Annotated in this window: 104 protein-coding genes, 3 tRNA genes, 1 rRNA gene, 2 pseudogenes and 3 riboswitches (1 of these 113 running past the window's edge); of the genes and pseudogenes, 65 read left to right on the top strand and 45 right to left on the bottom strand. The window is 57.9% G+C overall.

Annotation, left to right across the window (positions count from 1 at the left end):
• Positions 1–34: 34 nt before the first annotated feature.
• From ACT3TP_RS04040 to ACT3TP_RS04060, 5 genes and pseudogenes are all read left to right on the top strand, one after another.
• Positions 35–229: pseudogene (locus ACT3TP_RS04040) on the top strand (IS3 family transposase); the annotation flags it as partial.
• Positions 230–472: 243 nt separating this feature from the next.
• Positions 473–1987 carry an IS21 family transposase gene (gene istA, locus ACT3TP_RS04045; RefSeq protein ID WP_444619470.1) on the top strand — a complete coding sequence of 505 codons (1515 nt, stop codon included), beginning with the start codon at positions 473–475 and terminating at the stop codon, positions 1985–1987.
• 3 nt (positions 1988–1990) lie between these two features.
• Positions 1991–2770: an IS21-like element helper ATPase IstB gene (gene istB / locus ACT3TP_RS04050; RefSeq protein WP_096289245.1), complete on the top strand. Its 780-nt coding sequence runs from the start codon at positions 1991–1993 to the stop codon at positions 2768–2770.
• A gap of 783 nt (positions 2771–3553) precedes the next feature.
• On the top strand, positions 3554–3889 hold the full coding sequence (locus tag ACT3TP_RS04055; RefSeq protein WP_096289243.1) for a PadR family transcriptional regulator: 336 nt from the start codon (positions 3554–3556) through the stop codon (positions 3887–3889).
• Entirely contained in the window at positions 3838–4257 is a 420-nt protein-coding gene (locus ACT3TP_RS04060) for a hypothetical protein (protein WP_176484317.1), read from the top strand. The genes ACT3TP_RS04055 and ACT3TP_RS04060 overlap by 52 nt, the downstream gene beginning before the upstream one ends.
• A 51-nt stretch (positions 4258–4308) precedes the next feature.
• Here ACT3TP_RS04060 and ACT3TP_RS04065 read toward each other — a convergent pair whose 3' ends face one another.
• Positions 4309–4794: a hypothetical protein gene (locus ACT3TP_RS04065; protein ID WP_141393629.1), complete on the bottom strand. Its 486-nt coding sequence runs from the start codon at positions 4792–4794 to the stop codon at positions 4309–4311.
• 96 nt (positions 4795–4890) lie between these two features.
• Positions 4891–5532, bottom strand: coding sequence for a hypothetical protein (locus ACT3TP_RS04070; protein ID WP_141393628.1), 642 nt, complete (start codon positions 5530–5532; stop codon positions 4891–4893).
• A 781-nt stretch (positions 5533–6313) separates the two neighbouring features.
• Between ACT3TP_RS04070 and rrf the strand changes: the two genes are divergently transcribed.
• A 5S ribosomal RNA gene (gene rrf, locus ACT3TP_RS04075) occupies positions 6314–6430 on the top strand.
• A 138-nt stretch (positions 6431–6568) separates the two neighbouring features.
• Here rrf and ACT3TP_RS04080 read toward each other — a convergent pair.
• The 3 genes from ACT3TP_RS04080 to ACT3TP_RS04090 all read right to left on the bottom strand — a co-directional run bounded on the left by ACT3TP_RS04080 (position 6569) and on the right by ACT3TP_RS04090 (position 9980).
• A complete protein-coding gene (locus ACT3TP_RS04080; RefSeq protein ID WP_096289235.1) occupies positions 6569–7633 on the bottom strand; it encodes an ABC transporter ATP-binding protein in 1065 nt (354 codons plus the stop codon).
• A 65-nt stretch (positions 7634–7698) separates the two neighbouring features.
• Positions 7699–8481 (bottom strand): trehalose-phosphatase, encoded by a 783-nt coding sequence (otsB, locus tag ACT3TP_RS04085; protein ID WP_176484316.1) that lies wholly within the window; start codon positions 8479–8481, stop codon positions 7699–7701.
• A 29-nt stretch (positions 8482–8510) separates the two neighbouring features.
• Positions 8511–9980: an alpha,alpha-trehalose-phosphate synthase (UDP-forming) gene (locus ACT3TP_RS04090; RefSeq protein WP_444619472.1), complete on the bottom strand. Its 1470-nt coding sequence runs from the start codon at positions 9978–9980 to the stop codon at positions 8511–8513.
• A 399-nt stretch (positions 9981–10379) separates the two neighbouring features.
• Between ACT3TP_RS04090 and ACT3TP_RS04095 the strand changes: the two genes are divergently transcribed.
• The 5 genes from ACT3TP_RS04095 (at position 10380) to ACT3TP_RS04115 (ending at position 15375) form a co-directional block, all read left to right on the top strand.
• Positions 10380–11246 carry a DsbA family protein gene (locus ACT3TP_RS04095; RefSeq protein ID WP_444619474.1) on the top strand — a complete coding sequence of 289 codons (867 nt, stop codon included), beginning with the start codon at positions 10380–10382 and terminating at the stop codon, positions 11244–11246.
• Between the two features lie 161 nt (positions 11247–11407).
• Positions 11408–11481 (top strand) — tRNA-Thr (locus ACT3TP_RS04100).
• Positions 11482–11707: 226 nt separating this feature from the next.
• Positions 11708–12640 (top strand): DUF808 domain-containing protein, encoded by a 933-nt coding sequence (locus ACT3TP_RS04105; protein ID WP_096289227.1) that lies wholly within the window; start codon positions 11708–11710, stop codon positions 12638–12640.
• 153 nt (positions 12641–12793) lie between these two features.
• Complete coding sequence (locus ACT3TP_RS04110) at positions 12794–14446, top strand: HsdM family class I SAM-dependent methyltransferase (protein WP_176484315.1); 1653 nt, start codon at positions 12794–12796, stop codon at positions 14444–14446.
• Between the two features lie 2 nt (positions 14447–14448).
• Entirely contained in the window at positions 14449–15375 is a 927-nt protein-coding gene (locus ACT3TP_RS04115; protein WP_096289223.1) for a hypothetical protein, read from the top strand.
• 1 nt (position 15376) lies between these two features.
• On the opposite strand, the gene ACT3TP_RS04120 is transcribed toward ACT3TP_RS04115, so the two are convergent.
• On the bottom strand, positions 15377–15943 hold the full coding sequence (locus ACT3TP_RS04120; RefSeq protein ID WP_141393627.1) for a GNAT family N-acetyltransferase: 567 nt from the start codon (positions 15941–15943) through the stop codon (positions 15377–15379).
• Positions 15944–16346: 403 nt separating this feature from the next.
• On the opposite strand from ACT3TP_RS04120, the gene ACT3TP_RS04125 reads away from it, so the two are divergent.
• Positions 16347–16423 (top strand) — tRNA-Val (locus ACT3TP_RS04125).
• Positions 16424–16499: 76 nt separating this feature from the next.
• Here ACT3TP_RS04125 and ACT3TP_RS04130 read toward each other — a convergent pair.
• Positions 16500–17555, bottom strand: a complete 1056-nt coding sequence (locus ACT3TP_RS04130) for an LLM class flavin-dependent oxidoreductase (RefSeq protein WP_255248546.1) — start codon at positions 17553–17555, stop codon at positions 16500–16502.
• Between the two features lie 198 nt (positions 17556–17753).
• Between ACT3TP_RS04130 and ACT3TP_RS04135 the strand changes: the two genes are divergently transcribed.
• Complete coding sequence (locus ACT3TP_RS04135) at positions 17754–19424, top strand: threonine/serine exporter family protein (protein WP_255248545.1); 1671 nt, start codon at positions 17754–17756, stop codon at positions 19422–19424.
• Here the strand turns inward: ACT3TP_RS04135 and ACT3TP_RS04140 are convergent.
• Complete coding sequence (locus tag ACT3TP_RS04140) at positions 19421–20194, bottom strand: uracil-DNA glycosylase (RefSeq protein ID WP_255248544.1); 774 nt, start codon at positions 20192–20194, stop codon at positions 19421–19423. The genes ACT3TP_RS04135 and ACT3TP_RS04140 overlap by 4 nt on opposite strands.
• Before the next feature lie 154 nt (positions 20195–20348).
• Here ACT3TP_RS04140 and ACT3TP_RS04145 point away from each other — a divergent pair, with 154 nt between their 5' ends.
• From ACT3TP_RS04145 to groL, 3 genes are all read left to right on the top strand, one after another.
• Positions 20349–20639 carry a DUF3263 domain-containing protein gene (locus tag ACT3TP_RS04145; RefSeq protein ID WP_096256066.1) on the top strand — a complete coding sequence of 97 codons (291 nt, stop codon included), beginning with the start codon at positions 20349–20351 and terminating at the stop codon, positions 20637–20639.
• A 45-nt stretch (positions 20640–20684) separates the two neighbouring features.
• Positions 20685–21287, top strand: coding sequence for a LytR C-terminal domain-containing protein (locus tag ACT3TP_RS04150; RefSeq protein WP_096289219.1), 603 nt, complete (start codon positions 20685–20687; stop codon positions 21285–21287).
• Between the two features lie 289 nt (positions 21288–21576).
• Positions 21577–23214, top strand: a complete 1638-nt coding sequence (groL, locus tag ACT3TP_RS04155) for a chaperonin GroEL (RefSeq protein ID WP_096289217.1) — start codon at positions 21577–21579, stop codon at positions 23212–23214.
• 115 nt (positions 23215–23329) lie between these two features.
• Here groL and ACT3TP_RS04160 read toward each other — a convergent pair whose 3' ends face one another.
• The 5 genes from ACT3TP_RS04160 to ACT3TP_RS04180 all read right to left on the bottom strand — a co-directional run bounded on the left by ACT3TP_RS04160 (position 23330) and on the right by ACT3TP_RS04180 (position 27214).
• Complete coding sequence (locus ACT3TP_RS04160; RefSeq protein WP_096289215.1) at positions 23330–24220, bottom strand: DUF4031 domain-containing protein; 891 nt, start codon at positions 24218–24220, stop codon at positions 23330–23332.
• 34 nt (positions 24221–24254) lie between these two features.
• Positions 24255–24545: a WXG100 family type VII secretion target gene (locus tag ACT3TP_RS04165; protein WP_096289213.1), complete on the bottom strand. Its 291-nt coding sequence runs from the start codon at positions 24543–24545 to the stop codon at positions 24255–24257.
• Between the two features lie 109 nt (positions 24546–24654).
• Positions 24655–26187 (bottom strand): sensor histidine kinase, encoded by a 1533-nt coding sequence (locus ACT3TP_RS04170; RefSeq protein ID WP_096289211.1) that lies wholly within the window; start codon positions 26185–26187, stop codon positions 24655–24657.
• Positions 26188–26230: 43 nt separating this feature from the next.
• A complete protein-coding gene (locus ACT3TP_RS04175) occupies positions 26231–26938 on the bottom strand; it encodes a response regulator transcription factor (protein WP_096289209.1) in 708 nt (235 codons plus the stop codon).
• Positions 26939–26995: 57 nt separating this feature from the next.
• Positions 26996–27214 carry a hypothetical protein gene (locus ACT3TP_RS04180; RefSeq protein WP_141393626.1) on the bottom strand — a complete coding sequence of 73 codons (219 nt, stop codon included), beginning with the start codon at positions 27212–27214 and terminating at the stop codon, positions 26996–26998.
• A gap of 244 nt (positions 27215–27458) precedes the next feature.
• On the opposite strand from ACT3TP_RS04180, the gene ACT3TP_RS04185 reads away from it, so the two are divergent.
• A complete protein-coding gene (locus tag ACT3TP_RS04185; RefSeq protein ID WP_096289207.1) occupies positions 27459–27842 on the top strand; it encodes a cold-shock protein in 384 nt (127 codons plus the stop codon).
• 3 nt (positions 27843–27845) lie between these two features.
• Positions 27846–28466, top strand: a complete 621-nt coding sequence (locus ACT3TP_RS04190) for a DUF3027 domain-containing protein (RefSeq protein WP_096289205.1) — start codon at positions 27846–27848, stop codon at positions 28464–28466.
• A gap of 86 nt (positions 28467–28552) precedes the next feature.
• Here ACT3TP_RS04190 and serC read toward each other — a convergent pair whose 3' ends face one another.
• On the bottom strand, positions 28553–29674 hold the full coding sequence (serC, locus tag ACT3TP_RS04195; RefSeq protein ID WP_096289203.1) for a phosphoserine transaminase: 1122 nt from the start codon (positions 29672–29674) through the stop codon (positions 28553–28555).
• A 261-nt stretch (positions 29675–29935) separates the two neighbouring features.
• On the opposite strand from serC, the gene ACT3TP_RS04200 reads away from it, so the two are divergent.
• The 5 genes from ACT3TP_RS04200 to ACT3TP_RS04220 all read left to right on the top strand — a co-directional run bounded on the left by ACT3TP_RS04200 (position 29936) and on the right by ACT3TP_RS04220 (position 35740).
• A complete protein-coding gene (locus tag ACT3TP_RS04200; RefSeq protein ID WP_096289201.1) occupies positions 29936–30628 on the top strand; it encodes a metal-dependent transcriptional regulator in 693 nt (230 codons plus the stop codon).
• Between the two features lie 104 nt (positions 30629–30732).
• Positions 30733–30892, top strand: a riboswitch (cyclic di-AMP (ydaO/yuaA leader).
• 2 nt (positions 30893–30894) lie between these two features.
• Positions 30895–31926 carry a M23 family metallopeptidase gene (locus ACT3TP_RS04205; protein ID WP_444615638.1) on the top strand — a complete coding sequence of 344 codons (1032 nt, stop codon included), beginning with the start codon at positions 30895–30897 and terminating at the stop codon, positions 31924–31926.
• Positions 31927–32050: 124 nt separating this feature from the next.
• Positions 32051–32220: riboswitch (cyclic di-AMP (ydaO/yuaA leader) on the top strand.
• Positions 32221–32223: 3 nt separating this feature from the next.
• Positions 32224–33075, top strand: a complete 852-nt coding sequence (locus ACT3TP_RS04210; protein ID WP_444615639.1) for a C40 family peptidase — start codon at positions 32224–32226, stop codon at positions 33073–33075.
• Between the two features lie 225 nt (positions 33076–33300).
• On the top strand, positions 33301–33795 hold the full coding sequence (locus tag ACT3TP_RS04215) for an HNH endonuclease (RefSeq protein ID WP_105554213.1): 495 nt from the start codon (positions 33301–33303) through the stop codon (positions 33793–33795).
• A 67-nt stretch (positions 33796–33862) separates the two neighbouring features.
• Positions 33863–35740: an ABC transporter ATP-binding protein gene (locus ACT3TP_RS04220; protein WP_444615640.1), complete on the top strand. Its 1878-nt coding sequence runs from the start codon at positions 33863–33865 to the stop codon at positions 35738–35740.
• A 134-nt stretch (positions 35741–35874) separates the two neighbouring features.
• On the opposite strand, the gene ACT3TP_RS04225 is transcribed toward ACT3TP_RS04220, so the two are convergent.
• Positions 35875–36288, bottom strand: a complete 414-nt coding sequence (locus ACT3TP_RS04225; RefSeq protein WP_176484314.1) for an NUDIX hydrolase — start codon at positions 36286–36288, stop codon at positions 35875–35877.
• Positions 36289–36476: 188 nt separating this feature from the next.
• On the opposite strand from ACT3TP_RS04225, the pseudogene ACT3TP_RS04230 reads away from it, so the two are divergent.
• Both ACT3TP_RS04230 and ACT3TP_RS04235 read left to right on the top strand, forming a co-directional pair.
• Positions 36477–36641, top strand: a pseudogene (locus ACT3TP_RS04230) (winged helix-turn-helix transcriptional regulator); the annotation flags it as partial.
• Positions 36642–36722: 81 nt separating this feature from the next.
• A complete protein-coding gene (locus ACT3TP_RS04235) occupies positions 36723–37706 on the top strand; it encodes an ROK family protein (RefSeq protein ID WP_444615651.1) in 984 nt (327 codons plus the stop codon).
• Between the two features lie 67 nt (positions 37707–37773).
• Here the strand turns inward: ACT3TP_RS04235 and ACT3TP_RS04240 are convergent.
• Together ACT3TP_RS04240 and ACT3TP_RS04245 are read right to left on the bottom strand one after the other, a co-directional pair.
• Positions 37774–37850, bottom strand: a tRNA-Arg gene (locus ACT3TP_RS04240).
• 56 nt (positions 37851–37906) lie between these two features.
• Complete coding sequence (locus ACT3TP_RS04245) at positions 37907–38560, bottom strand: hypothetical protein (protein WP_096289189.1); 654 nt, start codon at positions 38558–38560, stop codon at positions 37907–37909.
• A gap of 63 nt (positions 38561–38623) precedes the next feature.
• On the opposite strand from ACT3TP_RS04245, the gene pcrA reads away from it, so the two are divergent.
• From pcrA to sucD, 3 genes are all read left to right on the top strand, one after another.
• Complete coding sequence (gene pcrA / locus ACT3TP_RS04250; protein WP_444619482.1) at positions 38624–40999, top strand: DNA helicase PcrA; 2376 nt, start codon at positions 38624–38626, stop codon at positions 40997–40999.
• A 240-nt stretch (positions 41000–41239) separates the two neighbouring features.
• Complete coding sequence (gene sucC, locus ACT3TP_RS04255) at positions 41240–42412, top strand: ADP-forming succinate--CoA ligase subunit beta (RefSeq protein WP_444619484.1); 1173 nt, start codon at positions 41240–41242, stop codon at positions 42410–42412.
• A 16-nt stretch (positions 42413–42428) separates the two neighbouring features.
• Positions 42429–43331 (top strand): succinate--CoA ligase subunit alpha, encoded by a 903-nt coding sequence (gene sucD / locus ACT3TP_RS04260; RefSeq protein WP_096289183.1) that lies wholly within the window; start codon positions 42429–42431, stop codon positions 43329–43331.
• An 84-nt stretch (positions 43332–43415) separates the two neighbouring features.
• On the opposite strand, the gene ACT3TP_RS04265 is transcribed toward sucD, so the two are convergent.
• Positions 43416–43640, bottom strand: a complete 225-nt coding sequence (locus tag ACT3TP_RS04265) for a hypothetical protein (RefSeq protein WP_141393625.1) — start codon at positions 43638–43640, stop codon at positions 43416–43418.
• A gap of 222 nt (positions 43641–43862) precedes the next feature.
• Entirely contained in the window at positions 43863–47201 is a 3339-nt protein-coding gene (locus ACT3TP_RS04270) for a DEAD/DEAH box helicase (RefSeq protein ID WP_444619486.1), read from the bottom strand.
• Positions 47202–47351: 150 nt separating this feature from the next.
• Here ACT3TP_RS04270 and ACT3TP_RS04275 point away from each other — a divergent pair, with 150 nt between their 5' ends.
• The gene (locus ACT3TP_RS04275; RefSeq protein ID WP_444619488.1) at positions 47352–48479 is read left to right on the top strand and encodes an LOG family protein; all 1128 of its coding nucleotides are present in this window, start codon (positions 47352–47354) and stop codon (positions 48477–48479) included.
• 67 nt (positions 48480–48546) lie between these two features.
• Here ACT3TP_RS04275 and ACT3TP_RS04280 read toward each other — a convergent pair whose 3' ends face one another.
• The 3 genes from ACT3TP_RS04280 to ACT3TP_RS04290 all read right to left on the bottom strand — a co-directional run bounded on the left by ACT3TP_RS04280 (position 48547) and on the right by ACT3TP_RS04290 (position 51170).
• Entirely contained in the window at positions 48547–49650 is a 1104-nt protein-coding gene (locus ACT3TP_RS04280) for a VIT1/CCC1 transporter family protein (protein WP_096289175.1), read from the bottom strand.
• Positions 49651–49712: 62 nt separating this feature from the next.
• Positions 49713–49979, bottom strand: coding sequence for a hypothetical protein (locus ACT3TP_RS04285; protein WP_096289173.1), 267 nt, complete (start codon positions 49977–49979; stop codon positions 49713–49715).
• Positions 49980–49997: 18 nt separating this feature from the next.
• Positions 49998–50110: riboswitch (SAM riboswitch) on the bottom strand.
• 472 nt (positions 50111–50582) lie between these two features.
• Positions 50583–51170, bottom strand: coding sequence for a DinB family protein (locus tag ACT3TP_RS04290; RefSeq protein WP_096289171.1), 588 nt, complete (start codon positions 51168–51170; stop codon positions 50583–50585).
• A 215-nt stretch (positions 51171–51385) separates the two neighbouring features.
• Between ACT3TP_RS04290 and ACT3TP_RS04295 the strand changes: the two genes are divergently transcribed.
• The 5 genes from ACT3TP_RS04295 to ACT3TP_RS04315 all read left to right on the top strand — a co-directional run bounded on the left by ACT3TP_RS04295 (position 51386) and on the right by ACT3TP_RS04315 (position 56389).
• Positions 51386–51949 carry a helix-turn-helix domain-containing protein gene (locus ACT3TP_RS04295; protein ID WP_096289169.1) on the top strand — a complete coding sequence of 188 codons (564 nt, stop codon included), beginning with the start codon at positions 51386–51388 and terminating at the stop codon, positions 51947–51949.
• Positions 51950–52087: 138 nt separating this feature from the next.
• Positions 52088–52501, top strand: coding sequence for a hypothetical protein (locus ACT3TP_RS04300; protein ID WP_105554197.1), 414 nt, complete (start codon positions 52088–52090; stop codon positions 52499–52501).
• Positions 52502–52535: 34 nt separating this feature from the next.
• Complete coding sequence (locus tag ACT3TP_RS04305; protein ID WP_444619491.1) at positions 52536–53558, top strand: ROK family protein; 1023 nt, start codon at positions 52536–52538, stop codon at positions 53556–53558.
• 171 nt (positions 53559–53729) lie between these two features.
• Positions 53730–54716: an agmatinase gene (speB, locus tag ACT3TP_RS04310; RefSeq protein WP_105554195.1), complete on the top strand. Its 987-nt coding sequence runs from the start codon at positions 53730–53732 to the stop codon at positions 54714–54716.
• Positions 54716–56389 (top strand): thiamine pyrophosphate-binding protein, encoded by a 1674-nt coding sequence (locus ACT3TP_RS04315; protein WP_105554194.1) that lies wholly within the window; start codon positions 54716–54718, stop codon positions 56387–56389. Before speB ends, ACT3TP_RS04315 begins: the two co-directional genes overlap by 1 nt.
• Positions 56390–56435: 46 nt before the next feature.
• Here ACT3TP_RS04315 and ACT3TP_RS04320 read toward each other — a convergent pair whose 3' ends face one another.
• Positions 56436–56648 (bottom strand): hypothetical protein, encoded by a 213-nt coding sequence (locus ACT3TP_RS04320; protein ID WP_444619493.1) that lies wholly within the window; start codon positions 56646–56648, stop codon positions 56436–56438.
• A 62-nt stretch (positions 56649–56710) separates the two neighbouring features.
• On the bottom strand, positions 56711–57574 hold the full coding sequence (locus ACT3TP_RS04325) for an inositol monophosphatase family protein (protein WP_444619495.1): 864 nt from the start codon (positions 57572–57574) through the stop codon (positions 56711–56713).
• A 285-nt stretch (positions 57575–57859) separates the two neighbouring features.
• Here ACT3TP_RS04325 and ACT3TP_RS04330 point away from each other — a divergent pair, with 285 nt between their 5' ends.
• The 5 genes from ACT3TP_RS04330 (at position 57860) to ACT3TP_RS04350 (ending at position 63387) form a co-directional block, all read left to right on the top strand.
• Positions 57860–58579: a GntR family transcriptional regulator gene (locus ACT3TP_RS04330; protein WP_444619497.1), complete on the top strand. Its 720-nt coding sequence runs from the start codon at positions 57860–57862 to the stop codon at positions 58577–58579.
• A gap of 105 nt (positions 58580–58684) precedes the next feature.
• Positions 58685–59830, top strand: coding sequence for a CaiB/BaiF CoA transferase family protein (locus tag ACT3TP_RS04335; protein ID WP_444619499.1), 1146 nt, complete (start codon positions 58685–58687; stop codon positions 59828–59830).
• 14 nt (positions 59831–59844) lie between these two features.
• Positions 59845–61029 (top strand): acyl-CoA dehydrogenase family protein, encoded by a 1185-nt coding sequence (locus ACT3TP_RS04340; RefSeq protein WP_444619501.1) that lies wholly within the window; start codon positions 59845–59847, stop codon positions 61027–61029.
• A gap of 27 nt (positions 61030–61056) precedes the next feature.
• The gene (locus ACT3TP_RS04345) at positions 61057–62514 is read left to right on the top strand and encodes an aldehyde dehydrogenase family protein (protein WP_444619503.1); all 1458 of its coding nucleotides are present in this window, start codon (positions 61057–61059) and stop codon (positions 62512–62514) included.
• A 12-nt stretch (positions 62515–62526) separates the two neighbouring features.
• Positions 62527–63387, top strand: coding sequence for a 3-hydroxyacyl-CoA dehydrogenase family protein (locus ACT3TP_RS04350; protein WP_096289149.1), 861 nt, complete (start codon positions 62527–62529; stop codon positions 63385–63387).
• Positions 63388–63475: 88 nt separating this feature from the next.
• On the opposite strand, the gene ACT3TP_RS04355 is transcribed toward ACT3TP_RS04350, so the two are convergent.
• Entirely contained in the window at positions 63476–63907 is a 432-nt protein-coding gene (locus tag ACT3TP_RS04355; RefSeq protein ID WP_096289147.1) for a pyridoxamine 5'-phosphate oxidase family protein, read from the bottom strand.
• 96 nt (positions 63908–64003) lie between these two features.
• Between ACT3TP_RS04355 and ACT3TP_RS04360 the strand changes: the two genes are divergently transcribed.
• The 3 genes from ACT3TP_RS04360 (at position 64004) to ACT3TP_RS04370 (ending at position 66453) form a co-directional block, all read left to right on the top strand.
• Positions 64004–65086 carry an App1 family protein gene (locus ACT3TP_RS04360; RefSeq protein WP_096289145.1) on the top strand — a complete coding sequence of 361 codons (1083 nt, stop codon included), beginning with the start codon at positions 64004–64006 and terminating at the stop codon, positions 65084–65086.
• Positions 65086–65553 (top strand): acyl-CoA thioesterase, encoded by a 468-nt coding sequence (locus ACT3TP_RS04365; RefSeq protein WP_096289143.1) that lies wholly within the window; start codon positions 65086–65088, stop codon positions 65551–65553. Before ACT3TP_RS04360 ends, ACT3TP_RS04365 begins: the two co-directional genes overlap by 1 nt.
• Positions 65554–65616: 63 nt before the next feature.
• Positions 65617–66453, top strand: a complete 837-nt coding sequence (locus ACT3TP_RS04370; RefSeq protein WP_096289141.1) for a siderophore-interacting protein — start codon at positions 65617–65619, stop codon at positions 66451–66453.
• A gap of 352 nt (positions 66454–66805) precedes the next feature.
• Here ACT3TP_RS04370 and ACT3TP_RS04375 read toward each other — a convergent pair whose 3' ends face one another.
• Together ACT3TP_RS04375 and ACT3TP_RS04380 are read right to left on the bottom strand one after the other, a co-directional pair.
• A complete protein-coding gene (locus tag ACT3TP_RS04375) occupies positions 66806–67651 on the bottom strand; it encodes a DNA-3-methyladenine glycosylase family protein (protein ID WP_444619506.1) in 846 nt (281 codons plus the stop codon).
• Positions 67652–68248: a DNA-3-methyladenine glycosylase I gene (locus ACT3TP_RS04380; protein ID WP_444619508.1), complete on the bottom strand. Its 597-nt coding sequence runs from the start codon at positions 68246–68248 to the stop codon at positions 67652–67654.
• 130 nt (positions 68249–68378) lie between these two features.
• Between ACT3TP_RS04380 and ACT3TP_RS04385 the strand changes: the two genes are divergently transcribed.
• From ACT3TP_RS04385 to ACT3TP_RS04400, 4 genes are all read left to right on the top strand, one after another.
• The gene (locus ACT3TP_RS04385; protein ID WP_308727320.1) at positions 68379–68699 is read left to right on the top strand and encodes an ArsR/SmtB family transcription factor; all 321 of its coding nucleotides are present in this window, start codon (positions 68379–68381) and stop codon (positions 68697–68699) included.
• 3 nt (positions 68700–68702) lie between these two features.
• Positions 68703–69635, top strand: coding sequence for a cation diffusion facilitator family transporter (locus ACT3TP_RS04390; protein ID WP_096289135.1), 933 nt, complete (start codon positions 68703–68705; stop codon positions 69633–69635).
• 127 nt (positions 69636–69762) lie between these two features.
• A complete protein-coding gene (locus ACT3TP_RS04395; protein ID WP_096289133.1) occupies positions 69763–70512 on the top strand; it encodes an ABC transporter ATP-binding protein in 750 nt (249 codons plus the stop codon).
• 4 nt (positions 70513–70516) lie between these two features.
• The gene (locus ACT3TP_RS04400) at positions 70517–73003 is read left to right on the top strand and encodes an ABC transporter permease (RefSeq protein WP_444619511.1); all 2487 of its coding nucleotides are present in this window, start codon (positions 70517–70519) and stop codon (positions 73001–73003) included.
• 116 nt (positions 73004–73119) lie between these two features.
• Here ACT3TP_RS04400 and ACT3TP_RS04405 read toward each other — a convergent pair whose 3' ends face one another.
• Genes ACT3TP_RS04405 through ACT3TP_RS04415 form a run of 3 tightly spaced genes read right to left on the bottom strand, consistent with a single transcriptional unit; the run spans position 73120 to position 78605 of the window.
• Complete coding sequence (locus tag ACT3TP_RS04405; protein ID WP_444619513.1) at positions 73120–76452, bottom strand: ATP-binding protein; 3333 nt, start codon at positions 76450–76452, stop codon at positions 73120–73122.
• A gap of 3 nt (positions 76453–76455) precedes the next feature.
• A complete protein-coding gene (locus tag ACT3TP_RS04410; protein WP_096289126.1) occupies positions 76456–77142 on the bottom strand; it encodes a DUF4194 domain-containing protein in 687 nt (228 codons plus the stop codon).
• Positions 77139–78605, bottom strand: a complete 1467-nt coding sequence (locus tag ACT3TP_RS04415; protein WP_308727264.1) for a DUF3375 domain-containing protein — start codon at positions 78603–78605, stop codon at positions 77139–77141. The genes ACT3TP_RS04410 and ACT3TP_RS04415 overlap by 4 nt, the downstream gene beginning before the upstream one ends.
• A 219-nt stretch (positions 78606–78824) precedes the next feature.
• Here ACT3TP_RS04415 and ACT3TP_RS04420 point away from each other — a divergent pair, with 219 nt between their 5' ends.
• Positions 78825–80090: a polysaccharide deacetylase gene (locus ACT3TP_RS04420; RefSeq protein ID WP_444619515.1), complete on the top strand. Its 1266-nt coding sequence runs from the start codon at positions 78825–78827 to the stop codon at positions 80088–80090.
• A 31-nt stretch (positions 80091–80121) separates the two neighbouring features.
• Here the strand turns inward: ACT3TP_RS04420 and ACT3TP_RS04425 are convergent, their stop codons facing one another.
• A complete protein-coding gene (locus ACT3TP_RS04425; RefSeq protein WP_444619517.1) occupies positions 80122–83445 on the bottom strand; it encodes a TM0106 family RecB-like putative nuclease in 3324 nt (1107 codons plus the stop codon).
• A 212-nt stretch (positions 83446–83657) separates the two neighbouring features.
• The gene (locus ACT3TP_RS04430; protein WP_096289120.1) at positions 83658–83972 is read right to left on the bottom strand and encodes a hypothetical protein; all 315 of its coding nucleotides are present in this window, start codon (positions 83970–83972) and stop codon (positions 83658–83660) included.
• Between the two features lie 124 nt (positions 83973–84096).
• On the opposite strand from ACT3TP_RS04430, the gene ACT3TP_RS04435 reads away from it, so the two are divergent.
• The gene (locus ACT3TP_RS04435) at positions 84097–84855 is read left to right on the top strand and encodes a M50 family metallopeptidase (RefSeq protein WP_444619519.1); all 759 of its coding nucleotides are present in this window, start codon (positions 84097–84099) and stop codon (positions 84853–84855) included.
• Here the strand turns inward: ACT3TP_RS04435 and ACT3TP_RS04440 are convergent.
• On the bottom strand, positions 84823–86001 hold the full coding sequence (locus tag ACT3TP_RS04440; RefSeq protein WP_105554182.1) for a YihY/virulence factor BrkB family protein: 1179 nt from the start codon (positions 85999–86001) through the stop codon (positions 84823–84825). The two genes, ACT3TP_RS04435 and ACT3TP_RS04440, sit on opposite strands and share 33 nt — an antisense overlap.
• A gap of 144 nt (positions 86002–86145) precedes the next feature.
• Here ACT3TP_RS04440 and ACT3TP_RS04445 point away from each other — a divergent pair, with 144 nt between their 5' ends.
• The 3 genes from ACT3TP_RS04445 (at position 86146) to ACT3TP_RS04455 (ending at position 88833) form a co-directional block, all read left to right on the top strand.
• Positions 86146–86361, top strand: coding sequence for a hypothetical protein (locus ACT3TP_RS04445; RefSeq protein ID WP_444619522.1), 216 nt, complete (start codon positions 86146–86148; stop codon positions 86359–86361).
• Positions 86362–86571: 210 nt separating this feature from the next.
• Complete coding sequence (locus tag ACT3TP_RS04450; RefSeq protein ID WP_096289114.1) at positions 86572–87303, top strand: LysM peptidoglycan-binding domain-containing protein; 732 nt, start codon at positions 86572–86574, stop codon at positions 87301–87303.
• A gap of 288 nt (positions 87304–87591) precedes the next feature.
• Entirely contained in the window at positions 87592–88833 is a 1242-nt protein-coding gene (locus ACT3TP_RS04455; RefSeq protein WP_444619524.1) for a CoA transferase, read from the top strand.
• Positions 88834–88843: 10 nt separating this feature from the next.
• On the opposite strand, the gene ACT3TP_RS04460 is transcribed toward ACT3TP_RS04455, so the two are convergent.
• Positions 88844–89545 carry a PaaX family transcriptional regulator gene (locus tag ACT3TP_RS04460; protein WP_176484311.1) on the bottom strand — a complete coding sequence of 234 codons (702 nt, stop codon included), beginning with the start codon at positions 89543–89545 and terminating at the stop codon, positions 88844–88846.
• A gap of 130 nt (positions 89546–89675) precedes the next feature.
• Positions 89676–90545: a tryptophan 2,3-dioxygenase gene (gene kynA, locus ACT3TP_RS04465; protein ID WP_096289271.1), complete on the bottom strand. Its 870-nt coding sequence runs from the start codon at positions 90543–90545 to the stop codon at positions 89676–89678.
• A 158-nt stretch (positions 90546–90703) separates the two neighbouring features.
• On the opposite strand from kynA, the gene ACT3TP_RS04470 reads away from it, so the two are divergent.
• The 4 genes from ACT3TP_RS04470 to ACT3TP_RS04485 all read left to right on the top strand — a co-directional run bounded on the left by ACT3TP_RS04470 (position 90704) and on the right by ACT3TP_RS04485 (position 94516).
• Positions 90704–91390: a CE1759 family FMN reductase gene (locus tag ACT3TP_RS04470; protein WP_096289108.1), complete on the top strand. Its 687-nt coding sequence runs from the start codon at positions 90704–90706 to the stop codon at positions 91388–91390.
• 154 nt (positions 91391–91544) lie between these two features.
• Positions 91545–92330: a 2-oxo-hept-4-ene-1,7-dioate hydratase gene (gene hpaH, locus ACT3TP_RS04475; protein WP_096289106.1), complete on the top strand. Its 786-nt coding sequence runs from the start codon at positions 91545–91547 to the stop codon at positions 92328–92330.
• On the top strand, positions 92315–93124 hold the full coding sequence (locus ACT3TP_RS04480) for an aldolase/citrate lyase family protein (protein ID WP_105554180.1): 810 nt from the start codon (positions 92315–92317) through the stop codon (positions 93122–93124). The genes hpaH and ACT3TP_RS04480 overlap by 16 nt, the downstream gene beginning before the upstream one ends.
• A 60-nt stretch (positions 93125–93184) precedes the next feature.
• Positions 93185–94516, top strand: coding sequence for a cell division protein PerM (locus ACT3TP_RS04485; protein ID WP_258134021.1), 1332 nt, complete (start codon positions 93185–93187; stop codon positions 94514–94516).
• Positions 94517–94743: 227 nt separating this feature from the next.
• Here ACT3TP_RS04485 and ACT3TP_RS04490 read toward each other — a convergent pair whose 3' ends face one another.
• Together ACT3TP_RS04490 and ACT3TP_RS04495 are read right to left on the bottom strand one after the other, a co-directional pair.
• Entirely contained in the window at positions 94744–95379 is a 636-nt protein-coding gene (locus ACT3TP_RS04490) for a hypothetical protein (RefSeq protein ID WP_096289100.1), read from the bottom strand.
• Positions 95380–95487: 108 nt separating this feature from the next.
• Positions 95488–96009: a DinB family protein gene (locus tag ACT3TP_RS04495; protein WP_444619527.1), complete on the bottom strand. Its 522-nt coding sequence runs from the start codon at positions 96007–96009 to the stop codon at positions 95488–95490.
• A gap of 128 nt (positions 96010–96137) precedes the next feature.
• Between ACT3TP_RS04495 and purN the strand changes: the two genes are divergently transcribed.
• Entirely contained in the window at positions 96138–96707 is a 570-nt protein-coding gene (gene purN, locus ACT3TP_RS04500) for a phosphoribosylglycinamide formyltransferase (protein WP_444619529.1), read from the top strand.
• A gap of 33 nt (positions 96708–96740) precedes the next feature.
• Positions 96741–98255 carry an SDR family NAD(P)-dependent oxidoreductase gene (locus tag ACT3TP_RS04505; RefSeq protein ID WP_444619531.1) on the top strand — a complete coding sequence of 505 codons (1515 nt, stop codon included), beginning with the start codon at positions 96741–96743 and terminating at the stop codon, positions 98253–98255.
• A gap of 121 nt (positions 98256–98376) precedes the next feature.
• Here the strand turns inward: ACT3TP_RS04505 and ACT3TP_RS04510 are convergent, their stop codons facing one another.
• Together ACT3TP_RS04510 and ACT3TP_RS04515 are read right to left on the bottom strand one after the other, a co-directional pair.
• Positions 98377–99045 (bottom strand): anti-sigma factor family protein, encoded by a 669-nt coding sequence (locus ACT3TP_RS04510; protein WP_444619533.1) that lies wholly within the window; start codon positions 99043–99045, stop codon positions 98377–98379.
• Positions 99042–99545, bottom strand: a complete 504-nt coding sequence (locus tag ACT3TP_RS04515) for a sigma-70 family RNA polymerase sigma factor (protein WP_105554230.1) — start codon at positions 99543–99545, stop codon at positions 99042–99044. Before ACT3TP_RS04515 ends, ACT3TP_RS04510 begins: the two co-directional genes overlap by 4 nt.
• 242 nt (positions 99546–99787) lie before the next feature.
• On the opposite strand from ACT3TP_RS04515, the gene ACT3TP_RS04520 reads away from it, so the two are divergent.
• On the top strand, positions 99788–100306 hold the full coding sequence (locus tag ACT3TP_RS04520) for a COG4315 family predicted lipoprotein (protein ID WP_444619535.1): 519 nt from the start codon (positions 99788–99790) through the stop codon (positions 100304–100306).
• A 95-nt stretch (positions 100307–100401) separates the two neighbouring features.
• On the opposite strand, the gene ACT3TP_RS04525 is transcribed toward ACT3TP_RS04520, so the two are convergent.
• Entirely contained in the window at positions 100402–103422 is a 3021-nt protein-coding gene (locus tag ACT3TP_RS04525; protein ID WP_096289090.1) for an alpha-mannosidase, read from the bottom strand.
• Positions 103423–103642: 220 nt separating this feature from the next.
• Here ACT3TP_RS04525 and ACT3TP_RS04530 point away from each other — a divergent pair, with 220 nt between their 5' ends.
• Entirely contained in the window at positions 103643–104557 is a 915-nt protein-coding gene (locus tag ACT3TP_RS04530; RefSeq protein ID WP_444619537.1) for an N-acetylglucosamine kinase, read from the top strand.
• Here ACT3TP_RS04530 and ACT3TP_RS04535 read toward each other — a convergent pair.
• Complete coding sequence (locus ACT3TP_RS04535) at positions 104540–105031, bottom strand: hypothetical protein (RefSeq protein WP_444619539.1); 492 nt, start codon at positions 105029–105031, stop codon at positions 104540–104542. The two genes, ACT3TP_RS04530 and ACT3TP_RS04535, sit on opposite strands and share 18 nt — an antisense overlap.
• An 83-nt stretch (positions 105032–105114) precedes the next feature.
• On the bottom strand, positions 105115–106452 hold the full coding sequence (locus ACT3TP_RS04540; protein ID WP_444619541.1) for an MFS transporter: 1338 nt from the start codon (positions 106450–106452) through the stop codon (positions 105115–105117).
• A 154-nt stretch (positions 106453–106606) separates the two neighbouring features.
• Between ACT3TP_RS04540 and ACT3TP_RS04545 the strand changes: the two genes are divergently transcribed.
• The 4 genes from ACT3TP_RS04545 (at position 106607) to ykgO (ending at position 110473) form a co-directional block, all read left to right on the top strand.
• The gene (locus ACT3TP_RS04545) at positions 106607–107356 is read left to right on the top strand and encodes a DUF4303 domain-containing protein (protein ID WP_444619543.1); all 750 of its coding nucleotides are present in this window, start codon (positions 106607–106609) and stop codon (positions 107354–107356) included.
• 102 nt (positions 107357–107458) lie between these two features.
• Positions 107459–109129, top strand: coding sequence for a bifunctional phosphoribosylaminoimidazolecarboxamide formyltransferase/IMP cyclohydrolase (gene purH, locus ACT3TP_RS04550; RefSeq protein WP_096289259.1), 1671 nt, complete (start codon positions 107459–107461; stop codon positions 109127–109129).
• A 121-nt stretch (positions 109130–109250) separates the two neighbouring features.
• On the top strand, positions 109251–110354 hold the full coding sequence (locus ACT3TP_RS04555) for a GTP-binding protein (protein ID WP_096289086.1): 1104 nt from the start codon (positions 109251–109253) through the stop codon (positions 110352–110354).
• Complete coding sequence (gene ykgO, locus ACT3TP_RS04560) at positions 110351–110473, top strand: type B 50S ribosomal protein L36 (RefSeq protein WP_096289084.1); 123 nt, start codon at positions 110351–110353, stop codon at positions 110471–110473. Before ACT3TP_RS04555 ends, ykgO begins: the two co-directional genes overlap by 4 nt.
• Here ykgO and ACT3TP_RS04565 read toward each other — a convergent pair.
• Positions 110470–110727, bottom strand: a complete 258-nt coding sequence (locus ACT3TP_RS04565; RefSeq protein ID WP_444615645.1) for a hypothetical protein — start codon at positions 110725–110727, stop codon at positions 110470–110472. The two genes, ykgO and ACT3TP_RS04565, sit on opposite strands and share 4 nt — an antisense overlap.
• Between ACT3TP_RS04565 and ACT3TP_RS04570 the strand changes: the two genes are divergently transcribed.
• Together ACT3TP_RS04570 and ACT3TP_RS04575 are read left to right on the top strand one after the other, a co-directional pair.
• Entirely contained in the window at positions 110721–111938 is a 1218-nt protein-coding gene (locus ACT3TP_RS04570; RefSeq protein ID WP_444619545.1) for an NRAMP family divalent metal transporter, read from the top strand. The two genes, ACT3TP_RS04565 and ACT3TP_RS04570, sit on opposite strands and share 7 nt — an antisense overlap.
• A gap of 28 nt (positions 111939–111966) precedes the next feature.
• Entirely contained in the window at positions 111967–112773 is an 807-nt protein-coding gene (locus tag ACT3TP_RS04575; RefSeq protein WP_444619547.1) for a putative hydro-lyase, read from the top strand.
• Positions 112774–112842: 69 nt separating this feature from the next.
• Here the strand turns inward: ACT3TP_RS04575 and ACT3TP_RS04580 are convergent, their stop codons facing one another.
• Positions 112843–114033, bottom strand: a complete 1191-nt coding sequence (locus ACT3TP_RS04580) for an adenosine deaminase (RefSeq protein ID WP_444619549.1) — start codon at positions 114031–114033, stop codon at positions 112843–112845.
• 38 nt (positions 114034–114071) lie between these two features.
• A protein-coding gene (locus tag ACT3TP_RS04585; RefSeq protein ID WP_444619551.1) for a Clp protease N-terminal domain-containing protein crosses the window boundary here: on the bottom strand, positions 114072–114212 show its 3' end. 375 nt of this gene lie beyond the right edge of the window; the window shows 141 of its 516 coding nt (coding positions 376–516); its start codon lies off the right edge, out of view; the stop codon is at positions 114072–114074.

Below are 114212 nucleotides of genomic sequence, written 5' to 3' on the forward strand. Positions count from 1 at the left end.
TCACAGGAACCGAGCGAAGCTAAAGCTGTGAGCCAGGCGCAGCACGCCGGTCCAGCACGAGTACGAAGCATCGAAATGGGGTAGACGGCGCCGGGCAACTGGTGGACCTGATCCGCAAGCACTAGGAAGACGACATACCGAAGTCGACGGTTTTGTCGATCATGAAAGAGCTGGGGATCGAGGCAAACCGATGAGTGCCTTCAAGAACACGACGGTGCGTGATCACCAGACGGGTTGTTAGCGGCCATGAAAAACTGCCCATAGGCGGCCAAATAATTGCCCACCGACGGACAGCAGAAATGCCCGCCAGCGGCCAGCAAAAACGCCCATCCGTGGCCATCACTTCTGCCCACTGATTATCAAAGTCCACCTCTTTATCAGCGCCCACGCCACCAAACGTGACGCGGGCCCCTTCTTGGGGTTTGATGACGATGTCTAGTCACATCAAAACCAAACCAAGAAGAGGCCCTATATGAAGTCTGACGGAGTAATCATGGAAATTCTCGCAGCTTACGACTCAACAGGATCGTTTCGTTCCGCCGGTGACCTCGCCGGCTGTTCGCACCACACAGTCAAGAAATACGTTGCAGCCCGCGACGCGGGCACCCCGATCCCAACAACCACGCCGCGGTCAAAAAACACCGACGACTACCTGAAATACATCGATCGGTACGTCGAGGAGACCAAAGGCAAAATACGCGTGGACAAAGTCCATGAGCGGATCCAACGGGTCGGCTACACCGGCTCAGAACGCTCCACCCGGCGTGCGGTGAATCTGGCAAAGCGGTCCTGGCGTGCGGTGAACCAACGAGTTCATGCTCCATGGGTCACCGAGCCGGGGCGTTGGCTCCAATACGATTTCGGCGACGGGCCGATCATTGACGGCTTCAAGACAGTGCTGTTCGTTGCCTGGCTGGCCTGGTCACGATTCCGGATCGTCATCCCCTTGCGGGATAAAAGCATGCCCACGGTATTCGCGGCCATTGACCAGAGCTTCCGGATCATTGGCGGCGCTCCGACGTACGTGCTGACCGATAATGAAAAGACGGTCACCACCATGCATATCGCCGGGATCCCGGTACGCAACCAGCAAACCGTTACCTTCGCCAAGTACTACTCGGTGAGCCTGTTGACGTGCGAACCGGCAGATCCAGCCAGCAAAGGCGGGGTGGAGAACGCGGTGAAAGTCGCCAAAGCCGACCTGGTTCCCAAGGACACGAACCTGCGCGCAGAATATGACTGCTTCGCGCAGCTCGAACAGGCCTGTGATGAGTTCATGGCGATGATCAATGACCGCTTGCACCGCACCACCAAGCGTCAGCCAGCGGTGATGCTCGCCGAGGAACGCGCGCAGTTGCACACGCTGCCGGCACAGCCTTTCACCATTGCGTTCGGAGTGAGCCGTATGGTTCCGGCAAAGTCGCCGATGATTTCTTATGAAAACGTCCAGTACTCAGTTCCATACCGGTTGCTCGGCGAACAGGTGTGGGTGCGCACCCGCGGGATGGGTGCGAGCGCCGAAGTGATTATCGTGCACCTTGGTGCAGATGGGCCGACCGAAGTTGCTCGGCATGCTCAAGGAAGCCCGGGAGTGATGCAAGTGAACGGGTCGCACTTCCCTGACCGCGAAGAGAAAGTCCCAGGCGTGAAGCGTCCCAAGGCCCGAAGCCAGGCTGAGAAGGAATTCCTCGCCTTGGGCGAAGGCGCCCATCAGTGGTTGATGGCCGCCGCTGCCGCCGGTGCTGAACGGGTGAATTTGAAGATGGCTGAAGCAGTGACGTTGGCCAAACTCCAAGGATCAGCCCCGGTGGACCGCGCGCTGGGTTTGGCTGCGGCGAATGGGAGGTTCGGGCACAGGGATCTGCTTTCCATTCTTGAATCAGCTGCACCCGGGCAGCTGCGCCGTCAAGCTCCCGAACAGCAGTCGTTGAGCCAGGGAGCCTCGCCGTGGGCTGACTACGGCTCCTTATTGAAGGAGGCGAACTAGCTGATGATTGCCACGAATGCCGGTGCACCGCCGTTGGCTGAAGAGTTGGAACAGCTGATGCGGCAGTTGAAGATGCCTCACGCCAGAGCTTTAGCGCCAGAGCTGCTGGCCACGGCGAAGTCGCAGCGGTGGGACCCGGCGGAGGTGCTCAAATCCTTGTTGGAGGAAGAAATCAGTGGCCGGGCACGCTCGATGCTCGCTACCCGACGCAAAGCCGCAGGCTTCCCTACGGGGAAGAGCTTCGGGTCGTGGGATCCGTCGCTTTCGACGGTCCCGTTGCCGACGCAGCAGGCGTTGCGCACGTTGGAATGGGTGCACCGCAAGGAGAATCTGGTGGTTTGCGGTCCGTCGGGCACGGGCAAGACGTTTTTTCTTGAGGCTCTGGGACAGCAGGCTGTTGAGGAAGGTCGGCAGGTCGCGTGGTTCACGTTGGAGCAGCTGGGCGGGATTGTTCGTTCGCATCGGGTTGATGACAGCGTGAACAAGGCGATCGCGAAGGTTCTGCGTGCTGACTTGATCATTATTGATGATATCGGCTTGCTGGCGGTGCCTGATGATGCGGCTGAAGCGCTTTATCGGGTGGTTGATGCCGCGTATGAGAAGCGTTCCATTGCGTTGTCTTCGAATCTGCATCCGGCGGGGTTTGACGCGTTGATGCCCAAGACGTTGGCTACTGCCATGGTGGACAGGTTGTTGCACCATGCTCATATTTGCCAGACCAGTGGTGAATCGGTGAGGCTTACGCAGGCCATGGCGGGTCAAGGGGTGAGTGCGTTGAGCTAGCTTTTTCTTGGACGGTGGTGAGCGCTATTTCTGGAATTGATCAGTGGGCAGGAATAGTGGCCGCCAGTGGGCATTTTAGTTGGCCATGCATGGGCATTTTTGCTGGCCGCCGGTGGGCAGAAAGTATTGGCCGTTGACAATCATCCAGATGATGTCTGGACAATTGGCCAGGAGCCACCGTGCCTCTTTTCTCCACAAGCTCAGCGATCAAGGACTACGCGAACATCATACGATTATCTGCTACTGGAACGTCTGCGTCCTGTAATTAGTACGTCGTTTGAATCATGTTTGCATGATGCCTCTTTTGTTCTAAAAATCAGGCTCTTGGAACACCTCCAGTAGTCACCCTCGACCGGTCCATGGTCGTCTGTTTGATGAGGATTTGCCGCGATTCCCGGGATTACAGCGCCTTTTTCTGATCAGGATGCTCTTAGTTGGGCCAACTCTGATGGATGACATGCTTTCCTGCATTGGCGGCTGCGGGTTTCTTGCCCCGCTAAGGGCATCAGTCTGGTTCCATCTGAAATAAATGGTGAATCGGCTGGTTTAACGGCTGGCCGATGCTCTCAGCGAGGAGGCCACAGCTGCCACACTGATGTCGAATATCAGCCCGAAAAACGTTGCGAGTAAAGTACTTCAAGACCTTAGCTATGTAGTCGATGGCTTGTGCCCTCGGACGAGGCTAGTTTAGTAAGTCGGGCGCATCGGGCGCATCGGGCGGAGCGTCTACATGCAAATAATTTGTAGCTAGAAATTCTATCTAGTGAGATATACAATGTAGATATGGGAATCAGACAATGGAGGAATGACTTTGCGAGAAGCGCGCTCCCTTATGCAGCGCTAGCCGTAATCTCTAACGAAGATATACATGGCTACGAATTAATAGTGCGGCTCAAGGAGTATGGGTTTGGGCATGTCAAAGGTGGAGTAATGTATCCGATCCTTCGTCGCTTTGAAGATGATGGGCTTCTTGAACATTACTGGGATACGACGTCACATGGTCCGGCAAAAAAGATGCTTCGGCTAACAGATGAAGGTCGGAATGAGTTGTCAGGCGCGGAGAATGCTTGGCAAGACATATCGCGGAGTTTATCGATGATCAGCAAAAGGGGAAAATGATGCTTGACTATGAAACGCGTTTGAAAGCAGCTTTGCGATCTTTGGGTGCTTCTCCGGAAGTGGTCCAGGATGCGCTTTTGAGTCTGCAAAGTTATGGCTCGAAGGAGGACCAGCTCGTTGAAGAATTCGGAGAGCCGGAGGAATACGCCAATGCTTTGATGCCTGATGCAAAAGTTCGTTCCAAGGCTGGTTTCATTATTTCCGGGGTCGTGTTGGCTGTCCTGATATGGCTAGTCCTTCGTCTGGCCAAGGAAGCTGAGTGGATGGCGTTTGAGCCGTATTGGAACTTTAGTTTGCTATTTAGTCTCGGGGCTGTGGTCCTCGGTATTGGTATTGAGTTCATCAGATATTTACGCTCAGGCAAGTAACAAAGGCTCGACTTCCTGATTTTCTAGGAAGTCGAGCCTTTTGTTTGATGGCTAAAAACCAAATACCCAAAGCAATGCATCATAGAGAGCGTTGCCGCTCAATCCACCTGTCGTCACGTAAAGGACGTTTTTTACGTTCGCTGGTACCGAAGTATTCCACCAGTTAACGAATACCGTGCGTCCCTTATTCAGTTGGGACCTGATGGCGTTGTACCATTTGACGTTGGTTCGTTTGAGTACTTGCATGCCTGCTTTGACGGCTAGGCGTATCGCGATTGGTACGGCTGCTGGAGCAGCGACGTTGGTCTGGGTGGATGCGTTTCCGGCGACGCTTTTGCGTTCGGTCGAAGTGAGCTTGCCGGTTGATGCGGTTCCCGACAATGTGGTGCTTTGGGTCGAGGAAACGCTTGTCAGGGTAGTTGCGGATGTGGCGGGTGCGGTTACTGCTGGTGCTGCTGCGTGTGCTCCGGCTGCACCACCCAAAGTCATTGCACTGACGATCGAAATTGACACCAGCGATTTAGTCATCTTTTTCATTGATGGTTCTCCCTATCTAACTTTGACATAAACGGATCTGATTTGTTTCACCTATGGTGCAAGCCTTTTGGTCTTCAACTTGTAGCTGGAGAGCGCTTAGTTGAACCCGAGCACCCATAAAAGAGCGTCGTAGAGTGCATTGATTCCGACCCCGCCCGTGGCGCCGTAGACGATCGTTTTGATTGGACCTGGAACTGTCGTGTTCCACCAGTTTGCGAAGGCGGTCCGCCCTTTGCCGAGTTGGGCTTTGATGGCGTTGTACCATTTGACGTTGGTTCGTTTGAGTACTTGCATGCCTGCTTTGACGGCTAGGCGTATCGCGATTGGTACGGCTGCTGGAGCAGCGACGTTGGTCTGGGTGGATGCGTTTCCGGCGACGCTTTTGCGTTCGGTCGAAGTGAGCTTGCCGGTTGATGCGGTTCCCGACAATGTGGTGCTTTGGGTCGAGGAAACGCTTGTCAGGGTAGTTGCGGATGTGGCGGGTGCGGTTACTGCTGGTGCTGCTGCGTGTGCTCCGGCTGCACCACCCAACGTCATTGCTGCAACGATTGAGATGGATGTTGCGGATTTCAGGAGAGTCTTCTTGATCATGTTTACTCCGCCGATGGGCGGATTCGTTCCGCTTCTCAGAACGATTGATATATGAATCTTTACACGCCTTAAGAGTAAAGTCACGAGTTTTATATAAAAATTTTGGAAAACGATGGTTTGCGATGTCTGGCCATCTTCTTGTTTCAAATACGTTCATATTCGCGTGTAAGTTTGGCCATGAGAATTTTATAGACCGTTTGACTAAGGTGAAGATATTCATTTAGTCGAGAGAACGTATCCCTGGGCTGTAAGTGTCTTTTTCTCGAACGTGCTATGAAGAGTTAGTCGCCGAGGGTAGGTCGATTATGTCGCGGACGAACTCTTGCGTTTGCGGGTAAGTGAGTTCCTAAATATTCGTTGGCTCTGGTTCGACCAGCACGGATGGGTGTCCTGAGAATGGAGAGCTTTGGCATGTTGTTGCTACTTTTCAAAAATCCATAAAACGGGCGTCCGCTGGCGCGGCCGGCTGTTGCCCGGACTGCGTCCGGTCTTTTCCTGTTTTTTGCTGCTGTCCTTCGGCTCAATGATATTGAACTCACTGGCCAGAATTTAACTTCAATCAACGTACATACAACTCCGACAGACAGCTGCTCACGCCGGCCCTGAGCAATAAACTTTGCAATATAAGCCGTTCTGCCGCGGCGAATCCGAATCAATAAACTCGGCGTTGACGCAGCGCATATGGCAGCAATCGATACGCGCTCGGCGGTCTGCACGCATGTCCTGTACCGGCTCAGGAGTCGGAGGGCGGGCAGTGTCTATCAGCTGCACAGGCTGCAACCGAATTGTATTTAGTGTGGCGAAGGGCACCGTCGGATAGGAGCCTATCGATTGGCCCTTAGAAGCCTGGCCCTGTTATAGTTATTGAGTTATCGCAACTGCGAATGACACTGTAATTTTCCCACGGTTTGACCGTGAGGGTTAGAGTTACGGCGATCATAGCGTGGGGGAAACGCCCGGTCCCATACCGAACCCGGAAGCTAAGACCCACTGCGCCGATGGTACTGCACTCGGGAGGGTGTGGGAGAGTAGGTCATCGCCGGGCATATTTTGCCGAAGGTCCCGAGAAATATCTCGGGACCTTCGATGTTTAACCACCGTTCCACGTCCTCCCGTACGGACCGCAAAAGACCGGTTGTGAAACTCTAACGAGTCCTACAACCGGTCTTATTGCTTTCGGAGACTAATCAGCTAGACGCAGGCCCGAGGCGGTGTCGAAGAGGTGCACGTGCTGCCCTAGCGGCAGGATATGCAGTTTCTGGCCGCGGGCAGGCGGGGTGCGGCCGTTGACTCGGACCACGATGGTTTGGCTCTTGCCGCCTAGCTGGGCCGTGCCATAGACATAAGCATCTGCACCCAACTCCTCGACCACATCCACCATCAGCTCTGCACCCTCGCCTGGGGTGGCGAGAGTCAGATCCTCCGGTCGGATGCCCATGGTGGTTGCACCCTGCGCGCCAGGAGCGGGCAAGGAAGTGTTGCCAAAGGCGACCTGACCGTTAGAGGCTTCCAATTCAATGAGATTCATTGCCGGAGATCCGATGAATCCGGCCACGAAAACATTGCGTGGGCGGTCGTAGAGGTCACGGGGAGTGCCAACCTGTTGGATTTCGCCGTCCTTGAGCACCGCCACGCGGTCACCCATGGTCAACGCTTCCACCTGGTCGTGGGTGACATACACGGTGGTGACACCGAGTCGGCGGGTCAGCGATGCGATCTGTGTGCGGGTCTGCACGCGAAGTTTGGCGTCCAAGTTCGACAGCGGCTCGTCCATCAGGAAGACCTGAGGCGAGCGAACGATTGCTCGTCCCATGGCGACGCGCTGGCGCTGGCCGCCGGAGAGCGCCTTCGGCTTGCGGCTTAGATAATTTTCTAGATCCAGCAGCTTTGCAGCTTCGAGGACGCGCTTATTGCGTTCTTCCTTATCGACGCCGGCGATCTTCAGGGCGAAGCCCATGTTTTCAGCGACCGTCATGTGCGGGTAAAGAGCATAGTTCTGGAAGACCATGGCGATATCGCGGTCTTTTGGCGGAACGTTAGTCACGTCCTTATCGCCAATGAGAATTCGCCCGGAGTCGACTTCCTCGAGACCAGCTAGCATGCGCAAGGTAGTCGATTTGCCGCAGCCCGATGGGCCAACTAGAACAAGGAATTCCCCGTCTTCAATCTGCAAATCAATTGCGTCGACTGAAGGCACAAGTGCGCCCGGGTAAATTCGGGTGGCCTTTTCAAAGGTCACAGTTGCCATGATGACAATCCTTTCACGGGCAGGTACGTGCCCGACGATCCGTAGTGAAAGTGATATGGGACACCTTAGTCTCGCATAGAAAGCAGCAATTCCAAAAGTTCGGACAGTATCTCCGGCCCAGAAATGCGGTGCGCGGCCAGTGTAGGGCCTGGACCTACCTTGATTCCGAGGTCCTCACGGGTGAGGATCCGGAAGCCATCCTCGTCGGTGACGTCATCTCCGACGAAGAGCAGCGCATCAACATCGAGAACCTGGCGCAACCATTGCAAAGCCTGTCCCTTGTCGCCTGCATGGACCGAGGCCTCTAGCACGGCCTTTCCTGCCATGAGGCGCACTTCCGGCAAGTGTGCGAGGGCGTGGTTCCCCTCGGCCAAGGCGGCCTCGGCAATGCCAGGACTTTGGGCTTGGCGTACGTGCAGGACGGTAGCCGAGGGTTTGTGCTCCAGATTGACTCCCTCATGCCGCTGCGCGACTTCGCTCAATCGGGCGGTGATTTCCGTGAGGTTCTCCCGCTGGGCATCGGTGAGTTCCCGTTGTTCTGGCGCATCCGGGGTTACGGACGGAACGCGCCGTTCGGCTCCGTGGGAACCGATCAAGTTATCCGGTCTGGGGGCCGGATACACCGCCGTGAGCGATTCAAGGTTCCGGCCGGAGACCACCGCCGTGTGCACGCCGGATTGTCGCGCAAGTTCGTCAAAGGCTTGTGCGGCCCGCGTGGAAGGCCTGGCGTCTTGGGGGCGGTCCACGAGCGGCGAGAGCGTACCGTCGAAGTCCAAAGCAACCAGGATTCGCCGGTGCCCGGCGAAGGTGGAGAGATCGGCGCGTAATTCGGGCGCGAGATTCGGCACTGTCGTTCCGTTCAGACTAGGCGATGTTATTAATGGCTGGCTACGGCGTTGATTTGGTTCGCTCGCGAATTGATTTCGGCGAGTTCTTCCAAGAAGCGAGCGGACCAACGGGTCACGTCATGTTCCAGCAGATGGCGATTCATTCGACGCATGCGTCGTGCCTGTTCGGATTGGTCCATGTTGACCGCCTCGACGATCCTTGCCTTCATGCCATCGATGTCATGAGGGTTGACCAGCACCGCCTGGGTCAACTGATCGGCCGCACCGGTATATTCGGAAAGCACAAGGACTCCACGACCATCCTGATGGGATGCCACGAACTCCTTGGCCACTAGGTTCATCCCATCGCGCAGGGCTGTCACCAGTAGCACATCGGCGGCTAGGTATAGGGCGATCATCTCGCGCAGCGGATAGGAGTGGTGTAAGTAGCGAAGCGTGGTGTGGCTCAGCGTGTCGTGTTGGCCGGTGATCTGGCCGACCATCAGTTCCACCTGATCGCGCAGCTCCATATAGGAATCTACGTTTTCACGGCTTGGGCTGGCTACCTGGATCAGACAGACATCTCCGGCGCGAAGTGCCTGATCGTTGAGCAGCTCGCCATAGGCTTTCAGCCGGTGCCTGATGCCCTTGGTGTAGTCCAGCCGGTCCACGCCAAGCATGATTGTCTTCGGATTGCCCAATTCCAAACGAATCTGTGCAGCGCGGGCAATGATCTGCGGATCACGCGACAGCTTGGCGATTTCTTCGGTGTCGATTGAGTTCGGATGGGCCACAGCGCGGCACAGATTCTGAATCTTATGCGTCGACGACGGGGTAGCTTCGTGCCCCTTGGTCGAATAGTCGGTGAACCGTCGCAGGCAGCGTAGAAAATTGGACGCATCGGTCTCGCGCTGGAAGCCGACTAGATCGGCTCCGGCCAGACCTTCCAGGATTTGGGTGCGCCAAGGCAGCTGAGAAAACAGGCTGGCGGCGGGGAAAGGGATGTGCAGGAAGAAGCCGATCTTCAGATCGGGGCGTGCCATCCGCAGCATCTGTGGAACCAGCTGCAGCTGGTAGTCGTGGACCCACACGGTGGCATTGTGCGCGGCGGTTCGCACCACCGCGTCAGCGAAACGTTGGTTGACCTTCTTGTAACGGTCCCACCAGGTGCGGTGGTACTCCGGAGGTATGATCACGTCGTGATAGAGCGGCCAGAGGGTGGAATTCGAAAATCCGCCGTAGTAGAGGTTTAGGTCCTGTTCACTGAGCGGGACCGGAACGAGGTGGATGCTGTCCTTGTCGAACTCTTCGAGCTCTTCGTCGATTCCGCCATGCCAGCCGACCCATGCGCCATCCGCGGCAGCCATGATCGGTTCGAGCGCGGTGACCAGACCGCCAGGAGAACGCTGGAACCCTTGGGTGCCATCCGGAAGCGTGATCCGATCCACCGGCAACCGGTTAGCCACCACTACAAAGTCATGGGAATTGCTTTCCGCTACGCCTGCTAGTTCATTACCCACCGTAAACCTCCTGGCCACGTACTTACTGCGAGAAGAAAACCTCGCAGCTTTGTCGGTTGTAAGTGAATGACCTCTTTGTCAGCTCAACTTCACTGTCATCCCGGATTCCGGATGCTAGCCGGAAGCGGAAGGAAACTGTGTTCCATCACTCAATGTACGTGAGAAGCGGCGCGGATGGGCTTTTAACGCCGAATGAGGCCCAAAGATGAACTTATCCGGCATGACTTGGTTGAAGTCTCAAATAACCCCAAAATAGGGCTTTGCATCATGTTGGCGAATGTTATGCGCAACCTGTGAAGGTTGGGGAATCTGGCAATTACGGGGGAGGGCGGCCATTCCATTGGCTAAGCTTGGAAGCAGATTACAGTATTTCCGTTGAGCCAAGGAACATTCGAACTTATGTCTACAAACAACTCGCGTCCGTCCAAAGCGGAGCGCAACGCTAGCGCCCGTGAAAAGGCCGCGCAGCTGCAGGCTGCTCAGGCCTCGGCCCAGAAACGCAAGTCGCTCTTCGTCAAGCTTGGCGTGCTGGCTGCTGTCGTTTTGGTCGTGGTCCTGGTGGTTGTGCTCATCGTGCAGAATAACAACGCCAAGGTTCCGGACGCCGGAGCCGCGCCTCAGGGCGGCAACGCCGCTGGCGGTATTCTGTTGACGTCGCCGACCACCGTTGCAAATACCTCGGGTGTGAAGATCGACAACACCAAACTTGTCGCTCCCGATTCGAAGCCGGCGACTCCCGAACCACGCGATCTGACCGTGGGCGCCAAGGGCGAGCCGATCAACGTGACCTTGTTTGGTGATGCGAACTGCGTCCACTGTGCTGAATTTGAAAGCAAGTATGGGCCGCAGATGAAGCAGTGGTTGGCGGACGGCAAGATCTCCTTGGAATACCGCAACGTCGGCTTCCTCGATGGAAACTCGCCAACGAACTTCTCCTCGCGTGGGGCCAACGCGCTGGCCTGTGTAGCTGACCAGAGCCCAGCAGCCTACTTGGACTTTGCCAGCGCTCTGTGGGGGCACTACGATCAGGGCGAAATGAAGAATGCTGAGATCTCCGAAATGGCGATTGCCGCCGGCGCTTCAGACTCGGTGAAGTCCTGCATCGACAAGGGAACCTACCGTCCGTTCGTGGAAACTGCAACACTAGCTGCCGGCTACGACGGTGTTTTGGGCACTCCGAGCATCTTCATCCAGGGCGAGGTTATGGACCTTGCCAATCAGGACTTTGTCGAAGCAGTTGAGGCGGCCATCAAGGCCAACGCCTAGACTGCCTAAAGCTGCGTGAACTGTGGTCGATAATTTTCTGCCGCTCTGACACGATTCCCGTGGGGAGTGCATCGCTAGCGGTGCGCTCCCCACGGGTGGTTAACGCCGCCAAAGTCTCGATTCGCAGTCGGGCGCAGTCTTCGGATATTCTTATGCAGTACGCCTCCTTAGCTCAGCTGGCCAGAGCAACGCTCTTGTAAAGCGTAGGTCATCGGTTCGAATCCGATAGGGGGCTCGGATGGCCCTCGCCGATGTTCAAGCTTGAACATCGGCGAGGGTCTTTTATTTCCCAACCGCATCTGCGGATCGACCGTGGCTTGCCCCGAAAAATTCGCATTCTTTTGGTGTCTCACAGTTTCTGGGCAACTCAGGGCGCTAAACTTCAGGTGTATTTCCTTGTCGATTCTGGCGCCTGTACGGTGGCACCAAAACGACCGAACAATATCTCAAGGAGTTTTGGCATGGCCGGTGGACTCGTGGCTCTTCTGGATGACGTCGCAGCCCTCGTAAAGGTCACGGCGGCGTCACTCGACGACATCGCTATGGGAGCTGCGAAGGCAAGCACCAAGTCGCTTGGAGTCGTCATCGACGATGCGGCTGTCACCCCGCAATACGTGGCCGGGCTATCGCCCAAGCGGGAGCTTCCGATCATTTGGAAGATCGCCGTTGGGTCAATCCGGAACAAGATGCTGTTCATCCTTCCGGTGGCTCTGATCCTTTCGCAGTTCGCTCCGTGGGCGCTCACCCCGATCCTGATGCTCGGAGGTGCCTATCTTGTTTTCGAGGGAGCCGAAAAGCTGCTTGAAGCGATGGGCGTGGTCAAGCACCACACACCGGGCGGCAAGGAGGGAGTGCGCGACGAAAAAGCGATCATCGGCGCGGCGGTGCGGACAGACCTCGTGCTCTCAGCGGAGATCATGGTCATCTCGCTGAACGAAGTGTCCCACGAACCATTCTTGAATCGCGCGCTAATCCTGATTGTGATCGCTATCCTGATGACCGTGGTGGTCTATGGTGCGGTGGGGCTGATCGTGAAGATGGATGACATTGGACTGCACATGGCGCAGAAGGCATCCAAGCTGTCGCAGAAGGTTGGCCGTGGCCTGGTCAAGGCCATGCCGATCGTGATGTCGATCCTCGGCAAGGTAGGTGTGGTGGCGATGCTCTGGGTCGGCGGCCACCTAATTCTGGTCGGGATGGACGAGCTGGGCTGGCACGCCCCCTACGGTTTTGTGCATCATATGGAACTGCTGGTGCACGAGGCTACCGGTTCGGCCGGGGCGATCTTGGGCTGGGTGACGAATACCGCCTTTTCTTGCATCGCCGGATTCTTGATTGGTTGCGTGGTTGCCGCCGCTGTCGTGGGCATCAACAAGCTGCGTGCCAAGCACTAACGAGCTTTGCAGGCCGGCCACGTAGAATAGGCAGATAAGAAACTTGCCCCGCCGTAAAACCTGCCAGTCGCGAAGTCTGCCGGTGTTTCGCACGGTGTGCGGCGATCGTCTTGGCCCTGCCAAAACGTCTGGTGGCCATGGAAAGATCGATGTGTGTTGAAGAGCAAGATAAATATTGTAGGGAGCGCCGCTCGGCATGAGCGGGGCGCCTACTTCACCCCCGAGCCGGTAGCCCGGTTCATGACCGAGTGGGCGCTAGGCGAACAGGGTCGTCGTGTGCTTGAACCCTCATGTGGCGAAGCCCAATTCTTGGCGACCGCTGCCCAAGTCACCAACGATGGGCGCGGCGCCAGCGAATTATTCGGGGTGGAGCTTCACGAGCCTTCGGTGCTGGCGGCACGCGCAATCCTCGCGGAACAAGGCGCACAGGCTAGGATCCAGCACGCAAATTTCTTTGATATCCCAGGCACCGCGGATATGGATGCGGTGATTGGCAACCCCCCGTACGTGCGTTATCAGCTGCACCGCGGAGCCCAGCGCAAGATCTCGCGCGAAGCCGCACGGCGCTCCGGAGTCGAGCTGAACGAGCTTGCCTCCGTGTGGGCGGCCTTCGTCGTGCACGCCACCAGCTTCCTGAAGGTCGGCGGTCGTCTGGCCCTAGTGCTCCCGGCAGAGCTGATGTTCGTGAACTATGCGGGGCCCGTGCGTGCAATGCTGCTTGAACGTTTCGCCAAGGTGCATCTCGCGGTCTTCGAACAGCGGCTATTCGTCGACGCGCAGGAAGAAGTGGTGCTGTTGCTTGCGGAGGGTTATCAGACCGGTTCCAGCGACTCCTTCAGCCTGCACCAATTTCGTAATGCCAAGGATCTGATTGGACTCGGCGAGGGAGCAATCCACACTCCGAAGCGTCCAAGTGACCGTTGGACCGGGTCCTTGGTGACTTTTGAAGCTCAGGGGATACTCAACCAGGCGCATGCTACCGGCGGGTTTATTGATCTGCAGGGCTGGGGAGAGACCTCGCTGGGCGCGGTGACCGGCAACAATAAATGGTTTACGCTCAGCCCGGCGCGGGCCGAGGAATTAGGTTTGGACGCGAGCGACCTGGTGGAAATATCGCCTCCCGGTTCTAGGCATCTTCGCGGCTTGGAACTAGACGCTAAGCAATGGCAGCGACTCGGGGAGCACGGCTTGGCGACCTTGATGTTCCGGCCCCAGGGTGGCGCCTCCACCGCGGGAGAGCGCTTAATTGGCCGCGGCGAGCTGGAGTCGGTGGACCAAGCCTATAAGTGCCGGATGCGTACTCCCTGGTGGCGGGTCCCGTTGTTGTCGGTGCCTGATCTGTTCATGACCTATATGAATGCTGACACTCCCCGGCTGACGACTAACCATGCAGGTGTGCATCACATCAATTCAATCCATGGGGTATACCTCGGGGCCGATGTGCGTGAGCTGGGACGTGAGCTGCTGCCTCTGGCTTCGTTTAATACCTTGACTATGCTGGGTGCCGAAATGGTGGGACGCTCCTACGGGGGAGGCATCTTGAAGCTGGAACCCGGCGAGGCGGATAAGCTTCCAGTGCCCTCAACCCAGTTGGTCGCCGAGCATGCAATACCGCTGCGATCCATCAAAAACGAGGTCCGCGAACATCTGCTGCATGGCCGTAAGCAAGAAGCTACGGAGCTGGTAGACGAAATAGTGTTGGGAATGATGCTGGAGCTAGACGCTGCCGCGATCGGTGCGCTACGCGGCGCACGCCAAGACATGCTGGAACGACGCAAGTCCCGAGCTAAGGCAGTGGAGAACTAATCATGGGATCAGGCACAGTCGAGAAATCCCTGGCCTTCGCCGAATACGACGCGACGTTGATATCTGCGCTCAAAGATTCGCCGTGGATCCTTAACGGCGCCGTCACCGAGGAGTTCAACCCTTCTTTCGACGTCCTCGAGCGGTTGCTAAGCATTCCGGTGCGTTCTAAGGCCGCGACCCGTTCCGGTCGTTTTGCCCAGGGCGTCGACGCTTGGCTAGCCCATGAACTCCGCCGGGCGGGGTTCGACGCAGACCTCGTCTGGCCGCGCGCGGAAGCGCCACGGGTGTTGTCTTCGGACATCCTCGAATTGCTGCGCAAGCTCCCCGAACGGCTCTCCGACGAGCTGCATGAAGCAATCCTGGCCGGCAAGGCCGGAAGCACCGACGCCAGGATTCTGGGCCGCGCCTACATGAAGCAGACCGACGTGGTGATGACCCACTGGTCCACGGGACCGGAGTTGCTATTAAGCACCAAGGCAATGACTTCTTCCTTCGGCAAGAACCTGTCCAATCGGTACGAAGAAGCCTACGGGGACGCGGCCAACCTGCGTGCCCGCTACCCGCTGGCAGCCGTCGGCTTCTACTTCGTGCAACGCGCCACCATTTTAGAAACCGAACCGGCAGCTTTCCGACGTACCGTGGACATGATCCGCAAGCTGCGCGATTTCGGCGATGGCTTTGGCTATACAGCGACCGGACTTTTGCTTGTGGACTGGGATGACAGTGCCGAGCAGCCAGAGGTCAAGGCGGTGCACCACCCGGTGCCCGAAGATGTCGGCACCGCTCAGTTCCTAAATGCCATGGTTGACTCGGTGTTGAAAGTTACTCCGATCGACTTGCATGAGTCGGCGCGCGCTCGCCGAGCCGGTGAGGTCGTGCCAGTGCCAGGGCATGAGCTCGTCGATGAGCTACAAGAAGCGCTCTTTTAGCTCATCTGGTTGTGTGAACTTGTGGCGAATGCCAAGAGCTCGGCAAAGGTCGAACCGAGTGGCCAGCCAGTGTGCTGGAGGCGATGTCACGCTGCGGTGGGGGAGACAACCAATCCGATGCGAGAGCAGTGGCGCGATAAATGTACTTGGTCCGCCCGTCGGATTCGAAAGTTCGTTCGCGTTCCCATCGCTCGGAGCGTTCGTAGGCTGCCCAGGAGCTGGGATTTGCCGAATCGATGACGGTGATGGGTATGCAGCCTGCCTGCACCACATACTCCAGGCGTAGGTCTGTCACTTGCTGGCGTATGCCTTGGCGCCGATATTCCGGGCGGACCGCCATGCAACCTAATTCAAGCGCGCCCATGGCGCTAGTTGGAGCCAGCACCGCGTCGTGCACGACTCCGGCTGCGACCAGAACACCTGAGTCACGGACGCTGACCACACAACGTGCGCGGTCAATTTTTTGATTCCATCGATCATCAATTTCCGGATACAAAGTCGCCATCTCGGTGCGTGCGGCACCAGCAGGAGCTGTTGATGACAGGGCATAGCGAAGGGTAGGGCGCACTGGGAACCGTCCTAAATGCTAAGACGAACGAACTATCTGGCTATTGCTGTTGTGTGGGACGCAGAGCAATGGGTTTCGTTGGCCTTCAGGGGACCGCAGTCGGTGGCTTACGGCAACGTCCTTGCAGGGCCCAGTATGAGCTCGAGGAACTAAAAAAATTATGCATTCAATCTCTGCTCGTTAGCAAGAGAAAATAGGGGCAATAAAGTGAAATCTAGATAAACGAAAGGCACTATTATTTTAGGTCTGCCGTAGTCGGCTTTTCTCTTGAGCTCCTGCCCTAGGACGGTGGCGTGATGGGCGACGTAGCCGCTAGCTGTGGGGCAGCTGGCGCCGATTTTGCGGCCAAGGCAAAGACCGCTAAGATCGTTTAGGTGCTTGACCGGGAGGTTGACGCAAAGATGGATCTTTAGCTCAGTTGGTTAGAGCGTTCGCCTCACACGCGAAAGGTCGCTGGTTCGAGTCCAGTAAGATCCACCAAATAAAGAGAAAACCACCGCTGGCGGTGGTTTTCTCTTTATTTAACTGCTTTTAGTGGATCGCGCGTAGCCGGTGGTTATTTGGCGAGTAATTCGTGAACCAGCGGTTTGACTTCGTTGCCAAGCAGCTCGATGCTCTCGAGCATGGTCTCGTGTGGCAAAGAGCCTGCCGAATATTTGATGTCTACTCGACTTAGTCCGAGGCTTCTGGTGACCTTCGCCATCTTGGTGGCGACGGTCTGCGGACTACCGGCCATCATGGAACCTTCAGGCCCCATAGCGGCCTCCAAGCGCATTTTGCTAACCGGCGGCCAACCGCGTTCGGCGCCCAAGCGATTCATGGTGCGCTGATAGTGCGGCCACAACAGTTCGAGAGCTTCCGCATCGGTCGGTGCAACCAATCCGTGGAAGTGCGCACCCACCTTTTGAGGTTGCTTGCCCAGCTCTTTCAACGCGCGGTGGTAAAGCTGAACTAGCTGCTCGAAGGCTGATGGCTGGCCGCCAATGATTGCGAGAAAGAGTGGAAGGCCGTGGCGAGCGGCGCGAAGTACCGACTGCGGGCTGCCGCCGACGCCCACCCAAGTGGTGAGCGCATCGTTTTCCAATAGCGGGTACAGCTGTTGGCTGTTCAAAGCGCCGCGGTGTTCTCCAGACCAGGTCACGGGCTCTCCGGATCGGACCTTAGCCAGGAGATCGAGTTTTTCTTCGAAGAGAGACTCATAGTCCTCGAGGTTGAGCCCAAACAACGGGAAGGACTCGATGAAGGATCCGCGTCCGGCGATAATTTCGGCACGTCCCTGCGCGATGGCATCGAGCGTTGCGAAGCGCTCGTACACCCGAACCGGGTCATCGCTGGAGAGCACCGTTACCGCGGTACCGAGGCGGATCTTGTCGGTGACTTGCGCCAGCGCCGCGAGAATTATTTCCGGCGACGATACAGCATAATCGTCTCGGTGATGTTCACCAACGCCGAAGAAATCAAGGCCAACTTCTTCGGCCTTCTGCCCTTCGACGATGACGTTGCGAATAACCTGAGCGTGCGATAACTGCTTGCCCTGCTGGTCTTCGGAGAGATCCCCGAAAGTTTCAACACCAATTTCAGGCCGGAGGCTTGTTTGACCGATGGAACTCACAATGATCCTCTTCTCTTAGATTTCCATGCAATTGCATCTAAATGGGTAACCAGTCCACCGATAAATTTATTTCCGACAGCAAAAATGCCAGATGTGTTCAGGGATACTCGGCCTATTTTGATTCCATTCTCCCGCTTTACTTGCCGTGGTTGTATCGTGAGGATGACGAATAGAACAAGAGCCTAGGGGGAGTGATTCGTGGCGCAGCAAGACCATGGTGAGAAGCACGCGGATTCGAAAAATCCAGGAGAAGATCCTTCGCCATTGGCCGGGTCGCTACCTCGTATTTCGACGAGTGAAATCAACATGGGGCACCTTCCCGAGACGGCGTCTTTTGAGACGACCATGGCCTCCGAGCTACCGCTAAATACCGCGGTAAGTGCGAGCGTTGCGTCAGCGGACGTGGCGGATATCGAGTCGCGTACCGGCCAGGTCTACACCTCTGATGACGGCATTACACTGATGCCTACACGGGCCAACCCGGTGGCTCGCCGTTTGCTGGCAAAAATGTGGATCTCGGATACGCCGCCGACTGAGGCGCTGAAGGTCGTTGACCGATTGCGCGGCACCCCCTACGCGAACCCTAGGGTCAACGTCGATCAAGATGCTTCGGCGCGGCGAACCATGGAGTTTGCGCTGGACCTTGGCGAAACGCTGATTCGCTATGGGGCTGGTGCTTTGGAAGTGGAAACCAGCATCATCGCGGTGACCGCAGCCCTAGGGCTTAGCCACCTAGACGTGGATATCACCAATCAATCGTTGCACCTGAACTACAGCCCGCCAGAAGCTGAGAGCTACTCTATCCTGCGCGTGGTGCGTTCGTACACTACGAACTACGCGGGCATGGTGATGGTGCACGAGCTGGTTTCGGACATCATCGCTGGTGGTGTTTCGCGGACCGAATCTGCCAAGCGGCTTAAAAGGATCACACGGAAGCCGAAGCCTTTCCCGCGTTGGTTCGTTGCGGTTGGCCAATCGGTTTTCGCCGCCGCCTTCGTCCTGTTCATCGGCGGTTCATGGCTCGGTGCACTCGTCGCGATGGCTTCGTCCTGGCTGATCTCGCAGATAGGCCGGTATGGATCCCGATGGCGGGTCCCAGAGTTCTTCACCGTGGCGACCTCGACTTTTACCGTCACCGGAATAGCCTTGCTTAGCCATCAGGTCCACGCACCATTGGATCCGGCGTTGGTAGTCTCTGGTGGCATCTTGCTTCTGCTGCCTTCTGGCAGATTTGTTTCGGCGCTGCAAGACGCAATCAATGGCTTTCCGGTCACCGCGGTCGGACGTCTATTTTCCGCTGGGTTGACCTATACGGCAATACTTTCCGGGATCTCCGCGGCGTTGGTGGTTTCATCCGTATTGGGCGGGGACAAGGTGGATGTCCATAAAATCGTCGCCACCGATTATCCGACATGGATGCTGATCGCCTTGGTAGCAGTCGCCATTCTGGCCGGTTCGGTCACCGAGCAGACCGCACAGCGCTTGTTGCTTCCTACCGCGTTGATCGCGGTCGGCGGCTATCTGGTGCTGCTCTTGGCGGAGCAGGTCGGGCTTGGCGCTCGGGCAACGCCAGCGGTGGTGTCCACGGCCATTGGCTTCGCTGCGCGCTTCCTGGCGGACAAGCTGAATTCACCTCAGCTCGTGATCGCAGCCCCCGCGGTCATGTTCATGCTGCCTGGCCTGATGATCTTCCGGGCCATGTACGGCATCGTTTTCGAGGTGGATGAAATGTTCGCCGGCCTGGTGGAAATGTTCAACGCGTTTGCAATCATGCTGTCCATCGCCGGTGGTGTGGTCTTCGGCGACACACTGTGCCGTCCGCTGACCTCCAACGCACGGCGCGAACGCCGACGCATCCGCCGCCGCTAGCCGGCCGGCAGTTTCCATTCAATAGGCGCCTGGCCGATTTCGGCCAGGCGCCTATTGATTTGCGAAAAATGCTTTGACCCAAAGAATCCACGTGAAGCGGACAACGGGGAAGGATGAGCGCTGCGAAGCTGGGGCATATTGTTCATCAGGGTACCAAGCTTCTGTGCGTGGGCACCCCACAGAACAGCCACCACCGGCACCTTGCGGGCATTGAGCGTAGCGATAATCGCTTCAACTACCGGTGCCCAGCCAAGCTTCTGGTGACTGCCGGCGTTAGACGCAGTCACAGAGAGAACCTGATTGAGCAGCATGACCCCTTGCTCATGCCAGGCGCCGAGGTCTGGATGCCCAGCTTCGGGCACGCCAAGATCTACGAACAGCTCCTTGTAAATGTTGCGCAAGCTACGCGGCAGGGGGCGCACGTTCTTCGCTGCGGCGAAGGCCAAGCCATTCGCCTGTCCGGGCGTCGGATAGGGGTCTTGACCCATGATCAGGACTTTGATCTCGGCTACGGGTAGCGATAGTGCGCGCAACATCACCTCTGGGGCCGGGAGTATCTGCTCGCCAGCCTGTGAGCGTGCCGCCAACTTACGTGCGATTTCCTGCAACACGCCATCGAGCGGTTCCAAAGTGGAAACCCAATCCGCGGCGATAAACCCGCGACTTGCCAGCGATTTTGCACCAAAGAAGAAGGGGAAGTCTTCGGTGGAATATGCCGGCGGCGCGGTAGGCTCGGGAGCGTCGAAAAGGGCGGGCTGCTCGTTGTTCATGGCAACCATTCTGCCGGTTTTCCGGCGCGGTTGTGCCGTGTTACACGGCACGGCGTTGGTTGATTGGTTAGAATATCGGTGGTGTGTCCACCACGCGTGGATAAATATGCATGAATAAACCCGACTTTTCGAAGTTCTAGGATGAGGTGAACGTATGGCTGGCAATGAGGTTTTAGTGGATTTCGTGATGAACCCCGATTCCGAGCTGGACGAGCGTTCGCAACAGATCTTGAACATGGAGAAGCTGTGGTGGAAGTATGCCGGAGCCAAGGAACAAGCTATTACCAAGCAGTTCTCTATCTCGCCGACAAACTACTATCAGCTACTCAACCAGCTGATCGACACGGATGCGGCGATGGCCTATGACCCAATGCTGGTAAAGCGGTTGCGTAGACTTCGATCTACTAAGCGTCGTGTGAGCGGTACCGTCGGCGGGGAACGCTAAGTTCATAGCCGGCCTCGGCCAGCCAGACCTCGAGCAAGGACAAGAATGACCAACTACCCACGTGACGAATTCGATCGCGTTCCGGAGTTTAGTACCCGCGTTGGGTCGCATCATGCCCACGGCTGGGCGCAGTCTGCCGCCGCCAAGGGCAAGGACAGCAAGCTTCGTTGGGTAGTTCTGTCCGCGATTGCGGTGTTGTTGATTGGTGGTGCCGGATTCTTCTTTGGTCCAGGCGTTGCCGATCGTCTAGCAGGGTCCGAACCGAGGCAAACCTCGGCACCGGCGGAGAGCGAAGGCTCTTCTGACCAAAGCGAAGCCGCATCCGAAAGCGCAACTCCGTCTAGCACCATCGATGACGCTGACGTGTTGTACGGACAACTCATCGGCGTGTACAACGGCGCAAGTATTGCAGGAGCTGCAGGGGCAGGCGAAGAATTGCTTGCCGAGGCTGATTTCACGAATATCGTGACGGATAATTGGACCCGAGACGCCGAGACCTCGACGGTGTATTACATGTCCGAGGCCTACCGGACCACCGCGGAAAAAGCCGCCGAAGTCTTGAACATCGATGAGGTTCTGCAGACCCGGAACATCCCCAACCGAGTTTCGGTCGTCCTTGGCGCTGACGATACGTTGAACTCGAAGTAATAATTAGCTTCGCTCACAGCCGATCAGCTTGCACTCGCCATGCGAGAGTGCCAATATTTGTATTAGCACTCATGCGTTACGACTGCTAATGCCGATCGGTTGTTCGTTTTAGAATCGAACCCTTTCGTCTCGGCGGTTGCTCAACGCACGGAGCGTGAAGAATACCTCAGATAGCGAGAGCTAATCCGAATTGTCGGCCCGATGCCGGCAACGGTGTGCTCGTCCGTCGCGGGCGCTGTCTGTCGGTTGCATTTTCGCAAAATCGTCCCCGAAAGGACCGAAAGCCACTATGGCCAAGATGATTGCATTTGACGAGGAAGCACGCCGCGGACTTGAGCGCGGCCTGAACATTCTGGCGGACGCCGTTAAGGTGACCTTGGGCCCACGCGGCCGCAACGTTGTTTTGGAGAAGAAGTGGGGCGCACCCACTATCACCAACGACGGTGTGTCCATCGCCAAGGAAATCGAGCTCGAGGATCCATACGAGAAGATCGGTGCCGAGCTCGTCAAGGAAGTTGCCAAGAAGACTGACGACGTCGCCGGTGACGGTACCACCACCGCTACCGTGCTCGCTCAGGCTCTGGTCAAGGAAGGCCTGCGCAACGTTGCTGCCGGCGCCGACCCAATCGCGCTACGCCGCGGCATCGACAAGGCTGTAGAAGCCGTCACCGCCGAGCTGTTCACCGCTGCTAAGAAGATCGAATCCAAGGAGCAGATCGCTGCTACCGCTTCGATCTCCGCTGGCGATCCAGAAATCGGCGCACTGATCGCCGAAGCACTGGACAAGGTTGGCGAGCAGGGCGTTATCACCGTAGAAGAGTCCAACACCTTCGGCCTTGAGCTGGAGCTGGCCGAGGGCATGCGCTTCGACAAGGGCTACATTTCCGCATACTTCGTCACCGACGCTGAGCGTCAGGAGACCGTGCTGGAAGACCCTTACATCCTGATCGTCAACTCGAAGATCTCCTCGGTCAAGGATATGGTTTCCTTGCTGGAGAAGGTCATGCAGTCGAACAAGTCGCTGCTGATCATCGCCGAAGACGTAGAGGGCGAAGCACTGGCCACCCTGATCCTGAACAAGATCCGTGGCCTGTTCAAGTCTGTAGCCGTCAAGGCTCCAGGCTTCGGCGATCGTCGCAAGGCAATGCTGACCGACATCGCACTGCTGACCGGTGGCCAGGTTGTTTCCGAGGAAATCGGCCTGTCGTTGGACACCGTTGGCCTCGAAGTTCTGGGTACCGCCCGCAAGGTCGTTATCACCAAGGACGAGACCACCATCGTTGAAGGCGGCGGCGACGCCGACGCTATCGAGGGCCGCAAGGCGCAGATCGCAGCCGAAATCAAGAACACCGATTCGGACTACGACCGCGAGAAGCTGCAGGAGCGCCACGCAAAGCTTTCCGGTGGTGTCGCTGTGCTGAAGGCCGGCGCCGCAACCGAGGTGGAGCTCAAGGAGCGCAAGCACCGCATCGAAGATGCTGTGCGTAACGCTAAGGCAGCTGTTGAAGAGGGCATCGTCGCCGGTGGTGGCGTGGCTCTGATTCAGGCAGGCGCCGCAGCATTCGCCAAGCTTGAGTTGGAAGGCGACGAAGCCACCGGCGCGAACATTGTTCGTGTTGGCATCGAAGCACCACTGAAGCAGATCGCACTGAACGCCGGCATGGAGCCAGGCGTAGTCGCCGACAAGGTCAAGGGCCTGCCAGCTGGCCACGGCCTGAACGCTGCCACCGGTCAGTACGTTGACCTGCTGGAAGCCGGCGTCAATGACCCAGTGAAGGTGACTCGTTCGGCCCTGCAGAACGCTGCATCTATCGCAGGTCTGTTCCTCACCACCGAGGCAGTCGTTGCAGATAAGCCAGCTCCTGCTGGCGCTGCCATGCCAGGTGGCGACGACATGGGTGGCATGGGCGGAATGGGCGGCTTCTAAGCTTCCGTACTTCCCAGGCACCTGTCTCGCAGGACAACCTGAACCCGAGGGCTTGCTTCACCACGAAGCAGGCCCTCGGGTCGTTAACCGGCAAGCAGAGTGCGTTTGAGCGTTCTCAGGCTTGCACGTGGAGTCGGTCAAGCTCGGCCTCAAGGTTCGCCCGTGCTTGTTTTTCCCAGCGTTCCTGAGCAGACGCGGTGCAATACAGCCGGTCTTTTCGCAGGAGCTCACGAAGAATGCTTGCTCGGCCTCGGGCAAAGTCTGCTGCCGGCACATGATCGTATTCGTCCCGGATAGCTTGGGCATAGCGTTGATAGGCCTTGGCTGGTCGTGCCAAAACCTCTAGGTCTGCGTCGCTGAGCAACGCTCCGAGCAGATCGCCTTCGGCAGGTCGATGCTCGATGGTCAGCAGAATCAATTGTTGAACCTTGGCAAGAGCCCTATCGGTAATCAGCCCATGCAAGCTGCGCGCTGCTAAGTTTGCAGAATCTTTTTCGTCCTCGGCGGTGCCATCGTAGACGGCATCATGAAACCAAGCAGCCAACTCCAATATTTGCCGATCCTGCGCCTCAACCTGTGTGCCGCAGAGCCAGTCCAATGACTCAAGGACCGCGAGCAGGTGTACTCGATCGTGATAGCGGCGGTGCTTCTGGCTCCAGCGAAGCAATAAATCCTCAGCCATGGCCCGTTGCCCGGGCAAGGTCCGCTCCCACCGTTTCAGCAATGCGGGATTGAGCCGTTCGGGGCGGAACCGGGCAGGGATCCGAAGTCCGGAATGGACTAAGGCGCGGACCAAGTCGCTACCAGAGACTTCCTGGGCTCCGGCCGCCACGAACTCTTCGTAGCGTTCCTGCGGCACATCATAGTGGTCCCTGTCGAAGGCTCTCTGCCGGATGCCCATGCGGCTGGCGAACTGGTGCAGCTCCAGCAGCGAGGTGTCGGAGACTAAATGGGAAAAGAGTGTCCCGTGAGCGGGCCAGCGTGGCGGGTCGATCAGTATGCTCATGATCTAAGCGTACCGAGGGACCCGCTCCAACGGCTCAGTAGCGGAACAGCGAGGTGTTGACCTGTTCGACTTCTTCATACTGCATGGACGCATGGTTTAGCGCCGTTGCGATGCTGCTCAAGGCCTCTTCGATGCGTACGTGAGTGCTGCGCCATTCGGCCACAATCGACTGGAAGGAAGCGGCGGCCGAACCCTGCCAGGTGCTTTGAAGCTGATCCAGATTCATCTGCATCGTGGAAACTTCGGAGCGCAACCTGTCGATGGTGTTCATGACCGCCTGCGACTTGACCTGCATTTCGCCGGTGTTGGTTGAAAAGGTACTCATGGGGTGATCCTGCCTTACGGGGAGATCCGATAGATGAGATCACCATAGGGCGGGCAGCACAAGCGCAGCGCGAAGCTCCCACATACTGTGGACAACATAAACGCGGGTTCTAGTCCTCGTCCTGCTGCTCGTGGTCACGCGGCTCCTGCATCGGCACATAGGGCAGGCAGATGGCCATGGTTGCGCCCCCGCCAGGAGTTTCGCTCAGCGCAACCGAACCGCCGTGCTGCTGGACGATCGCGGCGACGATCGCCAGCCCCAGGCCCGAGCCGCCGGTTTCGCGTTGACGCGAGCTATCGGTGCGGTAGAAGCGCTCGAAGATACGGTTTGCGTCATCCTCTGGAATGCCCGGTCCGTGATCTCGAATCTCGAGCACCGCATCCATGGCACCTGCCACGAGAGAACGAACTCCCACGGCGATCTCGATAGCTGAGTCTTCGGGGGTGTAGCGCAGTGCGTTGGTGATCAAATTGGCAATGACCTGGCGGATGCGCGCGTCATCGCCGACCGTGCTGGCTGGAGAAGGATACTTGGTGTCCAACCCGACCAAGGTAACTTTGCGTAGTGGCGCTCGGACCTTGGTGTCCTCGGCGGCGTCCTGTCCGAGTACCAGCAGGTCGACCGATTGCTTTTCGAGGGGGCGCTGCTCATCGAGCCGGGCCAGCATAAGCAGGTCTTCGACCAGGTGAGCCATGCGTTTGGATTCGGCTTCGATACGTCCCATAGCTGAATCCAGAGCTTCGGAGTCGGCAAGTCCCCCATGACGGTAGAACTCCGAATAGCCTTGGATGGTCACCAGGGGGGTGCGCAGCTCATGAGAGGCGTCTTGGATAAAGCGACGCATTTTGTTTTCCGAGGCCTCACGGTCGCGGAAGGCCCGCTCGATCTGTGCAAGCATTGCGTTCAAGGAGCGGGAGAGTCTGCCGACTTCGGTCTCCGGCGGATAATTGCGTACACGCTGGGACAGATCTCCCTCGGCAATCATGGCTGCGGTGCGTTCAACGCGGATCAGCGGAAGCAATGACCGGGAGGTTAATCCGTAGGCGATCATTGACATGAGCAAGGTCGCCAACAGGCCGGTAGATAAGACGAGGATAGCGGTCTTTTGAACCGTGTCATTAACGTTTTCCAACGGAAGCGCAATGAAAACATTCATCTCGCTGGTAGGCAGCGGAACGATCATGGCACGCCAGCCGGCCGAGCCGGAGTGGATGCCCGGAATGGTTACCGGTGCCCATGGTGTCTTAGCCAGCTCCGCCATTTGCGTTGGGGCGAGTAGAGGAGTGTCACTGGTGTTACCGGGGGTAACCCGGCTTCGAGGCATGATGTAGACGATCTTGCCGTTTATATCTCGAATGTCCGCATAGGAGCGGTTCAACCCCAGCAACGTTGAATCGATGCCAGCGTTTCTGCCAGATTGATCATTGTCCAAGGAATACTGGTAGGCCTTGTTCAGGCCAAAGCCCATGGTGGGGCCAGCAACGTTGAGCTGATCATCGATCTGGTTGGTCATCGAGATGCGAAGTGTGTGTGCGGAGCCGAACGCTGTGGCGCCGACGCCGCAGATCATCAGCGCGCACATCAGCATCACCAATTTGGTGCGCAACGAAGTGCGACGCCACAGCGTTCTAAATGCCTGCATGTAATGACTTTACAATCCCTTGGGCCGCCAAGCGGCATCGGCCCTAGCGGCGGTCCGGGGTGCGCATCAGGTAACCGACGCCGCGCTTGGTCTGAATCAGGGCAGGCCACTCGGGGCGGTCAACCTTGCGACGCAGATAGGAAATGTATGATTCAACGATCGAAGCGTCGCCGTTGAAGTCGTACTCCCAGACATGGTCCAGGATTTGCGACTTGGACAGTACGCGGTTCGGATTCATCATCAGGTAGCGCAGCAGCTTGAATTCGGTAGGAGATAGATCAATGACCTCGCCTGCTCGCCGCACCTCATGTGCGTCGTCATCAAGTTCTAGGTCGGCGACCACGATGGTGGCGTTCTCTTCTTCGCCCGTCGCGGTGCGGCGTAGCACCGCACGAATGCGGGCGACAACTTCATCGAGGCTAAAGGGCTTGGTCACGTAATCATCGCCGCCGACAGTCAATCCAGTGACCTTGTCGCTGGTGTCATCGCGAGCAGTCAGGAACAGCACGGGGAAGTGCCGACCGGCAGCGCGTAGCTTGCGGGTGATGGTGAAGCCGTCCATGTCTGGAAGCATGACGTCCAAAACCGCGAGATCTGGTTCTTCTGCTTCGACGGCTGCGAGAGCCTCGCGGCCGTTGGCTGCGGCGACCACTTGGAAACCGGCGAATCGCAGGGAAGTTGATAGAAGTTCGCGGATATTTGGTTCGTCATCCACGACAAGGAGTTTGGCCTCTGGGGTTTTTGCACTCATAAACCCAGTGTGCACGCGAAGACTGGGAGTCGACTGAGAGCCGTCTGGGAGAGAGGGCTAGCCGTTGCGGCGTTTTCGGATGTTACCGATGATGACCACGCCGGCCAGGATGAAGGCGAGAGGCAAGCCGAAAACGCCGAATGCCATGATGATCGGCGGGATTGAAATTTCCTTGAAATACAACACGAGGACCGCCGCGAGGGACAATGCCGAGAGGACCGCGAGTGTAATTGCGGTGCGGGAAATGACGGTCAAGGTAATCGATGAAGCGCTCACGGCTATTAACGATACAGCGCTTCTAATGCAGCCGCCGTGACTCAAGGTGAAGTTGCGGGCCTCAAGGTGTCATAATCTAAGGTATTCGACTTAATTCGAATCCGTACGTTGAGCACCCGGTAGAAGTAAATGCACGACCCGGATGAATGCTCCATGGATCCGGAGATATGAAAAGGCGTAGCGTGAAGTAAATTAGTTGCACTGATATGCGCTGCAGCACGAGAAACGAACGAGGTAAGGGATCATGCCTAGCGGCAAGGTTAAGTGGTACGAAAAGGCCAAGGGCTTCGGATTCATTACCACCGAAGATGGTAAAGAGATTTACGTGAACGCCGCGGCGCTGCCGGAAGGCGTTCATGATCTACGCCCGGGCACACGCCTGGAGTTTGGCGTGGCCGAAGGCCGCCGGGGTCCTCAGGCACTGAGCCTGCGCATCTTAGAGGAAGCTCCGTCGGTGGCTCGCGCCAAACGGAAGAACCCCGAACAGCAAGCTGCAATGATCGAAGACCTGATCAAGGTTCTTGATCAGGTATCCAACACCTTGCGCAAGGGGCGATATCCTGAACAAGCACACGGCAAAAAGGTTGCTACCGTGCTACGCGCGGTAGCCGATGATCTGGACGTTTAAATAATGGCCCGTAAACCCAAGTTAGACACCACCCTCGCGGAAGCGGTTGATGTTGCGCGCAACGCACTCATCGAGATCGCGGCAGAAACGGAGATCGGTGAGTATCTCGGAGCCACGCCCGAAGGTGAACGATTAGTCACCCATCGATTTGTCTCCCAGAAAAGGGGCTATCGGGGCTGGACTTGGTTCGCGACAATCGCACGGGTGCCACGAGCAAAAGCTAAAGATCTAACCGTTTGCGAAGCTGGCATAGTTGCCGGTGAAGACGCACTCCTTGCACCGGCGTGGGTCCCGTGGGCTGAGCGCTTAGTCAAAGAAGAAATCGAGGCGGCGGAAGCCGAGGCCAATGAGCCCAAGGATGAACCCGGCCCTAGTGCGACCGCAACTGAGAACTCCGGCGCAGAGAACACCGCTGCCGAACCTGCTGGGAACGAAACCCAGGAGGACTTGACGGAGTCGACCACTGCCACAGACGAACACGAAGCAACCGGCGAACCGGAGGCGACGTCCGAACAGGGAATCAAAACCCCTGCACGCCGTCAGGTGCGTCGCCGACGCACCGCGCAACGCACGGCGGCTCGTCGCCGCGCAGCCCAGCGTAACCGGTCACGCAAGGAAAGCTAGCGAAACAAGGCTTAAGAAAAGAAAAAGCGATCCGCGGTTTCGCCCCAATGGGGTGAAGCCGCGGATCGCTTTTGCTCGATCAGAATTTAGAGCTGCTCGATGACATAATCAATGCTCTTCAACAGCGCCGCGACATCACTCGGATCGATAGCCACGAAGGTCGCGATACGCAGCTGGTTTCGGCCGAGCTTGCGGTATGGCTCAACATCCACCACGCCGTTGGCGCGCAGCGCCTTGGAGATTTCCGTGGCGTCCACCGAATCGTCGAAGTCGATCGTGGCGATAACGTTTGAGCGGTGATCCGGGTTGGCTACATATGCCGTGGCAACCTTTGAGGCCTCGGCCCACGCGTAAATCTGGCCAGCTGACTCGGCGGTGCGAGCCGCTGCCCACTTCAGGCCGCCATTGGAGTTGATCCACTTGATCTGCGCATCGAGGGTCACCAAGGTGGTCAATGACGGTGTGTTGTAGGTCTGGTTCTTCAGCGAGTTATCCAGCGCAGTCTTCAGATTCAAGAAGTCTGGGATCCAGCGATCGGTCGCTGCGATCTCCTCGATGCGCGCAATTGCTGCGGGGGAGGCGAACGCAACCCAGAGGCCACCGTCGGAAGCAAAGTTCTTCTGCGGGGCAAAGTAGTACACGTCGGTCTGCGACAAATCTACATCCAAGCCGCCGGCGGCGCTCGTTGCATCAACGACGATCAGTGAATCTTCGTTGGCACCCGGAACGCGCTTGACCGGGGCAGCGGAGCCGGTGGAGGTTTCATTGTGCGGCCAGGCATAGAGATCCACGTCAGCTTCGGCAACCGGGCTCGGAACCGAACCAGGCTCGGAGGTGATAATCGAGGAGGCCGCAAGGAAGGGGGCCTTGTCGGTAGCGTTGGCAAACTTCGAGCCGAATTCACCAAAGGACAAGTGCTGAGCTTTATTGCGTACTAGGGAGAATGCTGCGGCGTCCCAGAAAGCGGTGGCGCCGCCAACTCCCAGAAGCACCTCGTAACCCTCAGGTGCGCTAAACATTTCCTTCAAGCCATCCTGCACGGAGGCAACCAGGTTCTTGACCGGCGCCTGACGGTGGGAGGTGCCTAATAGGTCGGCACCTGCGTCGACGATTGCCTGAATTTGCTCGGGGCGAATCTTGGATGGTCCTGCGCCGAATCTTCCGTCGGCGGGCAGAAGGTTCCTTGGAATGTTGATGCCGGTGCTCATCTCGCTCCTCTAATAGCGTTTTGATTGAAGGTGCTGACTTCCCGACTGATCGCGAGCGCGAAGGAATAGTTCAGGATAGTTAAGACGTTTCAGTTAACATCTTCGCAAACTGCGGGAGATGAGAGAAAAACGAGACCGTCGGTTACGACATGCAAACTACGAGGCCGTCGCTGGGATTGTGGCTATACCAAGTAGAGTTGCATACTGACGTTCCGATTTCTTATGCGAACCTAACTGTTGTGACTTCCAGGAGTGGCTAACGTGTCTGACCTAATTGATACAACCGAGATGTACCTGCGTACCATTCTTGAGCTTCAAGAAGAGGAGATCGTGGCTTTGCGCGCGCGAATCGCAGAACGTCTGGGGCATTCTGGCCCCACAGTGTCGCAGACAGTCGCTCGAATGGAACGCGATGGTCTGGTTGTGGTTTCTACCGACCGTCACCTTGCCTTAACCGAGAAGGGTCACGAACTAGCAACAGGCGTGATGCGTAAGCACCGACTGGCCGAACGCTTGCTATCGGACATGATCGGTCTTGAATGGGAATATGTCCATGACGAGGCGTGCCGCTGGGAACACGTGATGAGCGAGCGTGTAGAGCGACGTTTATACGACCTGCTGGGCAAGCCCACGGTCTCTCCGTACGGCAACCCAATTCCTGGGCTTGAAGTCCTTGGGGGGCCCAAAGTAACCGAAATCTCACATGAGGTCGAGAATCTAGATAACGCGTTGCTCTCCGGAAACATTGGCCCGGTGGCCATTGAGCGTCTCGCAGAGCCGATCCAGACCGACCCAATCCTGCTCGGACAACTGAATGAAGGCGGAATTCGGCCCGGTGCGATCGTTAGCTTAGAGCGCGCAGATGACTACGTCGTGGTTCGTGTGCAAGGTGTCGAAGGTGCGCTAGAACTGCCAGTCGAAGTCAGTGCGCACGTTTTCGTACGCACTAAATAAGGTAACGAAATTGTAACTTTTCCGATCGAACGGTAGGGTTATCAAAGGGCGCCAGTGGTTTAACTGGTGCCGATTCCAAGAGTGCAAACGCCGAGTATTGTCCTGCCTCTTGGATGCGAAATGATTTTTAAGGGCAATAGCGGGGAACCCACTCATTCGACGAATACTTCGTCTTGGGGTGAAGTCATGCCAACAGGCAGGACCGGACCAATCTCAGGGCCGAACCCGACAGCTAACTTCGCAGGTGTAGATATGAGAGGAATGTTTTGGCAGAAACCAGGACGACGGGTCGACGCCGTGCCGCAGACGTCGAGATCGATGCGATCACTGAGATCGCAGCGGCCGCCACAGAACGATCCGTTGGCCGCCGCGCATCACGCGCAGCCGCTGTCGAAGCAGTAGCAGTTCCAGAGCCGCTTTGCGCCGATTATGTCGGGCGCCGCTTTGAGTCTGGTCAGCGTTACGGCATTGCGCCAACGCAGAAAACTCTTGCTACCCAGGATGTTGACGGAAACGTCATTGCCCTACCTACAGCAAAGCCCGTTGTTGCACCTGAAGGCGTAGTAGCAAGTAATGAAGAGCTCGTTCAGAGCCTTCGTGCTTCACCAAAAAAGACTTCACGACTTGGGTTTACCCACAAGATCGCTGCCGTTGCCGCGGTATCGGGTTTGGCACTAGCTGCGGTTTCTCCGCAGCTCAGTAGCGCCGTGCCTGAAGAGGGTCCGGTGGTAGCGGGTGCGCAGCGCACCGCAACTTCCGCAGTGGTCGATGTTAAGGCTCCAAGCGATGCTGGCTTAGATGTGCAGCGTGCGGCTTTGAAGTCCGACATCAACCCCAAGGTGGCCAACGAAGAGAAGCTCTCTGAAATCCTCACCGCTTCCGGTGGGGACATTCAGAAGGTCGGTTCGACCGGTGGATTGCTCGAGCGTCCGGTGGACAGTAACCGCATCACCTCAAGTTTCGGGCACCGCAAGAACCCAACCGGCGCCGGCTTCATGATTCACAGTGGCACAGATTACGGTGTGCCGAGCGGCACAAAAGTTTACGCCGCAGCATCGGGCAAGGTCACAGTCTCCGGATGGGCAGGTCATTCCGGTCAGCGGGTCACCTTGGCCCATGGAAACGGCCTGGAAACCGGGTACAGCCACAACTCGCAACTACTAGTCAACGTGGGCGACACCGTCAAGCGCGGCGATGTCATCGCTTTGGCCGGTAGCACCGGTAATTCCACCGGGCCGCATGTGCATTTCGAAGTAATTGTCGACGGCCAGTTCAAAGACCCTGCCGGCTGGTTATAACGACGTTCGTCACCTTACCGTGATCAAAACGTGACATTTGAAAGATAGTCCTATAGGCTAAACAGCGTGCCAAGGGGAATCCTTGAGCAACATTGCGTGCGAACCGAGCACTGCCAACGCGCAATGAGCAGTTATACACAACTCGTACGGCAGTGACGGGGGAACCAACATCGGGTCGTTAGTTTTGGCTAACAACCCTAGGGGTTAAGTGGAAGAGAAGGAAACTTCAACTCCACCGAGGTAACTCCACTTCGAACCCGACAGCTTACCTCGTAGGTATCAAGGAGAGGCTTTATTGTGACCAAGCGTCAAGCGCCGGGACGCCACCGCGCCCCAGCAGCACGTACCAACCCACTTGCTAGCATTTCGCAGGCAGTGTCCTCGAATGCAGGCTCGGTCGGACGTCAGGCAGCCGTTGTTGCTGCTGCGTCCGGTCTGATCGTCACCCTGGGCGTACCAGGTCAGGCAACCGCCCCACGTGACGTATCAGCTTCCCCGGTTGACACGATCAACCCGGAACGCGTTGCTGTCAAGGCAGTCAAGGTATCCACCAAGAAGGCGGATAACGTCGAGATCGAGCGCGCCAGCTTCACTGCTGAGCCAAAGCCCGAGCCGGTCGTTATCGCTGTCGCTGATGATATCGAGCCAACCACTCGCGAAAACTCGGGCAACTCCGATTCTTCGGGCAGCTCGGACTCCATGGCACCAATGACCCGCCAGAACCGCGGCGGCAATGGCCAGCAGAGCGCGCCAACTGAGACCAAGAAGGAATCCACCAAGCAGGAATCCTCGGTCCCGAGCAAGAACCTCACCGGTATCGCAGCTACGGCTTCGAAGTACTCGGGTGTTCCATACGTCTGGGGCGGAAATACTCCCAGCGGCTGGGACTGCTCTGGCTTCGTGAAGTACGTCTACGCGCAGCACGGCATCAACATTGCTCGTGGCACCTCCGCGATCCTCGGATCCGGCCAGTTCAAGCGCACCAGCAGCCCGAAGCCGGGCGACTTGGTGTTCCAGAACGGTGGCGGCCACGTAGGCATCTACCTAGGTGGGGGCCAGATGATCGGCGCGCAGAACCCAACCGTGGATACCATGATCCACTCGGTGAGCCGCAACCCGATGTACGGTTACTACACTCTAGCTGGCTAAGCAGCCTGCTCCCATTGGCCATCGAACGTAATGTTCGGTGGCCAATGGTCGTTTAACCGGGTGAACTACGGGCTACTTCGCGATGAAAATCAGCGAATATCTTCCTAATCTTGAAGCCAAATCGGCAATATATCGCATAGGCTAACGGCAAGAGAACTAACTGCGACGAGCTCGTCGTCATCAACTTCTAGTGATGCACACAAGCTCATTAAAGGAAGTATGCGAATGAGAACGTTGGTTTTGAACGCAGGTTATGAGCCATTAGCGGTGGTGACTTTCCGTCGCGCCTTGCTCCTTGTGCTTGCCGAAAAAGCAACAATCATTTTGCAAGATCATGAGTCACCCGTGCGCAGCTCGCACGGAGACTTACCGCGCCCCACCGTGATCGTGTTAAAACGATATGTGCGACGCCCCTACAGGAACATGAACCATGTGACCCGTAGGGGCGTTCTTCGTAGAGACCACTTCCGCTGCGCCTACTGCGGAAAGACCGCCAACACCATCGACCACGTAATCCCGCGCAGCAGAGGCGGGCAGAACACCTGGGAGAACCTCGTGGCGGCCTGCTTGTCGTGCAACAGCCGTAAGGCCGACAAAATGCTCTCGCAATTGGGATGGCAATTGTTGCTCACGCCGCATCAGCCACGGGTGGGAGGGCACCTGGTTTCCGGACTTGACCATATTGATTCTTCATGGGCTCAATACCTTCATGCCAGCTAGGAAATAATCGGTCTCCGTGAGATGTTGAGACGTTAGTACTAATCTGAACAAATCACGGAGGTAACTCGTGAGTATGGAAGGCGCGGCGTGGAGTACGCTGTGGCAGCTCTCAAAGAGCGAACAGCGACGTGCATATCGTCCAGAGACCCCGCGGCGGGTTTTTGACTTCGCACTCAGCTATAAAGCACGTCTGATAGTCTTCGTGATTTTCTCTGTATTGTCAGCGGCAATCGCTGTCATCACTCCGGTGCTTGCCGGACGAGTCGTTGACGCAATCGTGGCGCAAGGCAGCTGGGAGACCGTGCGGAACTTGGCGATCGTTATGGTGATAGTCGCCGTTTTCGATTCAATATTCGCGATGCTCGTACGCTGGCAGTCCTCTAACCTCGGTGAGCAAATCATCTTTGATCTTCGCACCAAGGTATTTGACCATGTGCAGAAGATGCCCATCGCGTTTTTCGCACGAACCCGCACCGGAGCACTGACCTCCCGGCTCAATTCAGATGTTATCGGCGCTCAAGCGGCTTTCGCAGGAACCTTGTCCGGAATCGTTTCAAATGCCGTTGCACTGATCCTGACCGCTATCGTCATGCTCACTACCTCCTGGCAGGTCACGATCCTGGCGCTGGTCCTTTTCCCGCTGTTCCTGCTGCCGGCAAGACGCTTCGGAAAGTCTCTTGCTGGGCTGCGCAAGGAGTCGGCAGACCTGAACGCTTCAATGAGCACCCAGATGACCGAACGATTCTCGGCACCAGGCGCTACGCTGATCAAACTCTACGGGCGTCCCAATGAAGAATCCGAGCAATTCGGTTTGCGGGCTGCGCGAGTACGCGACATCGGCATCAAGATGACCATGCGGCAATTCGCATTTGTGACGGTGCTGGGGCTGGTCGCGGCGCTGTCGTTGGCCCTTGTGTACGGACTGGGCGGATTCTATGCCTTGCGTGGCGAGATGGCGGCAGGTGACGTGGTAGTACTCGGGATGCTCATTATCCGCCTGTATACGCCGCTTACGGGACTTGCTAACGCCCGCGTGGAGATCACCAGTGCGCTAGTTAGCTTCGACAGGGTGTTTGAGGTGCTAGACCTTGAACCGCTGATCAAAGACGCTCCGAACGCGATAGCGCTTCCAGCAGAACCTGTGGCAGTGAAATTCGATAAGGTGAACTTCGCTTACCCCAGTGCCGAGGAAGTTTCACTAGCTTCGCTGGAAGATACTGCGGTGCTAGATAAACGCGGTGGCGAGGAGATTCTCCACGATATTTCCTTCGAGATTCAGCCCGGTCACACCGTCGCGTTGGTTGGCTCTTCCGGCGCTGGTAAATCGACCATCGCGCAGCTACTTGCACGGCTCTACGACGTGCGTGGCGGTGCTATCACGCTCAACGGACACGACCTGCGTGATATCACCCTCAAATCCCTATATGGAGAACTGGGAATGGTCACCCAAGACGGGCACCTGTTGCACGAGACCGTACGCTCTAATTTGTTGCTGGCAAACCCTGGCGCCAGCGAAGAGCAATTATGGGCGGCATTGGAAGACGCGCAGTTGCGGACCCAAATCGAGACCCTCCCGGACGGGCTTGCCACGGTGGTTGGGGAACGCGGATACCGGCTATCTGGCGGAGAACGCCAACGCATGACGATCGCCCGGATGATTCTGGCCAATCCGGGGCTGGTCATTCTCGACGAAGCAACTGCGGCTTTGGATTCACGCAGCGAACTTGCTGTGCAACTGGCGCTGTCCCAAGCGCTGGAAAACCGCACGGCATTGGTCATTGCCCATCGGCTTTCAACGATCCGGCAAGCGGATCAAATCTTGGTGATCGACGGTGGACGAATCGTTGAACGTGGAACGCATCAGAGCTTGCTAAGCAAACAAGGCGCGTACTCAAAGTTCTATGAAACTCAGTTCAATTCGGTCCAGGAACCGGATCGTAACTAAAGCAGTTTTTGCGCCATGCTCCTGCGCTATGCGGAACTCGTGGCGATACCAGAGAGCCGGCCGCGGACACCATTGAAAATAGTTCGAGGTCGGCCCTCATAGCCACGTGACAAACTTTTCTGCATATCTGCTCATTAGTGGGGTGCGTTTCTCCGAGCAAGAAGGGTAGGCAATACGTGCTGGCGTAATAGTGGGGCGATGTCATCACGCAATAGGGCTTCGTGGGGGTGGATCCACATTAGCTCTTCGAGTTCGGCTAGTGGTTTGGGGGAACCGTTAAATCTTGCGCCGAACAAATAGGCTTGTATCGAGGTGTCTGCTTCGTTGGCCGCCGGTCCAAGCCATTGGCCGTACTCTGCAAAGTCTTTTTCCTCGAACTTCACTCCTAATTCCTCATGTACCTCGCGCATCACGGTCTCTAAGGGTGTCTCGCCCTTTTCTGGTTTTCCGCCGGGTTGCATGAATTTTGAAGTCCCACGCTTCCGAACAAGAAGAATTTGTCCCTGATCGTTGATTAAACACGCTGCCGAGATAGTTAAATTTTTCATCACCAAAACACAATATCGCGTGTGAAAACTCGTGACGAATGGTAACGTGCATTATTGGATCTCCAACGTTTTTAGTTGAGTAACGTCGTGATTAGAGAACTCGCAGTTTCAGATCGTACGACGACGTCTTGGCCGGATGTTGGAATAGAGAGATCGATCCATCAAATTTATAGATCTATGGAGCTTTAATGCGACGGGGAACAAACTTAGGCCGCCTTGGCGATTTTAACCAGGCGGTTATCCTTGAGTCCATCCGACGAGCCCCGGACGGCATCAGCCGTGTGGAGCTCGCAGGTTCGACTGGACTTTCACCACAGACAATTTCAAACGTCGTGCGTCGTCTTCTTGACGATGGCATCGTTCGCGAAGACCGAACCATTGTGTCCGGTCCAGGTAAGCCGAGAACCGTTCTGGAGCTAGAGGGAAACCGATTAGTGTCCATCGGCATCCATCTTGACCCAAGCGTGCTGACCTTCGTGGCCATGAACCTGCGCGGCGAAGTATTGCGTGAGCGCAGTATCGATGTACCGAATCTCGAAGTAGCCACGGAGACCATCCAGCTGATGGCAGACACGGTCAAGGAATTGATTTCCGAGATTCGCGTGCCGAAAAAGCACATCGTCGGTGTCGGCATTGCCGTACCCGGACCGGTTAACGTCGAAGACGGTGTGGTGCTCAACCCACCGCTGCTCGATGGCTGGGCAGATGTAGAGCTGGTCAACCCACTACGTAAGCTGCTGCGCTTGCAGGTAATCATCGAAAAGGACACCATCGCATCTGCGGTCGGTGAGCTTTGGCAGTCCAAGGAAGAGAAATCAGATGATTTCGTCTTCGTATACTGCGGCCACGGCTTCGGTGCAGGTATCGTGATCGACGGCGAAGTCCACCACGGTTCGAGCAACAACGCTGGTGAAATTGGGCATTACTCCACCGGACGCAAGGCCGTCGCATGCGAAGAGTGCGGTGCCGACGATTGCTTGGCTGCAGGCACCTCCTACGAGTTCATGGCTGCCCAGGCTAAGGAACGCGGGCTGGAACTGCCGGCCTATGAAATCATGGGCCCGGAGCAGCGCTCCGAGGGTATCAACCGTCTGACCGAACTTGCGCTGGAAGGCAACGCCGTCGCCAAGGAACTGATCATTGAATCGATGATTCGGGTGGGTGAAGTCGCCGGACAGCTGGCCAATGCGCTGGACGTCCGCGAGATCGTCTTCGGCGGTCCACAGTGGGACAAGGTTCGCGAGCTCGTCGCTGATGAAGTCGATGAAGCCGTTCAGCGTCGCTTCGGGCTACGTGCAGTCCACGAGGTCGGTACCCGCACCTCGAGCCTTGGCTCGCAGGTTGGCGCCATCGGTGGCGCGTGCGTCGTCATGGATGCCTCGCTCTCGCCGAAGGCTACCGCACTGCTACTGCGGTAAGTCGTTCGACATGATCAATATAAAGTTGAGGTCCCGCTCCGGTAGAAGCGGGACCTCAACTTTTTATTGGTGCCCCTGGCCGGAATCGAACCGACGGCCTACCCTTTAGGAGAGGGTCGCTCTATCCTACTGAGCTACAGGGGCGCAGGCGCTAGGCGCGCCATCAACACTATCCTACTAGGAAGTTGATGATGAATTTGTCAGGATGAATGCTGTCGAATCTCAGCCATTTTCTTAATCATCGCTTTGTTCGCACGACGAGCCGCCAAGCCAAAGACTAGCGCGGCCGTGATGAAAAGCGTGGCCCACCGGATCGTGGTCAGGATTGAAGCGAGCACGACGGTGCTTTCGTTGAGTTCCGCGCCGAAGAGCGAATCAATGGCAAAGTTCTCCCACAAGTCGGTCACCGCAAACAGCAAGGGTGCCAGCCACGCCAGCCAACGCATCTGACGGTTGGGAATCCAGCGAATGAAGATCAGCATGGAAAACAGCCCGGTCAGCAACGGGAACAGCAGTCCGGCGGTCTTGTGAAGGTAATTTAGCTGTCCGGTGGCATCCGAATCCATGGCTGCACGTAGCGCTTCGATATCCGAAACCGTGTAGCCGAAGACGCGCTGATCTGGCATGGATAACCCGTTACTGAGGTCGGTCATCTGGTGCATCGTGAGCAGGTGGTAGTACACAAAGAGGAACACGCACGTGACCAACCCTGCCGAGATCAACAGCATCGGATTGGAAGTAGATTCACGTTGTTGCGCAGAATCCCGCAGTCCTTGACCGAGCTTCTTGGCCTGCTCATCCTGGAAATGCGCTGGCTTGCGATACTCTTTGCTTTTCTTAACGTTCTTTGCCATACCTTCCATTATGCCGGGTAGGTCTGCGAAACCGTCGCAGAGCCCACGTAGACTGGCATTACCATGGATTTCCTTAACGATGACTTCGCCGCGGAGCCGGCACAGCGCACTTTACCGACGCCCGAAGAACTGTTGCTGGGGATGAACGAACAGCAAGACAAGGCAGTTCGTTATCACGGCGGCCCGCTCTTGATCATTGCTGGTGCTGGTTCTGGTAAGACCCGCGTGCTGACTCATCGCATTGCGTATTTGCTAGCTACCGGACGGGCCCGACCGCACGAAATTCTTGCTATCACCTTCACCAACAAAGCCGCTGCGGAAATGCGTGAGCGGGCTTCCGAACTGATCGGTGAAGATCAGGCAAAAAAGATGTGGATCTCCACCTTCCACTCCTCCTGCGTACGCATTCTGCGCCGTGAGGCTGCAACTATCGGTTTGAAGTCGAACTTCTCGATCTATGATTCGGCCGACTCCCTGCGCTTGATTACGCTTATTGCCAAGGGGTTGGATATTGATCCGAAGCGGTTCACGCCCAAGGCCATCGCCCACAAGATCTCGTCGTTGAAGAACGAACTTATCGACGAAGAAGATTTCGCCTCCACCATGAACACCAATGATCCATTCGCGCGGTCCGTGGCAGAGGTCTATCGAGGCTATACCCGACGGCTGCGCGCGGCGAATGCGATGGACTTTGACGACCTGATTGGGCAGGTCGTTTACATGTTTCGGGCCTTCCCAGCGGTGGCGAACAACTATCGCCGTCGCTTCCGCCACGTGTTGATTGACGAGTATCAGGATACGAACCACGCGCAGTACTCCTTAGTCCGAGAATTAACCGGACCCGATGGGCTGACCCGGCCGGGAGAACTAACGGTAGTCGGCGACTCTGATCAGTCGATTTATGCGTTTCGTGGAGCGGATATTCGCAATATTGTGGAATTCGAAAAGGATTACGCAGACGCCGCGACGATCAAACTCGAACAGAACTACCGTTCCACCCAGAACATCCTCTCGGCAGCGAACGAAGTGATCAAACGCAACCCGGACCGCAACGACAAACGCCTTTGGACGGCCAGCGGGGACGGCGACCAGATCACCGGTTACGTGGGAGAATCCGAGGGGGACGAGGCGCGCTGGATCGCGGAGGAGATCCTTCGGCTCAATGACGAAGAAGACGTGCGACCGGGCGATGTAGCCATTTTCTATCGCACCAACGCACAGTCCCGAGCGCTCGAAGAGCAGCTCATGCGCGTTGATTTAAAGTACCGGGTGGTTGGCGGCACCCGATTCTACGACCGCAAGGAAATCAAAGATGCGCTGTCTTATTTGCGAGCCTTGGTGAATCCCGAAGACGACATTAACGTTCGCCGCATCCTCAACGAGCCCAAACGCGGCATCGGCGACCGAGCCGAAGGAGCGGTAGCAGCGCTAGCCGAACGCGACCGGATCTCATTTATGGAAGCGTTGCGCCGTTCCGATGAAGCCCCAGGTCTAGGCACTCGTGGCATCAAGATGACCGCAGCTTTTGTGTCCTTGATGGACGATTTGAAGACTGTTGCAGAAGGCTCCGGCCCGGCCGAAGCGCTGGAAGCGGTACTGGAGCAGACCGGATACCTCGAAGTTCTTCGAGCGTCGAGTGATCCGCAGGATGAGTCCCGGGTAGAAAACCTTGCTGAGCTCGTTGCGGTGGTCCGCGACTATGTGATTGATGAGCCGGAGGGGGGCCTGGAAGGGTTCTTGGAGCGCGTGGCGTTGGTGGCCGACGCAGATCAGATTCCCGAGGCGCCTACAGATAGCGAAGGCGCAGAAATGGCGGCTCGTGAAGGTGTGGTCACGCTAATGACGCTGCACACCGCGAAAGGGCTGGAATTCCCGGTGGTGTTCCTGACCGGCATGGAACACGGAGTCTTTCCGCACCAGCGTTCCATGACGGACGAGAAGGAATTGGCCGAGGAGCGACGTTTAGCGTATGTGGGGCTTACTCGGGCTAGGGAACGGTTGTACCTGACGCGAGCCGAACAGCGTAGCTTGTGGGGACAGTCGCAATATAACCCTGCGAGTCAGTTTCTCGACGAAATTCCTTCCCACCTGTTGGACTGGAAGCGGGAAGGAGGCACGCCTGCGGGGTGGGGTGCGAGTAACGGAACGGTGAATTTCGCCACGAGTCGGTATGACCGTGGATCTCATTGGGGTGCCGGCAATGCTTCGAATTTTGCATCTCGTGGGCATAACGCAGCTCCGGTGGCCAAGCAGCGCGTGCAGCAGAACAAAGAAATTGTCATTCCAAAGGTTGGCCAAAACGTGAAACATTCTGGCTTTGGCTTGGGCGTTGTTATCGCGATCGAAGGTGTCGGTGATAAGACGGTTGCAAAAGTGCAATTTGCTGACTCGGAAAAACGGCTCCTATTGCGTTACGCGCCATTAGAAATGGTTGACTAACCGGAGATTCTTTGGCGCGCGCTTTGAGGTTTCTTGAAACCGTCGACAGGCTGCCCAGCGGTTCTCTACAGCCTGTAAAAGTGGGAAGTTTGTAAAAGTAGGGATAGTCTGAGAGGTGCGCACGGCTACGGCGCCGTATGACTGCCGATAGTTACGTTGCGCTCTCTAGGGCGTGGCATGGATTTCGATTTATGGCCATGCCGCGAGTCAGCATGAACTTCGAACGAAGGACACAAACCCGTGGACCTGTATGAGTACCAGGCGCGCGATCTATTCGAGGCACACGGGGTTCCCGTGCTTGCCGGTATCGTCGCTTACACCCCGGAAGAAGCCAAGGCCGCAGCTGAGAAGATTGGCGGCGTTGTAGTAGTTAAGGCTCAGGTCAAGGTTGGTGGCCGCGGTAAGGCTGGCGGCGTTAAGGTTGCCAAGACCGCAGATGAGGCTTTCGAGCACGCTTCCAACATTCTCGGTATGGACATCAAGGGCCACACCGTCAACAAGGTCATGATCGCCCAGGGCGCCGACATTGCCGAGGAATTCTACTTCTCGGTACTGTTGGACCGTGCAAACCGTAACTACCTGGCCATGTGCTCGGTAGAAGGTGGCATGGAAATCGAGGTGCTCGCAGTCGAGCGTCCGGACGCACTGGCAAAGGTTGCCATTGACCCATTGGTAGGCATCGATGCTGCCAAGGCTGCTGAGATCGTCGCCGAGGCCAATTTCCCTGAAGAACTGCGCGCAAAGGTCGCAGATACCATCCAGAAGCTCTGGGTAGTTTTCAAGGAAGAAGACGCCACCCTCGTTGAGGTGAACCCACTGGTGAAGACCGGTGCCGGTGACATCGTTGCACTGGATGGCAAGGTTTCCCTTGACGAGAACGCTTCCGAGGTTCGCCACCCAGCTCACGAAGAGCTTGAGGACAAGGGCGCAGCCGACCCGCTGGAAGCAAAGGCAAAAGACGCAGGCCTGAACTACGTCAAGTTGGACGGCGAAGTAGGCATCATCGGCAACGGTGCAGGTCTAGTCATGTCCACCTTGGACGTTGTGGCCTACGCTGGCGAAAATCACGGCAACGTGAAGCCAGCTAACTTCCTAGACATCGGCGGTGGAGCCTCTGCCGAGGTCATGGCCAACGGCCTGGACGTCATCCTGAACGACCCACAGGTCAAATCAGTCTTCGTGAATGTCTTCGGTGGCATCACCGCGTGTGACGCAGTCGCAAACGGCATCGTTGGCGCGCTGAACACTTTGGGCGATTCCGCCAACAAGCCTCTGGTTGTTCGCCTCGATGGCAACAACGTTGAAGAGGGTCGTCGTATCCTGGCCGATGCCAACCACCCATTGGTGACCCTGGCAGCAACCATGGATGAGGGCGCCGATAAGGCTGCCGAGCTCGCCAACGCAGCGAAGTAAGAGGGATAAGCGAACAATGAGCATTTACCTGAACAAGGACTCCAAGGTCATCGTCCAGGGCATCACCGGCGGCGAAGGCACCAAGCACACCGCCCTGATGCTCAAGGCTGGCACCAACATTGTCGGCGGCGTCAACGCCCGCAAGGCTGGCACCACCGTCACCCACGGTGACCAGGACATCAAGGTATACGGCACCGTGGCTGAGGCCAAGGCCGAGACCGGCGCAGACGTATCGATCGTCTTCGTGCCACCTAAGTTCACCAAGGACGCCGTCGTTGAAGCTATCGAGGCCGAGGTTGGCCTCGTCGTAGTCATCACCGAAGGTGTTCCAGTGCAGGACTCGGCCGAGTTCTGGGCGCTGGCGCAGTCGAAGGTTGACGCCGACGGAAACCAGATCACCCGGATCATCGGCCCTAACTGCCCAGGCATCATCACCCCAGGTGAAGCACTGGTCGGCATTACCCCGAACAACATCACCAAGAAGGGCCCAATCGGCTTGGTATCCAAGTCCGGCACCCTGACTTACCAGATGATGTTCGAACTGCGTGACCTGGGCTTCTCCACCGCCATCGGCATCGGCGGTGACCCAGTCATCGGTACCACCCATATCGACGCCCTGGCCGCTTTCGAAGCTGACCCAGAGACCAAGGCCATCGTGATGATCGGCGAGATCGGCGGCGACGCTGAAGAGCGCGCAGCCGACTACATCAAGGCCAACGTCACCAAGCCAGTTGTTGGCTACGTGGCTGGCTTCACCGCTCCTGAGGGCAAGACCATGGGCCACGCTGGCGCCATCGTCTCCGGCTCGGCAGGTACCGCTCAGGCCAAGAAGGAAGCTCTCGAAGCTGCTGGTGTGAAGGTAGGCAAGACTCCTTCGGAGGCTGCCGTCCTGTTGCGCGAAGTTTTCGCGGCTCTCTAAGCCTTAGGAAATTCGCAGACGCGAAAAAGCCCCATGGCATCGGTTTTCGATTCCGTGGGGCTTTACCTGTACTCGGACTATGTCCTAGCCGCGTAGGCCAGCAGCTGCGTCCGTGTCGACCCTCAAGAACGAGGAGCCGATGACCGCGAAAGCACCAGGTATCAATAGCATCCGGTGTTTTGGGTTATAGAAAATTTCCTCGAGCGGCGAAGCGATAACTCGCCGGACCTTTTCCAAGAGCCGCTCATTGTCCAGAGACAGACGCTCCTGCTCGGTTTCAATCACCACACGATCTCGTTCAGTGCTCACCGATGCGCTCATCCAGTCGTCACTCGGTGTACTCAGAGTCTCCGATTTAATCAGGGACACGGTTATAACCGCCTTCATCTTGCGTTGTGCCACCGGAGAAGACCTCCGGGGCTTGCCTCTTTGCCTGCGCTCAGTGTGGCAGAGAACACGCAACTAGACATATTGAATATAGCGCGATTCGCTGGTAAAAGCCCGTCAAACAGCGCAGATGTAATAAAGCTGTTATTCGAGCAGCCCGCGAATATCCTGAGCCGTCAAAGCCTTGGAGAATCCATCGGCTTCGTCCATAACCGTGGAGATCAGCTTCCGCTTGGACTCTTGGAGAGCAACAACCTTTTCTTCGATGGTGCCCTGGGCAATCATCCGGTAAACCATCACCTGGCGGGTCTGCCCGATTCGGTGGGTGCGGTCGATCGCCTGCGCTTCTACGGCAGGATTCCACCAAGGATCAAGTAAGAAGCAGTAGTCAGCTTCGGTCAAGTTCAAGCCAAAACCACCGGCCTTCAACGAGATCAGGAACAGCGGTGCCTCCCCGTCCTTGAACTGCTCAATGACCTTCGCACGGTTGCGTGTGTTGCCGTCCAGATACACGTACGGAATACCTCGTGCTTCCAACTTTGCCGCAAGGACCTTTAAGTAGGAAGTGAATTGTGAGAATACCAAGGCTCGGTGCTGTTCGCTGAGCACATCCTCAAGCTGTTCGAAAAGTGCTTCCAACTTAGAGCCCGGGATCTCGGCAAGTTCCGGGTCAACCAGCGAAGGTTCCAATGCAAGCATGCGCAGATGGGTCAGCGACTGGAAAATCGTAAAGCGGTTGCGGTCCAGATCCTCAACAAGGTGCAAGATCTTCTGCCGCTCACGGTTCAGATGCGTGTCGTACACATGCTGGTGCTCTTCGCTCAGACGCACCAAGACCTGCTGTTCTTGCTTGGCGGGGAGATCCAAGACGACAGATTCCTTGGTGCGGCGCAGCATGAAAGGTTTCACGCGGCGCTGCAGCAACTTCAGGGTTTCCTTATCGCCTAGCACCTCAATGGGGCGGGCAAACTGGCGGTTGAACCGGCTGGTATTCATGAACAGCGATGGAGAAGTCAACGAAAGCAGCGCGCCGAGCTCGGCGAGGTTGTTCTCCATTGGCGTGCCGGTGACCGCCAGCTTGAAGTTCGTCTGGATATTCACCGCGCTGCGATGGGCCTTGGTCGAACGATTCTTCACGAATTGAGCCTCGTCCAGGATCAGGCCAGCGAATCGCTGGGATTCGTACATCTCATCGTTGAGCCGGAGCAGCGTGTAGGTGGTCAGGATGACGTCATAGTTGGCCACTAGTTCGTTCAGCTCGCGTTCGGAACCGAGGGTACCTTCAACGGTGATCACGCTCAGGCTCGGAGCGAACCGTTTGATCTCCATCTCCCAGTTGGAAACAACGGAGCTTGGAGCAACGACGAGGAAGGGGGCACTGTTCCGCTGAGCGGCCGGCAGCTGCGCCACATGCTTCGGGTCATCCCAGAGTTTGCGTGCGTGAAGCATTAACGCGATGGTTTGCAGGGTTTTTCCCAGTCCCATGTCGTCGGCAAGAATGCCGCCAAAACCGCCTCGGTACAGGCGCGCAAGCCATTGATAGCCCTCGACCTGATACGGGCGCAAGGTGGCATTGAGCGTATCGGGCACATCGGCCTCTTCACCTTCGGCCACACGCAGGAGCGAACGCATGCGCCCGATAAATAGGTCGGCGCCTTCGATTCCCTCGGCAAGCTCATCAAATTCATCGAAGAGCGAGACCTGGAAGACCGAGAGCTTCAGGTCGGCATCCTTGGGTTTGTCATTCAGCGCCTGAGCCTCATCGACCAGCGACTTCAGCTTGGCAAATAACGGGTGATCCAGTGAGAACCAGGTGTTATCCGGAAGCTTGACCTTCATGGCACCGCTGGTGAGCGCCTCGAGAATGGTGGAGAAAGGTACTTCATGGTCGCCTACGGCGATCAGCAAGCCCAAATCAAGCCAGTCGTTGCGTTCGTGGCTCACCGCGTTGATCTTCAGCCGTGGAAGTTCACGTAGCTGACGGTAAACCGGGCGGATGCCTTCTTCGGTGATCTTCATGACGGACAGGCCATGCAGGGCCGGCAGCAACTCCGAAACAAATACAATCATATGTTCACCGGAGAAGAACTTCGAGTCCAGGTCGTGGTTGCTGGTGCCTGTGTGTCGCTCGAAGACGTCATTGACCGTGCTGCGCAAGGAATCTTCGGCCTGGGCGTCATAGACCTCGCGGTCGTTGGGCACTCCCGGGTAATGGATCTGGAAATCAATGGTGGCAGATTCCTTGATGCTGCCATCTTCCTTTTCCTCACGCATGAATTTCACCTCGGCGTGGACCATCGGCGGGGCAAGTGCGGGAAGTACCAGATCCTTGCTTATGCTGCGCAGATTGAAACGACGCGCAAGGCGCGCGTACGAACCAGCGAAAAAGTCCTGCATTTGATCTTCGGGAACCTGCAAGGGTTCGCGATTCTGAAACCAGCGGCGGTGCTGAGCGGGAACTATCTCTTGACTTGGTGCCAACCAGATTTGTTCAGGTGCTTCCAACTCAACGTAGAACCCGTGGTCCGCGATCGTTCCACTGGGAGTCTCTGCGTTGAGTGTTAGGCCCTGACCTGCAATGTTCAAATGTCCAGCCACGGTGAGCGAATTGTCCTGCCCGAGGTCGGCGAGCAGCTCAAATCGGGACTGGCGGTCAATATTCACGCTGGTCTCATTGCGGGTGCTAATCAGTTCGATACCAAGATCTTGAGCTTCGCCAAGCATTGGCCAGAGCAGATCCGAGGCATACTCATCGAGGAACAACCAGTCTTCGTCGACCTTAAACTGCAGCTGAGTGTTGCTTCGTGCTAGCGCAGCAAAACGGGTGAACCAATGGTGCTGATTGCGCAGCATATTCCAGCCGTAGGTCTTGAACGCAATGGTAGTCCAGCGCAGCTGTCCACGAACCCAGCGTCCCTCGGAGTTGCGCACCATGGGGCGAACACCCAAACGGAAGCGTTTGTTGCGCGTCGGGTGGGGGACCGCTCCCGAAGGCATCCACTGCTGTTGCTGGGAGGTATTTTTCGAATCAAAGACCATGAATTGCAAGGCCATGGCCACGACCGGGTCATTTGGTGACCCTAATAGTCCGTCTGCGGGCCCCGGCTCGGGTTCTTCAAACCAGGTGTTCACTTGCTGGGACCAAGCAGTAACGGTCTTTTGCTCTTGAACGACCGCCGGGCGGGGCAGCTTGGCGATCTTATTGGCGGTGAGCGACAGCGCCGCGATATGCGGGCAGATCGAGCCTTTGTCGCAGCTGCAGTCCGAAACGTCGATGGACCAGCCCGAAGCGCTGCGAATCACCGTGAGAGTGGGGGAGAACTTCTGACCATCTTCGAGGACGGTACCCGAGATGACACTCGCAGTTTCATCAAAGGCGACGTCAGTCACTGATTCGTCGTTCTTGGCAAGTTGTTGCCCGAAGAAGAATGGAACGTCACCCAAGTACGCCAGTAGGTGCCTTGCGTCAATGAGTGGTGGCACAGAATCAGTCATCCTCTCATCGTTTCACGTTCGGGGCGTAGGTGAAAGTTGAGGACGCTAACTGTGAATAATCACTTGTGTTCAAGGTAGCGTAGATGCATGTCTCATGTGTGGCCTTATCTCCCCGCCAGAGCGGTCAATATCACCACAATGGTTGAGTTCGACAGGCTCGCAGCCGAAGCCATCGAAACTCAAGCATCGCTTGCCCGAAACTGGCGCGTTCACCGGGTTGATCTTCGAACCAGGGACTCGGTTTTAAGCGCTCTGGACCTTGCCAACTGTCTTTTTATTGATTGCGTCTATTCCGATGCCGGACGTTCGCTCGTAGAAGCAACCGGCGGGCTATGCATGAGTACCGGAACGCAACTCCCGTTCAATATTTATGAACGTGGGCTCTACTCCCCGCTAGAGCTCTATGCGGGGATCAAAGAAGCCCCCTACTCGCAGGTGCCCGACGCGCAGATCTATACCTATTCGCAAGCGAATTCTCCGGCTGAGTTTTCGCCCGATGACAGCACAATGGCAACGACTTTGCATGATCACCATATTGGTCAGGCGATGTTGAGCGCTGTTTACGATGGGGTATTTGCCAAGACGCCCATGATCGGGATCATGGGCGGGCACGCGGTAGCACGTGGCACGCAAGAATTCGCCGATGCAGTGCGGCTCGGTGCGATGCTAACCGGCCAAGGCTATTCGATTGTTACCGGTGGGGGACCAGGGGCCATGGAAGCGGCAAATGCCGGCGCGTGGCTTGCAGACTATGACAAAACGGCTACCGGCAGAGCCGTGGATATCCTCGCACAAGCTCCAGACGCGATCCGTCATCGGACTGCCTGGGCGCGTGCAGCATTGCGAGTGCGTGAAGAATACCCCAGCACGAGAAATTCAATGGGCGTGCCCACCTGGTTTTACGGCCATGAGCCACCAAACCTGTTCGCCACGCATATAGCAAAGTTTTTCACGAACTCGATTCGCGAAGCCATCCTGCTCGAACAGGCAAACGGCGGAATCATTGTGCTTCCCGGTGCTGCCGGGACAGTCCAGGAAATATTCCAAGACGCCTGCGAAAACTACTACGCGACCGGCGCTCGCGTCGCTCCCATTGTGTTGGTGGGCCGCGAGCATTGGACACGGAAGCTACCGGTCTGGCCATTGCTGCAGGCGCTTGCCGCCGGGAGGGCCATGGAAAGCAGAATAGCTTTGGTGGACACCGTGCAAGAAGCCGTCGAATTCATTAAAACAATGACTCCATTGCGGCGCCGCACGCGGTTCTAACAACGATAGTGGCCGTTGCCTCAAGCTGTGTCATGTTGGGGCAACGGCCAGCAGTCTGCTTTTGGAGCTAAGCCACGGTGGTGCCGAAAAGCAAGCCCAAGCAGTAGGTTACAGCGGCCGCACCCAAGCCAATGGCCAGCTGACGCACGCCACGTTTGAGCGGGGACGCACCGGATAGCAGGCCAACGACGCCGCCGGTGAGCAGCAACGCGATGCTGACCAAAGCGACCGCCACGCTCACCGCAGCTAGCCCGGTGAGCCCAAAGATGTAGGGCAGGATCGGAATGACTGCGCCCGAAGCAAAGAACATGAACGAAGAAATGGCGGCTCCCGGTGCCGAACCAAGCTCCTCATGTTCGCGTTCCAGTTCCGCGCTGCGAACTTCTGGATGGAGTGAGAAGGAGGGGTTGCAATCGCAGGTAAACAGCCCCATGCGTTCTGCCGCGCGGTGTTCGGCGTCCTCATTGTTCATGCCACGTGCTTTGTAGATCAACACCAATTCATTGGCGTCAAGATCGAGGTCACGGGCGGCAGAAAGCGTGACTTGGGTGGGGCGCGACGCGGTGAGAAGCTCACGTTGGGAACGGACTGACACGAATTCCCCGGCAGCCATGGACAGCGCGCCGGCCAGCAGGCCGGCAATTCCGGAGAAGAGCACGAGGGACGAGGCCACACCGGTGGCGCCGATGCCCATGACCAAGGCCAGATTCGAAACGAGCCCGTCATTTGCGCCGAACACCGCGGCTCGGAAGTTGCCGGACAGCCGGGATCTGCCGGCCGTAGCCAAAGCACGGATGACTTCCTCATGCACTTGCTCATCCGCGGCCATTTGCGGCGCGGCATCCTGATCGGTGGCGTAAGGAGAGTTGCCTTCGGCACGCTGGGCCAGCGCCAAGACAAACACCGAACCGAAATGCCGGGCCATGAAACGCAACATGGTGCGCCGCATCGACGGACGGACCGGGCGCACGTGTTCACCGAGCTTAGCGCGCCAGTAATTTTCGTGGCGTTCTTCCGCTTCGGCTAGCCCACGGAGAATCTGGCGTTCTTGTCCGGTGCGCTTTTCGGCCAGTTCACGGTAGATCGCACCTTCGGCGACCTCATCGGCCATGTACTGGCGCCAGCGGCGGATCTGCGCCTTGGATGGTTCGGGAATTGAGGTTGGGGCCATCACGGGGATGAGTCTCCTGCGGCAGAATTGGATCATTCACGGGCAGATGATCCGGGTTAGGTTCAACCCCCTAGTTTAGTGAGTGAGTCGAGCACTGGGAATTTGGCAAGACTAAATACCTTAGCGGCGCCAGGGTTTTGCCCTCGGGCTGCCACGAATACCGAAAGTTCCTCGCGCTGCCTGTCGAAGCTCGGCGGACCCACGGTTCTGGCTAGCAATCGGGTGAGCAGGTGCGGGTCGGTGACGTAGTAGCTGACCCAGACTCCGCGAAGCGGAAACTGCACCTGGCCGGTTTGCAGGTCAATAATGGGAAGGACGTTTGAAGCCATAACTATCGTGGACCCTTAAAAGAGCTCTTGCCCGTAGCCGGTTGGAGTACGGACCGCTTCTTCATCCGAACCACCCATGAACCTGGGGTTGGTGTGCGGCCAGTCGGAGCTTGGCGCCGCATCTCGTGAAGCAACACCACGATGCTACACCCGTGGGCTGTCCGGATGCGTAGTGAGACGTCATACTCGGCTCTCGCGGGCCTCATGGGAAGCAGAGCCGAGCACCGGGAGGTGCACGGACCGCGCCCACAAGAACCCTGCGCTTGGCGCAGGCGAAGGTCGCCGGGCGGGGATCTGGACATCGGGCACTACCGGTGGCTGGCCCGGTGACCGATCTCCGGCAAGTGGCTCCCCTCCCGACCCGCCGTCGATGCCGCCAGGCCTGCCCGAGCCGCGCGGGAGTATCGCTGCGCAATATGCCGCTCAGGTCCAACGCCTCTGGTCCGTTGGGACCAACGCCAGGCTACGGACCGGCAGTTTCACCAGGTGGTGCTCCTAGTCGCTGGGCTCGGTCAGGGCCATCCGAGCTAGCGCGAGCCTATGCGGCCTGTTAGAGGCGGTGCCCTGCCAGAGCTATGAGCAAGATTTGGCGAAGAATCGTTGTTAGGACTGCTCGGCGATTCGCTGCAGCGAGGAGCGTTGTTCCTTCCATTGCTCAGCGCTGAATCCAGGGATATTTCTCGCCTGTTCGCGCAGTCCTACCTGTCCGTCGAGAAGCTCTCGAACGATATCGAGATGCCCGGCATGCCGGGAGGTCTCCGCGATCATATGAACAATAAGATGCTCCACGGTGGTATGCCGATGCACGGACCACCAGGGGACCTCTGCCGGGGATTCTAAGTTCAATTCGTCAAGCGCGTGTTCGGCAAATGCGATGGATTTTCGGTACAACGCGAGAACATCTTCTACCGAGAAGCTGGCCGGAGGCAGGAAGTCGATCTGCGGTTCATCGCTTTGCAGTAGTTGAAGCACATGCCGATCGTTGGGCACACGACCTAGGCACTCGCCGAAATAACCGTATTCGGTGATTGCTAGGTGGTAGATGACACCAAGCATGTGGGTTCCGGTATCCGTCATGGGGCGGCGGGCCAACTCCTCGGAGAGTCCCTGGCACTTCCAGAGCACGGTGTTGCGGGCCTCGTTCAAGTAGGTCCGAAGCCTCTTGGAGGACGGATTGCCAGCGGTATCCATGTGCCGAGTCTAGTTTCTTGGCGATTGAATAAACAGCGCCGGCGCATTGAGGGCTTGGTTGCTGACTTCAGGACTGAAGCGTGAGTTCGGCGAAGTTCTCGTTGCCTATTGGTAAACTGACGCAGTGTAGGAACCTGAACCGGATTGGTTTAGCGGAATTGTAGGCCGGGTGCTGCCAAGCTAGGGCTGCGCCGGTGTCAAAATGGTGGGAGAGCATGAAAACACTGCCCGTAGAGCCCACCGGCTCGTCGATTAATATCGGCGCCCGTTTGCGTGGGGTACGCCAAACCCGACGAATGACCATCGACCAGGTGGCCGAAATGTCCGGACTGACCAAGGGGTTCTTGTCTCGCGTGGAGCGAGACTTGACTAGCCCTTCGGTGTCGACGTTGCTCAGGCTCTGCGAAGTGTTGGGCTTAGAGGTTGGACAGCTCTTCTCAGTACCTGAAACCAAATTGGTCAGGCTGGAGCACGCGCCGCGAATCGCTTTGGGTGGTCAAGGGATCACCGAACAACTGGTCACTCCCCGCGCCGAGACCAGGGTGCAGATGATTAGGGCAGAGGTCGCGCCTCAGGGCTCGGGGGAAGCCGAGCTGTATTCAGTGGATTGCAAGGTGGAAGTTCTGCACGTGATTTCCGGAGAATTTACCTTGGTTCTGCCCGAGGACCGCATTGAACTGCAAGCGGGCGATACGGTAACCTTCCCGGGCCGTGAGCCGCACAGTTGGGAAAATACTTCGGACCGGACCGCCGTAGTGACCTGGACGCTGTTGCTCTGACCAAAACCGCAATGCGCTTTTGAAGGGCTTGCGCGTTTTCCGTCCGTGCCGGGTTTCGGCCGGGCAAAGCCCAAAGCGTATCCTTGACATAGCGTCAACAACTTTTCTCGACGCCGATAAATAACCGAAGGGAGCTCCGTGACGGAAAGCGAGCCACGGGCTGAACTGGTCGAACTGCGCTCCGCGAGCTGGTGGATGTCTGCAATTCTCGGTGTCTTAATTGGTGTGACCATGACATTGATCCGCACTCAACGTTATTTCTTCATCGCTGGGGCGGCGATTCTGGCGGGGGTCATTCTGGTCATCGGCTTACGCACTATTCACCGTCGTTCTCAATACCCGCAGATGGCACAGGCGAAAACCTCTTGGGTATATGCGGTGTGGACGCTGGTGCTACTAGTGCTTGCCGGGCCCGTCCAGCTGGTATATGTGGCGGATGAACTCGACGAGATTGCGATTAAGTCCTTCGTGCTTTCGGCAGGTTTCTGTTTTGGGTTCCATGAGGTGGACCGGGCATTGGTAGCGAGCAGCAAGAAGTCCTTCGAAGGCTAGCTGCTGAACTACACGCACGCATTGGGAGGGTGAAATGTCTACCGAAAACCTTGCGGTCGGCATAGACATCGGCGGGACGAAGATCGCCGGGGGCGTGGTCGATGGCCACGGCCGGATTCTTCGCCGAAGCTTCCGCCCTACTCCGGGCCGGAGCGCAGCCTTGACCGAAGATTCTATTGCCGAGGTAGTCAGCGAGCTCAGCGACGGGGATGCTCATATGCCCGTGGGCGTCGGGGCCGCCGGCTGGATTAACCGAAGCGGTTCGCATGTCCTCTTCTCCCCGCATCTTGCATGGCGTGATGAGCCGGTGCGTGAACGTCTTGAGTCGAAGATGAACCGCCAGGTCGTCCTGAATAATGATGCCGACGCCGCAGGGTGGGCCGAGCATCGTTTCGGAGCTGCGCGAGGCGAAGAGCTGAGCGTCTGCCTGACCCTTGGCACGGGTATCGGCGGTGCCATCATGTTCGGCAACAGTATTCTGCGTGGCAGTTTTGGCGTCGCAGGGGAGTTCGGGCACCAGACTTTGGTGGTGGACGGCCATCGTTGCCCGTGCGGAAATCGAGGGTGCTGGGAACAATACGCGTCGGGCAACGCACTGGGCCGTGAAGGCGCGGAGCTTGTCCGGTTGGATTCTCCGCGGGCGCATAGCCTGCGTGAAGCCTGCCATGCGGATCCAGCCAAGGTGAGCGGAGCGATGGTGACGGCATTGGCGGTCAATGGCGACCCTGCCTGCATGGAGCTCATCGATGAGATGGGCCGATGGCTCGGGAGGGGAATCTCGAATCTTGTGGCTGTGCTGGATCCTGGTGTCGTGGTCATCGGCGGGGGGACTAGGGTCTGCTTCTACCTGCCTGGTCGAACAGGCGGAGGCCTCCTACCGGCAGTTACTGCCGGGGCGAGGCTACCGGCCGTTTGCTCGCGTTGTACGAGCCGAGCTTGGCTCGGATGCCGGGCTGATCGGCGCTGCGGACTTGGCCCGGTGGCACGGGTAACTCGTTTCCTGCGAATGCGCACTATTCGCTTCATCGCATTTTCACGTTCCAAATCAGCGACCTAATCCCGCAACCCAATCGGTGTTGCGGGATCGCTGTTTTAACCAGCAAAAACCGGTTTTCGTGGCTTCGCTGTTGATTGCACCTTGACGGTCGGCGCACCGATAAATAGCATGGGAGGAAACTCATGTTTCATATTAGGCAACTCTTGTCGAGTGTGCCGGGAAGAAGCGCTCATGAAGGAAGTCCGGATCGAAGAAAATGGGAACATCGGACCCATTAATGCCGCGGTAATTCCGCGCTATGCCGGAGGCGGCACCTATGCACGGCTTCCGCGGCTGGACCAAGTCCAGAAATCCGATATCAAGATCGTCGGTGTTCCTTTTGACTCCGGTGTTTCCTACCGTTCCGGCGCACGTTTTGGAGCAAACCACGTCCGTGAGTCCTCTCGGTTGATCCGCCCATACAACCCGGCCACCGAGGTTTCCCCCTTCGCTTTGAGCCAGGTTTCCGACGCCGGTGATATGGCGGTCAACCCGTTCAACATCAACGAGGCCATCGAGACCATCGAGCACAATGCGCTGGAGCTGACCGAAGACGGTTCAACGCTGGTGACCATCGGTGGCGACCACACCATCGCATTGCCCTTGTTGCGTGCGGCCTCGCAACGTGCCGGTGCGCCGGTAGCAATGCTGCATTTCGACGCCCACCTGGATACCTGGGACACCTACTTCGGAGCCGAATACACCCACGGAACCCCTTTCCGGCGGGCGGTGGAGGAAGGCATTCTCGATACCGAGGCGATCTGCCATGTAGGAACCCGAGGCCCGCTCTACGGCAAAAAAGACCTCGAAGACGACAAGCGCTTCGGTTTCGGCATCGTCACCAGCTCAGATGTCTACTATCAGGGCGTGCAAGAGATCGTCGCGAAACTTCGGGACCGCATCGGCAACCGCCCATTGTACATTTCGGTCGATATCGACGTGCTGGATCCGGCGCACGCACCGGGCACCGGCACCCCGGAAGCAGGCGGCATCACCAGCCGCGAACTGCTGGAAATCTTGCGCGGCTTGCGCGGGCTGAAAATCGTGGGAGCCGATATCGTGGAGGTGGCACCGGCATACGATCATGCGGAGCTAACCGGCGTCGCTGCCTCACATGTCACCTATGACCTGATCAGCCTGATCAGCGAATACCGTCAGCTGAACGGACAGAACAACTAATGGGCAACGAAGTACAACGTAACGGTGGAGATCTCGTCGTTGAGACGCTGACAGCGCTCGGCGCGAAAACGGTCTTCGGCATTCCTGGACAACATGCTCTGGGGCTGTTCGATGCGCTCTCACGCTCCAATCTGCAATTCATTTCTTCCCGGGTAGAAAACAACTCGGCCTTCGCCGCCGACGGCTACAGCAGGGCCACTGGAGAGGTCGGAGTGCTTTTCCTCTCTACCGGCCCGGGAGCGCTGACCGCCCTCGCCGGATTGCAGGAAGCCTATGCCACCGGCGTGCCCATGGTGGTGGTTGCCAGCCAGATTCCTTTGGATGGACTGGGCGCTCGCCGAAAAGGCATGCTGCACCAGCTCGATGACCAGAAGGCCTCGGCCGCAAACGTCACCAAGTTCCAGCAGACGGTGCATCACGCCTCGGGTATTCCCTCGGCGATCCAAGATGCCTGGGCGCAGGCGATCACCGTGCCGATGGGACCGGTCTGGATCGAAGTTCCGCAGGATGTCTTGCTGGCATCGGTGCTCATTCCTCCGGTGCGTGATGCCCTTGCCGAAGCCTACGATCATCCACCACGTGTGGAATTGATCGATGAAGCGGTTCGCTGGCTTTCGGAAGCAAAACGACCGGTGGTTGTTGCGGGCGGAGGTGTCCGTCGGGCCCAAGCCGAAAACGAATTGCTGGAGGTGGCCGAGAAGCTCAATGCCCCGGTGCTTTGCACCCCGGGAGGCAACGGCGCATTCCCGTGGGATCACGAATTGTCTTTGCAATCTTGGGTGGAGGATCGGCATGTCACCGAAGTTCTCGAAGATGCTGACGTATTGGTGGTCGTGGGCTCAGCGCTCGGCGAAGTCTCCAGCAACTATTTCTCGCTCGCACCTCGTGGGCACATAATCCAAATTGATGCCGAACCGCGCGTCCTTGAGTCAAATACGCCAGCATTGGGTATCCGCGCGGATGCCAAGGCGGCGTTGCAGTTCCTAACTTCGAAGCTTAAGGAAGTAAGCCTGCCCAACGGGCCAGATTGGCATGGGCAGAGCCCGACTCAAGTCGTCACCCAGACCTTGGCAAAGGTGCAGGCACGGCTGGCGGAGCAGGGCCTGGACCATGAACGAAGGTTCATGGCTGATATCCGCGAGGCAGTGCCCGCGAAAATGCAGACCTTCTGGGATATGACCATTGCGGCTTATTGGGGTTGGAGCTGCTGGGATTCGCGCCAGGGAGAGTTCCATTCGGCGCAGGGTGCCGGTGGCCTAGGTTTCGGTTTCCCCTCGGCCATTGGAGGTTCCATCGGCTTGCAGATCGAGGGAGCTACGCCCGAGCAAGCGCGAGTGCTCGCGGTCTCCGGTGATGGCTCGTCGATGTACTCCATTGCAGAATTAGCCACGGCAAAACAGCACAACGTGCCGGTCACTTGGCTGATCGTTGACGACGGTGGTTATGGAATTCTGCGTGAATACATGGAAGGGGCTTTTGGCAAGGCAACGGCCACCGAGCTGGAACGCCCGGATTTCGTTGCCTTAGCCCAGGCTTTCGGAGTTCCTGCGCGACTGGTCGAAGCTGACCAGATCGGTGACGCGTTACGCGAGTCATTCGCCGGAGAAGGCCCAAATGTCATCGTGGTTCAGACGCTCTTACGCATGTTCGCCCCGACGCATTTAGGCGAGTAAGGCATAGCTTCGGCGCCCTTCGAAGGGGGCGCCGAAGTGACTCTTGTTAGTGCGTGAAGTGGTAAACCACGCCAAACATTAATGTGGAGAAGCCCAGGCTGACGCCTATGAGCAGTGGCACCCAGTCTAGGGACTGGCTTGCCAACATCACTGCGAAGATACCGAAGAGCAACATGGCTCCGATTCCTCCGAGGATCAACCCTCCGCCACCATGATGCTGCACGGCGGAATGTGCAGTTCGTTGGATACGTGGTGTCATGCACTCATGGTACGACCGAAGCCAAGCAATCTGCGGTGCACCGGATAAGAATCTGGGTATTGTCAGATTTGTTTGACTTGGCTCTGGCTTCTCAACTGATGAACCCGCGAGGCTGATCGAGCCAACGACTCGTAGTCGGCGCCTGGGCCTTGGGCGATGAAACCTTCGCAGAGATGGTCAGCGGCCACCTGCTTGCCGAAAGCCAAGCCTCGGTAACTTCCGCCGGACATTCGAATCAGGTGCGCTCCCGCGGCCACGTCCCAAGGCTTCGTATCGAACCCCACGCTTGCATCGCACCAGCCGGCGGCCACATGAGCGAGCCCCAGAGCGGCAGAAACTTTGCGCCGCACGGTGGCGAAATCCTGAATCCACTGCCCAAAGAGCTCAATCGCCAATGGGCCGTCCTTAAGCATGGACTCGGCTCCCGGGTAATCTGTCATCAAGTTTGCGCGTGCTTGTTCAGGTCGATTGCCTGGGCTCAACAATTCCCCATTGTGATAAGCAGCCTGACTATTGGCACTGAACTGATCTCCGGAGATCGGATCGACTATTGCTGCTGCGACCAACTCGTTGTCGATTGCCGCGGCAATTGAAATGCAGAAGAACGCGACGCCGTGAACGAAATTACTGGTTCCGTCAATAGGGTCCACAATCCATTGCACTTCGGTCGGGGAGGCTATGCCTGAGTCCGCGGCTATGTTCTCTTCGCCGAGTACCCAAGACTTTGGGAAGGCCTCGCGTAGCGACTGGGTAATGATCTCTTGGCTTTGCCGGTCTACATCGGTGACGAGATCATGGGCGTTCGTTTTTTCTTCGGCGCCGACACTTCCGCGGAATGCTTCACGAACTTGTGGTGCAGCTTTGAGCGCGGCAATCAGTGCTGCCTGACGCAGCGATTCGGCCAGAGCTAGTCGGGTGGGAGTCATCTGAGCATTCACGGTTCCACCCTATCTTGGTGTTCTAAGTGCACCTTAATCTTTTCGACTGAGACCGCTGGCAGAAGAGCGAAGTCTGAGAAGAAGCATTCACGAACCAAGTAATACGACGCCCAATAGAGTTCAAAACCGCAGGATCTCAGGAGCATGGGAGCCTGGTGCACCGCGGTATTGGCGAACGCCGGCACCGGAATCCGCGAGGAACGAAATCCCGCAGCGCAAAAGTGCAGCGGGGTGTTCAGCGCCCACATTGACAGGGGAAGATAGACTTCAAATATGAGTAGCATGCAACCGATCTCGCCCAAAGAATCGTTGACCGAGCAAGTCACCACGAAGATCCGCGCTGCTATCGTGTCCGGCGAAATGACCCCGGACAACCATTATTCGGCAATTGCTATCTCCGAAAAGCTCGGAGTTTCACGCACTCCGGTCCGCGAAGCGCTGCAGCTACTAGAAAAAGAGGGCATCGTGACCGTCGCGAAAAATCGTGGCGTGCGCGTGAACCAGATTTCGCTAGACGACATCGTGGAGGTATTTCAGGTCCGGCTGATCGTCGAGCCACCTGCAGCCGCACGAGCCGTGCTCAATGCTAGCGAAGAAGACCTCGGAACTCTTCGTGAGCTGCACCGTGAAATGCTTGAGGTGGGGCAGACCGGGGATGGCCGGGCAACGCTGGAGGCAGATAAAAAGTTCCACCTCTATCTGCTAAGCCTGGCAAGCAACGCCAAACTTGACGGCATCGTGGGGGAGTTGCGCAACCTGGTGCTCGCGCACGGACAAGTAACGATTCCTCAGGCCAGAACCAGCCAAGACCTGGCCAGCGATCGAGATGAATTGATGAAGTCCATCTTGGAACGCGACCCATCTGGCGCGGCTACTGCGATGCGCAACCACGTGCTTCGTACTGCGCAGATGCTCGTGACGGCTGTCTGCGCGCGGACCCCGGGACTTGAGGCCGAACGCTATATGACGCGCTTGGATGAATTGATCTTCTAGAGCCATAAACATATGGGAGTGGTCTTGAACCCCGAGGCCGTTTGCCATACAGTTGCATGCAACATGTAACAACGTTTTTTCGATGACGAGAACGTAGGTAAACCGATGACTCAACCAATGCAAGGAATCAAGGTCGTAGACCTCTCCCGCATCCTTGCCGGCCCGTTATGCACCATGACACTGGCCGATTTTGGCGCCGAGGTGCTGAAAGTTGAAAGCCGAGATGGAGATGAAACCAGGGCTTGGTTGCCGCCGGTCACCGAAGACGGGGTGAGCACCTACTATTCGGCAGTGAACCGCAATAAGCAGGCAATCGTTGTAGATTTCAATAACTCTGCGGAACTTGCTGAGCTGCACGAGATTATCCGAGACGCCGACGTTGTCGTGGAAAATTTTCGTCCGGGCGTGCTCGCCAAATTCGGCCTGGACTACGAGTCCTTGCGAGCATCGAATCCGGCGTTGGTCTACTGCTCAATTTCGGGATTTGGCGATGGGCTCGGTGCTTCGCTGCCCGGCTTCGATCTCTTGGTACAAGCGGTCGGAGGTCTGATGAGCATCACCGGTGAGCCCGAGAGAACGCCAAGCAAGGTGGGAGTGGCCCTGGTTGATGTCCTCGCGGCACAGAACGCCACGACAGGAATACTCTTAGCGCTTCGGGAACGGGATATTAGCGGGCAGGGGCAAAATGTAGGAATCTCATTGATGACCTCCCTGCTGGCGGGATTGACTAATCAAACTAGCAGCACCGCGGTTACCGGTAATTCGCCACCGCGTTTGGGGAACGCACATCCAAGTATTGCGCCCTATGAAACCTTCGCAACTTCTGATGGCGTCATGGTGATCGCGGTGGGAAACAACCGCCAGTTCACCGCCCTTGCCACAGAGCTGGGGCTGACCGACCTGCCGCAAGATCCACGGTTCGCAGACAATCTTTCGCGTGTGCAACACCGGCAGGAACTCAAAGACCTGATCGAAGAAGTCACCAGGCAAGGAGCGGCGGTCCAGTGGACCAATCGACTTATGGAGGTCGGAGTTCCTGCAGGAAAGGTTAACTCGGTTCTTGAAGCCTTGGAGTTCGCCGACGAGCTAGGACTGAAACCGGTGATAACGATCAACGATCCAGAAACCGGACGAAGCTCCAGGCAAATTGCCAACCCGATCGGCCTGTCCCGAACTAAGCCCAAATATCGGCTAGTGCCCCCGGCCTTGGGCGAACACCAGCAAATCTTCCTCAGCACCACCAGCCTCTAAAGGAGACAGCTCAAATGATTGACCCTTCACCTAACCCCGTCATTGACCCAGCAGACCTGATCAATTTCGATGCACTGCTCAGCGGCGAAGAACTTGCCCTGCGGAAACAGGTCCGCTCCTTCGTGAACGAAAACATCAAACCAAACATTGCCAGCTGGTACGAAACAGCGACGTTCCCCCTGGAAATCGTTCCAGAAATGGCCAAACTCGGTCTGCTCGGCATGCACCTGCAGGGCTACGGCTGCGCAGGGCGTTCGGCTGTCGAATATGGGCTTGCGGGAGCCGAGCTGGAAGCCGGCGACTCCGGACTGCGCACCTTCGTCTCGGTCCAAGGATCGCTAGCCATGAGCGCCATTCACAAACATGGTTCTGAGGAACAAAAACAAGAGTGGCTGCCACAGCTGGCCTCCGGCAAAGCAATCGGCTGCTTTGGCCTGACGGAGCCAACCGCAGGTTCCGACCCGTCGAGCATGACGACCTTTGCCCGCCGCGACGGGGACGACTGGGTGATCAACGGAATGAAGCGCTGGATTGGCCTGGCAAATGTGGCAAAAGTTGCCGTCATCTGGGCGCAGACCGACGAAGGTATCCGCGGGTTCGTGGTCCCTACCGAGACCGCTGGATTCAAGGCCACACCAATCGAACCGAAGCTATCGATGCGGGCTTCGATCCAGTGCGAGATCGAATTGACCGATGTGCGGCTGCCAGCTAGCGCGATGCTACCGAACGTTCTCGGGCTCAAGGGCCCATTCTCCTGTCTCAACGAAGCCCGCTACGGCATTATCTGGGGCGCCATGGGAGCGGCGCGTGACTCCTTCGAGGTGGCGCTGAAGTATTCCCAGGAACGCCTGCAATTCGACAAGCCATTGGCCGGTTATCAGATGACCCAGCAGAAGCTGGTGGATATGGCTTTGGAAATCAACAAGGGCTTCCTCCTCGCCCTGCATATCGGGCGCCAGAAGGATGCGGGAACCCTCGACCTGCACCAGATATCCGTTGGCAAGCTGAACAACTGCCGCGAAGCAATCGCGATCTGCCGCGAAGCGCGCACCATCCTTGGCGGAAACGGTATCACCTTGGACTACTCGCCACTGCGTCACGCAAATAACCTCGAGTCGGTGCGCACCTACGAAGGTACCGACGAGGTACACACCTTGATTTTGGGTAATAAGCTCACCGGTGTCCCGGCCTTCCGCTAAAAATCAGTACAAGGAAAAACTTAGAATATGACACAGCAGACGAAAGTGGAAAGCCTTCGCCAGTACCTGAACGGTGTCTGGCTTCCGGGAAACGCCAGCGAGCTCAGCTCCACCAGCGCCGCCGATTCCTCCTTGATTGTTGCCGCAGGCCAAGCGGCAGATGCCAACCAGGTAGTTGAAGCCTTTGAAGCCGCGAACGCGGCGAAGGCAGGGTGGGCGGCCACACCGATGGCCGAACGTGCCAGTTATCTGCTGAGAGCTTCGGCCTACCTCACGGAGCATGCGGATAGAATCGGTACGGAACTTACTCGTGAAGAAGGTAAAACGCTCGCAGAAGGAATAGGCGAGGTACGCCGTGCGGCACAGATCCTCTCCTATTATGCAGGTGAAGCCGAACGTAGCGCCGGAACAATGTTCCAATCTCCGCGCGCTGGGGAACAGATCCTGGTCTCGCATAAGCCCTTGGGCGTGTTGGGCATTGTGACCCCATTCAATTTTCCGATAGCAATCCCCGCCTGGAAGATCGCCCCCGCGCTGATCTTCGGAAATACCGTGGTTTTCAAGCCGGCGAGCCTGGTCCCGCTGCTGGCGGTGCGGTTGGTCGAAGCCTTCGAAGCCGCCGGACTACCTGCCGGGGTGCTCAACCTGGTGATCGGTCCGGGCGCACTGGGAGATTCGATCATGAGCCACCCCCATCTGGAGGGCTTGTCATTCACCGGATCCACAGGTGTCGGGAGAAAGCTCTGCGCCATGGGTGCTGCGCGTGGCATCCCAGTGCAAGCAGAAATGGGTGGAAAGAACGCCTCGGTGGTGCTGGCCGATGCAGACCTGGACCTGGCCAGCGAACAGGTACTCTTTGGGGCATTCCGCTCCAGCGGGCAAAAATGCACCGCTACGAGTCGACTGATCTTGGATGACTCGATTGCCGATGAATTCTTGGAAAAGCTCACCTCGCGACTGGCAAACTGGGTAACCGGAAATCCACTGGATCCAGGGGTCCAGATGGGACCGGTCATCGACGCCAAATCGGCGAAATCGGTCAGGGCGGGCGTCGCAAAAGCTAGGTCGGAAGGCGCCACCGTTATCTTCGAGGGCGCAGTTCCAGCCAGCGGAAACTACGTGGCACCGACCGTGCTTGGCATCCCAAGCGATTCTCGGGGTCGGGAAAATTGCGCTTGGCGTGAGGAATTCTTCGCCCCGGTACTCAGTGTGCTGCGCGTTTCCGGAACCGAGGCCGCCTTCGAAGCCGCCGCGGATTCCGAATTCGGGTTGAGTCTTGCGCTGTTCACTCGCGACCTGGCCACGGCGATTAGCGCGCAAGAACGCCTGGACGTCGGTATTTTGCATGTGAACTCCGAATCTGCGGGAGCCGATCCGCACGTACCATTTGGCGGGGCGAAAGCATCCGGATACGGGCCGAAAGAACAGGGAGCCGCAGCCCGCGAGTTTTATACCCACACCACTACCGTGTATCTCCGCGGCTAGGAAGAGGAACTAATGGATATTAGGACTATTCTGATCATCGGCGCCGGAACTATGGGCCGGCAGATTGCGATGAGTTGCGCACTGGGCGGTTACACCACGATCCTGCAGGACATCTCGGGCAGCGCTTTGGACGCGGCTCGCAGCGATCTGGAAAGTTGGGCCGCCGGACGTGTCGCTAAGGGCAAGCTGCAGGCAGAGTTTGCCGACGCCGCCTTGGCACGGCTGAGCCAATCTACCGAGCTGGACGCTAGCGCGGCCCAAGCGGACCTAGTGATCGAAGCGGCAGTCGAACGTTTAGACATTAAACGCTCAATCTTCGCCGAACTGGGCAAAAACGCTCCAGCTCATGCCATCTTGGTAACCAATTCCTCGACCTTGGCTTCGTCCCAAGTGGCTGAGGCCAGCGGGCGCGCGAGCCAGGTCTGCAATATGCACTTTTTCAACCCCGCCTTGGTCATGAAGTGCGTAGAAATTGTGCGCAACGAGCAAACCAGTGATGAGACCATCCAGGCGGTGACGGCGGTCGCCCGCGCGCTAGGGAAAGAGCCGGTGCTGGTGAATAAAGAAATCCCGGGTTTCATTGCTAACCGCATGATGGGGGCAATACAGCGTGAAGCGCTCAATCTGGCTTCTGCGGAGGTTGCCAGCATCAAAGATATAGACACCACGGCGCGTACCGCGCTGGGGCACCCGATGGGGCCTTTTGAGCTGATGGACCTCGTGGGTCTGGACGTTATCGATTTCATTGCCCAAGCGACCTACGCAGAGACCGGTGAGGAGGTGGACCAACCGCACCCGTTGATCACGCAGAAAGTGACCGAGGGGAAACTAGGCCGTAAGAGCGGTGAAGGATTCTACGAATATCGCAGGTAGCAGCAAACTGCAGAATCTGGACTCGCGGCCGGTATCGACAATGTGCTGTCCGCGAGCCCATCGTGTTGCTACCGCACATGCGGAGGGATTAGATGGCTTCCGGTTGCTCACCGAGGATGAAATGACGACCGGAGATCGAGTTGACGGTCACTCTGATCCAAAAATCTTTGATGCTCTGTGCCCAGGGGCTGACACCGCTTTCGAGAGCCTCATTGATATCTGCTTCGTGCTCCAAAATTTCTGCGGTACCGTGCACCACTACGGACCAGGCCTCGTCGGAAAGGATTCCGTCGGCCTCCAAGGCAATCGAGGAGTTCACGACCATCGAAGCGAGTTTGTTTCCCGGCGCAGTGCGTAGGTAGATATTTCCTTTATGCACCGCGTAATTTACCGGAACGATGTCCACGGTTCCGGCCGCCGCAGTGGCTATTCGGCCATGTGCCGTGTGAGCCAATAGCTCCCAGGACTGTTCTTCGGTGAGCACCAAAACTGGAGCATCATTAGTGTGCTGATATCTCATGCAACTAGTTTTCTACGTTATGTAGAAAAGTTCAAGAGTTTGTGACGCATTTGTTTTTAGACGCGTTGCAGTCCCCGAACATGAAAGACTACTAACATGAGCCATGCAGCAAGTAATAGGGTCGCACGCCACGTAGCCTCGCGACTTGAGGACCATGTCCTGCAATGGCGAGCACGCCGTGCCATCGACAAGGGCTTGGGTCCGGTTATCCTTCCTTACAACGGGTACGGATATGCGGCCAAAAAAGGCGGATGGGTGCGGGTTCTCGCTCGCGTGGTCATGGCTAAACCCGGCGCGTTCGAGGGTGGCAAGCACCATGCCAAGGTTGTCGAAGATGGGATCCGAGGGTTCCGCAACTTCACCTCGGCGGTACTTCCTTTTGGGAAAGTCACTGTGCTTGCTGACGGAAAGCGGTTCGAAGTCCTCGCGGACCGCGGCGGCGTCCTAGATGTCAAACTTTCGGTGGATCTGCCAGCTGGCTGGAACGATATTGAAATCACTGCCCACAATGGGCAATCCGCCACCGCGCAGATTCTCGTCATCGACGAGACGCAACGTTTCGGCATCATTAGCGATGTGGATGACACGGTTGTCGTGACGGCGCTGCCTAGGCCACTGCTCGCCGCGTGGAATTCCTTCGTGCTTTCGGAGCATGCCCGCGTCGCGACGCCGGGTATGGCGGTGATGATGCAACGCGTTTTGGCGGAGCACCCGACGAGCCCAACAATTTATCTTTCTACCGGTGCGTGGAATGTTGCGCAGACTCTGGAACGATTCATCTCGCGCAATTTGTATCCACGGGGTCCGCTGCTTCTGACCGATTGGGGGCCAACCGACCGAGGCTGGTTCCGTAGCGGTATGCAACATAAAGTTGACCAATTGCGCAGGCTCGCTGTGGAATTTCCAAACATTGAGTGGATGCTTATCGGAGACGACGGGCAGCACGATCCGACGATTTACGCGGAGTTTGCCCGGCGCTACCCGGAGCATGTGCACACGATAGTCATCCGTCAATTGACGCCCTCCGAAGCGGTGCTCGCCGGTGGGCGTTCAACTGATTTGCGCCGCACGACACCAGGCATTCGCTGGAGCTACGAGCCCGACGGGTCCCAGATCCTAGAGCAATTAGCTGCTTATGATGTGATTCGTCCCGATGATCGCTTGGGGGAGGAAAAATAATGTCCGGCTCGGTACTGTGCGTAGAAGTACCCATGCGTTGGGGTGACATGGACGCTTATGGACATGTCAACAACGTCAATCTGATTCGGCTTATGGAAGAGGCGCGAATCGCTGGCTTCGGCGTACCTGGCGGAACGGGCGCACCAGGTTCCAAGCCTAAGGTGGATATATTCTCCGCGGTCCCCAATGGGGTGCAGATCCTTGTTGTTGAGCATCGCGTGCGCTACTCCAGGCCGCTGGAATATCGGAATGTTCCGGTCAGAGTCGATCTGTGGGTAGCGAATATCAAGCCTGCGAGTTTTGATATTTGTTATGAATTCCGAGATCCTGTGGAGGGCCACGTCTGCGTAAAGGCCTCGACAACGCTGGCCTATTTTGACCCATTAACTTCACGCGTGCAACGTTTGAGCATCGCGGAGCGTGAATCATTGGCTGTGTTGGAAGGTCCATCGACGTTCGCGCGATAACTGGTGGGCTGTAAATGAATTAGGGTAGGTCTATCTAGTCTTATTCAGTTAGGAAGTGTTTTTGTGGCACGAGCAGAGGGTGGGCGCCCGGTGCGCCCGCAAGTTGTTTTGCAGGTTGTTAAGCGGCAGCAAATTTCGGAACACCTGGTTCGCCTCACCTTTGGTGGCCCTGGGTTTGAGAATTTCGTCGACAAATCAGCGACAGACCGTTACATCAAGATACTTTTCGCCAAGCCGGAGCTGGGCTTGACGCTACCCTACGACATGGATGAATTGCGCGAACGGCTGCCCGGAGAAGATATGCCGGTGCGCCGGACGTATACGGTGCGCCGTTCCGATGCGGCCGCGGGCACTATTGAAGTTGACTTTGTCGTCCATGGAAGCGATGGGCTGGCCGGACCGTGGGCGCGTGATGCGAAGATCGGCGACTCTGTCTGCTTCTCGGGCCCCGGTGGCATGTATGAGCCCAAGGGCGAATTCGATTTCCACCTCCTCGTAGGTGATGAGACTGCGATTCCTGCGATCGCGGCATCGCTCGAGGCCATGCGTGAAGACATGGTGGGGCAGGTGCTCATAGAGGTCGAAGGCGCAGGGGACGAAATTGAAATGCGCGCACCCCGTGGTGTTGATATCCGCTGGATCCATCGCGGCGCGGCGTTTACCCCGGAGGCCTCAACCCTTGAGTCGGCAGTGCGCCAGCACCCTTGGCCGGGCGGACGGGTGCAAGTTTTCGCGCATGGCGAGCGTGAGGTGATGAAGGCACTGCGCTCCTATTTCTATGACGAGCGTGGCGTGGACCGTCGGGATATGTCGCTGTCGGCCTACTGGGCTTTTGGCCGCGCGGAAGATGTATTCCAAGCTGAAAAGCGGACGCCCGTGGGGCAAATATTCAACGAGTAGCCCGAACGCAATTGGCCTGGACGGAGCCTTGGGCCTGCAGTGCAAATGATCCGTGAACTGCAAGTTCGGTTAATTAGGCACCCCTAAGCTTAATAATCGGAAATATGATCATTGATGCTTGACGTTATTGGCTGAATTTGCCGTAAGCTGAGGTCAATGCCTACCCCGTGTGTGGACGGGGAAGGCAAGCAATTTGATCGACGGGGATCGTTCGGTTGCTACCACGTGGCTTACTCACCATGCAGTAGTTGCCAGCGGTACCGGGAAAATTGTAAACAGGGGATCAGCTGGCTTGCTCAATCAGCCGAACCGCAAAATTGAGACGTATCGGCTTAGAATCTGTCGGTGCGTCTCAATTTTTGTTTGCTTCGAAGGCCCACAACAAGACGGTGGCCAGTGATCTAGCGCCTTCTGGAAGCTGAAGGCATTCAATGTCTGGGATGCGCAACTGGCGCATGGCCCGTTTCACTACTAAGTCCGTATCCAAGAATATGGACTTCTGACGTAAGCCACGCAATGCAACATAGTCCCGTGTCCAGGGGCCAACGCCTTTCAGGGCGAGCAGGCTGCTGAGGAACTCATCATGGTTTTCGGCTAGACGCCCACCGGTGTGAATAAACCACGTGGTGACCCGGAGAAGCGTCTCTGCGCGGGAAAGCGGGCAGCGGATCACCTGCTGGAGTTCTTCGGCGGTTAGTTGCGCGGTGGCGTGCGCATCGGGGAACGCCCGCAGTCCGCAGGCGTGAAGTTCTCCGAGCGCTTCGACGAATCGGGTGGCGAGGGTTCGGGCTGCGCTCGTTGAGATCTGTTGCCCTAGAACTGTCGTGGCGAGCGCCTCAAAGAGGTCCGGGTAGCTGATAAGCCGCAGGTTCGGGAAGTTGTCCAATGCTGGCTGCAGGGCACTGATGGTGGCCAGTTGCTGATAACTGAGCTCATTCGAGTCAGCTAGGCCTAGCCAGGTGCTAATGATCTTGGCGAGTCTGGGGTGCAGCGATTCTGGGGCTTGCGTGTGCACCGTGGCCTCGTGGGTGCCGAGCAGTATTTTGAGTTCGTGGAGCTGATCATCGATGCGTAGCACGCGGACGACGCTCGACGCTTCGCGATCCAGCCGCTCCTGATTCGGCAATGAATGGATAGCCAGGACCGAGAGTGCGTGCGAGGCATCCAGAACTCCGTCCACTGGAACCGTGAACTTCATCTAGGCTGGCCAGACGCCAGAGGTGCCGCGGCGATGTGAGCCGACTAGGTGCGTATTAACGATCCCAATAGCCTCCATTAGCGCGAACATGGTCGTTGGGCCAACGAACTTAAAGCCACGCTTTTTGAGGTATTTGGCCAGCGCGCTGGACTCCGGGCTCTGCGTGGGAATTTCAGCCAAGGTGCGTGGGAACGGGGTGCTTTCAGGTTTGAAAGACCAGATCAGCTGGGACAGGCCTCCATCGTCACGCAATGCGAGCGTCGCCTGAGCGTTGGCGATGGTTGCCCGAATCTTGAGTTTATTTCTGACTATACCGGCATCGTCCATGAGCCGCTCGTAATCCTGCTCACCGTAGGCCGAGACCAACTGCGGGTCGAATCCCTGAAAGGCGGAGCGGAAGTTTTCGCGCTTGGCCAGAATTGTGGCCCACGATAAACCCGACTGGAAGCCCTCTAGGCTGAGTCGTTCAAACAGGGCTTGTTCCCCGGTGACAGGCATGCCCCATTCGGTGTCGTAGTACTCGCGCAGCAGCGCGTTCCTTGCGGCCCACTGCGGGCGGGCCAACCCGTCTGCACCAATAACTAAATCTTCACTCATGAAATCATCATGCCACTTGCGTATCGAGGACGCAGAGTCATAAACGGCCATTTGCAGAAGCTCGAGCTATTATCGTCATATGGCGATAATAGAGTCTTTTGTCGATGCAAAGCTTGGAGCAACTCAACGCATGAAAATGGCAGCGTTGTTCCACGCCCTAGCTGACCCCACGCGGTTGCTCATCCTGGTGCATCTCAAAACAGGTGAACACAAGGTCAAAGAGCTGACCGAACACCTTGGGCTAGCGCAAAGCACCGTCAGCGCTCATCTGGCTTGCCTCCGCGAAAGCGATCTCGTTTCCGTGCGCACGCAGGGACGTGCAAGCCTCTATTCCCTTACTGAGACCACGCAACTGACAATGATTCTCACCCAAGCAGAGAAGTTGGCAAGTTCCAGCGCCAGCGGTCATCGATGGCACGAAGCTCACCCGCACCAATCTCTGGAGGCCTAGGGCATGGGGCATGAGCACACTTCTGGCCATGGCCATGAACATGACCACTCAAATGTGAACCGCACCAGGCTGGCATGGGCATTTGCGATTACCGTGAGTATCTTGCTCGCGGAGATTATTGGCGCGCTAGTTACCAACTCGCTGGCTTTGCTCGTCGACGCGGCCCATATGCTGACCGACTCGGTGGGGCTCTTGCTTGCGTTGACCGCAGCCAATCTGATTCAGCGCAAGCCCACACTCAAACGCACCTGGGGGTTCCGCCGCGCCGAGGTGCTCTCCGCGACCTTACAATCCGCACTGTTGCTCGCCGTCGGCATCTACGCGGCCATCGACGCGGTTCGTCGCCTTTTTGTACCGGCAGAGGTGCACGCCGAAGGCCTCCTGATCTTCGGTATCGTCGGCTTGGCCGGAAATCTCCTAGCCATGTGGATCATCTCCGCGGGGCGCGAGGCCAATCTGAACATGCGCGCTGCGTTCCTCGAGGTCATGAATGACGCACTGGGATCCGTAGCGGTCATTATTGCCGCGCTGACAATCCATTTCACCGGATGGGCGAGCGCGGACTCGGTCGCAGCGCTCGTCATTGCCGCGCTGATCGTGCCACGCGCCGTGAAGCTTCTGGGGGAGACGACGCATATCTTGCTCGAATCAACGCCCCGTGGGTTGGACCTTGAATCGGTACGCCGGCACTTGGAAGAACAAGCGGGCGTGATCGCCGTTCACGACCTGCACGCCAGTCAAATTGCCTCGAACCTTCCGGTGCTCACCGCGCATATTGTCGCCGAGGACCACATGTTCACGGCCGGTGCGGCCGGTCAACTGCTGCGTGAACTTCAACAGTGCGTGGCGGATCATTTTGAGGTCAGCATCGAGCATTCAACCTTCCAGATCGAACCCCGAAGCCACCGCGACTCGGACTACCATTCGCAGTGCTAGGCGTTCGTGACCGTGCACGGGATGAGGGTACCGGGAGGCTCTCTCATCCCGTGGTATGACTCCCGCAGCGTAGATGCAAACCTTCTGACCGATCCTCAATTGGCTAGGAGCTTTATATAATTGATGCATGACAACTGAAACACAGCAGGTAACCGACTATGCAGTCCAAGCGCGAGGACTAAGCAAGAGCTACGGTCGTGACAGCACCCGAGTCGAAGCTTTGCGCGGAGTGGATGTGGCCTTTGCCCGTTCCCGTTTCACCGCAATCATGGGACCCTCAGGTTCTGGCAAGTCGACCCTGATGCACTGCTTGGCGGGCTTGGACAACGCCGATTCTGGCGAAATCATCATCGGTGGCAAGAACCTTACCGAACTCAACGATGACCAGCTGACCACTATGCGCCGCGAGCAGATCGGCTTCGTGTTCCAATCCTTCAACCTTGTTCCAACATTAAATGCCAGGGACAACATCTTGCTGCCGCTGTCCTTAGCCGGCAAGAAGCACGACCGTGAATGGTTCAACGTCGTCATCGATTCGTTGGGTCTGCGTGACCGGCTGACGCACAAACCACACGAGCTTTCCGGTGGACAGCAGCAGCGCGTAGCCGTAGCTCGTGCATTGCTCACCCGCCCTGAAGTCGTCTTCGGCGATGAGCCGACCGGCAACTTGGACTCTCGAACCGGTGCTGAAGTGCTCTCCTTGATGCGCACCTCCACCCGCGAAATGGGACAGACCATCATCATGGTCACCCACGATCCGGCTGCAGCATCCTACGCGGACACCGTATTGCTGATGAAGGATGGAAACCTCGTCGGTTCGCTCGAAGACCCCACCGTAGCCAGCGTCACTGAGGCTCTCGCCTCCCTAGCGGAGTAGGATCATGCTTCAGGTAGCAATAGCGAACATTAAAACTTATGCGCGACGGTATATCGCCGTGCTCCTGGCCGTCGCCATTGGCACGGCCTTCCTTGGCGCCACCCTCGCGGTGGATTCCTCTACGCGTGCAACGCTAAAGAATAGCTTGGGCGACTCATATAAGAACGCCGACCTGGTGGCCTCGGCCGATTGGGAGCTAACACCCAACGATCGCGACACGAGCATGCTGAGCATGGATACGGTCCGTGAAATCCGTGATCTTCCCGAAGTCTCAGGCGTTTATGGCGACGGAGTCATGGGCGCAGCATTGCGTACCGGCGACAACGGCTACACCGTAATGCTGCAACCCATCTCCGCAGAAAATAAGCTCTCGGGTATGTCGATGCTCGAGGGACGTGCCCCGCTGGGCGCCGATGAGGTCGTGATCGACCAGGAGCATGCCGAGCAGATGGGCCTCTCAGTTGCCGACACCGTCGCGTTGTCGAGCATGGAGGATAACGCGAAGATGCGTGAATTGAAAGTCGTCGGAATCGTGGAGACTACCACCGATCCGATGTCTTCCTCCTTCGCCCAGCTCGCCATGCAAGAAGACGCTTGGGAACGCTTTGCAGGCGAGAATGCCCAGCTGAACAGGCTGGTGATCGATGCAGAGAAGGACGTCGCTCAAACCCAAGCCGCAGTGGCCGAGTATTTCCATGGCAAGGACTTGGTCGATGTGGTGGTCAACACCGCCGACGAACAGGTGCTCGACGACGTGGCAAGCATGACCGGAGGAACCGATCAGCTGACCATCATCTTGCTGGTCTTTGCCTTGGTCGCGCTGATAGTCACCGGTCTGGTGGTGATGAATACCTTCTCGGTAGTCATCGCGCAACGCACCCGCGAGCTGGCGCTCTTGCGCACCCTGGGTGCCAAACGCGCACAGATCCGCAGCTCGGTGCTGATCGAAGCGCTGCTGATCGGCGTTATCGCTTCGGTGGTGGGTGTAGCTCTGGCCGTGGCACTGATGGCAGGCCTGATTCAGCTGCTGCGAAATCTAGTACCTGAAATGTCCTACGCAACTTTGGCCGTGGATGCTCGCGGCATCATTATTCCTTTGGCCGTCGGTATCGTGATGACGGTTCTGGCTGCCTGGCTGCCGGCGCGTCGAGCCATGAGCCTGGCCCCGCTTGCCGCCTTGCGCCCATTTGATGCGGCCAGCGTCAAGAACCGTGCAGGCCTCGTACGCATCATCTTCGGCTCGCTGCTGACGCTCGCAGGCGCAGCCTTGCTAGCCTATGGAGCACTCAATTCCGAGCTGCTGATTGCCTTCGCCGGTGGGCTGTTGTCCTTCCCCGGCATTTTGATGCTGGCCTCGTTGTTTGTTCCGGCCACGGTGTTCGGTATCGGCAAGCTGCTGACCGGTCGCTCGGTGGCTGGCAGGCTGGCTTCGCTCAACGCCGTTCGAAACCCCGGACGCACCACCGCTACTGCCACCGCGCTGCTGATCGGCGTCACGCTAGTCTCGATGATCATGGTCGGCGGGCAGAGTGCCAAGGCCACCTTGAATGGGAGCATCAGCGGCGAATACCCGATCGACTTGACGGTGGCTCAAGACACTTTGACTAGTGACTCCGTGGCGCCTAAGCTCGCCGAGCTGGAGGGCATTGAAAGCGTGTCGGCGTACACCATGCGCACCGTTGCCACCGAATTCCCCGACGGTTCCTCGAGCGAAGAGTACGCGATGGTTGTCGACCCGGAGTCGTACGCATCGGTAGTCCATGACGAGCAGATCGTTCCACGAGATGGCGAATTGCTTTCGACCTGGTGGCAGATCGAGGCGGACCACGCGACGGTCAACGGTCAGCCGGTGAAGCTCAGAACTACTTCGGCAAGCTTCGTTTCGAACACATTGACCGAAAACACCGCAGCCAAACTAGGCATCTCCGACAAGGAGGGGATGTCCGGGGTAGCGATCAAGGTTGATCCGTCGCTCTCCAATGGGGCGGTCACTGAGCTGGTGGAATCCATTGCGGATGTCGCGGGTGTTGAAAATTCGATGATTTCCGGCGGCGTGACGGAGAAGGCAATGTTCTCCCAGATTATCGACGTGTTGCTGATGATCGTTTCGGGTCTGCTTGCCGTAGCCGTGCTGATCGCATTGATCGGCGTGGCCAACACGTTGAGCCTGTCGGTGCTCGAACGCACCCGGGAAAACGCCCTGCTGCGCGCATTGGGGCTGAAGAAGAAGCAGTTGCGTTCCATGCTTGCCACGGAGGCGGTGCTGATCGGTGGCGTGGCAGCCTTACTGGGACTCATTCTCGGCGCGGTCTACGGATTGCTCGGTGCGCACAGCGCCTTGTCCAGCGTGGGAAGTATGAGCTACGAGATCCCATGGCTGCAGCTGGCGGCGGTTCTGCTGGTGAGCCTCCTGGCAGCGTTGCTTGCTTCGATTACACCAGGACGTCGTGCGGCGAAGCTATCTCCGGTGGAGGGGCTCGCTACCGAGTAATTGATGATGCGGCAAGGGTCGGAATAGTTGATGAGCAACTATTCCGACCCCGTCGTGTTTAATTTGCCGAAATGCTCCTGGGAGCAGGGCTGGGTGCTGCCTGTTGTCTTGCCGCGCTAACCACGCAGCGTAATGGTGGTGGCCAGCGCCGGGGAGCGACCAGTAGTGACGAAGCCGGAGATATTAGATCCCGGATGCTTGATGATATCGATAATGGAACCCAGGTGGTGGCTCAAATCGATCTTGTCTTCCGGCGCCGCCAGAACCAGATGGAAACCGAACTCCTGCAGCGCACGGATGCCAGCTGCCGCATATTCGGAGTTCGCTTGGATGAACGCTTCGTCAATCATCACGGTGCCGTAGGAAGTGAAACCCGCCGAGGCAAAGCCCAACTGATAGGCCAGGGCTGCGCCCATGATGAAGGACGTGAAGCGCTGGCCCTCACCACCGGATAGCGTGCCAGGTTCCAGGCCGGTCTCCACCTCTCCGTTCGGCTTGTGCTCATTGCAGCTAATCACCACGTGTTGCCGAACATCCAGCACGGTAGACCGCCAGGCGTTCAAGCCTGGATCGCTCAGTGCGGAAACTAGGGCTTCAAGTGCCTGGTAGGACTTCGCCAGGGTACTTTCTTCCTTGGTGGTGTAGGCGTCATTTAATGCCGCCTTCAGTTCCTTGCGGAAGGTTCCAGCCTCAACGGGAATCGAGTTTTCAACTTCCAACCGCAGCATCGAGCCATGTTCGAAGGTGACATCGGCAAGGATCTGGTTTAGCGGTTTGATTCGCTCGGAAATCATCCGGCGTTCCTCGTCAAGCAGCTGCAACAGGTCGCTGAAGCGTTCGTAGGAACGGTTGGCAAAGTACTCGCGGAACTGTGCTTCGTGGTGGGGCAATCCGTCTGCAACGATCTGACCATGCAGTTTGGCATAGTGCTCGGCGGCTTCCGGAGTTGTTCCGTGCGTCTGCGCGTGCGAGGTACCGAATTCTCGGGCAAAGCGTTTGAAGGTGTCGCTTAGCGCCCCACCTACTTCATGGCGTTGCGAGGAGAAATCGTTGAGCTGGCCGCCTAGCTGCACCTTGACCTCGGCGAAGGCTTCGCCAATGGAATCTACTGGCGGGCAATCGCCCGCAGCCACCTGTTCCAAAATCGGGCCAAGGATCGCATGGTGACGCAGATGAGTAGGGACAGCGGAGACCCAGTTGCCGTTTGCATCCTCATCTTCGGTGGTTGCGAGCACTTTCTGCGCACGTTCGTTCTGTAGCTCTAGATCATCAATACGCGAGCGCACCAACGCGAGGTCGCCAACCAACTGCTCAGAATCTGCCTTTGCGTTTTCGATCTGCTGGCGAATTTTCGAAGAATCGCCCGAAAGCACCAGTGCGTCGCCGAGCTTCTGCTCGCTGCGACGCAGGGAATCTAGCGCAGCTGAAGCATCTAGCTGGGCAAAATTGCGTTCGTCGGCAACGATGGCCGCAAGCAGCTGAGACTTCGCAACGACTTGGTTTTTTGCTGCCGTCCGTTCATCGGCGGCATCCTGGGCTTTCAGGATCTGTTCCTTGAGGCGTTCGGCTTTGTTCTGCAATTCCGAAATTTTGGATTCGTTGGTGAAACCAAGCAGATAATCAGAGGCCGGGACGCTGCGGGTATCGCGTTCAAAGCTACCCGCACCGGATTTGATGGTTCCTGCGGGAGTGATGGCCTTGGGATGCACATGCATCGCCGCGTCATTCTCCACACAGACCAGCGGATAATCGGCGGTGATCTTGGTGCGCAGCCAGGTTCCCGCTTCACCTGAAGCAAAGTCGAGTTTGCTGACCAAATCGGCCGGTCCGGCTTCTGCTTCGCGTGGTTTGACCGACGTATCGACCCAACGTACTCGACCCAATCCGTCGAGTTCGTCAATTGCGTGCGTTACCTGGGTGAGGAATTCGCCTGGCACCAAAATGGTGCGAGCCAGCGAGCGCAATGCCTTTTCGGCAGCCAGCCGCCAGATGGCCGAGTCAGCGGCCACATCCATCAGTTCGCCAGCGAAGGGCAACTGCTCTTCGCTCAAGGAACAAGCCGATGCGATGGCTCTGCGTGCTGCCACTGAACGGTCATCGATATTCGTGCCACGGCGCTGGTAGGAATGAATCTGCTCGTCCAATGCTTCTGCACGCTTGCGCAGCGCCATCAGCGAGGCCATGGCCTCGTACTCAACCGTCTGCGCATCCTTGGTGATGGAAGCCAGCTGTTGCATGGTCCGGGCGGCATTCCCGCGCAGCTCATCGAGCCCGGTGGCGCTGAACTCGAAGTTCAAGCCGGCAGCGGTCGCCTGTTCCTGCAACGCGCGTAACGCGGATTCCTTTTCCGAAAGTGCCTTGCGTGCCGCATCCGCCTCACGCTCTAGTAGCATCAGCGAGGCTGAACCAGCGGAATCGTGGGCCGCCGCGAGCGACTGAAGCTGTCCCTCGGTCCGGCTCTTGCGCGCCAGAATGTCAGCTTCTTGTTCCTTGAGCTCGGCTAGTTCGCGTTGATGACGGTGCAAGTCGTTGCGCAGAATATGCTGGCGGACCTTGGCATCGAGTTGCTGCAGATCGCTATTGAGCAGCTGTTCGGTCTCGCCGATGCGTTGGGCGAGCGTTCGATAAACCTGATCCTGCTCTGGAACCTGGGCCAGCACATCGCGCTGTGCGCGCGCCGTATCCAATTGACGGTAGATGCCGCGCAGATGGGCGAAGTCCTCCACCGCCGCCGCTGCCGCTTTCAGCGTGGTGGGTTCTTCCAACACCTCGTGACGGAAAAACTGGTTGACACCCTTCGCCAACCCTTTGCCGTTTTGCAAGGTGCGAAGCAAGGCAAAAGCCTTGTCGCTTTCCACCCCAAGGCGGCGGCGGACACGTTCGATGAAGGCCTTGTGCGTATCAAATGCCTCGGTTGGTTCCAAAGACTTGGACAGCGAAGACACGGTAAAACGTCGTGGCCCATGATGTTCAAGCTCCGCAATATCCAGCGCGCCTTCACTGAGCAGATAATGCTTGGACACCTGATTCTCTAACCCTGCGTCTGGCAGGTCGAAAACCGCGCCAATGCTGACGGTGTTGCCCAGGCCATCCTCGTAGCCCAGCAAGATGGCGCTCCATGTAGCGCCGGGGCGCTGATAGACGGTGCCCGAGCTGGTCTTGAACTTGCGGCCACGCAGGTAGGAGAAGGTGGTGCGGCGATCGGCGCGAGTTGCGGCATCGTTTGCAGACTCGTTGAGCTTGGGGGTCGCAAAGAAGATGTGCCCCATGGCATCAAACAAGGTCGACTTACCCACGCCGGGGTGTCCGGTGACCAGCGTTCCAGCGCGATCAATTTCAAGGTTGTGCAGGCCGTGGAAAGTGCCCCAGTTAACGATCTGGATCCGGCAGAGCCGATGCTGTCCCGGGTTGAGGGCGCCACCGAGCGGGAGGGTCATTTCTATACTCATCGGCTACTCCTGCACCAGGTCGGTTGAATCCAGGGACAGTTCTTCGGAAGTGTCGGCGGACAGATTCAGCGTCGATTCGTTTGCATCGATCGCAGCGATATATTGGGGAATATCTTCGATTCGTGAAATGGGCAGGGCCATCGCTAGGGCCGGAGAAATCCTGAATTCGTCGGCTAATTCCGTGCCGGTGAGCAAGCGCAGGGAATTCAGCCGGGCAATTGCCGCGTCACAGGATTCGGCAAAGCGTTTGTCATCGCGATCGGAGGGACTACGATGTTCGGCCAAGATCTCATGCATGGCGCTTCGTGAAAGGACTGCGTCGGTTCCGGTGCCGGAATGCTGTTCCAGCAGTAGGCGCAGGCGTAGCGCGAGCAAGGTTTCGTCGCGCTTCAAGGCGCGGCGCGGGGCAATCGGAGAGGTGTGCACCTGATCGATTTGCGCTGGAGTAAGCATCGCAATTTTTCGATCCGTGTCCATGGAGATGGTCAGAAAAATTTCCGAAACATAGGCTCCTACTACTTCCTGCTGGTCTAGCAATAGCTGCCAAGCCGCCGGGTCGGTTGACCCATCGAGGTAGGGGCCGCGTAGCAAACGTACTAGTAATTGCCGCAGCTCCAATGAGAAGTTGCCGCGGTCTCCCTCAAAGAGCGATTCGGTGATGGGTGCAGCATATGAATTTGTGCTGGTCATAGCGGCTCCTTCGTGAAAGTTAGGGCGGGAAGAATTGCTGTACGTTCAGAACCATCAATCTGCCGGAAGGTGATGGTCATCAAATCCGTTTCACTCAGTGATTCGCCGTTGGTCCGGCCTATTTCGATCAAGGCACGCACGGTATTCAGATGGCGGTGCTCTTCGGGCAGATCATTGAAAATTTCATCGAGCGGGAGCCGATCCTCTGAGCGGTGGCCAAGCTTGCTTGTTACCGACTCACGGAGGAAAGCCATATTCGCTTGCGGAGTGGATGGGGTGCGCACGATATCGGAGGCGCTGTAGTCCGGTGCTGCCGCCAACGGCGGCGGGGCCACATGCTCGGACGGGTCAAAGATGCCTAGGCCAGCAAGCGTCATGAACTGTGGGGCGAAAAGTTCAAGCGGAGCCAAAGCACTGCGTGGCCTGAGCGTCACAGACTTCACGATCGCCGCTTCAGCACTACGTACCGCCTGGCGCAGAAGCTGTGCTTGTTGGTAGTCCTCAGACTGAACAAAGGCATGCAGCGATTCGGAGAGCTTTCCGTACGAAGTATGGACTTCTGCTGCCTGACGTCGGAGCTCACGAAGCAAATTGGTCAGAATCTGGCGTTCCGGAGTATCGAGGTCGTCCACGAAGTTGCGTTCTAGGACTTCAGAAAGTGCGGCGCGGAAACGCTGTTGCGCGTCTGGAGAGTTGAGGAACTCCGTGAAGCCCCGGAAGGTCTCGCCCTCGGCGGTTGAACGGAGCTGGCGGTCGGCTTCTAAGACTTGGCCTACCGCAACGCCTTTTGCCGTAGACGCGTCCAAGATGCCTTCCCGTAGGGAATGCAACATCTCCTGAACCCCGTCGCGCATTAGGCGGAAGTCGGCAGGAAGGCTCGAAGCCAAGTCAAGCACCGAGCGAGTCGCGGACAGCGCGGTGGCACGCGAAAGCACCGCAGGAGCATCACCGGTGCGCAGTTCATTGATCTGCGCTTGCCGCATGGCAATCTGTGACTCCAAGGCACGAATACGCGCTTCAGGGTCTGGATCTGTCTCGTGGGCTAAGGACTCCAGCGAGGACAGCAAGGTATTCAAGCGAGAAGAGTTCAGGTGCGAGTCGTCAGCCGAAAAATCTGCGAGGAAACGCAGGGTACGCAAGGTCTGTGCGCTCGGTTCGTAGACGAAACGCCCGTCGATCAGGGGACGGGCCAAGATTCCCTGCTTGACCCAGACCTCGGCGAAGTCTTGGGCGGAATACGTTTGGGGAATCTGTTCGTCGCTGGTGCGAGCGAGCTTCAAGAACGAATCCAATGAAGCATGGAAAAGTTCTAGGGCTACACGTGGCTTGTCCGCAGTAAATTCTGATCGGATAAAGGCAACAGCCCAAGGCTGCGCGGTAAGAAGCCGATATGCTGCCGAACTCCTGAACTGCTGGGACTGAAGCCACAAGCTGTTCGCGCGATGCGAGGGCTGCATGTACATCCTTGATCTTTCGACGCCTAACCTATCAATTCTAAGCCATCGAGCCTGAAGGTTCATGTGAGAAATTGTGAAGTGAAAAGTGTTGCCAAGTTGTTGCCCGGCCGACTGCGTCCAAGGGTACAAACCCCAGATAAGTATGTGTAAGGTCGGAAACAAGGTGATGGCAAGGAGAAATCGTAGCGTCCATGGGGATAGCCGCTACGAGGAGAGAGATGCGAAGTGAAGCACATCAAGATCGCGGTAGTGGCCACAGTCGTCTTGGCATTGGCCGGTTGTAGTGACCAAGTCGACCCTGAAATAGCTGCTAGTAGCGCGTCTCAAGCAGCCGTAGAGGCTCAAAAGGCTGCAGATGAAGCTGCACGCGAAGAAGGCGTCCTTGCCCAGATCAATCGACTTGCCGACGGGTACGACTACAACGCCGCCATCAAACTGGCGGAGGAAGACCCTAGCGCCAAACTCAACGACTTGGTTCCGGGTCTCGAATCTGAAAAGAAGGGCACCTCTGCGTGGGAACACCCCGACCAGATTCCGCACTTATTCTTCCACTCGCTCGTTGTTGATCCGAAGCGCGCCTTCGATAAAGACAATAGGGCACAGGGCTACCGGGACTATATGGTGACGCAAAAGGAATTTGAAGCGATCCTCCAAGAGCTGCACAGCCGTGATTTCGTGCTGGTCAACCCTGCTGACTTCGCCGGTCTCGATAAGAAGAAAAATATGAGCTACCGGGAAATTATGCTTCCGGCCGGGAAAAAACCCATCGTCTTATCCCTTGATGACCTGAGCTACTACGAATATATGGAAGGCGATGGTTTCGCCGACCGGCTGGTGCTCGATAAGAAGGGCAACGTCCGAAACGAATATGTAGACGGTGACGGTAAGAAGCATGTGGGCGCGTACGACGTGACCACAGTGCTCGATGACTTTGTAGCCGAGCATCCGGATTTTTCCTACCGGGATGCTCGCGGGATCATCGCCATGACCGGCTATAACGGTGTATTCGGCTACCGGACTTCGCAAAGCCAATATCCGGATAGTAAGAATCTTAAAAAGGACCGGGAAGAAGCAACCAAAATCGCCGAGGCGATGAAAAAGGAAGGGTGGGTCTTCGCCTCTCATTCATGGGGTCATATCGCAACCGGAACCGTGAGCCTGGGCCGTTTCAAACGTGACATGAAGCTGTGGAAGGACGAAGTCGAACCAATCCTGGGCGAAACCGATCAGTTCATTTACCCTTTTGGCTCAGATATCGCTCGCACCGGGTCATACTCGGGTGCACGATTTGAGCTGTTGAAGAAGGAAGGGTTTATGTACTTCTACGGTGTAGACGGCACCATCACCGCATGGATGCAGCAACGCGATGATTACCAGCGGCAGATGCGAATAAACGTCGATGGCCTGCAATTCGACAAAGAGCAACGCGGGGATCGGCCCGTGCTGAAGTCCTTCTTTGACGTAGCAGAAGTTATCGATTCGGCGCGGTGAAAGACGCGCCGAATCGATGGACGGCCAATGGTTAAAGCGCCATGAAAGCACCGAGTTGCGACAATGCGGCGGGATTCGATGGCAGGAAGTCGGTGAGTCGCTCGCTACGCACGATCACCGCTTTCCACTGGCCTCGGGAGATGGCCACGTTGATGCGATTTCGGTTCAACAGGAAATCGATACCTCGTGAAGCATCGTCGGCACTTGAACAGGCCATTGTCACCAGTACCACTGGTGCTTCTTGACCCTGGAATTTGTCCACCGTGCCGACCTTCACCCCGGAAAGCTGTTCCCCGTCAAGGATCTCGCGCACCAGATTCACCTGGGCGTTGTAGGCGGCCACGACAAGAATGTCTGCTTCGGCCAGTACCCGCGGTTCCTTCCCGCCACCCGGATTCCACAGCATTCCCAGATGCTCGCGGACTAGCCCCGCAATGGTTGAGGCTTCTTCGGCACTGCTGGTCGTGTTCCCACGGTGCTGCACGATGCGGGTCTCAACGCCAGGGGCTGTTCCTCTCAGTTCGCGGAGCCCCGCGGCCTTCGCGGAGAACAACTTGTGGTCGTAGCTCAACGCCGAGACTTTTTCGCAAAGCTGCGGGTGCATGCGCCATGATGTTGCAAGGAAGTAGCCCAATTCCTCCGGTAGTACCGGGCGACCTTCGGATAGCCAGCCCAATGCTGATTCATCCACAGGCTGGGGATGAGAACCCTGGGTTACCTGCGGTAACTGTTGCGGATCTCCGAGCAGCAGAAGGTTACGTGCTGCCCGTGAAACGGCCAAGGTGTTAGCCAGCGAAAACTGTCCGGCTTCGTCGATGACCAATAAATCCAAACTCGCGGCCGGGATCCGTTTGCCGGTCATCGTCCACGCGGTGCCGCCAACTAGCGCACCGTCTGCAGAGCGGATCGCATCGTCAATCGCCGCGGCGCTGATACCAGTCCACGGCACCGGGTCCTTGTGCTTGACTTCCTTCGCAACCTGATCGGGGTGCACGCCTGCTTCGATGGCCTTGCGCAAAACGTTTTCAACTACCGCGTGAGATTGGGCGACGACTCCAATCTTCCAGCCGTCCTTAACCAATTCGTGAATCACATGCGAAGCGACAAAGGTCTTGCCGGTGCCCGGAGGGCCCTGAACAGCAAGATAAGAATGATCCAGGTCCTTCAGGGCTTCCACCAAGGCAGGATAAACTTGGGCGTTACCGTCCACTATTGCTGGGGCGGTCGGGGTAGCTAGAGTTTTCAACCGCGGTGGAATTCGACGCAGAATATCTATGCCAGGCTGTTGCGGTAGCTCCGGGACAATGGCACCGACCTCTTGGGCGATCTGTGCCAATGCTTCGTCAATGCTTTTGGTGGCTATTGGCTGGCCTGGGGTGAGCGCGACGGGGAAAGACCCGTATTCGGAGACTTTCCCACTGGTCTTTTCTGCGATGGCAATCCATCCTTCGCCAACCTCGACCACCGTGGCGTTGAAAGCTCCGCCGCGAAGCGCGTCGTCGCCTGCTTCCATGCCTTCGGGCAGGGGTGCGGCAAACATGGCAAAGACCCCGGTGCCCGGGCTGAGCAGTGATCCTTCGGCCAGAGTTCCGTAAAGCTTGGTGACTCTGGTCAACGTCCGGGCGCGTTCGGTTGCTTTATGCCAATCTTCAAGTAGCTCTGCGGAGTCCACCGTGAAGATGCCGCGTACCTCGGACCAATCGTCCATAGGTGCGGAGAGCCGGTCGAAATGCTCCCACCAGAACTGCTTTCTCTCGCGGCGATTGTAGCCAGTGGCCGCCGCGACCATGGCGATTGCCCGGTCATCGTCACTCAGTGCTTGGTTGTGCGGGAGCCCGGCCAAATATTCTTGGAGCCGTAGCTCTTCTTCGGTGGGCTCATATTCGTCGGGGACTTCGTCCAAAAGCTCTACATCAGGATGCCTTTGTGGCTGGAAGTCTACGAGCGACAAGAGCCAATCGCGCAAGCGAAGCGTCGACAGGCAATCGTATTCATTGTAGTCAGCGATTGATTCGAGAATCTGCGCTGCCTGCGCATCAGCACCGGAGGCCAGCGCAGATACATAGTGGGCATAGGCGACCACGGAAGCACCCGCATCGGTGACATCACCGGAGCGCAGATGCTCTTTCATATATAGCGGTTCAAGCTTCTTGATTGAATACGAACGGGTGGACACCACCAACGAGTTTCGTACCGTTTCATAGAGATCAATGAGTAGATTGTCGCGGAGCCACTGGTCGACTTCGTCTTCTCCTGCAATATGAACCTGTGAGAGTTTACGTAGTGCACTTTTTTCATAGGCCGCGTAGTGGTAGATATTCATGTTCGGGAAGCGCTGACGGCGCGCTTGCACGTACTCAATAAAGTCCAAGAAGGCTTGTCGTTCTTCGGCGCGGCTGTGTGCCCAAAAGGGGCGGAATACCGGTGCTCCAGTATCATTTTCAATGACCCCGAATAGATATTCCAATCCCCACGAGTTATCGACGGGTTCCTGATATAGCGGGTCGCCTTCGAAGTCGAAGAATATGTCACCTTGGTCGGGGTTGGGCAGCGTCGATATCGTTTGCGACGACTTCACCCGGTAGGACACCCCCTGCTCGGTACCGTCCACCTGTCCCAAACCCAATTGCATTCTTGCTTGATCGACCGTGCGGGCCAGCGAGGTGCCTTCCTTGGCGTTCGTTGCGGCAAGCTGGTCGATAGTGAAGATTCCTTGTCGACGAAGCTTCTCACGTTGCACCATGGACATATTGGCTACCAGCAGCACATCGCGTGTGATGCTCACCTGCTCCGCGCAGAAATCACAACGGCCACAAATGCGTATAGTGTCCGAATCCCAGAGCACCGGGCCATTGGCTGCGGAGTGCTCACCGACCATCTTGATAAATCGTTCGCGCTGAGCGCGGAACACCGGGAGGATCTCGTCGATTCGGTGCACCGAGTGAGTACCGTCGCCAAGAACCAATGTTGTTTGTGGGTGTACGGCTATGTTTTCGGCTTGCAGTTGGTCTGCGTAGGCGGCAACTTGAAGCAATGCGGAAACCCTGGCATGCCTTGCGAGTTTGGTGTCCCAAACAGCCCAGCTGCCGTCGGGCTGGCGAACCAAGAAATCGGCGAATCCGATAAAAGAGCCGTCAAAGAACGTAGCTTGGAAGATGACGTCCGCACCGCTGCGAAGCGTTTGGATGGTTTCGCGGTGCGCTGCGTGCAAGGACGCAGCATTGTGTTCGGGTCTTGTGAGGAGCTGTTTGACGCCGGTGCCGGACTGCGGGTCGTAGTCACCGTATTGCTCAATTAGTTCCGCAAGCACGTTTCGTTCGTGGACGTCTCCGAGCTCCGCGGTTCTTACAAGCATTTCGTCGGTAGCCGACTCGGTCTTTCCCCGGCGCCCGAGTTTTACATCCAGCAGGCACAACGATTGAAAATGACAGTCGACTGCGACCGCAAGGTCACTAGCCGAAAAGACGAACTGATCACCAAAGAAGAACACGGGGGCGGTGCCTTTCGCAGACTGGGTGGTTACCTAGTCAACGTAGCACTCTGCCCCGACCAATTGATGTCCGTTGCCTAGTCTTGCGAAGGCTTCGTCGCGCCGCCGACAACTAGCGAAAGAACACCCACCGCGGCGGTGACCGTGTTGACCGCTGGCCAAGCTCCGATTTTCTTTGACAATGGGTGCGATGCACCGAAAGCAGTGAGGTATGCGCCGACCAAGGCAATTGCCTTGGCTGTTCCGGCATCCTTTTTCCAGATGAAGAATGCCCCGGTACCGGCTGCTGCCAACACCACCGCGGCAAGTGGGCGCTTCTTGGTGATGCGACCCGTGGCGTATCCGCCAGTCAATCCGGTGACGGCAATGGCGGTAGAAGCTAAGCGAGACAAGGAAACCTCCAGAAAACGACAACAGTATGCTGCCGTTAATCGTATTGCTCTCACCTGTGACCATCCCCAGAAGTTGGTGCATGGTCGAAGTGGCAATTCGGGGAATGCGCTAGGGATTGAAAGAATGAGAGAAATCGACGATCGAAATGCATCTGGAGCGAACATGATTGTAGATCTCAATGGAGCTTGGGCTCGGCTATGGGAATCGCAACCTGTTGATCTCGTCTCCGGGCAATGGACAATCCTATTAGTCCTTGTCCTTGGGCTGGTACTTCCACGCCCGGTATGGCGAATTACCGGAATGTACTCCACTCTGGTCCATGAGCTAGGACATTTAATCAGTGCGCTGTTCACCGGGCGCTTCGTCACTGGGCTCCGCCTCGGCTGGGACCACTCCGGCGAAGTTGTCAGCCGTGGTCGGGGAAAGGTCTCGATCATTATTTCTGGGATCTTTGGCTATCCCGCGCCACTTCTAGTCTCGGCTGCATTATTGTGGGCCACTGCCGCCGGCTATGCCGGCAGAGCCTTGGGCATATACGCGTTGTTCTTTGTGCTTGCCTTAGTTTTCGTGCGTAACTGGCCAGCATTTGTCGTGTGCAGCGCGAGCGCTTTGGTTGCTCTCGGAGTCGTTTTCTTTGCACCGTCCAGTGCTTACATATATTTGGCCTTGCTCCTTGGCGGATTCCTGCTTTGCTCGGGAATCCGTGATTACCTCAAGGTCTTGGCAGTTCATACTTGGCGGCGCCGTGACATTGAGCAATCCGATGCTTACCTGATTGCCCGCGCCACCGGGACCTTTGCCACGCTTTGGCTGTTGGTCATCATGGCGTTGGGCGGAGCCGGCATATTCTTAGGAGTTCAGAGTCTTCTTCGGCTGTTTTAGCTTTTTAGTCGCACGGCTACGCGACACCAGCCAAGCCGTGGCAGCCGCAATGCCAACCGGCAGCCACTTTGTTTTGCGCTTGGTCCGTCCGGCCGGGTCAATTTCCATATCTTGTAATGGATCTCCGCCATGATTGATGCGAATCTCCTGGGCTCGGACTAAGTCCTTGTAAACCGCAAGTTGTTCGCGAGCCACCATGGTGTTGTCGCGCAAGGGAAGATGCACCTCAGCTGCTGAGGCAAGGCCGGTTCGTAGTTGGCGCAGACGGGTAAATTCAATGTCTACCAATGCCCCAATAATGAGTGCGATATTGCTGATCCAGCAGGCCAGAACGAGAACAATGACGCCGCCAATCGCTCCGTATGTGGCCGAGTAGCTTGCAAATTTTGCGAGGTAGACGGTGAATCCCACTGCGGAAAGGCCAAGAACTATCAGAGCCGTAAATGTTCCTGGGGAAAACCAATGGAACTTTACGCGTCTAACGTTCGGGGTGAAGTGGTACAACAAGGCAAGAACCAGCAGGATCATCACAAATAGGGCTGGCGGTTTGGCGATGTTCAGTAGCAGCACGAAGCTGTCGCCGAGTCCGAAAAGATTTCCCATGGCCCGTGCGATCGAACCGGACGTTACCAGCAGTGCCAAAGAAATCACGGCCACGACCATGATCAGCACGGTGATGGCAAACATTTGCGGGCGTCTCTTCCATTGTGGACGACCTTCGCGTACACCGAAAAGCCGGTTCATTTGCCGGCTGAATGCGGTCACGTATCCGGAGGTGCTCCACAGGGCACCGAGGGAACCGATCAAAATGGCCCAAAATGTGCCCTTGGCTGAGCTCGCGAGGCCGGTGAGTAGCTGCTCAGCGGTTTCGACTAGTTGCTGGGCGTCGCCGGTTTGCTGTCCGCTAGCAGCGAGGCTTTGGCGAATCAGATCCATAATCCATTGAGTGCTACTTTCGCTTGCTCCAACCAGCGAAAGCAAAGAGATCAGTGCCAGCAGTCCGGGGAACATCGCTAGAACCATATAGTAGGAAAGGGAAGCGGCTCCGTCTAGCCCGTCGATTCGGAAGAATTCTCGCATCGCCCGGGGATAGCAGCTCAAGGCCTCCCTGACTCGTTCCTTGGTCAGTCGGTCGCTAAATGCCATCGGGTTCCCTTATCTGCCGTTTTGCAGAAACACTACTTGTTATTCCGAGTCCCACACTACCTAGATACCGTGCGGTGAGGCGGCAGTTAGAAGTGGATCGAAGTTTCCCAATCAGCGGCTCGGCAGGCAAGGAGGTGGCGAACGGTGAGGAAACAAACTTTCTCGTTAGTGCACCATCGGGCAGTGAACCTAGGTGGAGGACACAGCGAGAAAACGGTGAAAGCTGTATCACAAAAGCACAAGCAAGATCCACTTAGAAAAGATAACAACTTCGGCGGTGGTTTCGAAGAAATCGCCCAAAAAAGGGATCGTCCAAAAAATTTCTTTGGCCGTTTTGACCTGTATTTACGGGGTTTCTGAAAGAATCCTGAGTTGCGTAGGGTGCGGGGTCGTGCGCTATGGTCATTTATAACGTTTCGATAACACTCGCAGTGTTATGGGGAAACACCTACTGCCGGGACTTCCAAACCGCTCACCAGGGCAGTACTTCAAAAAAAGTCGAAATGCGACGCAGAGCGGTGCACAGGGATGGCCTAGGAAGGCCTGAGCGTGGAAGGGCACTGGAGAGTCATGATCCAGCAGAAGACCAAAAACATCATTCGTCGCGGTGGAGCCACCTTGGCCGCCGTAGCAGTAGCAAGCACCGCAGTCGTCGCCTCGACCGTGCCGGCTTCCGCGGCTAGCAGCTGGGACAAGCTTGCACAGTGTGAATCCGGTGGCAACTGGTCCATCAACACCGGCAACGGTTACTACGGTGGCTTGCAGTTCTCGCTTCAGACTTGGAAGGCATTCGGCGGCAGTGGCATGCCTAACCAGGCTTCGAAGGCCGAGCAGATTCGTATCGCCACCAAGGTCCAAGCCGGACAGGGTTGGGGTGCGTGGCCAGCTTGCTCGGCGAAGCTTGGGCTGAGCGGCACGCCATCGGGCAACTCGGCTCCGGAAGCTCCAAAGAAGCAGGCTCCAAAGCAGCAGGCAGCGCCAAAGCAGCAGGCAGCGCCTAAGCAGCAGACCACCAAGAAGGCTGCGCCTTCGCAGTCGTTGGAGCGCACCGGTAGCTCCAAGAAGGTCACGCAGCCAAGCGCTGGCAAACACGTTGAAGCGGCACCTCAGGCACCAGTTTTCAACATCAAGGTTACCGACTCGGGCAAGGACTACACCGTAAAGTCCGGCGATACTCTTGCGAAGATTGCTGACAGCTTGGGCGTCAAGGACTGGCGTGGATTGTTCGTGCTGAACGACGATCAGTTGAATGACCCAGATCTGATCATGGTTGGTCAGACCCTGAACGTACCAGCGAACTAATTTCGCTTTTGGTCTTGAGCTCGTGCCATTACCCAGCTGGGTAATGGCACGAGCTCAAGGTGTTTAACCCTGCGTCTGCAGGGCAGGCACCGCGGTATCCGCAGCATTTGCCTGTGATTGAGCGCAATGGCACGCTAGCCACATGCCTAAAAGTCAGTTCACGCGGGGATGAGTACCTCCCAGCTCCGAGATGTGCCTTCACTCGATGCCGAATTTGCCCAGTGTGGGCTGCTTCCAGCTCTGCGTGCAAAGAACTGGAGTGGGCCCCGGCGGTGGTGGGGTGGGCCTTTGGACGTTGAGGGGCTAACGATTGCCTCCACCGAATTATGTGCCGCGGCGGTTAATCAGCTGACCGGCAGCCAAGATTTGTTCACCATCGATGCTCGCAGGGCTGCCGCCGCCTTTGCTTCCACGAAACACTTGCGCATCGCTGGGCAACGAAGAGATGCGTTCGATGCCTGTTCTGGGTTCTATCAAACGAGCGACGGCTGGATACGCACGCACGCGAATTATCCGCATCACCGTCGCGCCCTGCTCCAAGCCTTGAGGATTGACCGCCCCGAACGGCTCGCTGAGTCTCTTCTGATGGTTGAAGCCGGCGACGTCGTCGAACTGATCACCGCCTGCGGAGGGATCGCGGCAGAGGTTCGAACGCGCGCGCAATGGCAAGCTACGGCAATGGGGCAAGCGGCTGCCGCCGGACCTTGGGTCGAGTTCGCGATGAGCGAGGTGTCGCAGGGCCGATTGTGGAAATATTCTCAAGACTTAGTCAAGCCGCTTCGAGGGCTACGCGTCCTGGACTTCACCCGGGTCATAGCGGGACCCACTTCCTCGCGTACCCTAGCGATGTTGGGTGCCGACGTCCTACGTGTCGATCCTCCGCAAATGCCCGAACTGCAGGGCCAGTACATAGAAACCGGATTCGGAAAGCGAAGCACGGAAATTGACCTGCGCGATCTGCGGCAGGCAAACACCGTGCATGAGCTGTTGAGCGAAGCAGACGTGGTTTTACTCGGGTACCGTCCCGGTGCTTTAGCGGCGCACGAATTGCGGACTCAGCAGCTACGCGAACGCTATCCGAATCTAATCATCGTCGAGTTGTGCGCATGGGGTGACACCGGCCCCTACGCAAAGCGTCGTGGCTTCGACAGCATCGTACAAGCCGCATGCGGTATCGCGGATATCTACCGGGACGCCGAGGGCAGACCGGGCGCATTGCCGGTGCAGGCGCTGGATCATGCAACCGGATACGGGATGGCTGCGGCCGTGGTGTCCTTGGCGGCTGCGCGAAGAACCCAGGGAATGACCGGCCACGCGAGATTCTCGCTGGTTCGCACGGCTACGGCACTGCTGGAGCAGCCCTTGCCAACTGCGGACATTGAACCGCTGGGTCAACCCGCAGTGCGCAAGATCAACAGTACGTTCGGAGAACTGACCTATGCTCCGCCAGCTCTATCGTGTGGAGGCCTGGCACTTGATTATGCAGGGCCGCCGGCTCCCTACGGCACAGATGAGCCCGTCTGGCGCTAATCGAAGGATTTCAGCCCGCCAAGCGCAGCAGGTGCTCGGCATGTGCCGCAGCCCGGTCTTTGAAGGCGGCCGAAATTTCCACGAACCGCTCCCGGCTTGCTTGGCCAGGCCAGTTATCGGGGAGCATCTGTTCGGGGAGACCCGGATCAAGGTACGGGATGGCTCGCCACGCATCAATGAGCACGACATAGCCGAGATAGGCATCTTCAGCGTCTATCGACGTCGCGTCGAGTCCCGCCGTGGCAGCAAGAAAAGAGCGGTGGAGTTTGGCCAATTTGTCCAAGTCCCACCACTGTGCGGAGGCTTCACGGGCCGATCCCGGGTGGTCGAATGTCTCCGAAATGAAAAGCGTGGCGTAGTTCCTCGCGTCCAAGGCTCCCAGGACTTCCAAGACCTCGGATTGCAAATATTCGGGGAAGATCCACAGGCCAGCCGAGACGAGGCCTCCACCTAACTGGACGAAATGTTTGCGCAGCTGATGCCGGGTGGCGCGCAGGGCTTCCGGCAAGGAAAAAGCGACAAGGACCCAACGATCGGAATGTTCCATGCAACGCGGAGTGAAAATACGCCTATTGCCGCGGGCAAACATCGCCATAGCGGGCGTGGTCACCGAAAGTGCCGCAGGCCCCGCGGTTTCCAGTACACCGCGGTCGATGAGCCGCGAAACAGCGGTCTGTGCTGCGGGAGTCGACACCCCTGCCGCTCGAGCCATCTCAATGATTCGGGGACGTGGAACCGGCGTTGTCTCATGGCGCAGGTAGAGGCCGGCAATGGTGCGTACCACCGACGCCGCGCTACCGGTCCTAGACTCGAAATCATCAAGGGCGAATGCGGCAAGGGGGCTAGTCGGAGCCAATTTCTGTACGCACCGCAAAGAGCTCGGGGAAGAAGGTCAGGTCCAGTGCGCGTTTCAGGAAGCTGACGCCTGATGAGCCGCCGGTCCCGGATTTGAAGCCGATGGTTCGTTGCACCACGCGCAAGTGGCGGAAGCGCCAAGCTTGGAAGTTGTCTTCCAGATCCACTAGGTCTTCACAGGCCTGGTAGAGATTCCACACGGTATCTTCGGACTCGTAGATTTCCTTGAAGATTGGCACTAGCGACGCTTGGAATTCCCAGGGCTTGGTGACATCGCGTTCGAGGATTTCTGAGGAGATCTGGTAGCCCTTGCGCGAAAGCGCAGCGAGGAAGGCGTCGTAAAGTGTTGGTTCGTGCAGTAGCTCGGTGAGCGTTTCGTGTGCCTTCGGGTCTGATTCGTGCACCTTGAGCATGCCTTCGTGCTTGTTGCCGAGGATAAACTCCACCGCACGGTATTGGAATGACTGAAAACCCGAGGATGAGCCGAGGAAACCACGGAACTGCGCGTATTCGCGTGGTGTGAGCGTTGCGAGAACAGACCACTGCTCGGTGAGGGTTTTCTGGATATGTTTCACACGAGCGAGGCATTTCAGGGCCTTGCCGAGGTCGTCCGAGTCGATCAGCCGGCGAGCTTCGAGCAGTTCATGCAGCATCAGCTTCAGCCAGAGTTCGCTGGTCTGGTGCTGAATAATGAACAGCATTTCGTCGTGATGCTCTGGGACGCTGACCGGGTGCTGGGCCGAAAGGATGCGTTCCAAATCCAGGTAGCTTCCGTACGACATGGCATTTCGGAAATCGGTGCGAACGCCGGACTCGATGTCGCGCTGATTCTTGGACTCTGCATGGTCATTGCTCATAAAGATCATCGTATCAATATCTTTGCGACCGTCACAATAATGAAAACAAGTTCCCAAGATGAGCTGCAGGGGCATTCGCGCCGGGGCGGGAATAGGATCAACCGCCCGCCCGTTATTACATGCATACGCATATAAAATTTGGATTCAGGATGGGAATAATGAGCAAATCAATCGTGGTCATCTCCGGCGGACTGGGCAACCCTTCGAGCACCTCGCTGCTCGGGCGCCAGATCGGTGAAAGCGTCGCAGCGGAACTGGCCGGTGCAGGAGTCCAAGCCGACGTACTCAACGTAGAATTGCGTGAATTTGCGCAGGACATCGTGAATAACATGCTTACCGGGTTCGCTCCACCTGCGCTGCAGGAAGTCGTGGATGCGGTTGTGAATTCCGACGTACTGGTGGCTGTCACTCCGGTCTTTTCGGCCTCGATTTCGGGACTGTTCAAATCCTTTATCGACATCCTGGATCCGAGGTCGCTGGACGGAAAGCCGGTAGTTTTGGCTGCAACTGCCGGCTCGCAGCGCCATCAACTTGCCGTGGACTACGCCATGCGACCGATCTTCTCCTACCTGCGTACGCAGATCATGCCTACTACCGTTTTTGCCGCTTCGGAAGATTTTGGCGGCGAGGGCCTTGCCGGGACCCTGGCCGAACGCACCCGGCGGGTGGCTCGCGAGGTCATTGTGGCCCTTGCCGCGGATGGAGGAAACCTCCAAGCCGATACCGATCTGGCGGATACGCGCTCGATTGCTCCATCGGTCAGCGACACGGCAAACCCCAACGACCCGCTAACCACACTTCCGTTCGAAGCCCTACTGGCGAACATCCAGGGGAGCAAAAGCTGATCCACGATCTAGCCGTTGCCTCCGGACGTTGCGGGCGGCGGATGTTAGTACGATGTGCCAGAAGCCTTGAAGCTCGATAGCATATTTACTTGTGAGCTATGTCATCCACAAAGCCCATGTAGATTTAATTCGAATGCGAAAGGTGTAGCCGTCGATGCTATCCGAGGAAATTATCACGGCGATTGCCGATGAACTTGTCGAGGCAGGCGCTACCCGTACGCCCGTGCCGCTCCTGACCGCACGCTACCCGGAAATGACCGTCGAGGACTCCTACCGGGTGCAAAACCTGTGGCGCCAGCGCAGCGAAGCCAACGGCCGTGTCTTGGCAGGCAGGAAGATCGGCTTGACCTCGCGCGCCATGCAGATGGCGACCGGAATCACCGAACCTGACTACGGCATCATTTTCGAAGATATGGTGCTGGACACCGGGTGCACCTTCAACTGGGATCAATACACGTTCCCACGAGTGGAGATGGAACTCGCTTTTAAACTGAAGAAAGATATCGAAGGCCCAAACGCGAATATTTTTGACGTGCTGGAGGCCACCGAATATGTGATTCCGGCCCTGGAGATCCTAGACTCCCGCATTGAGATGAAGGGCCGCAGCATCGTCGACACCATTAGCGACAACGCCGCGATGGGTGCCATGGTCATCGGTGGCACACCGATGAAGCCGGATGCCATCGACCTGCGTTGGGTCTCGGGCATCCTGTTCAAGAACCAGACCATCGAAGAGACCGGGGTCGCAGCGGGCGTGCTAAACCACCCGGCCGCTGGAGTGTACTGGTTGGCGAATAAAATCGCTCCGCACGGGGACAAGCTCAACGCCGGGGAGATCATCCTGGCCGGCTCATTCACCCGTCCCATGCCGGTGGACAAGGGCGACACGGTCTTTGCGGACTACGGACCGATGGGAACCGTGACATGTCATTTCGAGTAGAACCCGACCCGTCGCTCAAGGACGCGCTGCGCGAGGCAGACCATGCGCTCACCGGCATCTGGGTCTGCTCCGCCTCGGCGCTCAACGCAGAGATCTGCGCGGGCGCAGGCTTTGACTGGCTATTCATCGATGCCGAGCATTCACCCAATGACCTGCAGAACATCTTGGCGCAGCTCCAAGCGGTGCGCGGCTATTCCACCATCCCGGTAGTGCGCCCGCCGGTCAACGACCCGGTCGTTATCAAGCAGTTCTTGGATCTGGGCGTGCAGTCGCTGATCATTCCGATGGTCAACGATGCCCAGCAAGCGGCTAGCGCGGTCGCCGCATGCAACTATCCGCCGCTTGGCGTGCGCGGTGTCGGCTCGGCGCTGGCGCGATCGGCGCGCTGGAACCGAATTCCCGACTACCTTAATCGTGCAGGCGATACGATCACCGTGATGGTGCAGATCGAGTCGGCTGAGGCGGTGTCAAACGTCGCCCAGATCGTTGGCACCGAAGGTGTCGATGGGATCTTTATCGGCCCCTCGGATCTGGCAGCATCAATGGGCGTGATCGGTCAGCAAGGCCACCCGGATGTGGTCTCCGGCGTGCTGCAGTCCATCGAGGCAGCAAAAGCCGCCGGCAAATATGCCGGAGTGAATGCCTTCGATCAGGCAACTGCGCGAAAGTACATCGAAGCCGGCGCCGATTATGTGGGTGTCGGTGCCGACGTTGCCTTGCTTGCCCGGGCCACGGAGGCATTGGCCGCGAGCTTTAAGGACGATGGACAGGCAGCTGCTCCGGCAAGTTACTAGCTTCCGGTCCGATGACCTGATGGGTTGCCGTTGCGCGTCGCTTCTCGGTGGGCGGCGGCAATGGTGGCACCATTGAAGATGATGAGCCGCGAAAAGAAACCCATGAAAGCCGTGATGCTGCGCTTGCGCAACGGATGGCCAATGCCCCTTGCCCTGCAGGGTGTGTTCGAGATTGTGCAATCTGTCGTGTTCTGCATGGCGCTGCTGATCGTGCCCCTGGTTGCGGTGTATTTCAGCGGTGGGTTCCTCGAAGAATCCTTTGAAACGATCCTGCAATTTGGCGGCCTGCTGTGGCTATTGATTCACGGGGTTCCGCTAGAAGTCATGAACCTCGGACCGGAGGCAGATCCCAGCTCGGCCTCCGGGTGGTTGACACTTTTGCCCTTGGGCTTGAGCTTGCTGCCATTCATTTTCTGCTGGCGCGCAGGGCGGCGAATCGCGAGGGCCTCATACACCGACCAGTTGTGGCAAGGCCTTGCAGGGGCATTCATTACCTATGGTGCCATCGGCACCGGCATGGCCTTCCTGGCGAGTAACGCATACGCGAGGGCAGACGTCGTGCCGGCGACCTTTATCCCGCTGATCATCGCCTTCATCGGACTGATCTTTGGCGCACGCCGGGAAGCCGGTACCTGGGGCAGGCTCATCGGCGTCGACGTTGCGGCACATATATCGCGTGTCTCGCCACATCGGCGTTGGGCCGGATCCTATGTATGGCACGTCATCGTGGCCGGTTTCATCGGATATATGGCCGCCGTAGCTATTTCCGGCATCTTGATGAGTGTGACCGTGGGATTGCACTGGGCCGATGTAGCAAATATTTACCAGGAGCTGCGTCCGGGCCCCATCGGTTCCTTTGCGCTGACCCTGCTGCAGCTGGGGCTGATCCCGAATGCGGTATTTTGGGTGCTGTCTTGGATTAGCGGTGGCGGTTTTAGCATCGGCGCCGGAAGCACGCTTTCAACGTTGGAAACCACCGTGGGTCCGCTGCCGTCCATGCCGCTCTTCGCGGCATTGCCCTCGGGCGAAGCGGGAAATCAATGGCTATTTCTCTTGCTCCCGGTAGTTGCCGGAATCGTTGCTGGCTGGTACTTCCTTCGTGTGGGAGAAAACCATCTGGAAGATTGGTTTGCCCGCCGCATCCCTTTTACAATTCTCTCCCTTGGCCTGTCCACCATGTGCCTTTCAATCTTCACCGGAATAGTCGCCGGTCTCGTGAGCTTGAGCGGTTCATGGTTATCTTCGGGTTCCTTGGCCGTTGGCCGGCTGACCGAGTTGGGCCCGCATATGTGGATCACCGCCGGCGCGTTGGCGCTGCAAATTGGTTTGGGTACCGCGATCGGCTATCTGGTTGCCCCCTTGTTCGAAACTGATCCCGTACTAGAAGGATAGAAAACCCCAGCAACCTCAGGTTCGCATTCAATTCAGCGAAGGGCAACCGGCCTCCGAGTTGGTTGGGCCTTGTAGCCAGCGGGGCGAGAGGCGCAGAAAAGCATGCGATCTTTTTGCACAGCGCTGCGGTGGTGGCGCACCCGCGTATGGACCGAATCAACTGTCGAGCACTTTGGCGTTTCAGCGTAGATCATTGCATCTGAGATTCCAAGGTGTTCGTTTTTGCTTTAATCCAATGGCCGTATCGTCAGCGAATCACCATTCGGGCGGGGAAGCTGGAAATCGCCCAGTTCCTGAGAAGTCTCTGAAGTCATGACAAGCAAGACGGCCGAATCATTGCTGAGGATTTCCACCGCAGGACGAAGGTCGGTGTGATTATTCGGTACTAGCTTGTTGATCGTCTCGGTGGCGGTTTGCTCTGAAATATCCGGTGGCAACAGGAATGTCACCACGTCGAAACTCGACTCGCCGCCGGTTACCGCTAGCAGGATACCGTTCTCGGCCACATGCTCGACCGGTGGACAGGTTGAGGCGGCGACTTCGGGTTCCATGCCTTGCTCTTTTGGTGCGGCCACGGTGATCAAGCAGAGCTCGCCGTTGACGCCTTCGGCCACAAAATGGTCGCCATAACTCGACTGCGCCAACATCCTCAGCGCTTCGGCGGTGTAGGCCTCGGAAGTCTCGAAACCCTCCGGTAGCCGGTCTGCGTCTCCAGCTTCTTCGCTCAACACCGGCATTAGTTCGGTTGCGTCCGGAACCGGGGCGGTAGTTTCTTCGGACGCGGTATCGGCACTGCAGGCCGAAAGCATGAACAGCCCGAGGAGAGCCAAGACCAATACCTTGCCGGCGTGATGATTCTTCATACTCTTGCGGTCCTTGAACTGTGAGGATTTGGCGTGCTTATCAAGCAGTCTAATCAAGGAGATCCGCGGGGCAAAAAAGCGGTTGAAATAAATATGCCTAGCAGGGTGCTAGGCCTTCAGATCCCAAATATGGTGCAGTACATCGTGCCAAGCGTACTGGTTCAAGGTAGCCACAGTGAAGGACGAACCGTTGGAGCGCAACCCCTTGCGGCCGTAGTCGGCGCCGTCGATGCGGCTCAGCTTGCTGCCATAAAGCGAGGCCGCGGCCCGCAATCGTGCTGCCGCCTCATCCACTTCGAACTGGTTGTAATTTCCTTTTTCGGCCGCCTGGTCCTGGTCCCAGTTGGGGAAGGTCGGATCATCCTGTGTGGTCATAAGCTCCAAGCGGCGGGTCATCGTCACCAGCATCTCGGCTACGTGAACCACATATTCTTGATCGCTCCAGCGCGCCGGGTTGGTGCGCTCCTGCGCCTGCGGGCGGTGCAGTACCAGCAGGTAGCGGTCGATGAGCTGGGGGAGCTGCTCGATGACATCTGCCGGAGACACGTTCCGCACGTCGTGATGGCATTCGGTGCAGACGGATTCCAGGACGAAGGTCCAGTTTTTGTCATCCGGAATGATCTCGGTCATGGCTTGCTCCCTTGCTGGTTGCGCTTCTGCCCAGTCTAGGCGCAGAGCGCCAGCAATTGTGAGCACAGTTACTTCACCTGCCGACGGCGACGAAAGCCGCACGCCGAAGGAACCGTAGAATAGCTTGTATGCGCATTGTTGTACTTGTTTCCGGAACCGGTTCGAACCTCCAGTCGGTCATCGACGCCGTGGCAACCGGCGAATTGCCTCATGTAGAGATTGCCGCAGTCGGTGCGGACAAACACGGAACCTACGGAGTCGAGCGTTCGGCGGCCGCCGGCATCGAAACCTTCGTGGTCAATTTCAAGGACTACGCCGACCGCGGGCAGTGGAATCATGCGCTCACCGAAAAGTGCCTGTCCTACCGGCCCGACTTTGTGGTTTCCTCCGGCTTCATGCGCATTGTCGGCGAGGAATTCATCAATGCTTTCGACGGCACGTACATCAACACGCACCCGGCCCTGCTTCCATCCTTCCCGGGAGCCCACGGCGTGCGGGACGCCTTGGCCTATGGAGTCAAGGTCACCGGCTGCACGGTGCACATCGCCGACGCCGGGGTGGACACCGGCCCGATCCTGCGTCAAGAAGCCGTGGCAGTCCTCGACGAGGATACCGAAGAAACCCTGCACGAACGCATCAAGCTGGTCGAACGCCGCCTGCTGATAAATACCTTGGCAGATCTGGCAACGGGCAAGTAGCCGGCAACGGCACAAAGTAGACTGGATGGCGACATGACTGAACATCCATACCCGGCAGAGCCCACCGGCGATGACGCCCGCTTTACCGAAGCCGAACTCGAAACCGCCCTGAAGGTTTTGGGCATGGTGCACCTGCTTCCCAGCGAGGATGAGCGGCATATCGCCGTCCGCCGTGCCACCAGCAACATGTTCAAGGCCGCCAAACGCCACCGCAAATCCCAGAAGCGCGCCGAAATCACCGCGGCAGACCGGGCGGTCATCGAACGCACCGCCACCGGCTCGCCACACCGCTTGGATGACGAAACCCTGGGTCTGGATCTGAGTTCCTCCGCCGAGGAGCAAAGCGCAGGTGAATACCTGCGCCCGCGCGGCTGCTACATCTGCAAGCAGCGCTACACCACGGTCGATGCCTTCCATCATTACCTCTGCCCTGCCTGTGCCGCGCAGGGCCGCGAACGCCGAGAGGCCCGCGCAGACCTCAGCGGAAGACGCGCGCTGCTCACCGGTGGCCGGGCAAAGATCGGGATGCATATCGCGCTGCGCCTGCTGCGCGACGGCGCCCACACCACCATCACCACGCGTTTCCCGCGCGACGCGGTCCGGCGCTTCGCCGCGATCGAAGACTCGGCGGACTGGATGCACCGGCTGCGCATCGTCGGAATCGACCTGCGCGACCCCGCTCAGGTGATCTCGCTGGCCGACCGCGTCGCCGCCGAAGGACCGCTTGACATCCTGATCAATAACGCCGCCCAGACGGTGCGGCGCACCACCAATTCCTACCAGCATCTGATCGAAGCCGAGCATCAGCAACTTCCAGCTGAGCTCGAATTCGTGCGCGGCGGACCGGAGCTGTGGGGCGAGGCCAATCCGCCGGCAGAACACCCTAAGGCGCTGGCCAGCGCGTTCCGGCTCGAAGATTCAGCCCTGCTGGCACCGGCAGCCCATGCGCAATACGATGCGCAGGCGCTCGCCGAACTAGCGATGACCGCGGGTTCGGCTACCCTGGAAAAAATTGCCACCGGCACCGCGATCGACGCCGGCGGGCTGGTGCCCGACGTGGTCACCGAAAACTCCTGGACGCAGATCCTGGGGGATGTCGATGCGCTGGAAATGCTCGAGGTGCAGCTGTGCAACGTCACCGCCCCGTTCCTGCTCGCCTCGCGGCTGCGCCCGGCGCTGGCGGCCTCGGACGCGCACCGGAAGTACATCGTGAACGTCTCGGCCATGGAGGGCCAGTTCTCCCGGCGCTACAAGGGCGCCGGGCACCCGCACACCAATATGGCCAAGGCCTCGCTGAATATGCTCACCCGCACCAGCGCCGAGGAAATGCTGGTCACCGACCGGATCCTGATGTCCGCGGTGGACACCGGATGGATCACCGACGAGCGCCCGCATGACTCCAAGGTCCGCATGGTCGCCGAGGGCTGGCACGCGCCGCTGGACCTGATCGACGGGGCGGCCCGGGTCTACCAGCCGATCGTCGACGGGGAACGCGGCATCGACCTCTACGGCTGCTTCCTCAAGGACTACGAGCCATCTCCTTGGTAGGAAGTTCGCCGGCCACATCGCGGGCTGAGCGAGGGTCGTACCGGGAGCGGCTGAATTCTTTCCCGCCACGCTGGCCGGGGCCAACCGGATGGCAGGATCACGGGCTGCGGACCGCTAGCAGCTAGCTTGGCTGCGGTGCGGGATGCGCAGGCAAGTGCAGCTCGGCGAGAACCTTCGAATCGACGTCGCGCAACTGAATCGAGGCAATCTCCTCCAGCTGCACTGGTACTGCGCCGGTCATCTGGGTCTTGCCCGTTGTCGTGGCGCTCCAAGCGCCAGCCTGGTCCACCGCGCCGGTGGAATCGACCACCCAGAGCGACAGCGTGCCCTGGGTGGGAAGGCCGCTACCTTCGAATCGGAGTTCGGTGCCCCAGGCCTTTGCGTTCAGCCCCAGACCGACCTGTTGCCCGGTGAGGCCAACAACCTCATAGCTGGCATCCGGCGCTGGGGACGGGCGCACTACCGGGGCCAGGAAGACTCCGGCGGCCACCGAAGCTGCGACCGCGACCGCGATCGCCGAACGTTGAATCAGGCGCCGCGAGCGACGCCGGGCACGCAAGGAGTCCAGCAAATCAACCTCGTCCCTCGCCTCTGGTTCGGTGGGGCGCGGCTCCAGCAAGGTCCGGGCAGTGCCCGCGTCCACCGAACCTAAACGGCTGGCCACGGGAGCGAAGGCAGCCATTTCCTGTTGGCATTCCAAGCATCCGGACAGGTGCAATTCGAAGGCCGCCCGCTCATCAGGGCTCAGCCCGCCGAGCACATACGCTCCAAGATCAAGGTGCTCGTTCACTGCCCAACCCCCATCTCCTCTAAGATCCCGCGCAGGGAACGCATCGCGTAGTAGGCCCGCGATTTCACTGTGCCCTCCGGGATACCAAGATCCTGTGCTGCCTGCGCCACCGTGGAACCGAAATAATGCAGATGCAAAACTACCTTGCGGTGTTCGAAGCTCAAGCGCATGAGCGCTTCTTCCATCAGTATCCGGTCCAAGGCCTCGGATATTTCCCGTGAGGAGTCGCTGGCTTCCGGTTCGGTTTCGCCCAAGGGCAGGGCCGAGATTCGGGCAGCTGCCCGGCGGTGCCGATCGATAATCACATTGCGCGCCGTCGCAAACAGGTAACTGCGCAGCGAGCCGGTCAATACCGGCGCAGCTTTCCAAACTTTTAGCACGGTCTCCTGCACCACATCTTCGGCCTCGTCCCGATTGTCCGCGACACGCAAGGCAAAGCGCCGCAGAGCCTCTCCATGCTCGCGGTAGATGTCGGAGACTACCTGTGCGTCTAATGGCACCTTCGCTCCGGTCAGTCGTCGTGAGGGCAAAGCTTCACCCACTAAGACGCGCCGGTACGGAAAATGGTTCATACACATTCCAAGTATGCGCAGAAAAATTTGCAAAAACATGAACCAGAACACATTTCTCTGCGTCTTAGACATTGAGGGCAGTTTGCGGGCAACTCTGCTCAATGGCCTCGCCTGGTTTCGGGCTTGGCCGGGGCCAGAGCGTTCAGCCCGTCCGATGAAAGGAATGCATCATGAATACGATCAGCCGCAGGAATTTTGCTGCTCCCGCCGCGGCGTTGTTTGGCGCGGCCTTGCTGCTTGCCGGTTGCGGTGGCGGCGCGGGCAGCGGCGACGACAGCGGTGGCGGCATGTACGGCGGGCCGAAGAGCACCTCCGAAGCGCCGATGGACACCGCTGCGGGCGTTGACTTGGGTGTTGCTTTCACGAGTTTGGGTGATGTCGTGGTGGACGCGAACGGCATGACCCTGTACTACTTCACCAACGACACGGCCGGCACCACGACCAGCGCCTGCACCGGCGAGTGCCTGGCCAATTGGCCGATCGCCACAACCACCAGCGACACCCCGACCCTGGAGGGAGTCACCGGCGAAGTTGGAACTATCACCAGTCCCGAGGGCGAAATGCATCTGACGCTCAACGGAATGCCGCTGTACACCTTCATCAGTGACAGCAAAGCGGGTGATGTTGCCGGCCAAGGGGTCAACGAAGTCTGGTACGCGGTCGCACCCGACGGGACGATGATCCAGTAGCGGCGCCGGATACTGCGGTCGACTCACGGAGCGTCAAGGGGTACCTGGTCCACGCGAGACAGCGCGTGGACCAGGGGCCCCTTGCCTGCAGCCGGCTAGCTGGCCAAGCCGAAGCGAACCGTGCGCACCTCGAAGGCGCCCAAGGCAAGGCGCACCTCAGCGTCTGCCACCTCGGGGCCGTCCTCGGGGAGCGCATCTTCCAGCAGGCTCACGGTACTCGCCGCCGCGATTTTTGCGTTGATTTTCAAGCTGCCGCGCGCTCGCCGTCCCAGCGACTCGTAGACCCGAACTACCAGGTCGCCGGAGCGATCGGAGGCAAGCTTCACGCTGGAAACCACCAGTCCTTCGCCGTCGAGGGTGACCAGCGGAGCCACCGGCGTGGCACCCTGGATGACCCGCTCGGCGCTGTTCAGCAAGGCTCCGGCCTCGGTCGCCGAGGCGATATCCGCACCGATGACCAAACCGTAGCGGTGGGTCTGGCGCCCCTGGTCGGTTTCCGGGTCCGGGAACCGCGGAGCGCGCAAGAGCGACAAGCGCAAGGTGGTGGAGATGCCGGCCTCGGTGGAGTCGCGGGTGACATCGAAGCCATAGATGGAATCGTTGATCAGTGCCGCACCGAAGCCGGGCTCCTGCGCGAGCACGAAGCGGTGCATGGAGGTTTCAAACTTTGCAGCCTCCCAACTGGTGTTCACGTGGGTGACTCGTTGGTGGTAGCCGAACTGCGTCTCAGCGATCGTATGCTCCGCACGAATATCCAGCGGGAAGGAGACCTTGAGGAACTTCTCCGCCTCATGCCAGTCGGTGCTCTGCTTGATCTGCAGGGTCCGGGAGCCAGGAGCTAGAACGAGCTGTTGTTCGATCTTGGAATTCGAGAAGCTGCGCAGAATTTCCAGCGTCACGCTTCCATCCGCTTCACGGGAAAGCTCCATCGAGTCCACCGCGCGCAGGTCGGTGACCTGATTGCGGTAGTACTTGTCCACGTCCCAGGCATCCCACATATTCGGGAAGTCCTGATGCAGCTGCAATAGGTTCGCCACCTGCCCCGGAGCGATGGTTTCCCGGCCGGTAGCCACATCGATTGCGGAGCTCACCAGACCCTCGGCGGTGACGAAAATCCGCACCAGAGCGTTCTCCAGCAGGTATCCGCCCTCATGCTCGGCGATCTGCACCGCCTCGTGTTCGGCTGCGCAAATTTCGCCGGCGGCCCCGAAGGGTATGCCCGCACGGGCAAAGGCTGCGCCGTTGAAGGTCAGCGACGTCGTGCCCGTTCCGGCGAGCGTTTGCTGCGCTGCGCCAATGAGCGCTTCTGCTTCCTCGATGACCTGCCCGTACCGGGCCACCACCTCGCGGTGCACCCAGGCGATCGAGGTACCCGGAAGGATGTCGTGGAACTGGTGCAGCAATACCGTCTGCCATAGCGCGTCGATCCGCTCGTAGGGGTATTCGGCGCCGGCATAGATGGCGGCGGTGGCCGCCCATAGTTCGGCTTCTACCAGCAGCTGCTCGGTGCGCCGGTTCCCCTGTTTGGTCTGGTGCTGGCTGGTGAGCGTGGCGCGGTGAAGCTCAAGATAGAGTTCGCCCACCCAGACCGGCGGGCTTGGCAACTCCTGCTGGGCGCGGTCGAAGAAGTCGTTGGGATGTTCCCACTTCACCGTGGCGCTGCCTTCAAGGTTTGCCAGGCGGCGTGCCTTGCCGGTCATCTCGCGCGTGGTTCCGCCGCCACCGTCGCCCCAGCCCACCGGGGCGATCGAATTGTTGGTCAGCCGTGACTCGCGGAATTGTCGGGAAGCCTTGGCGACTTCCTCGCCGGAAAGCTGCGAGTTGTAGGTATCCATGGAGGGGAAGTGGCTGAATATTCGCGATCCGTCGATTCCCTCCCACAAGAATGAGTGGTGCGGGAATTTATTCTGCTGGTTCCAGGAGATCTTTTGGGTGAAGAACCATTCAAAGCCTGCCCGGCGCATCAGCTGCGGCAGCGCGGGGGAGTAGCCGAAGGAATCCGGAAGCCACACTCCGGCCGAGGTGATCCCGAATTCGTCGCGGAAGAACTTCTGTCCATAGAGGAATTGACGGACCAGCGACTCCCCGGAAGGCATCACCGTGTCCGATTCGACCCACATGCCCCCTAGGGGGAGGAAACGGCCGTCGGCCACCGCCTTTTTCACACGGTCCCACACTTCGGGGCGGTGTTCCTTCAGCCAGGCGTATTGTTGAGCGCTGGACATTCCGTAGAGGAACTCATCATCGTAATCCAGCAGTTCCACCATGGAGGAACAGGTGCGTGAGACCTTACGGATGGTTTCGCGCAGTGGCCACAACCAGGCGGAGTCGATATGCGAGTGGCCGATCGCCGAAATCTGATGGGCGCTGTGTTCCGCCGGGGCGGCGAGCACCTGGGAAAGACGGTCGCGTGCGGCCTGCGCGGTGTCAACGATGCGCTGCAGGTCCAGCACGTCCATTGAGTTATCCAGCGCCTGCAGAATCTGCATGCGCCGTGGACCGTCGGGCAGCTCGGCTTGCAGATCCAGCAGCACTTCAAGGTCGAGGACCAGATCATGGACGACCGGTTCGAAGACCGCTAAATCCATGCGGCGAGTGGTGTAGAGCTTGCGCGGGGACGAAGTAAGGATATCTCCCTGCTCGGTGGGCAAGAACGGGTGATAATCCAGGAGCACCGGATTGGAAGCTGCCTCCAAGAAGAGCTCGAGTTGTTCACCGCCTTCGGCTGACTCGCTGACCGGAACCCATTGATTGCGCGGGTTCAGCGCCTTGATGGTAATCCCGTCGGGACGGTAAATCAGCCCTTCGCACTGGAACCCGGTCATGTTGGCATCGAAGCCTAGATCAATGACCGCCTCCACGCGGCGTCCGGCCCAACTTTCTGGGATCTGTCCGCGAAGCCTGAACCAGGTGGTACCCCAAGCGGCACCCCACGCGCCGCCGACCTGGGTCGGCGTGTAGTCAAGGGCAATACCTTCCACGGCGGGGATCGGTTCACCTGGCAGCTCATGCCACGACACCTCCAGCGGGACAGAATCCGAATACACCGAGGGAAGGATTCGTTCATTGAGGACGCGTTTGACGCGTCCGGTGGTCAGCGAGATGTCATCATGCATGAATGCCTTTCTCGGAACAAGGGTTCCTTGAGAACAGTAAGCTTGCTTTTAGACTATCCAATAAGCGGAATGGTTGAGCTCTCCACCGCGCTCTCACGTGGACGGTTCTGCAAGATCGCGTTCTGTGCAGGTGGTTTGGCTGCTTGCTCGGCCATTGGGCAAGCGCGATGAAAAGCTAAAGCCGGGTAAGAGCCCGAAGAGACGGCAGACAAAGGTCACCATGGAATCGACGCACGCAAGTGAATCAGTACCGCTTCGACTGATCGCGCTCGATATCGGTGGAACAAAAACGCACGCGGTGCGCTACCTGGACGACCAGATCGTTGCAGAGGTTCGCACCGGCAGCGCCAACGTGCAAAACGTCAGCCTGGATGAAGCCCGGCAGGCGCTACGCGAAGCGTTCGCGGAACTCGGCGAACCGCAGGTTGATTTGGTGATTGCAGGTGCCGGAGGGATCGACACCGACGCCGATAGCCTGGCGCTGCGCAAACTCATCGAACCGTTTGTTCCGGATGCTGAGGTCAGGGTGGTGCACGATACGCGGCTGATCCTGGCCGCCGGGCAATCTGACCTGGGGATCGCGGTCATTCTGGGAACCGGGTCAGCGATTTGGGGTCTGAATTCCGCCGGGCAGACCGCACGGTACGGGGGATGGGGTTACCTGCTGGGAGACGAAGCAGCGGGTTACTGGTTTGGCCGTGAGGCGGTACGCCACGCCCTGGATGAGTTCAACCGAGGTCGGCGCGAGTCGGCTCTGACCTCGTCGTTGCTGGAACATGTCGAGTGCGCGAATCCCGAAGAGCTCATTGGGCTCTTCCACAAGCGAAGTTCGCGTGAATACTGGGCCCGGTGCGCACCGCTAGTTTTCCAAGCTATTGCGTCGGGGGATGCTGCGGCCGAAGAAATTCTTCAGCGGGCGATCACCTTTGTGGTGACCAAGGTATGCGTTGTCGCCGGCCAGCTGGGAATCTCCGCTCCCGTGGTGCTCGGCGGTGGGGTAATCGAGCACCAGCCCATTTATCAAGAGCGCCTCCGCGCGGCACTGGCCGCCGAAGGTTTCGAGGACCTTCGCTTCTTGGCCCGAAGCCCGGTGCACGGGGCGGCATTCCTTGCCGGCCTAGCGGATGATCTCTAAGGTTTTCACAGGGATGCTGCACGAAGCGCGAGCGATAGCCAGCCCGCCGTAAATCCGGTTGTTCACCCCGGTGTCATCGCACCAGTCCACCGCGTGCGGAAAGGCGCTGATAGCCGCCTTGCCAAGTTCCATGTCCTGCGGCACTTCGAAGGTGTAGCTGAACTTCCCGGCATCGCCCATGGATTCGGTGGTGTGGATGACTTCGTTGCCTTGCACATCGGTGATGCTGATTTCCACCTGGGCTTGGGGTCCGTAACGAGGGTCGCAATCCGCATCTGGTGCCGAAATTTGCACCGGTTCTCCGCGCTGCGCGGTCCCCTGGGACAGCGAAAATTCCGGCGGCATGCAGGCCGAATCCGGCGATGTGGCCGCGCTGCAGGAGGCCAGCGTTCCAGCCAGGGCGCCCGCGAAAATCAGCGGGAATGCTACCCGGTGCGTGACGCCGAGCGGCCGCACAGTTCCAAGCCTAAGCATGAGCCCACGATACCTCGGCAAGCAAGGAAATAGTCGCCTCGTTCACCGCGAAGTATTCATGCTCCCTTTGGCTTACGCGGTTCCTAGTGGAGGTCGCGCCCGCGGGTCTCCGGGGCGAAGCGGGCCATGAACAACACCGCGAGGATCACCAAGAAGGTAGCCCCGGCGAAGAGCCAGGGCAGTCCGACGATCGGCCATAGCGCGGCGAAGAGCAACGGACCAAAGCCCGCGGCAAAGCGGGACATGGTTGAGGCCCAGCCGAAGCCACTGGCGCGCAGTTCGGTCGGGTACAGCTCGGAGACGTAGGCATACAACACCGGAATCGCCACCTGGACCACAACACCGAACACCAGAATCCAGGCCACCGCGGTGGCCGGTGCATCCAGGCTGACTGCGACCACGATCAGCACGATCCCCGCCAGTGGCGCGGAGATGCCGAGCAGCCATTTGCGGCCCACTCGCTCTACGAGCAAGGCGGCGATCAGCACACCGACCAGACCCATCAGGGCCATCACCGCGGTGGCGAAAAACGAGGCGGACTGCGCCATGCCGGCCTCGGTCAAGATGGTGGGAAGCCAAGTCAATGCCAGATAGTAGACGAGCAAGACGGTGACGAACAACAGCCAGCTGGTTGCCGTCAGCTTGGCCGAGTAGCGCCACAGCTCCACGACCTGCTCCCACCAGCGTGGTCCCTTGCCAGATGGGGCCGCCTCGATGACATAGTCCCGAGGTGCGGCACCGGTGCGCTGCACCAATTCATCGATGACTTGTCGGGCTTCGACCTCGCGTCCCTTGGCCGCCAGGAACAGCGGGGATTCGGGCATCTTCAAACGCACCAGAAACACCATGAAGGCCGGAAGGATCATCACCGCGAGAATCAAGCGCCAGTTCTCGGCAGTGGCCATAACCCACCCGGAAACGAAGAAGGACAGTGCCGCGCCGATGGGCCACCAGCCATCCATTGCCGTGAGCACCCGTCCGCGCAGTTTTGCCGGGGTGAATTCGCCAACCAGGGCGTAGTCCACCGGAATGCAGCCTCCCAGACCTACTCCTGCAAGGAAGCGGAAGGCGACAAAGAAACCAAAGTTAGGGGAGAGCGCGCCAAGCACGGTGAATATCGAAAACATCAGCAAGGTGAGTGAGAAGGCGTTCTTGCGACCGTATTTGTCCGCGATTCCACCCCATAGGAAAGCGCCAAGCGCCATGCCCACCAGGTTAGAGGTTCCAAGCAACGCGGCTGTGGGGCGGTCCAGGCCCCATTCGGCGGCCACCAACGGGATGAGCGCACCGTTCAGGGTCACGTCCCAGGCATCAAACATGAAGCCCAGCCCGCCAATGATGAAGATGGTGCCTTGCACCTTCCATTTGAAGGGCAGCTCCTGCACAATGTGCGTGCCGGAGGGGAGTGTGGCAGTTGACACTGTCGTTGGCCTTTCCTTGGATTGGCCACATAAAGTGCGGCACGCTTCGCGTCGAAGCATACCGAAACCTGTAGCTTCAGCGCACCTCATTACGCCTTTTGCACGGCTTCGTCAAGGCCTGTTGCGCGTGGCCAGAAGGGAGTATTCTCTGGTCATGGGAGTAGATTGGACCGCTCTCGAAGAGGCGATACGGGTGGCTGCCCTTCGACACGCGGCGGAAGTGATTGCCGAACACCCGGAACAGAACTTCTATGCCATTGCTCTGCATGGGGTCAGCACCTCGGAGAGCGAGAACATCGCTATGCCGCTACTGGCATTAAATTCTGTTGAAGCGCTCGAACGCGATCGCCAAAGCGAATCTCGGGACTTACTGGTGGAACGCGGCGAAGATCTCGACGAGGACGACAACTACGAGGATCGTTCGGACGCTGAGGTTCAGGGGCAGCTCAGCGTTGAGCATGTCACCGAACCCGAGGATGAGTTGCAAGACTCCGCGGATGAGACCGACGCGGACGAGGACAGCGAAGATCTCGATGCCGTCCTGAGCGCCATCGAGGCAGATCTCGAAGAAGACGACGGCGACAGTTTCTACTCAGATAAGTGGGAACCGAGCGATTGGCATTGGTCCGCAATCGATCTATGCCAAGACCCGGCCGCGCAAATCTGGTCAGATGCGATGACGGATCTAGCTACCCGCGAAGGGTGGGAGAGCACAATTAAGCGTTATTATCACACCCTCGTTGCCGTCGCTCAGTCATTGCGTGAGGAGCTGAACGAACGGACAAAAGTCGACTTGGTCGCCTATGTTGCCGACGACGATCATGCAGAAAAACTGCTCGAACTCTGCCTGACACCGCAGCAGCTCGTCGAGCATTTCCCGCAGCTGGAGCAACCAGTTCAGTAGCGCTGACATGAACTGAAGAATCGCCTGCTTCCGGCGCTAGAATAGGAAAGGCGACCATTGGTTGCCCGCCCCTTTTCATCTCACCGCCGGGAGAGCATTTTCGTGAGTAAGACCGTCTTGGATCGTGTGGCCATCCGCCGCGCCTTGATTTCCGTATACGACAAGACTGGCCTGGAGGAACTGGCCGCCGGACTGCACCAAGCTGGCGTGCAGTTGGTCTCCACCGGTTCCACCGCCAAGAAGATCGCGGCAGCAGGGATTCCAGTCACCGAGGTAGAGCAGGTAACCGGCTCCCCGGAAATGCTCGATGGCCGTGTGAAAACCCTGCACCCGCGCATCCACGGCGGCATCCTCGCCGACCGTCGCGTGGGCGAACATATGGACACCCTGTCCGCCATGGATATCGAGCAGATCGATCTAGTCGTGGTGAACCTTTACCCATTCGTCCAGACCGTAGCCTCGGGAGCCAGCCAGGATGAGGTTGTCGAGCAGATCGATATCGGAGGACCTGCCATGGTCCGCTCGGCTGCGAAGAACCACGCAGCGGTGTCCATCGTGGTGGACCCAACCTTCTACTCCAAGGTCGTCGAGGCCGCCGCAGAGGGCGGCTTCGATCTGAAGACCCGTCAGCGTCTGGCAGCGAAGGCCTACGCCCATACCGCGGCATACGACACCGCAGTGGCTTCTTGGACCGCCAGCCAGTTCCTTGACGAGGACGGCGACGGTGTTATCGACTGGCCAGCCTACGCAGGCGTAGCCCTGCAGCGTGCCGAAGCCCTGCGCTACGGTGAAAACCCGCACCAGCAGGCAGCCCTGTACGTTGATGAAGCGGCCCCAGCCGGTATCGCTCAGGCGGACCAGCTGCACGGTAAGCCGATGAGCTACAACAACTACGTGGATGCCGATGCGGCGCTGCGCGCCGCTTTCGATTTTGAGCAGCCCGCGGTGGCAGTGATCAAGCACGCCAACCCCTGTGGTGTTGCGGTCGCTTCCCCGGAGGCGGCCAATCCAATCGCCGAGGCCCATGCCAAGGCGCATGCCACCGATCCGGTGTCGGCTTTCGGCGGTGTCATCGCCGCTAACCGCACGGTGACCAAAGCAATGGCCGACACGGTCAAGGGCATCTTCACCGAGGTGGTCATCGCACCGGACTTCGAACCAGAAGCAGTAGAGATCCTCTCGGCCAAGAAGAACATCCGCCTGCTGGCATTGCCAGAGGGCTACGCGCGCAACGCAAACGAGTTCCGTCAGGTTTCCGGCGGCATGCTGGTGCAGGCCAGTGACAAGATCACTGCTGCCGGTGACGACGTGGCGAACTGGACCCTTGCAGCCGGCGCAGCTGCCGACGAGAAGACGCTGGCAGATCTTGCCTTCGCTTGGCGTGCGGTGCGTGCGGCGAAGTCGAACGCAATTCTTATCGCCAAGGACGGTGCAGCCGTGGGTATCGGCATGGGCCAGGTCAACCGCGTCGACTCGTGCAAGCTTGCGGTCGAGCGCGCCAACACCCTCGGCGTGAAGGTTGAATCCGGTGCAGATGCCGCCGGGGGCGCGGAAAACGTTGACGGCTCCGCTTCTGAACAACGTTCCGAAGGCGCCGTTGCCGCCTCGGATGCGTTCTTCCCGTTCGCCGATGGCCTGCAGATCTTGCTTGACGCCGGAGTGAAGGCTGTCGTTCAGCCTGGTGGTTCGGTTCGTGATGAGGAAGTTATCGCCGCGGCGAATGCTGCTGGCATCACCATGTACTTCACCGGAGCGCGTCACTTCTTCCACTAGGAAATTTCCACGGTGCGGGCCGTCAAATCATCAATCATTGATGATTTGGCGGCCCGCTGCCGGTTAACACTAAGTATTCGTTATTTATATTGAGAATCATTCTCATGTAAGCTCGAGCCTTATGAAGCTTATTTTTGTCTCATCTTTGGAAGTCCACTGCCGAGATGTCGCCGTCAGTCGACTGCTTGGGAAATATCCCGAGGCGCTGGTCATCGGCCACGATCTGCTAGAGGGCAATCGCGTTCTGCGCCGCGTTGAAGGAAAGCATAATGCTACCGAGCGCGCCGAATCCGTACTCGAGCACGGCTGCATAGGCTGCGCTGTGCGCTTTGAAATTCTCCCGACGCTGTTGCGCCTGCTACCTGGGCGCGAAGATGCCGTGGTGATCCAACTGCTGCCGGCTACTTGGCATAGTGATCAGGTCTTGGACATAGTGCGTTCCGACCTTGCGGGGCGTGGGGTCACAATCGACCACGTGGTCCTCGCGCTGGACCCGGCCGCGACGGAAGACCAGTTTTGGGATCGACGGACCCTGTGGGAATCAGGCTTCAACGCCATGCCAAATGATGAGCGAACCGCAGGGGAGTTCCTGATCCGCGAACTCGCGCTGGCCGATAGCCTGATGCTCGTTGAAGGGGTGAGCGTAGAGCTTCTTGGCGAATCGGCTGAGCATCTAAAAACTTCCGGTGAGCAATACGAGCATGGGGCGAGGCTGATCGCGGAATTAGCGCCGCATGCGGTGCTCAATTCAGGCGCAGGCGAAGTTGTTCTGGGCGATTACGACCAGCACGAAGCCCTTCGTAGGTCTCGCCCCGGCCATTTCTCCCAGGGTGCGGGTGCTTCGGAGATTGCAGATTCAAAAATTCTCATCAGAGTCGAGCGACCACTTGATGCCGACCGTTTCCGCGAGGTGCTGCCGGAGGTTGTCGCAACCTGCATGTGCGTTCGCGGGACGCTCTGGATGGCAAGCTGCCCCGGAGTACGCGTTGCGCTCACCGGTACGGGGCCACGGGTCTGGATGGAATCAACCGGGGCATGGGAAAGCGACGTCGCGTGCACTCATCTGGAATTGACCGGCTCGGAGCATTGTGAAGCTGAGGTCAGGGCGCTTTTGGAATCCTGCGAACTAAGCGATGAACAGCTTCTGGCCCTGCATGGCGCTTCGAGTGCAACTGGGCCAGATCAGGAGGAGTCGGATATATGGGGAAGAGGTGAAAGCGTATGAAGGTTAGAAATTCAATCCGAGCACTGAAGAAGGTGCCCGGTGCTCAAGTGGTCCGCCGTCGCGGCAGGGTCTTTGTGATCAACAAGAAGAATCCAAGGATGAAAGCGCGTCAGGGCTAGTCATGCTCGCGCGGCACCTCGGCTCGCAAAAGCCCTGAAGTTGTTTTTTTGCGGGTCGAGGTGTCGTATTTTAAGAATTCTTGTGCCAATGTTTGGGTACGCAGTTGCAGGTCAATCGCGGTCTCTGGAAAATCCGGGAAGAGGATTGTTGAACAACCTCTTGTGCAGATTGTTGAACAACCTGTATTCTTCTGTGAGTCACCAAGACTTGTGACCGCAGTCACCGCAACCTGTAATGGATGGAACCATGGCACATTCAGAGACTCAGCCGCAGCTCAGCAGTAGGGCACGGCGCACAGCCCTTATGGGCGCCATGTTCCTCATGGCAACAAGCGCAATCGGGCCGGGGTTCATCACCCAGACCTCGGAATTTACGGTCAAGCTAGGAGCGTCCTTCGCCTTCGCGATCGTCGTTTCGATCTTGGTAGACATCGCAGTTCAGCTGAACGTCTGGCGAGTTATCGGAGTCTCCGGAATGCGCGCCCAGGAATTGGGCAACAAGGTGCTTCCCGGCGTCGGCTGGCTCCTTGCAGCGCTGGTATTTATCGGTGGCATGGTCTTCAACATTGGCAATATTGCCGGCACCGGTCTTGGCATGAACGCGATGATGGGCGTTGACCCAAAAATAGGTGGCGCAATTTCAGCGGCAATCGCCATTCTCATCTTCCTATCGAAGAAAGCCGGCATGGCACTGGACCGGATCGTGGTACTCCTCGGGGCGATCATGATCCTGTTGATGCTCTACGTTGCAATCATTGCTGCCCCGCCGGTTGGCGAAGCGCTGAAGAACACCGTGATGCCGGAAAACATAGATTTCTTGGTCATTACAACGCTGATCGGCGGCACCGTCGGTGGCTACATTACTTATGCCGGTGCGCACCGCATGATTGACTCCGGCACTTCGGGCGTCGAGCATGTCAAGGCCGTTAGCCGCATCTCGGTTGTCAGCATCATCGTCACCGGTGTCATGCGTGTATTGCTGTTCCTCGCCATCTTCGGCGTCGTTGCCGGAGGTGTGGCCTTGACCAGCGACAACAAGGCCGCCGAGGCCTTCGGCGCAGCAGCCGGAGATATTGGACTACGCACCTTCGGCGTCATCCTCTGGTCCGCCGCATTGACGTCCGTTATCGGAGCCGCCTACACCTCGGTTTCCTTCGTCACCAAATCGGTGACCAAAGAACGCACCCGAAATCTGATCACCGTGGCGTTCATCGCCGTATGCGCCGCAATCTACCTATTCCTGGGCCAAGCACCACAGACCTTGCTGATCTTCGCCGGCGCCTTCAACGGTTTGATCCTCCCCGTTGGCTTTGCGGTCCTGTTGTGGGTAGCTTGGCGCCGCCGAGACTTGCTGAACGACTACAAGTACCCGGCATGGCTGTTGATTATTGGCGCCCTGACTTGGCTCTTGACCATCTACCTCGGATGGATGTCGCTCACTGGCCTGTCAAAAATGTGGGCCTGAGCTCGCGTCTGAGACCTAGGAGAACTTCATGATCCCGCTCGAACCACATCGCGACGAACGTGCCAGTATGGCCCCGTCAGCAGCCCGTAGCCTCTTTCGGCAAGGATTGAGCGTACCCACCGCTGGGTATGCTGCTGGATATGCCCAAGCGAATCTGATCATCGTGCCACGCGAGCTGGCCTTTGAGGTACTTCTCTTTGCCCAGCGCAACCCGAAGTCTTGCCCGATTCTCGGTGTACTGGAAGCGGGCCAGACGAGCAACGAATTACTGCCCGATGGCGATATCCGCACCGATCTTCCAAAATACACGGTCTACCAAAACGGCCAGAAAATAGCCGAGCCCACGGATCTGCGTGAGTATTGGCGAGATGATCTGGTGACTTTCATCGTAGGATGTTCATTCACCTTCGAAGCGGCTCTGATTGAAAATGGGATTGGCGTTGCCCACATCGACCAAGGTGTGAATGTCCCTATGTACAAGACGAACATCCGCAGCGCCTCGGCCGGGAGTATTTCCGGACCGATGGTCGTCTCCATGCGTCCAATACCGGCTTCTCAGGTAGCGGACGCCGTGCGTATCACTTCCCGCTACCCAGCGGTACACGGAGCCCCTGTTCATGTGGGCAATCCCGAAGAAATAGGCATCACGGATCTGGGTAAACCAGACTTCGGAGATGCGCTCACCATTCCGGACGGAACCATTCCAGTTTTTTGGGCATGCGGCGTAACGCCACAAGCCGCTGTCATGGAATCCCGTCCTGTGCTGGCTATCGGACACGCCCCCGGGCATATGTTAATCACCGATGCCAGGGACTCGATGTATCAGGTGCCGTAACCCCCAAGTACGAGTACCTGTTGAGTCCAGTGCCGCGATTCCATCCCCAAGGAATCGCGGCACTTCTAATTAACGTGGCGCCGCGTCCGCCTGCAATTCGAGCCACGCATCGACCTCGGCTCCGCGAGCCGCTTTTTCTCCCGCTTCGAGGAAAGATCCGTCAAAGGAATTCCGGGCCAACGTAGCCAGCTGCGAGGCAGTCAAGGAGAATTGTTTGGTGATGGCCGAAATGTTGGCATCCATATAACCGCCGAAGTAGGCAGGGTCATCGGAATGGATGGAAACCTTCAGCCCAGCTTCGAGCATCTGAGGCAGTGGATGATCTGCCAGGGTATCCACTGCACGCAGTCGCACATTCGAAAAAGGGCATACCGTCAGGGGCATCTGTTCGTTGACCAACCGTGTCACGAGCTCAGCGTCCTCCAAGCAACGGATGCCGTGATCAATGCGCTCAACCCGCAACAGATCCAAGGCCTGACGGATGTAGTCAGCTGGCCCTTCTTCACCCGCATGGGCCACCAGGTGCAGGCCGTGCTCGCGGGCGTAAGCGAAGACCTCAGTAAAGAGCTCAGGAGGGAATCCAAACTCGGAAGAGTCCAGTCCGATTCCGTCGATCTCATGCTTTTCGGAAACAATCATCTGCAGGATTTCCATGGCAGAGGCTGCCGGGGCGTGTCGCCAGAAACAGGCAATGAGCTTATGAGTCATGCCCCAACGTTGCTGGGCTTCATCAAGACCAGCGCGGATTCCGGAAATCACTTCGGACAGTGTCAGCCCGCGTTCCAGATGTGCTTGGGGATCAAAGAACAGTTCAACGTGACGAACACCAGAATCGTGCGCTCGTTGCAGATACGCGCGGGTGATTTCATGGAAATCTTCACTGCTGCGTAGCACGGCCATATTCGCGTAGAAAAGATCAAGGAAGGACTGAAGGTTGCTGAAATCGTACTGCTCCCGCAGCTGCTCCACCGACTGGTAGGGCAGAGCGATCCGATTCTTGGCGGCAAGGGCAAAAATCGTTTCGGGCTCCAGAGAACCTTCCAAATGGATGTGTAATTCGGCTACAGGCAGTTTCAAGTCTTGTCCTTTCGGAAAATGAACCAAAGTATGGCTGCTTCGGTCCGTCGCAGCATCGGCGCAAGGAAAATATGCAGTATCCGTGGCGGATAAACTCCACTCAAGTTGCTCTGGCCACGTACTGATTGACTTGCGAGCCGTTTCTAACGATACTCTCCAAACAGAACGCTGGACCTGAAGCATGATGAGGTGGCGATCACCCAAGTGCTGGAAGGACCGGCTTAGCTGCCGGTTTGAGATTCACCAGAATTACCAGACCAGAGCCTGATGAGTTCCTGGCGAATTCGGTTGGGCGTGGTTCCTAACCTTTTGAAGGCTTTGGATGCGATGCCTTCGCTACTGCGAAGCAGCCCCAATAAGAG

The sequence above is a fragment of the Glutamicibacter sp. AOP38-B1-38 genome (genome assembly GCF_052377485.1).
Taxonomy (GTDB): domain Bacteria; phylum Actinomycetota; class Actinomycetes; order Actinomycetales; family Micrococcaceae; genus Glutamicibacter.

Excerpts from the sequence above, each read along its gene's own strand:
- ACT3TP_RS04105 (WP_096289227.1), top strand. The coding sequence starts at position 11,708 with ATGGCCGGTGGACTCGTGGCTCTTCTGGATGACGTCGCAGCCCTCGTA.
- istA (WP_444619470.1), top strand. The coding sequence starts at position 473 with ATGAAGTCTGACGGAGTAATCATGGAAATTCTCGCAGCTTACGACTCA.
- ACT3TP_RS04575 (WP_444619547.1), top strand. The coding sequence starts at position 111,967 with ATGATCCCGCTCGAACCACATCGCGACGAACGTGCCAGTATGGCCCCG.
- ACT3TP_RS04160 (WP_096289215.1), bottom strand. The coding sequence starts at position 24,220 with ATGAGCATACTGATCGACCCGCCACGCTGGCCCGCTCACGGGACACTC.
- ACT3TP_RS04545 (WP_444619543.1), top strand. The coding sequence starts at position 106,607 with ATGGGAGTAGATTGGACCGCTCTCGAAGAGGCGATACGGGTGGCTGCC.
- ACT3TP_RS04375 (WP_444619506.1), bottom strand. The coding sequence starts at position 67,651 with ATGAAGTTCACGGTTCCAGTGGACGGAGTTCTGGATGCCTCGCACGCA.
- ACT3TP_RS04400 (WP_444619511.1), top strand. The coding sequence starts at position 70,517 with ATGCTTCAGGTAGCAATAGCGAACATTAAAACTTATGCGCGACGGTAT.
- ACT3TP_RS04530 (WP_444619537.1), top strand. The coding sequence starts at position 103,643 with ATGGAATCGACGCACGCAAGTGAATCAGTACCGCTTCGACTGATCGCG.
- ACT3TP_RS04245 (WP_096289189.1), bottom strand. The coding sequence starts at position 38,560 with ATGGCAAAGAACGTTAAGAAAAGCAAAGAGTATCGCAAGCCAGCGCAT.
- ACT3TP_RS04305 (WP_444619491.1), top strand. The coding sequence starts at position 52,536 with ATGTCTACCGAAAACCTTGCGGTCGGCATAGACATCGGCGGGACGAAG.
- ACT3TP_RS04495 (WP_444619527.1), bottom strand. The coding sequence starts at position 96,009 with ATGACCGAGATCATTCCGGATGACAAAAACTGGACCTTCGTCCTGGAA.
- ACT3TP_RS04175 (WP_096289209.1), bottom strand. The coding sequence starts at position 26,938 with ATGAGTGCAAAAACCCCAGAGGCCAAACTCCTTGTCGTGGATGACGAA.
- ACT3TP_RS04080 (WP_096289235.1), bottom strand. The coding sequence starts at position 7,633 with ATGGCAACTGTGACCTTTGAAAAGGCCACCCGAATTTACCCGGGCGCA.
- ACT3TP_RS04380 (WP_444619508.1), bottom strand. The coding sequence starts at position 68,248 with ATGAGTGAAGATTTAGTTATTGGTGCAGACGGGTTGGCCCGCCCGCAG.
- ACT3TP_RS04470 (WP_096289108.1), top strand. The coding sequence starts at position 90,704 with ATGAGCAAATCAATCGTGGTCATCTCCGGCGGACTGGGCAACCCTTCG.
- ACT3TP_RS04145 (WP_096256066.1), top strand. The coding sequence starts at position 20,349 with ATGGCTGGCAATGAGGTTTTAGTGGATTTCGTGATGAACCCCGATTCC.
- ACT3TP_RS04485 (WP_258134021.1), top strand. The coding sequence starts at position 93,185 with ATGGTGGCACCATTGAAGATGATGAGCCGCGAAAAGAAACCCATGAAA.
- ACT3TP_RS04450 (WP_096289114.1), top strand. The coding sequence starts at position 86,572 with ATGATCCAGCAGAAGACCAAAAACATCATTCGTCGCGGTGGAGCCACC.
- ACT3TP_RS04460 (WP_176484311.1), bottom strand. The coding sequence starts at position 89,545 with ATGGCTCGAGCGGCAGGGGTGTCGACTCCCGCAGCACAGACCGCTGTT.
- serC (WP_096289203.1), bottom strand. The coding sequence starts at position 29,674 with ATGAGCACCGGCATCAACATTCCAAGGAACCTTCTGCCCGCCGACGGA.
- ACT3TP_RS04480 (WP_105554180.1), top strand. The coding sequence starts at position 92,315 with ATGTCATTTCGAGTAGAACCCGACCCGTCGCTCAAGGACGCGCTGCGC.
- sucD (WP_096289183.1), top strand. The coding sequence starts at position 42,429 with ATGAGCATTTACCTGAACAAGGACTCCAAGGTCATCGTCCAGGGCATC.
- ACT3TP_RS04190 (WP_096289205.1), top strand. The coding sequence starts at position 27,846 with ATGGCCCGTAAACCCAAGTTAGACACCACCCTCGCGGAAGCGGTTGAT.
- ACT3TP_RS04440 (WP_105554182.1), bottom strand. The coding sequence starts at position 86,001 with ATGGCATTTAGCGACCGACTGACCAAGGAACGAGTCAGGGAGGCCTTG.
- ACT3TP_RS04225 (WP_176484314.1), bottom strand. The coding sequence starts at position 36,288 with ATGAAAAATTTAACTATCTCGGCAGCGTGTTTAATCAACGATCAGGGA.
- ACT3TP_RS04315 (WP_105554194.1), top strand. The coding sequence starts at position 54,716 with ATGGGCAACGAAGTACAACGTAACGGTGGAGATCTCGTCGTTGAGACG.
- ACT3TP_RS04405 (WP_444619513.1), bottom strand. The coding sequence starts at position 76,452 with ATGAGTATAGAAATGACCCTCCCGCTCGGTGGCGCCCTCAACCCGGGA.
- ACT3TP_RS04115 (WP_096289223.1), top strand. The coding sequence starts at position 14,449 with ATGGGATCAGGCACAGTCGAGAAATCCCTGGCCTTCGCCGAATACGAC.
- ACT3TP_RS04490 (WP_096289100.1), bottom strand. The coding sequence starts at position 95,379 with ATGAAGAATCATCACGCCGGCAAGGTATTGGTCTTGGCTCTCCTCGGG.
- ACT3TP_RS04350 (WP_096289149.1), top strand. The coding sequence starts at position 62,527 with ATGGATATTAGGACTATTCTGATCATCGGCGCCGGAACTATGGGCCGG.
- ACT3TP_RS04170 (WP_096289211.1), bottom strand. The coding sequence starts at position 26,187 with ATGCAGGCATTTAGAACGCTGTGGCGTCGCACTTCGTTGCGCACCAAA.
- ACT3TP_RS04360 (WP_096289145.1), top strand. The coding sequence starts at position 64,004 with ATGAGCCATGCAGCAAGTAATAGGGTCGCACGCCACGTAGCCTCGCGA.
- ACT3TP_RS04185 (WP_096289207.1), top strand. The coding sequence starts at position 27,459 with ATGCCTAGCGGCAAGGTTAAGTGGTACGAAAAGGCCAAGGGCTTCGGA.
- ykgO (WP_096289084.1), top strand. The coding sequence starts at position 110,351 with ATGAAGGTTAGAAATTCAATCCGAGCACTGAAGAAGGTGCCCGGTGCT.
- ACT3TP_RS04325 (WP_444619495.1), bottom strand. The coding sequence starts at position 57,574 with ATGACTCCCACCCGACTAGCTCTGGCCGAATCGCTGCGTCAGGCAGCA.
- ACT3TP_RS04535 (WP_444619539.1), bottom strand. The coding sequence starts at position 105,031 with ATGCTTAGGCTTGGAACTGTGCGGCCGCTCGGCGTCACGCACCGGGTA.
- ACT3TP_RS04065 (WP_141393629.1), bottom strand. The coding sequence starts at position 4,794 with ATGAAAAAGATGACTAAATCGCTGGTGTCAATTTCGATCGTCAGTGCA.
- ACT3TP_RS04150 (WP_096289219.1), top strand. The coding sequence starts at position 20,685 with ATGACCAACTACCCACGTGACGAATTCGATCGCGTTCCGGAGTTTAGT.
- ACT3TP_RS04335 (WP_444619499.1), top strand. The coding sequence starts at position 58,685 with ATGACTCAACCAATGCAAGGAATCAAGGTCGTAGACCTCTCCCGCATC.
- ACT3TP_RS04140 (WP_255248544.1), bottom strand. The coding sequence starts at position 20,194 with ATGAACAACGAGCAGCCCGCCCTTTTCGACGCTCCCGAGCCTACCGCG.
- ACT3TP_RS04555 (WP_096289086.1), top strand. The coding sequence starts at position 109,251 with ATGAAGCTTATTTTTGTCTCATCTTTGGAAGTCCACTGCCGAGATGTC.
- ACT3TP_RS04055 (WP_096289243.1), top strand. The coding sequence starts at position 3,554 with ATGGGAATCAGACAATGGAGGAATGACTTTGCGAGAAGCGCGCTCCCT.
- ACT3TP_RS04435 (WP_444619519.1), top strand. The coding sequence starts at position 84,097 with ATGAGAGAAATCGACGATCGAAATGCATCTGGAGCGAACATGATTGTA.
- ACT3TP_RS04280 (WP_096289175.1), bottom strand. The coding sequence starts at position 49,650 with ATGGCCCCAACCTCAATTCCCGAACCATCCAAGGCGCAGATCCGCCGC.
- purN (WP_444619529.1), top strand. The coding sequence starts at position 96,138 with ATGCGCATTGTTGTACTTGTTTCCGGAACCGGTTCGAACCTCCAGTCG.
- ACT3TP_RS04415 (WP_308727264.1), bottom strand. The coding sequence starts at position 78,605 with ATGTACATGCAGCCCTCGCATCGCGCGAACAGCTTGTGGCTTCAGTCC.
- pcrA (WP_444619482.1), top strand. The coding sequence starts at position 38,624 with ATGGATTTCCTTAACGATGACTTCGCCGCGGAGCCGGCACAGCGCACT.
- kynA (WP_096289271.1), bottom strand. The coding sequence starts at position 90,545 with ATGAGCAATGACCATGCAGAGTCCAAGAATCAGCGCGACATCGAGTCC.
- ACT3TP_RS04275 (WP_444619488.1), top strand. The coding sequence starts at position 47,352 with ATGGTTGAGTTCGACAGGCTCGCAGCCGAAGCCATCGAAACTCAAGCA.
- groL (WP_096289217.1), top strand. The coding sequence starts at position 21,577 with ATGGCCAAGATGATTGCATTTGACGAGGAAGCACGCCGCGGACTTGAG.
- ACT3TP_RS04295 (WP_096289169.1), top strand. The coding sequence starts at position 51,386 with ATGAAAACACTGCCCGTAGAGCCCACCGGCTCGTCGATTAATATCGGC.
- ACT3TP_RS04095 (WP_444619474.1), top strand. The coding sequence starts at position 10,380 with ATGTCTACAAACAACTCGCGTCCGTCCAAAGCGGAGCGCAACGCTAGC.
- ACT3TP_RS04525 (WP_096289090.1), bottom strand. The coding sequence starts at position 103,422 with ATGCATGATGACATCTCGCTGACCACCGGACGCGTCAAACGCGTCCTC.
- ACT3TP_RS04425 (WP_444619517.1), bottom strand. The coding sequence starts at position 83,445 with ATGCTTGTAAGAACCGCGGAGCTCGGAGACGTCCACGAACGAAACGTG.
- ACT3TP_RS04290 (WP_096289171.1), bottom strand. The coding sequence starts at position 51,170 with ATGGATACCGCTGGCAATCCGTCCTCCAAGAGGCTTCGGACCTACTTG.
- ACT3TP_RS04385 (WP_308727320.1), top strand. The coding sequence starts at position 68,379 with ATGAAAATGGCAGCGTTGTTCCACGCCCTAGCTGACCCCACGCGGTTG.
- hpaH (WP_096289106.1), top strand. The coding sequence starts at position 91,545 with ATGCTATCCGAGGAAATTATCACGGCGATTGCCGATGAACTTGTCGAG.
- ACT3TP_RS04410 (WP_096289126.1), bottom strand. The coding sequence starts at position 77,142 with ATGACCAGCACAAATTCATATGCTGCACCCATCACCGAATCGCTCTTT.
- ACT3TP_RS04390 (WP_096289135.1), top strand. The coding sequence starts at position 68,703 with ATGGGGCATGAGCACACTTCTGGCCATGGCCATGAACATGACCACTCA.
- ACT3TP_RS04505 (WP_444619531.1), top strand. The coding sequence starts at position 96,741 with ATGACTGAACATCCATACCCGGCAGAGCCCACCGGCGATGACGCCCGC.
- ACT3TP_RS04580 (WP_444619549.1), bottom strand. The coding sequence starts at position 114,033 with ATGCTTCAGGTCCAGCGTTCTGTTTGGAGAGTATCGTTAGAAACGGCT.
- ACT3TP_RS04520 (WP_444619535.1), top strand. The coding sequence starts at position 99,788 with ATGAATACGATCAGCCGCAGGAATTTTGCTGCTCCCGCCGCGGCGTTG.
- ACT3TP_RS04285 (WP_096289173.1), bottom strand. The coding sequence starts at position 49,979 with ATGGCTTCAAACGTCCTTCCCATTATTGACCTGCAAACCGGCCAGGTG.
- ACT3TP_RS04570 (WP_444619545.1), top strand. The coding sequence starts at position 110,721 with ATGGCACATTCAGAGACTCAGCCGCAGCTCAGCAGTAGGGCACGGCGC.
- ACT3TP_RS04355 (WP_096289147.1), bottom strand. The coding sequence starts at position 63,907 with ATGAGATATCAGCACACTAATGATGCTCCAGTTTTGGTGCTCACCGAA.
- ACT3TP_RS04330 (WP_444619497.1), top strand. The coding sequence starts at position 57,860 with ATGAGTAGCATGCAACCGATCTCGCCCAAAGAATCGTTGACCGAGCAA.
- ACT3TP_RS04340 (WP_444619501.1), top strand. The coding sequence starts at position 59,845 with ATGATTGACCCTTCACCTAACCCCGTCATTGACCCAGCAGACCTGATC.
- ACT3TP_RS04345 (WP_444619503.1), top strand. The coding sequence starts at position 61,057 with ATGACACAGCAGACGAAAGTGGAAAGCCTTCGCCAGTACCTGAACGGT.
- ACT3TP_RS04215 (WP_105554213.1), top strand. The coding sequence starts at position 33,301 with ATGAGAACGTTGGTTTTGAACGCAGGTTATGAGCCATTAGCGGTGGTG.
- istB (WP_096289245.1), top strand. The coding sequence starts at position 1,991 with ATGATTGCCACGAATGCCGGTGCACCGCCGTTGGCTGAAGAGTTGGAA.
- ACT3TP_RS04320 (WP_444619493.1), bottom strand. The coding sequence starts at position 56,648 with ATGACACCACGTATCCAACGAACTGCACATTCCGCCGTGCAGCATCAT.
- ACT3TP_RS04365 (WP_096289143.1), top strand. The coding sequence starts at position 65,086 with ATGTCCGGCTCGGTACTGTGCGTAGAAGTACCCATGCGTTGGGGTGAC.
- speB (WP_105554195.1), top strand. The coding sequence starts at position 53,730 with ATGAAGGAAGTCCGGATCGAAGAAAATGGGAACATCGGACCCATTAAT.
- ACT3TP_RS04395 (WP_096289133.1), top strand. The coding sequence starts at position 69,763 with ATGACAACTGAAACACAGCAGGTAACCGACTATGCAGTCCAAGCGCGA.
- ACT3TP_RS04165 (WP_096289213.1), bottom strand. The coding sequence starts at position 24,545 with ATGAGTACCTTTTCAACCAACACCGGCGAAATGCAGGTCAAGTCGCAG.